Source organism: Rhizobium sp. WYCCWR 11152, assembly GCF_013087615.1.
Classification (GTDB): Bacteria; Pseudomonadota; Alphaproteobacteria; order Rhizobiales; family Rhizobiaceae; genus Rhizobium; species Rhizobium indicum.
In genome coordinates this window covers 169,454-283,702 of record NZ_JABFCP010000012.1, presented here as the reverse complement: position 1 = coordinate 283,702, position 114,249 = coordinate 169,454, and the positions used below count along the sequence as shown (strand labels likewise).

The following is a 114,249-nucleotide window of genomic DNA, read 5'->3' as shown; positions in this document are numbered from 1 at the left end:
TTCGACGGCCACCACGAGCGGCCGGTGACGCCCTGGTCCAAGCATGATCTCGGCGAGGTGCCCGATGGCCACTACACCATCCCGATCGGCAAGGCCGAAGTGCGGCGCGCAGGATCGGCGGTGACGGTCGTTGCCTACGGCACCATGGTGCATGTGGCGCTTGCTGCGGCCGAGGATGCCGGCATCGATGCCGAGGTGATTGATCTCAGAAGCCTGCTGCCGCTCGATCTCGATACGATCGTCAAATCGGTCTCGAAGACGGGACGCTGCGTCGTCGTGCATGAGGCAACCCTGACATCCGGCTTCGGCGCCGAAGTCGCGGCGCTGGTGCAGGAGCATTGCTTCTATCATCTCGAAGCGCCGGTCGTGCGTGTCGCGGGCTGGGACACGCCCTATCCGCATGCGCAGGAGTGGGACTATTTCCCCGGTCCCGGCCGTGTCGGGCGGGCGCTTGCCGAAGTCATGGAGGCCTGAGCCATGGGCGAATTCATCATCAAGATGCCCGATGTCGGGGAAGGGGTCGCCGAGGCCGAGATCGTAGAATGGCACGTGAAGACGGGAGATCCCGTCCGCGAGGACATGGTGATCGCCGCCGTCATGACCGACAAGGCCACCGTGGAAATTCCGTCTCCCGTCAGTGGCACCGTCACCTGGCTTGCCGGCGAGGTCGGAGACCGCATCGCGGTCAAGGCCCCGCTGGTACGGATCGAGACGGCGGGAGATGTCGGCGAGCCTCAGTCCGTTGGGATTTCGCAGACGCCGATTGCCGAAACGCCCAAGGCCGAAATTGCAAAACCTGCTCCGCCAGCGCCTGTGGCGCCAGTGCCGGCGGCAACGCCGGCGGAAAAGCCGCTTGCCGCTCCCTCGGTGCGGCTCTTCGCCAGGGAAAGCGGTGTCGATCTCAGGCAGGTGCAGGCGACCGGACCGGCCGGGCGCATCCTGCGCGAGGATATCGAGCAATTCCTGGGCCATGGGGCCGCGCCTGCAACGGCAAAGAACGGCTTTGCCAGGAAGACGGCGACCGAGGAGATCAAGCTGACCGGCCTGCGGCGCCGCATTGCCGAGAAGATGGTGCTTTCCGCCTCGCGTATTCCCCACATCACCTATGTGGAGGAAGTTGATATGTCCGCGCTCGAGGAGTTGCGCGCCACGATGAATGGCGATCGCAGGCCTGATCATCCGAAGCTGACGGTTCTGCCCTTCCTGATGCGGGCGCTGGTCAGGGCCATTTCCGAGCAGCCTGACGTCAACGCCACTTTCGACGACGATGCCGGCATCATCACGCGCTACAGTGCTGTGCATATCGGCATCGCCACGCAGACGCCGGCCGGTCTGACCGTGCCGGTGGTGCGGCATGCCGAAGCCCGCGGTATCTGGGATTGCGCCGCCGAGATGAACCGGCTGGCGGAAGCGGCGCGCTCGGGTACTGCGACACGCGATGAGCTGTCCGGCTCCACTATCACCATCAGCTCGCTCGGCGCGCTCGGCGGCATCGTCTCGACACCCATCATCAATCATCCCGAAGTGGCGATCATCGGCGTCAACAAGATCGCCACGCGACCGGTCTGGGACGGCGCGCAGTTCGTGCCGCGCAAGATGATGAACCTCTCCTCCAGCTTCGACCATCGCATCATCGACGGCTGGGATGCGGCAAACTTCGTGCAGCGCATCCGCGCGCTGCTCGAAACGCCGGCGCTCATTTTTATCGAAGGCTGAGATCCATGAAAGAGATAGTCTGCAAGCTCCTCGTCATCGGCGCCGGTCCGGGCGGTTATGTCTGTGCCATTCGCGCCGGACAGCTCGGCATCGATACTGTTATCGTCGAGGCCGGCAAGCCGGGCGGCACCTGCCTGACGGTCGGCTGCATTCCCTCCAAGGCGTTGATCCATGCGGCTGAGGAATTCGACGCGACGCAAAAGATGCTTGCCGGCAAGAACCCGATGGGCATCCGCGTCGAAGGCGCCTCGATCGATCTCATCAGAACAATTGCCTGGAAGGACGGGATCGTCGGCCGCTTGACCAGTGGTGTTTCGGGGCTGCTGCAGAAGGCGAGCGTCAAGATCGTCCACGGCCGAGGCCATTTCCGCGACGGCAAGACGGTGGAGGTGGAGACGGAAACCGGCCAGCAGATCATCCGCGCCGAGACCGTGGTCATCGCCACCGGTTCGGATCCGGTGGAGCTTACGAACCTGCCTTTCGGCCGCCGCGTCATGTCCTCGACAGAGGTACTGTCGCTGACGGAGCTGCCGAAAAACCTCGTCGTGGTCGGTGGCGGTTATATCGGGCTGGAGCTCGGGACCGCCTTTGCCAAGATGGGGTCTGATGTGACGATCGTCGAGGCGACGCCGCAGGTGCTGCCGCAATATGATGCCGAGCTGGTACGCCCCGTCATGCGCAAGCTGACTGAAGGCGGTATCCGGGTGTTGACGGGTGCGAAGGCGATCGGCCTTGCCGATAATGGGGAGGCATTGATCGTCGAAACGGCTGATGGCCGGCGAGAGACCCTGCCGGCGGACCGCATCCTCGTCACCGTCGGCCGCCGCCCAAGAACCGCAGGATCCGGTCTCGAAGAGCTCGATCTCGATCGTGCCGGCCCTTATCTGAGGATCGACGACCGTTGCCGCACGTCGATGCGCGGCATCTATGCGATCGGCGATGTGACCGGCGAGCCGATGCTTGCCCATCGGGCCATGGCGCAAGGGGAGATGGTGGCGGAAATCATCGCCGGAAAGAAGCGGGCCTGGGACAAACGATGCGTTCCCGCCATCTGCTTCACCGATCCGGAGATCGTTAGCGCCGGCCTGTCGCCGGCCGAGGCGAAGGCGCAAGGCTATGAAATCCGCACCGGCCAGTTTCCGTTCAGCGCCAACGGACGGGCAATGACGATGCTGTCCGAAGAAGGCTTCGTGCGCGTCGTGGCCCGCGCCGATACCAATCTCGTGCTCGGCCTGCAGGCGGTGGGAGCCGGGGTCTCCGAGCTCTCGGCGGCTTTTGCTTTGGCCATCGAGATGGGTGCGCGCCTGGAAGACATCGCCGGCACCATCCATGCGCATCCGACCCGCAGCGAAGCGGTGATGGAGGCGGCGCTGAAAGCTTTAGGAAGCGCGCTGCATATCTGAGGTAGACCCGATCCGGATGCTGACTATCCTGGAAGGTGTCGCATTGAGCGGAGCGATAGCTCTGCAATCCCAACGGCCATCTTCTACCAAGCCCCTAACGTGTGGTTCACGCTGCTGCCTCGGGGTTGCAAATTTGGGAAAATTGGGAAACAGACGTCGGCTGAGCGGTGTTCGGAGATGATTGAATTGAGGCCCTGTGAATTCATCTGTGGGATCGAAATGCGGCTCGATAGTTCCGGGTCTTCAAATCATGTCCGGACGAGGTTAGATCCTCTGTAAACGTTCACCGGTGAACCGCACCGACAGCAATTTCCCTTCCCCTATCGTCTCAACCATCAGAAAACTTTCTCATGACCAATCCTATCAGCGTCTATTCGATGCCCGGAACGTGTTTTTTCGATCTCGCTCCTGCTGCGGGTGGCGAGCCCTATCGCATATTCCTTTCCATTCCGGCGGAGAAACCGCCGGCGGGAGGATGGCCGCTTCTCATCATGACCGACGGCAACGCCACTTTCCCCTTCGCGGTCGCCAGCTTGGTCACCCAGGCACCTTACCCTACGGGAACGAATGTCGGTTGGGGGGTGATCGCGGCGATCGGCTACCCTTCCGACGAGCCCTATGATCCGCTCCGCCGGTCTTGGGACCTGGGGCCTCCGCCGGTCAAATCCTATCCGCCGTTCGTTGAGGGCGGTCCGCCGGTTGTCATCGGAGGGACCGGCAAGCTGGTGGATTTCATCGAGAACGAGCTTATACCGCGGATTGCGGAGATGGTGATCCTGGATCCGATGCGCCGATCGCTTTTCGGACATTCCTTCGGCGGCCTCTTTACTCTCTACGCCCTGTTCGAGCGCCCAAGTCTGTTCGCCAATTGGATTGCGGCCAGCCCAACCATCTATTGGGAGAACAGTGAAATCCTCAAGAATGAAGCGCAGCGTCAAGACGCACCGGGGAATGCACCTTTCCTGCATTTGTCCGCCGGAGAATACGAAGGCGATGAGCTGGCACCCTTCCAGTACCGGAACGAGGATGCCACTGCACGCCTGGAGAAGAGGAAGACGGAACGGACCGTCCTCCTGGCGCGGGAGATGGCGGAGCGATTAAACGGCACTGCCGACGGATTGCGTACCGAATTCGAGCTTTATGCCGGTGAGACCCACATGTCCGTTCTTGCGGCGGCCGTCAATCGCGCGGTGAGCATTGCGTTCGCCGTCCAGGATTTGACCGACAGGTGACGCTCTCTGCAGGTACGATCCGGCGGTTAGACGATCGTATTTGAAACGAACATCCTCGTGGCGTGCACTCGTAACGTCAATGCCCACATGGGGCGTTCAGGATTACATCGTCTCTCCGTGTTGCCCCGAAACGGTCCCGACCGGGTGCAAAGATGGTCACAAAAGCGTGATTATTAAGTTGACTCCAATTCTCCTGTTTGAGTAAACGACTTTTAGCAGTGGCCGGAGGGGGCGGCCGGCACACTGCCCGATATTGGTCTGACAGGGGATAGTATGACAGTGGGACTACAGGGAAAATTGCGCGTGTTCACAAGCCGATTGGTTGCGAGCAGCGCTTTAATAACGGTGTCGTTCGGATCGGCAGGTATCGGCTGGGCACAAGACAATTCGGCCGAAGAGGCAACGCAATTGGCTCCGATCGTCATAACCGGCAAGTCGGATCGTGTGGTTGGCCCTGATCGCACCATCGTTGCCAAGGATACCGCCACAGGCACCAAAACAGATACTCCGGTCGTCGATGTACCGGCGTCCGTGTCGGTGGTGACGCAAAAAGAGTTGGAAGAGCGTCATGTGGACAATCTTCAGCAGGCGGTCGCTTATACCGCCGGCGTCTTTTCAGATGAGTTCGGCAACGACGACCGGTACGACTATATCAGAATTCGCGGCTTTGATCAGACGGCGCTCGGCACCTATCGGGATGGACTGGCGGCGCGTATTCCCGCTTGGTTCACGGCCAGCCGCCTCGAACCCTATGGTCTTCAGCGCGTCGAGGTCCTGAAGGGATCGACGTCGACCCTCTTTGGCCTCAACGGTCCGGGAGGACTCGTCAATGCGATCACCAAGCGTCCCTTGGATGAGAAGCATGGCGAAGTTTACACGTCTTATGGGGATGGCACCAAGGAAGTGGGTGCGGATTTCGGCGGCCCAATCGATGCCGATGGCGTATGGACCTACCGGCTTACCGGACTTGCCAAGGACGGTGACCAGGGCTTGGATTATTCGAACGACGACCGCACCTACATTGCACCGGCATTGACGATCAAGCCGGAAGAGGGGACCTCGCTCACCATTCTGACCGATTATTATAAACGCGATGGAACGGGCGCACGGGGCGTTCCGACCGGCGCAAATATCGATATCGACACCTTCCTCGGCGAACCAGACTTCAATCGCTTCAATACGGAGCAGGTCGACATCGGATATCAGTTCGAGCACGAGATCAACGACAACCTGACCTTCCGCTCGAATGCCCGCTATACGCATCTCGAGCTCGACTATGCTGAAGTTTATGGCGCATCGCTGGATCCGACGGCCAATCGAACGGCGTTCTCGGTTGACGGCATGTCCAACCGCTATGCCTTCGACAATCAGCTCCAGTACGATACTGGATGGGACGGGATCGACAGCAAGACGCTGGTCGGCGTCGATTACACCAGTGACAATACGCGCGAAAACATCCTGTTCGGCACGGCCGGGCCGATCGATATTGATAATCCGGTCTATTGCGGTCTTTCCTGCATTAACCTTGGCCCTTACGTGAACTGGCGCGTCAAGCAGCAGGCGCTCGGGATCTATGCTCAGGAGCAATTGACGTTCGACGACCGATGGATCGTTACCCTGGGCGGACGATGGGACCAGGTTCACACGACTGCGGATTACCTCGATAGCGGGACAAGCGACGACGACACGGCGTCAGCTTTCACCAAGCGTGCCGGACTGACGTATAAATTTACGCCGAATCTCGCAGCTTATGCGAACTATTCGGAAAGCTTCCAGCCGCTCGTCGCGCAGACCGCAAACGGCTACGCTGTGACAGGATCGTTGAAACCACAGCAGGGTGAACAATACGAGGTTGGCCTCAAATATCAGCCGGATGGGTTTGACGGTCTCTTCACCTTGGCGCTGTTTGATCTTACCCAAACGAATGTGCCGAGCTATGTCAGCCCTCTGGTGCAGGAGCAGATTGGCAAGGTCGGTGTGCGCGGCATCGAACTTGAAGGGAAAGCCGCAATCAACGACAGGCTCAATCTGACGCTTGCTTATTCCTATTGGGATGCTGAAATCCGTGAAGACGGGACAGGCGGCAATGTCGGTAACCGGCCTTCCCGCGTGCCGCGACATCTGGCATCGGCCTGGCTCGATTACAAGATTCCGGGAGATGGATGGCGCGGTGACCTGACGATCGGGGGAGGTGTCCGCTATATCGGTCAGACCTACGGTGACGATGCAAATACGGTGTCGCTTGCCAGCTATACGCTGGTTGATGCCGCGGTCAGCTACAAGGCGACCGAGGACGTGACGCTGGCCGTCAATGCGACGAACCTCTTTGACCATAAGTATGTCGCCACCAGCTATTTCGGAACTGAGTTCTACGGCGATCGGCGTAAGGTCGTCGGCACGCTGAAGTATTCCTGGTAATGTGCCGGACGCCGCCTTTGTCCGATCAAGGCGGCGTCCGCAATCTGAGCGTCGAAATATGCTGTAATTCCGACTGTTTCAGCGCCGCGCCTCTGAAAAGACGCGCGGCGCTGTAGTCGGCGTCGTGGATGACCGCTTGTCTGCGGATCTTCGCTGACGGAGCAAAAACGCTCCTATTCATGGCGGACTTTCATCACCGCGATGACGCCCACCGCCCTGCGCGCAACCCTCAGCTGGCGCCGCGCTTCCGCATCATCAGCATTAAGAACGGCGCTCCGATGAGTGCGGAAACAAGACCGGCCGGGATCTGGTAGGGCGATACGATCGTGCGGCCGACGAAATCAGCCGCAACCATAAGCCCCCCTCCGATCAGAGCGGCGCCAACCATTTGCGGCAGCGCGCGCGCCAATCCCGCCTCGCGCGCAAGGTGAGGTCCCATGAGGCCGATGAACGACAACGGGCCAACCGTGAGCGTCGCGGCAGCCGTCAACAATCCTGCGAGGCCAAAGAGCGCAAATCGCGATTTTGCCAAGGGTATGCCGAGCGCCGCCGAAGGCGATGGCCCAAGAGGAAGGATGTCAAGCCAGCGGCGAGCGGCGAGAGAGACGGCAATCAGCACGGCGCCGAGCGCCACCTCCATTGCGGCGGTCGACCCCTCGATAAGATAGGTGGACCCGCTCATCCACCGCATCAGCAGAACTGCTCTCGGATCTCCCGTCGAGCTCAACACGCCGACGACAGCATCGACCATCGCGCTTAAGGCAATGCCCGCCAGCAGGACTCGTTCAGGCGCGAACGCCGATCGCCGGGAACTGGCGAAGATGACAAAAAGAACGCTGATCGCACCGGCCACGGCAAATGCAAATTGTCCGGAAAATCCTGGAGCGACGGCAAACAGGGCAATAGCAACACCGAAGGTCGCACCGGCACTGATTCCCAGAACTTCGGGACTTGCCATTTCGTTTCCGGTCAGTCGCTGAAGGATCGAGCCCGCGACCGCAAGCATGGCGCCCGATGTCAGGGCGGCGAGGATTTTAGGTATCCTGATCGCGAGGACATCGACCGAAAATTCGCCTGATGTAAAGGCCCAGCCGCCATTGACGTCGCGTCCGAGAAAAGCGCTGACCATCAACAGTACGAGCAGGCCGGCGGCCGCGATGATGACCGGCCGAGTTCCATCCCATCGACGTGGCCGTCTGAACGCCGGCGATTGCTGTAGTCTATGACGGAGCTTCAGCCGCGGCAGGAGCGCGAGAAGCAGCGGCGAACCGAAGATGGCTGTTACCGCCCCCGTCGGCAAAAAATCACCAAGTCCGCCGGCGACGAGTTGCAGGATGGAGTCGGCGAAGAACAGCAGTCCGGCGCCGATCAGGGGAGACCAGAGGATGAGCTGCGCGGGACGCCGTGCTCCGGACAATCGCGCAATCGTCGGCGCGACCAGTCCAATGAAACCAATCACCCCAACGGCGCTCGTGACAAATGCAGCAAGCGCGACGGCAAGGGCGACGACAACGAAACGCAGGCGGACCAATCTGACGCCGAGTGCCGTGGAACTGCTCTCGCCAAGATCGAGCAGCGAAAGCGGTCTCATCACGAAAGCGCAGCCGATGGCGATGACAGCTAACTTCCAAAGAAGCGACAGGGGAATGACCCAGCTTTGCTGTGCCAGCGAGCCGGCGCCCCAGATGAACAGGCTCGAGAGGTAGCGCTGGTTCAAATAGGTCAGGATGGCAGCGAGGCCGCCGCACCAAAGACTGAGAACCAGCCCCGACAAAACAAGCGAATAAGGCGAAAAACCACGGCGCGCGCCCAGGCTGACGACGATCGCGGCGGCGGTCGCACTGCCGATCAGAGCGACAAGATCGCGGCCGGCGCCAAGCAAGTCGGGAAGAAACAGCGATGTTACCACCAGCGCCAGGTTTGCTCCGGCCGACACGCCAAGGGTGGTAGGATCGGCGAGCGGGTTTCGCAAAACTTGCTGAAACAGCGCACCGGACAAGGCAAGCGCGGCTCCAGCAATCAGCGCTGTCGCAAGACGGGGAAGCGTCGAATAGGTGAACACCATTCGCGTGACATCGTAATCCGGTCGAGCCATTTCTGACATCGCAGGAGCGGCAAGAAACCACGATGCCACGCCTCCACCGCACATCAGGAGGAGGAGGACAATTGCTGGCCCGATATTGTCGCGGCGGGATACCATCAAGCGTCCTTTTCCAGAAGATCTGTCAAAAGGCCCGCGAAGCGCATGGCCTCGTTCACCATCCCGAACATCAGGGCTGGCGGCAGAATTGACAGATGGCCTGGACGCGCAAACGAAAGCCTGTTCCACAGCGGGCTCTGAGCGAGCTTTGGAAGAACGTCCGGAGGAATTGGCTCAAAGGCGATTAGACGCGCGTCCGGATCGGTGACCTTGGAGAGATCTTCAATCCCGATCGTTTCAAAGCCCCAGTAATTCGACTCTCTGGTCCAGGCGTTCCGGACACCGATGCGCTCGAGCACATTGTGGAACAGTCCGGGACTCGAGTAGATGCGGGCATGGCGGGCATCCATGAAATTCACCAGGGCGACCGGCGGCAGGTTCTTGCCCTCCAGGCGACTGCGGCATTGCGCAAAGAAGACGTCGGCGCGCGCGAGAAACTGCTCTGCTTCATTCTCACGGCCAAGCTCAACGGCCAATTTACGCGTCGCCGCGATGGCAGCGGTAAGAATAGGTCCAATGCCTGGCGTAAAGATTTCCAGCCGAACGACTTTCGCCACCGACTGCAGCTTGGGCAACAGCTCATCCAGGTAGGGTGTGGTCAAGATAATGTCGGGCTTCAGCGTGACGAGAATTTCAAAATTGACCTCGAACGCACTGCCGATATCGACGACGGATTTTGGCATCGGCGGCTCGACAACCCATCTGTCCCAATCGGCGAGGTCTGAAATCCCGACCGGAGGCAATCCGAGGGATAAAAGAGTGGACGCAAGGCCGTAGTCGAGACTGACGATCCTTGGGCCCATCGACTGTGCAAACAGCGGAGCTGGAATGAGTGAGGCCGCCGCGAAATGCAAAAAGGTGCGCCGCGAAACCCCCATTGATCGGCCGGCCTCAGCAAACATAGGCGAGCGGATAGGGCAGGTTGGGCGCGGAGATCACATCCATGTCGATCCCATAGATCTCTTGCAGCGTGTTCGGCGCGAGGATCGCGCTCGGCGTTCCGCTGGCAACCACGCGACCGCGTTTCAATGCATGGATCCGATCGCAGAAGCGGGCGGCCATGTTGATGTCGTGGAGAACGATGACGACACTCCTTCCACCCTCATGCGCCAAGCGTCGCACAAGTGAGAGCACCTCGACCTGATGAGCAACGTCGAGTGCCGCAGTCGGTTCGTCGAGCAACAGGCAGCGAGCATCCTGAGCGATCAGCATCGCAATCCAGGCCCGTTGCCGCTCACCGCCCGATAGTGTTCCCATGATACGGTCGGCGAACGTTTCGATATGCGTGGCTCGAAGGGCTTCCTCGACTTTCTCTTCATCGTTCTTGGTGAACCGGCCGAGCGCTCCGTGCCACGGATAACGACCGCATCCCACAAGCTCGCGGACCGTCATTTCCGATCCGGTCGTGACATCCTGGGGTAGATATGCGACCGAACGCGCAAAGGCGCGTTCGCTATACATCCTCAGATCCTGGTTCCCGTAAGAGATCGATCCAGTGCTCGGCGCAAGCTGACGAGCTAACATTTTGAGAAGACTGGATTTTCCGGAGCCGTTGTGGCCGACCAGCGCGACAACTTCTCCTGCCGGAAATTTAAGACTGACGTCGCAGAGAATTTCGTTCCGCTCTATCAGAAGACCTATATTTTCGGCGACAAAAGTTTCAGCCGTGCGAGGTGGATCTTGCATCGGGAGTATAGCCACGTGACATCCTTTAACCGGGTGATAGGTCGGTACTAAAGATGAGAGCGGCAATCAACTATTTTCGTTAGTCCTCCGCCTAGGTCCTCGTCATGCTCTTGCAAGCGGCCAACCTTTCGGCCAACAAGGCTGGCTCCTGTGCCGCCTTGCGTTAAAAGCGATTGAGGAAATGAGGAAGCAAGAATCCTCTCCGGCGTGCATGTTTCCGAGAAAATTTCGTGATTATCGTTATTTATCAGTTTGTTGACATACTCATCGCGACTCGTCCGAACGAGGTCTATCAACTCTAGATTGCGCAATATGGCATAAGCTGAATTATGGAACTTACTCGCTACTTGAATTCTCAGGATCTGCCGCGGCGCATATCCTCGCCTTGCGATAACTTCTTTCGTAAGTTCAATCAGGCGCTATGGTGCGGCAAGGCAAGGCGAGGCGAGGCGAGGCGAGGTCGAACAATCCTCATGACAGAACAAGATACCAGCCACCCCCTGGAGCGGATGACGATTGTCGGTGATCTCGAGGCTGCCTCCTTCGTTCCCTGGATCCGGCGCCACGCTGCCAAGCTTGGGCTCTCGCACACCATATCTCATGCGAGTTCCATGCGGATCGAACTTGAGGTTGCTGGGCCGGAAGAGCTGATCGACATGATGGAGATGGGATGCTCTCTCGGGCCTATCGACGTGTGGGTCGAGAGGATAGATCGAACGACGATCAGCGGCGAAAGGACCTAGTCCGGGCTGTGGCGTATTTCACCCGTGCATATTATTTACTCAATGTTGCCAATGCGAAATAATTATGCAAACCTGATAAGGTTGCGGCGGAATTGCCTCGGCGCCGACGTGGGACTTGATCGGCAAGCATTTGGTTTTGTTTGGGAATTCTAGTCATGCCTTCCGATACGACGGGCTTTTGGACGCCAGTCGCCCTCTCCCGGGATTTGCCGGCCGGAACCGTCATGCCGGTGCGGACGGCAGCCGGATCGATTGCCCTGTGGCGCAGCGCTTCGGGGCGCATATCGGCATCGGCGGATCGCTGTCCGCATCGCGGCATGCGCCTGTCTCACGGCTTCGTGCGCGGCGAGGCGCTCTCCTGCATCTATCACGGGTGGAGCTATGGCCAGGCCGGAAACTGTCTCCGCATCCCCGCCCATCCGGGGCTGACACCACCGGAAACCATCCGCGTCGCCACCCATGATGTCGAGGAAGCGGACAGCGTGATCTGGGTGGCCGTGGGCACGCCCGCATCGAAGCCGCCGGGGCTCGAGGGCCTCATTCCCCTGCGCTCGCTGACGGCGTTCGCCGGCATCGCCGCGATCGAGGCGGCGGCCGGCGGCAAGGCGAGCCCTGATGGTCTTGTCGAGTTCGATGCATCCACCGGGACCATCTGTCTGCTATTATCCGCCCAAGAAGACGGACAGACGCTGATCCATGTGCTGCTGAAGGGTGACACCGGCCTTGCTGCGGGCATCGGCGCTTCACGGGCCGCCGAAAGCCTGCGCCGCCGGGCTGAGGGTCTTCAGAAAAAGGAGATCGCGCAATGACCATGCAGGCGATGATCGATGAATGGTATCCGGTCGGGCTTTTCAGCCAGCTCGACAGCGCCAGCCGCAAGACGGCGCTGATGGGCGAGCCGATCGACGTGGCGCGCGATGCCGATGGCAATGCGAGGGTGACGGGCGGCGATGGCCGCGTTCTGCCGGTGCGTGTGCGTTACGGTCATGTCTGGTCCTCCCTCGGCCAGCCGAAGAAGGACCTTTTCCCCATTCCCGAGGCAGATCAGCCCGGTCGCCGCTTCGTCGATGTCGGCGTGGTGCGGGTGCGCTGCTCGCCGCTGCGCGCCGTCGAGAACTTCCTCGATATCGCCCATTTCCCCTTCGTCCACACCGATATTCTCGGCGCGGAGCCGCATACAGAGGTCCAGAACTACAAGGTCGAGATCCGCGAGGAGGAAGACGAGGTCTGGGCAACGCAGGTGAAATTCTACCAGCCGCAGGCCGCCAAGTCGGCAAGCGGCGGGATCACGACGGAATACATGTACCGCGTGCCGGCGCCCACCTGCTCCGTACTTTACAAGACCTGCCCGCCGCGCCCGAGCGAATGGGATGTCATCACGCTCTTCGTGCAGCCGCTGGCCGAAGACCTCTGCGACGTCTGGCCGTGGATGGCGCTCTTCGACGACGAAACCGCGATGACCGACCTCATTCATTTCCAGCAGACGATCTTTCTGCAGGACCGTTCGATCCTCGAAAACCAGATCCCGCGGCTGCTGCCGCTCGACCCCGGCATGGAAATTCCGACGCGGGCCGATCTGACATCGATCGCTTACCGGCGCTGGCTGAAGCGCCACAACTATACCTACGGCGCACAGCTGGTGGCGCAATGAAGCTCTACGACTACATTCTCTCGCCCAGTTGCTACAAGGTGCGCCTGATGGCGGCGCTGACCGGCGTGAAGCTTGACCTGCGCCCGGTGGATTTCCATCCCGGCGCCGAGCATCGCGGCCCCGAGCTGCTTGCGCTCAACCCGGCAGGCTCCATTCCGATCCTGGAAGATGGGGATCTGATCCTGACGGAATCGTCGGCGATCCTCGTCTATCTCGCCGCCAAGGCAGCACCCGAATGGCTCGGCAGTGGTAAGGCCGAGGAAGCGGCGCGGGTGCAGCAATGGCTGTCGTTCTCCGGCCGGCTGACGGCAAGCCTCGGGGCAGCGCGACTCCATGAAATGCTGTTGCGGCCGGGCGATATCGGCGCGCTGCAGGCCCAGGGCATCGCCGCGCTTCGCGAGCTTGAAGCTGGGCTTGTCGAGCAGGGCCTTCGCGGCATGCGCTTCCTCGCCGCCGACCGGGCGACAATTGCCGACATCGCCTGCTTTCCCTATGTGGCACTGGCTCCCGATGGCGGCGTTACGCTGGATGCTTATCCCGCGATCCGGCTCTGGTCGCGGGCGCTGCGCGCCCTCGACAAATTTATCGAAATGCCTGGTATCCACCGGCTGCACGAGTTGAAGCCCGAACCTCATATCGAACCGGGCGAGGCGTGACATGGCTGGCTATCTCCTGAAGAACTGCGCAGCCGTGATTGTCGACGAGGGCAAGGGACCGGCCGTCCATCGCAATGTCGATCTCCTTACCAACGGTCCGGCGATCCTGGCGATCGGCGAAAATCTGGCGGCGGACGCACTGCCTGCCGGCACGACCGTTCAGGATGCTGCGGGCTGGTTTGTCTATCCGGGTCTCGTCAACACCCACCATCACTTCTTCCAGTGCTTCGTGCGCAACCGCGCCGATCTCGACTGGACGAAGCTCTCGGTGATCGAGTGGCTGGACCGCATCTACCCGATCTTTTCGCAGCTCAACGAGGAATGCTTTTACCACTCCTCCGTCACGGCGATGGCCGAGATGGTCAAGCACGGCTGCACCACAGCCTTGGATCATCAGTACAATTTCCCCCGGCACGCCGGAAAGCGGTTGATCGACCGCCAGTTCGAAGCGGCCGAACTGCTCGGCATGCGTTTCCATGCCGGCCGCGGCGGCAATACCCTGCCGAAGTCGGAAGGCTCGACCATTCCCGACGAGATGCTGGAAACGACCGACGAATTCATCGCTGACTGCGCCCGGCTGATCGACACCTATCACGATACCAGCCCCTTCAGCATGCGCCAGGTCGTGGTCGCCCCCTGTCAGCCGGTCAATTGCTACCGCGAGACTTTCCTGGAATCGGTGGCACTGGCGCGCGATCGCGGCGTCATGATGCATACCCATGTCGGCGAAGGCGAAAGCCCGGTCATTCAGGCGCGCCACGGCATGCGCACGGTCGACTATCTGGAAGAACTTGGCTTTGCCGGGCCTGATACCTTCTATGCCCATTGCTGGGAGCTGACCCACGACGAGCTCAGGAAGATGGCGGCCAGCGGCACCGGTGTCGCGCATTGCCCGGAACCGGTCTATCTGGTCGGCGCTGAGGTCACCGACATTCCCGCCATGGCAGCCTTCGGCCTGCGCGTCGGCCTCGGCTGCGACGGTGCTGCCTCCAACGACAATTCCAACCTGATGCACTGCCTGCATTCCGCTTACATGCTGCAATGCCTCGTCGCCTCCGGCCGCGCCCATCCCGTGCCGCCGCCGGTCGATTTCCTCGGCTACGGCACGACAGGGGGTGCCAGTCTGCTCGGCCGACGCGATATCGGCCGGCTGGCGCCCGGCATGGCCGCCGACCTGTTTGTGATCGACACCCGCCGTATGGATTATGTTGGCACGCGGCACGATCCGCTGAGCCTGATTGCCCGCGTCGGTATCGGTATGGCGACTGACATGACCATGATCAATGGCCGCATCGTCTGGCAGAAGGGCGAATTTCCCGGGCTCGACGAAGCCAAGCTGTCAGCCGATGCCGAGGCCGCACTATCCGCCGTGGAATTTTAAAAAACCAAAAGAGGGAACTGAGAACATGACCAAACTGACCCGCAGAAACCTGATGACGGCCGCTGCCGCCACCGGCCTTGCCGGCGTACTCGGCAGCCGCCTTGCTTTGGCGGCCGACGAGCCGCTCGGCATCACGCTGGTAATCCCCTCGCCCGTCGGCGACGTTGGCTGGGGGCATGCGCTTGCCGCCGGTCTCGAGCCGATCAAGGCCGCTTACGGCGACAAGGTGAAGGTCACCGTGCTTGAGAATATCGCGGAAGGCCCGGACGCCGACCGCATCATGAACAAGACCGTCGCCGACGGAAACAAGTTCCTGATCGCCGGCTCTTTCGGCTATCAGAACGGCGCCCTGCAGATCGCCCGCCGCGATCCGAGCGTCACGGTCCTGCACGCCTCCGGCTTCCAGGTCGCTCCGAACTTCTCGCCCTTCGCCGCCAAATATTTCCAGGGTACCTACCTGCTCGGCATGGCTGCGGCAGCACTTTCCAAGACCGGCAAGCTCGGCTCTGTCTCCGCCTTTGCCATCCCTGAGCTCATTACCTCGATCAACGCCTTTACGCTCGGCGCCCAGGCCGTCAAACCCGATATCGAGGTCTCGGTGGTCTGGGTGAACTCATGGTTCGATCCGGCCAAGGAGCAAGAAGCCGCCAAGGCTCTGATCGCGCAGAAGTGCGACGTGATCTTCTCCAACGCCCAGGACACGCCGTCTGTCATCTCGGCCTGTGAGGAAGCCGGCGTCTACGCCTTCAATCTCAATTCCTCGATGAAGAAATATGCGCCGAAGACCTATCTCGGCTGTATCGCGACGGACTGGTCGCCGTTCTTCAAGGCTTCGGTCGATGCCCACCTCGCCGGCACGTTCAAGGGCGCCAATACGTTCCTCGGCGTTGCCGACAAGGTCGTCGAAGTGGTCGACTGGAACCCGGATATTCCGGCTGACGTGATGACCAAGATCAAGGAGATCGAGGTAAAGATCGCCGACGGCAGTTTCTCGCCCTTCACCGGGCCGATCGCCAAGGCCGACGGCAGTGAAGGTGTCGCATCGGGCGTAACCATGGCCGACCCCGAGATCATCGCCATGAACTGGCACGTCAAGGGCGTGTCCACGCCGCTGCCGAAATAAGTCATGACCACCCCGCTCCTGTCGCTGCGCGGCATTTCGAAGAGCTACGGCCAGATCCATGCCAATCAGGCCATCGATCTGGACGTGGCGTCGCAATCGATCCATGCGATCCTCGGGGAAAACGGGGCGGGAAAATCGACGCTGATGAAGCTGATCTACGGCGTCGAGCAACCGGACGACGGAGAGGTCGTCTGGGAAGGAGAACCCTTGCGCCTTGCCTCCCCTGCCGAGGCAAGGCGCCACGGTATCGGCATGGTCTTCCAGCATTTCTCGCTGTTCGAGACCCTGACCGTCCTGGAGAATATTCGGCTGGTCGTGCCGGGCCGCAAGGCTGAGCTCAAGGAACGCATTCGGACGCTTGGACGGGAATTCGGCCTCGAAGTCGACCCGCTTGCCCATGTGCATGCGCTGTCCGTCGGCGAGCGGCAACGGGTGGAGATCATCCGAAGCCTGATGACCAACCCGAAACTGCTGATCCTCGACGAGCCCACCTCCGTCCTGCCGCCGCAACTGGTGGAGAAGCTCTTCGACACGCTGCGACGACTGCGCGACGGCGGCGTTTCCATCCTGTTGATCTCCCACAAGCTCGAAGAAATCCGGGCGATCTGCGACCGGGCGACGATCCTGCGCGGCGGACGCGTAACCGGGGATGTCGACCCGCGTGAACATGATGCCCATGACCTTGCCCGCATGATGATCGGCCATGACATGCCGGCGCCGATGGCGGCGCTGCCACTGTCTGGTGGCGAAAAGCGGCTGGAGATCATCGGTTTGGACTATCAGCCCGACGATCCCTTCGCGGTGCCGCTCTCCGGCATCAGCCTCGAGGTTCGTGCCGGCGAAATCCTCGGGATCGCCGGTATTTCGGGCAACGGCCAAGGCGAGCTTGCCGCGTTAATTTCAGGCGAGACGGTGCTGGGGCGCGACCAACGCGACCGGATCTACATGATGGGGATGGATGTCGGCAGGCTCGATGCCGCCGCGCGGCGGACGCTCGGATTTGCCTTCGTTCCGGAAGACCGGCTCGGACGCGGCGCCGTGCCCGAAATGTCGCTCGTCCTCAACAGCCTGCTGACGGCCCATCCGCTCAAGCTTTTGCGGCACGGTCTCGTCGACAGGGGGCGGGCGACGTCGTTCACCGATGATTGCATCCGCCAGTATGATGTGCGCACTCCCGGCCCGGATGCGGAAGCTGGCACCCTGTCGGGCGGCAATCTGCAGAAGTTCATCGTTGGTCGCGAAATCATGCTGTCTCCCAAATTGCTTTTCCTGGCGCAACCGACCTGGGGCGTCGATATCGGCGCCGCATCCGCCATCCGCAGCCGTCTGGTCGCATTGCGCAATCGGGGCATGGCGATCCTCGTCATTTCCGAGGAGCTGGAAGAACTGTTCGAGCTCTGCGATTCCATCCAGGTGCTGCATCACGGCCGGCTCAGCCCGCCGCTCGCAACGCGGGACACGAAGCCCGAGGAGATCGGCCGATACATGATCGGGGCACAAGCCTCGCCCGAGAAAGTCCATATATGAGCGCTTGGTCCCTTGCTTTCGTTCCCACCCTGGTCCGCCGGGAGCGCGCCTCGCTTGCCGCGGCCCTGTGCGCACCTGTCATAGCGCTCGGGGGAGCGATCACACTTAATCTCGGCCTCTACGTTTTGATGGGCCGCGACCCTGTCGCGGTTGTCTATGCGATGCTTTTTGAGCCCTTCCTTTCCTGGGCGTCATTTTCGGAAGTGCTTTTGAAGGCAGGTCCGCTCCTGCTCATCGCCCAAGGACTGGCGATCGGCTTTCGCGCCAAGGTCTTCAACATCGGCGCCGAAGGCCAGTTCATTCTTGGCGCGATCTTCGCCTCTGCCATTCCGGTCTGGTTTCCCCAGGCAACAGGCCAATGGATCTGGCCGGCGATGCTGTTGCTCGGCGCCATCGGCGGCGCCCTCTGGGCTTCTCTCACCGCCTTCTGGCGCGTACGCCTCAATGCCAACGAGATCCTCGTTTCTTTGATGCTGAGCCTCGTTGCGGCGCAGCTGCTGAACTATTTGCTGCTCGGCCCCTGGAAAGATCCGAATGGCTTCAACTTCCCCCAGTCGGTGATGTTTCAGTACGATGCGATGGTGCCGACCCTGATCGCCGGTACCCGCGTCAATGTCTCATTCCTCATCACGCTCGCTTTGTCTGTTGCAGCCTGGGTCTTCATGCAGAGGAGCTTCATCGGTTACAAGCTGCAGGTCGGCGGTCTGGCGCCGCGGGCTGCCGGCTATGCCGGCTTCAAGGAAGGTTGGGCGATCTGGCTTTCGCTGCTGATCGGCGGTTTTGCGGCCGGTCTTGCCGGTGCCGCCGAAGTCGCCGGTCCGCTCGGCCAGCTGCAGCGTTCGGTCGCGAGCGGTTATGGCTATGCGGCCATCATCGTCGCCTATCTCGGCGGCCTGCATCCGATCGGCATCGTGGTCTCGGCGCTGGTCATGGCGGTCATCTATATCGGTGGCGACAATGCCATGGTCTCGGCCAACCTGCCGATCGCTGCCGTCCGTGTCTTCCAGGGCAGCCTGCTGCTCGCCTACCTAATCGCCGTCGCCTTCGTGCGCTATCGCCTTGAACGGCGCCGCGCCGCTCACCGGAGCCCATCATGAACGCCATCGAGTTCATTCTTGCCGGCATGCTCGCGGCTGCGACCCCGTTTCTTCTGGCAGCCCTCGGCGAAATGGTGGCCGAGCGCGCCGGCGTCCTCAACCTCGGGGTCGAGGGATTGATGGCCTTCGGTGCCGTGCTCGCCTTCATTATCGTCTACCAGGGCGGCGGACATCTCCTGGGATTCGTCGTCGCCGGGCTCGGCAGCGCTGTCCTTTCACTGCTCTTTGCCTTCGTCACCCTTGGATTCCGGGCAAACCAGGTGGCGGCGGGCCTTGCCATCGGCATTCTCGGCCAGGGCCTTTCCGCGCTTTTCGGCAAGACCTATGAAAGCCTCACGGTCAGGGGACTTCCGAAGCTCGCCCTTCCCGGGCTTTCGGAATTGCCGGTTATCGGTGGCCTTTTCGTCCAGGACATCGTCGTGTGGATTTCACTCGCCGCGACGCTGGCTTTGTGGGCGATATTTGCCTACAGCAAGATTGGTCTTATCGTCCGCGCCGTCGGCGAGAACCCGAAGGCCGCTCACGCCATCGGCTATTCGGTGATATCAGTCCGCGTCCTCGCCATCGCCTTCGGCGGTGCGATGGCTGGTTTCGCCGGCGCCTATGCGTCGGTGGTCTATACACCGCTCTGGGCCGACGGGATGATCGCCGGGCGCGGCTGGATCGCGATTGCCCTCGTCGTCTTCGGGACTTGGCTCACCGGCCGCATCTTTCTCGGCGCCTGCCTTTTCGGTGCGGTCTCGCTGATGGGGCTTGCTGCCCAGGCAACCGGACTGGACGTTCCCTCGCAGCTGCTCTCGAGCCTGCCATATCTCGTCACGATCATCGTGCTCGGCATCATCTCCGCCGACCGCCGCCTGCTGAAACTGAATGGCGTTGCTTCGCTCGGCGAACCATTCGAGCGATAAAAGACGCGCGGCGCTGCAACGTGCCGGCGAAGAAGGTCAGCCGAGATCAGGCTTTTTTCGGCCGTGCGCTTCAAATTGGACGAGCAGCGACTTGAGTTCGATCTCGCGAACGCGGCGTGCCGCTTCATCCGGGCTGACCCATTCGAGAATACGCTGACCCCGCTCCTTGAAATTGCCGCTGATGTCCGTGACTTCAATCTGAAACATGTCGACGATACAGGGCGCCACATCGCCATTGTCGAGTTCTTTCAGATAGGTATAGCGGCCGACCGGTTTCTTCTTCACTACCCCGCGCACGCCTGCCTCCTCCCAGGCCTCGATTGCTGCTGCTTCGAAAGGCTTTTTCCCTTTCATCGGCCACCCTTTCGGGATGACCCAGCGCCCGCTCTCGCGCGATGTGATCACCAGGATTTCGACCTCGGATCCGGCATCGCCGTGGCGGAAGCAAAGTGCGCCGTATTGTTGACGGAATGCACCGGCGAACAGCGTTTCAGGAACAGCAGCGAGCTGCCGCAGCAGTGGCTGGGATTTGTCCGGTCGAGGCTTCCTGCTTTTTTTGCTCGGTGTCATAACGAATGAATTGCCGAATTTGCTTGTTGCTTCAATTGCCTGGGCGTGTTTATGACAGATTTATGACAATCGGCCGCACGAGGAAGGTTCCCAGGCATGATGAGCATTTTTCGCAAGCTGATGCCACGGGAAGACAGATTCTTTGAGATGTTTTCCAAGCACTCGAAGACTGTCGTTGCCGCCGCGCATGCCCTCGATCAACTCCTGAAGGGCAATGACGTTGAGAAAAACTGCGAACGCATCGTCACATTGGAAAACGAGGCCGACGATGTCACGCGTGAGGTTCTTCTTGCCGTTCGACGAAGCTTCATCACGCCCTTCGACCGGGGTGACATCAAGGACCTTATTCAGTCGATGGATGATGCGATCGACATGATGCACAAGGCAGTCAAGACGATCCGTTTGTTCGAACAATCGAGCTTCGATCCGCTCATGCAGCAGATGGGCAGCGAAATCGTCAAGGCGGCAAACCTTGTCGCGGAAGCGATACCTCTCCTCGACAGATTGGGAGCCAATGCGCAGCGTCTCACGGCCATCGCGGAGGAAGTCACCCGAGTGGAGGGACGTTCCGATGAGCTCTACGACCAGGGTTTGAAGGATCTGTTCTTGCGTCATGGCGCCAGCGGCAATGCGATGGCCTACATGATCGGAAGCGAAATCTACGGAGAACTGGAGAAAGTCGTCGACCGCTTCGAGGATGTCGCCAATGAAATCAGCGGCATTCTCATCGAGAACGTCTGATGGATGCCTCCCTCGCTCTGCCGCTGCTGGTCGGCCTGGTCGCTATCGCCCTGTTCTTCGACTTTCTCAATGGTCTGCATGACGCGGCCAATTCGATCGCCACGATCGTCTCGACCCGCGTCCTGCGGCCACAATATGCCGTCGCCTGGGCGGCGTTCTTCAATTTCATCGCATTCCTGTTCTTCGGCCTGCATGTCGCCGAGACACTGGGGACCGGCATCATCGATCCTGCGATCGTTTCGCCACAAGTGATCTTCGCAGCACTCATGGGCGCGATCATCTGGAATATCATCACCTGGATTTTCGGGATTCCGTCGAGCTCGTCGCATGCGCTTGTCGGTGGGCTGGTGGGGGCTGGTCTCGCAAAGGTGGGCTTCAACTCGATCGTCTGGAACGGCCTTCTAAAAACCGTCGGTGCTATTTTCGTATCGCCAGCCATCGGCTTTCTGCTTGCCCTGGTGCTGGTGCTCGCAGTCTCCTGGCTATTCGTCCGGCAAACACCGTTTGCGGTGGATCGCACATTTCGCATCATGCAGTTCGTATCCGCTTCGCTCTACTCGCTGGGCCACGGCGGAAACGATGCGCAGAAGACGATGGGCATCATCGCGGTGCTCCTGTTCAGCCAGGGATATCTTGGCCCGACATTCTACGTGCCTTTCTGGGTGGTCATTACCTGCCAGTCGGCAATGGCTCTCGGTACGCTCTTTGGCGGATGGCGGATCGTTCATACCATGGGGTCGAAGATCACCCGGCTCAACCCCATGCAAGGTTTCTGCGCGGAGACCGGCGGAGCGTTGACACTCTTCGGAGCGACCTGGCTCGGTATTCCCGTTTCGACGACGCATACCATCACCGGAGCTATCATCGGAGTGGGCGCGGCTCGTCGTGTCTCAGCCGTGCGCTGGGGATTGGCCGGCAACATCGTGATCGCCTGGATCATCACGATGCCGGCGGCTGCAGCAATATCCGCGGCGTTCTACGGCCTCGTATCTTTGCTGCAATGAAGATGGCGAGGCAATCGCCACTTGCCCTTCCCGCCTGAGTTTTGCCGCCGGCAAATACCGACGAATAATGTGGGCAGAATCCGCTCTGCGGTCTGCGTCATCGCGACTTCCATATTGCGTGCACTGCACAAATAGAGCGCTACCAAGGCTGCGATTACGTTAGCAATCGCACAAAGCAGAAGCAGAAAATAGCAAAGCCTAAGAAATAGGCATTCGTCAATTCTTCGCATTTCTCCTTTTGCTTCATGCCGTTACCATCACCTTTCGAAATTGGCACGCTGATTGCAGGTTCAGATGCGCATCGGTCAACGGCGACCGGGGCGGATAGGCGCGGCATAAGCGCCTACATTAGACACCGACGTCGCAAGGTCTTTGCTCCGGGATACTCCCATCCCCTGGACGCAATTTCCGGCGGCGTTTTTTTGTGTCCAGATTCAGCCAGCAGAGGGAACCTGCGCATGACAAAGAATTTGCAGACTGGGATTTCGACAAGCGGCATTACCCGCCGCAGCATGCTTAAGACGACCGCAGCGGCTGCCCTCATCGGCGCCGTCAAGGCTGCCTTTCCGTCCGGCGCCTTCGCAGCCGGAGCAGGCCCTGAGGTGCAGGGTGTCAAGCTCGGCTTTATCGCTCTCACCGATTCCGCACCGTTGATCATCGCCAAGGAAAAGGGCTTTTTCGACAAGCATGGCCTTCCGGAAACGGATGTGGCCAAACAGGCATCCTGGGGTGCGACCCGCGACAATCTCGTGCTGGGCGGCGCAGCAAACGGCATCGACGGTGCGCATATCCTGTCGCCGCTCCCCTATCTCATGCATACCGGCAAGGTGACGCAGAACAATAAGCCGGTGCCGATGGCTATCCTCGCGCGGCTCAACCTCGACAGCCAGGGTATTTCCGTCGCCAAGGAATATGCCGACACCGGCGTGCAGCTGGATTCCTCCAAGCTGAAGGCGGCATTCGAGAAAAAGAAGGCGGAGGGCAAGGAGATCAAGGCCGCCATGACCTTCCCGGGCGGCACCCATGACCTTTGGATTCGCTACTGGCTCGCCGCCGGCGGCATCGATCCGAACAAGGACGTTTCGACCATCGTCGTGCCGCCGCCGCAGATGGTTGCCAACATGAAGGTCGGCAACATGGACGTCTTCTGTGTGGGCGAACCGTGGAACGAGCAGCTCGTCAACCAGGGCATCGGCTTTACCGCAGCCACCACCGGCGAACTCTGGAAGGGTCATCCTGAAAAGGCGCTCGGACTGCGCGCCGACTGGATCGAACAGAATCCCAATGCTGCCAAGGCCCTGCTGATGGCCGTCATGGAGGCGCAGCAGTGGTGCGAAAGCATGGACAACAAGGCGGAGATGGCTGACATTCTCGGCAAGCGCCAATGGTTCAACGTTCCGACGAAGGACGTGCTCGGCCGCCTCAAGGGCGACATCAATTATGGCAACGGCCGCGATGTCAAAGCCACCGACCTCTATATGAAGTTCTGGAAAGACGGCGCCTCCTATCCGTTCAAGAGCCACGATACCTGGTTCATGACGGAAAACATCCGCTGGGGAAATCTGCCGGCGAGCACCGACGTCAAGGCGCTGGTCAACCAGGTGAACCGCGAAGACATCTGGCGCGAGGCCGCCAAGGATCTCGGCGTCGCGGCGGCCGATATTCCCGCATCGTCTTCTCGCGGCAAGGAGACTTTCTTCGACGGCAAGGTCTTCGACCCTGAAAATCCCTCGGCCTATCTCGACAGCCTTTCGATCAAGGCTGTCTCCTGACCCGCTCCGGCGCGCGACGGCGCGCCGGCCTTTCATTCACGTGAGGAGCACGTTGATGTCCGCCCTGGCAAATAAAGAAAATCCCTCCACGGCCGCCTCTGCCACGCTGGCGGCAAAGGTTCTGCCATTTTCCGGCAAGCACGGATCGCGGATCGATTTTCGTCGAGCGGCACTGACCGCCCTTCGCAATGTCGTTCCGCCAGTCGTCGTGCTGGCACTCATCCTGCTCGTCTGGCAGGTGCTCTGTTCGTCGGCGGATGCGTCTTTGCCCTCGCCGCATCGGGTCTGGCAGGATAGCTATGACCTGATCGCCTATCCGTTTTTCAACTACGGCTCCCAGGATATCGGGCTCGGCTGGCGCGTGCTCATTTCGCTGCAGCGCGTTCTCTATGGCTTTGGGCTTGCCGCGGTCACAGGCGTCATCATCGGTGCGATCATCGGCCAGTCGGTCTGGGCGATGCGTGGCCTCGATCCGATCTTCCAGGTGCTGCGCACGGTTCCGCCGCTCGCCTGGCTGCCGCTTTCGCTCGCAGCCTTCCAGGATTCCAACCCCTCGGCGATCTTCGTGATCTTCATCACGTCGATCTGGCCGGTGATCATCAACACCGCCGTCGGCGTGCGTAATATCCCGCAGGACTACCGCAATGTCGCCGAGGTGCTGCGCCTCAACCAGTTCGAGTTTTTCTGGAAGATCATGCTGCCTTCGGCAGCGCCTTACATCTTCACAGGCCTCAGGATCGGCGTCGGCCTGTCCTGGCTCGCCATCGTCGCGGCCGAAATGCTGACGGGCGGCGTCGGCATCGGCTTCTTCATCTGGGACGCATGGAACTCGTCGCGCCTTCCGGACATCATCGTCGCGCTCGCCTATATCGGCATCGTCGGCTTCGCCCTCGACAAGCTGGTGGCAGCACTCGGCAAACTCATCACCCGCGGCGCCATGGCCAACTGAGGAACGCACCTATGAACGCCTATCTGAAGCTCGACCATATCGACAAACATTTCGATCGGGGCGGCGTGCGCGCCGAGGTCCTGAAGGACATCAACCTGACGATTTCCGCAGGCGAATTCGTCTCGATCATCGGCCATTCGGGCTGCGGCAAGTCCACCCTGCTCAACCTCATCGCCGGCCTGACCCCGGTTTCGGCAGGCGCCGTGCTCCTTGAAAACCGTGAGGTCAACGGACCCGGTCCGGAGCGTGCCGTCGTCTTCCAGAACCACTCGCTGCTGCCCTGGCTGACGGTCTACGAGAACGTCAATCTCGCCGTCTCCAAACTCTTCAGCCGAACGAAGACCAAGGCCGAGCGGCATGAGTGGGTGATGGCCAACCTCGACCTCGTGCAGATGGCGCATGCAAGGGATAAGCGGCCTTCGGAAATTTCAGGCGGCATGAAACAGCGCGTCGGCATCGCCCGCGCGCTTGCAATGGAGCCGAAGATCCTGCTGCTCGACGAACCCTTCGGCGCGCTCGATGCACTGACCCGCGCTCATCTGCAGGACGCGGTGATGGAGATCCACGCTCGCCTCGGCAACACGATGGTGATGATCACCCATGATGTCGATGAGGCGGTGCTGCTGTCCGATCGCATCGTGATGATGACCAACGGCCCGGCAGCCCGCATCGGCGAAGTGCTCGATGTGACCATGCCCCGTCCCCGCCATCGCATCGAACTCGCCTCCGACCGGACATATCTCAAATGCCGTGAAGCCGTGCTGAAGTTCCTCTACGAACGCCACCGCTTCATCGAAGCGGCGGAGTAGAGACCGGAAATAACCTCGGCGTTTGTCGGTCGTGGTTTTCTCGCCTTCGTAGCGGCGCCTGATTTCGGGCGTCGCGCCCCTTTTACTCCCCGGGCGTTGCAAAGACCGCGCTAGCATCGCTGACAATTTCCACATGGGAATATGCCGCCTGCCCCGCGGCGGCGGCGTCCGCGCGCATGATCGCAGTGACGATCCGGCCGTGCTCCTCATAGGATTTTGCCAGACGCCCGGGCAGGCGGAACTGCGCCCGCCGAAAAGGCGCGAGCCGCGCCCGTGTCTGGGTCACCATCTCGAAGACATGATCATTATGCGCGCCGTGATAAAGCCGGGTGTGAAATTCGGTATTGTGAGCCGAATATTCTTCTTCCGCGCCGGCATGCACGAGCCTCACCGATCCCCGATGTTCCAACTCCAGCGCGCGCCGTTCATCGACCGTCATACGCTCGGCCGAGAGCCTGGCGCAGATCGCTTCGAGTTCCGCCATCGCCTCGAACATCGAATGCAGATAGGCTTCGGTGACATTGGTCACGATGGCACTGCGGTTCGGCTCGCGCGCAATCAATCCCATGGCGCCCAGCTCACGCAGAGCCTCGCGCACCGGCGTGCGCGAAACGTCGAAACGAACCGCGAGCGACACCTCGTCCAACTTCGCGCCCGGCAGGATTTCACCCGTGACGATCATGTCGGCAATCGCCCGCACCATCTGTTCGACGGTGGTTCCGGTACGGATCACTTCTCTGCGCCTAGTCTGCTTCACGATACGAATCTGCTCACCTCAATACTCTGCATACAGATGACGTTCGAGACTCGATAAGTCAAATCGGGGGGCGAAGATATTGTTAAATTTTCGCTTTCTGATGCACGAGATACCTCGGGTAACTCGACTTTGTGCCAACCACGCAGTCATAATGAACAAGAAATATCTATTGATTACTTTTTGCGCAAGAATTCGATCAATCTGTATGCACTTTGCAATGCGCAAATCTTACTGGAACGGATAAACTATAAAAAACAACAGATTAATTTCTGGCACGTGCATTGCATGCACTTTTCTGTACCCGTTCACAACCGGCCCAGCGCCGCAAGGAGCATTTCCGATGACCAAACTCCTTTCCATGAACCGCCGCAAATTTCTCCAGGCTTCCGCTGCCGGTGCGCTTGCCGGCGCCATGCCGGGCCTGATCGCCTCCTCCGCCGCAGCCCAAACCGCGCTGACCGTCGGCTTCATCTATGTCGGCCCCAAGGACGACTACGGCTACAACCAGGCGCATGCCGAAGGTGCGGCCGTCATCAAGGCGATGCCTGGTGTGACGCTGGTCGAAGAAGAGAACGTGCCGGAGACCGTCGACGTCCAGAAGACGATGGAATCCATGATCAACCTGGATGGCGCGACCCTGCTCTTTCCGACCTCCTTCGGCTACTTCGACCCACACATGCTGGCCGTGGCCGCCAAACATCCCGACATCCAGTTCCGCCACTGTGGCGGCCTCTGGCAGGAAGGCAAGAACCCGGCCAATACGGGCTCCTACTTCGGCTATATCTTCCAGGGCCAGTATCTGAACGGCATTGCCGCCGGCCATGCGACGAAGAGCAAGAAGATCGGCTTCGTTGCCGCCAAGCCGATCCCGCAGGTTCTGCAGAATATCAACGCCTTCCTGCTTGGCGCGCGCACAGTCGATCCTGGTATCACCTGCCAGGTGATTTTCACCGGCGAATGGTCGCTCGCCGTCAAGGAGGCCGAAGCCACCAATGCGCTGGTCGACCAGGGCGCCGACGTCATCACCTGCCACGTCGACAGCCCCAAAGTGGTCGTCGAGACGGCTGCCGGCCGCGGCGCCTTCGTCTGCGGCTATCACGCCAACCAGAGCCCGCTTGCTCCTGAAAAATACCTCACCGGCGCCGAATGGGCCTGGGGCAACGTCTACAGCGACTTTGTCAAGAAGGCGCAGGCCGGCGAAAAGCTCGGCAATTTCGTGCGTGGCGGCCTGAAGGACGGCTTCGTGAAGATGAGCGCGCTTGGCCCCGGTGTTTCCGCCGAGGGCCGCAAGGCCTTCGAAGCCACGCAGGCCGACATGATGAAGGGCGGCTTCTCGGTCTTCAAGGGACCGTTGAAGGACAACAAGGGCGACACCGTCGTGGCTGCCGACAAGAGCTACGCCGAAGACGCGATCGAGCTCGAAAGCATGAATTATCTGGTCGAGGGCGTCGTCGGGTCCACGGCCTAAACCGCGAAGGGAGAAACGCCATGACCATCGAGGCCAATAATCCCGCAATAGCCATCGTGGAAAAACCGGCTTCCCTGCGCCCGGTCCTCGAATGGATCGCGCGGCGGGCCGAGCCTGTTGTCATCGGCCTCGCGGCCATCCTGATCGGTCTTGCGCTCTTCTCCCTCTTCATCCTGGCGGTCGGCAAGTCGCCGGCCACCCTCTTCCAACTGATGTACACCGGCGGCTTCGGCAGCTGGTTTTCGGTGCAGAACAGCTTAAGTCGTGCCGCACCCCTTCTCCTGACGGCACTCTGCGTCGCCCTGCCCGCCCGTCTCGGCCTCGTCATCATCGGCGGGGAAGGAGCGGTCGTGCTGGGCGGCGTTGCCGCCGCAGCCATGGCTCTGCCGCTCGCCGGCACCGCGCCCGTCTTCCTCACCCTCATTCTGATGGCGATCGCCGCCATGGTGGTCGGTGGCATCTGGATCGGCCTTGCCGGTTTCCTGCGCCACTATCGCGGCGTCAACGAAACCATCTCGTCGCTGCTGCTCTCCTATATCGCCATTGCCCTGATGAACCAGTTCGTCGAAGGGTTGCTGCGCGATCCGGCAAGCCTCAACAAGCCGTCGACCAGACCGCTGCCGGCGGAATATATGCTCGGCAATATTCCCGGCATGGACGTGCATTGGGGCCTGGTCATCGGCATCCTCGCCTGTGTGGTCTCCTGGATCGTGATCGAGGCCACGAGCTACGGTTTTGCCGCCCGCATCGCCGGCGGCAACGTGCGCGCCGCCCAGATCCAGGGACTGCCGGTCGGAAAGCTGATCGTCGGATTTACCGCGCTTGCCGGCAGTTTTGCCGGCCTGGCGGGCATGATCGAAGTGGCGGCGGTGCAGGGAAGCGCCAATGCCTCGCTTGCCGCCGGCTATGGTTATACCGGCATCCTCGTCGCCTTCCTCGCCAGACACAATCCGCTGGCGATCATTCCAGTGGCGATCCTGCTCGGCGGCATCGACGCCTCGGGCGGCCTCATCCAGCGGCGCATGGGCCTGCCGGATGCGACGGTTCTGGTGCTGCAGGGCACGCTCTTCATCGTCATTCTGTTCTGCGAGACCTTCTATGGCCGCTTCAAGATCTTCAATCCCGACCTCTGGAAAAGGAGCCTCTGATGGAAGAGACAGGCATCGGCATCTGGGGCGTGCCGCTGGCGATCTTCGCAGGCGCCATCCGCGTTTCCACCCCCTTCATCTTCGTCAGCCTTGGCGAGGCGATCACCGAACGCTCCGGCCGCATCAATCTCGGCCTGGAAGGCACGCTGGTCTTCGGCGCCATGACGGCCTATGCGGTGGCCGTCATCACTGGCTCGCCCACCCTCGGCGTGCTGGCCGCAATGGTGGCGGGCGCGATCTTCGGCCTCATCCACGGCTGGATCTGCAAGTTCCCGAAGGTCAACGACATCGCCATCGGCATTGCCATGATGCAGTTCGGTCTCGGCATGGCGTTCTTCCTCGGCAAATCCTTCATCCAGCCGGTGGCGCCGAAACTGCCCTCGATCGCGCTCGGCGGCTGGTCGAGCACTCGGCAGATCCAGGCGGCGCTCAATATCAACGTGCTGTTCTTCATCGGCGCGGCACTTGCCCTCTTCCTGTTCTGGGCCTTCAAGAATACCAGGATCGGCCTGATCCTGCGCGTTGTCGGCGATAGCACCGACGCGGCCCGGGCCATGGGCATCCACCCGGACCGGGTTCGCTTGCTGGCGACGGCAGTGGGCGGCTCGCTGGCGGCAATCGGCGGCGCCTATCTCTCGCTCTATTATCCGGGCTCCTGGAACGAAGGCATCTCGTCGGGTCAGGGCCTGATGGCCGTGGCCCTCGTCATCTTCGCCCGATGGAACCCGATCGGCTGTTTCCTGGCCGCCCTGCTTTTCGGCGGTGCCGGCGCGCTCGGCCCGGCGCTGCAATCGGTCGGCGTCACACAAGGCTACTACCTTTTTTACGCCGCGCCTTACGTGCTCACCCTCATCATCCTGATTGCCACCTCCTCGCCCACCCGTTCGCTCGCCGGTGCGCCGGGTGCGCTGTCGCTCACGAAATAACGGAGCTTTCCGATGAACGGACTTGGTGGTCTCAACAAATCCGAACACGGCGTCGGCATCGGCCTCGTTCAGCTCCAGCTGCCGGTGACCGTCACCAAAGCGGACTTGGCAAAGCAGACGCAGGTGATCGTCGATCTGGTGGCCAAGGCACGGCGCAACCAGCCGGGCATGGACCTCGTCATCTTTCCCGAATACGCGCTGCATGGCCTCTCCATGGACATCAATCCGGAGATCATGTGCACGCTCGACGGGCCGGAGGTCGCTGCGTTCAAGCAGGCCTGCAGCGACAACCGGATCTGGGGCTGCTTCTCGATCATGGAGCTCAATCCCGGCGGCATGCCCTATAATTCCGGCATCGTCATCGACGACCAGGGCGAGCTGAAGCTCTATTATCGCAAGATGCATCCCTGGATCCCCGTCGAGCCCTGGGAGCCCGGCAATCTTGGCATCCCTGTCATCGAGGGCCCGCGGGGCGCCAAGCTTGCGCTGATCATCTGCCATGACGGCATGTTCCCGGAGATGGCGCGCGAATGCGCCTATAAGGGCGCCGAAATCATGATCCGCACCGCCGGCTACACGGCGCCGATCCGCGATGCCTGGCGCTTCACCAATCAGGCCAACGCCTTCTGCAACCTGATGGTTACCGCGAATGTCTGCATGTGCGGCTCGGACGGCACCTTCGATTCCATGGGTGAAGGCATGATCTGCAATTTCGACGGCACGATCATCGCCCACGGCACCTCCGGCCGCGTCAACGAGATCATCACCGCCGAGGTGCGTCCCGATCTGGTGCGCGAGGCCCGGCTCGGCTGGGGGGTGGAGAACAATATCTACCAGTTCGGCCATCGCGGCTATGTCGCCGTCGCCGGCGGCGCGCAGGATGCGCCCTACACCTACATGCACGACCTTGTCGCCGGCAAATACCGCCTGCCATGGGAAGACGAGGTAAAGGTCAAAGACGGCACGTCCTGCGGATTTGACAAGCCGATGCGCCGTTACGGCGAACCCCTCAAACCTGCCGCGGAATAGGAGAGAGAATGATGGACGCGATGGTCGACACCAAGGGGCATTTTATCGACGCCGATCCGTATCCGTGGCCCTATAACGGCGCTCTGCGGCCTGATAACACCGCCCTCATCATCATCGACATGCAGACCGACTTCTGCGGCAAGGGCGGCTATGTCGACCACATGGGCTACGACCTGTCGCTGGTGCAGGCGCCGATCGAACCGATCAAACGTGTGCTGGCCGCCATGCGGGCCAAGGGCTACCACATCATCCACACCCGCGAGGGCCACCGCCCCGACCTCGCCGATCTGCCGGCCAACAAACGCTGGCGCTCGCAGCGCATCGGCGCCGGCATCGGCGATCCCGGCCCCTGCGGCCGTATCCTGACGCGTGGCGAACCCGGCTGGGACATCATACCCGAACTCTACCCGATCGAAGGCGAGACGATCATCGACAAGCCCGGCAAGGGTTCGTTCTGCGCCACCGACCTCGAACTCATCCTTAGCCAGAAGCGCATCGAGAACATTATCCTCACCGGAATCACCACCGATGTCTGCGTCTCGACGACGATGCGCGAGGCAAACGACCGCGGCTACGAATGCCTGCTGCTGGAAGACTGCTGTGGTGCGACCGACTACGGAAACCACCTCGCCGCCATCAAGATGGTGAAGATGCAGGGCGGCGTCTTCGGCTCGGTCTCCAATTCCGCGGCTCTAGTCGAGGCGCTACCCTGATGCCGTCATTGCGTGCCCATGTCTTTCGCGTGCCAGCCGACGGCCCCGATGACGTTGCCGGCGTCGAGGCGCTCTTTGCCAGCGGCCTTCAGGCGAACGACGTCGTCGCCGTTCTCGGCAAGACGGAAGGCAACGGCTGCGTCAATGATTTTACCCGCGGTTATGCCACCCGCAGCTTCGAGACATTGTTCAGTAGATATGGCGTCGACGGCGTCTCGATCATCATGTCCGGCGGCACCGAGGGGGCGCTCTCGCCGCATTGGACGGTTTTTGCGCGTGAAACAGTAGAAACCCCGGGCGAACGGGCGCTGGCCATTGGTGTGTCGCGTACCCCCGCGCTGCCCCCCGAACATCTCGGGCGCCGGGAACAGATCCTGCTCGTTGCCGAAGGCGTGAAGTCCGCGATGAGGGATGCTGGCATCGATGATCCCGCCGATGTCCATTTCGTGCAGATCAAGTGTCCGCTGCTCACCTCGCGCCGGATTGCCGAGGCCGAGGCAGCAGGCAGGGCGGTCGCAACCCACGACACGCTGAAATCCATGGGCCTCTCGCGCGGCGCTTCGGCTCTCGGCGTCGCCGTGGCACTCGGCGAGATAGATGCGACATCGATCAACGATGCCGACATCTGCACACGTTTCGATCTCTTTTCCCGCTGCGCCTCAACCTCGTCCGGGGTCGAACTCACCGATCACGAAATCATCGTCCTCGGCATGAGCGCAAAATGGTCCGGTCCGCTGTCGATCGACCACGCGGTCATGCGGGATGCGATCGACGCGCATTCCGTTAGGAAAGCCCGCGAACGCCTGCCGGAAAACAGCCGGCTGGCGGCGGTTCTCGCCAAGGCCGAGCCGGACCCGTCCGGCAGGATCGGCGGCAGGCGCCACACGATGCTCGATGACTCGGATATTGCAGGCACCCGCCATGCCCGTGCCTTCGTCGGCGGCGTTCTCGCCGGCATCTTCGGCATTACCGATCTCTATGTGTCCGGCGGCGCCGAACACCAGGGTCCGCCCGGCGGTGGTCCCGTCGCCATCATCGTCGAAAAGGAGCAATGAAGTGAGCACAGTCCGCGACACGCCCCTTCCGCAAGCCGGCAAGGCCGTCGGCATCGAGACGCTCGATATGACCATGCGTTTCGGCAGCTTCACCGCGCTCGACAACGTCTCGATCGCCGTTCCGGCCGGGTCTTTTCACACGCTTCTCGGCGAAAACGGCGCCGGCAAGTCGACGCTCGTCAAATGCATCATGGGCTTCTATCACGCCACGTCAGGCTCGCTGTCGGTCGATGGCCGCGAGGTGGCGGTTGCCTCACCCAAGGATGCCGCGGCCTATGGGCTCGGCATGGTCTACCAGCATTTCACACTGGTTCCCTCGCTCACCGGCGCGGAAAACCTGGTCATCAGCCGCACCGAAGTGCCCGCGGTGATCAACTGGGCCAGGGAGCGCAGGGATCTGGCGGGTTTCATGGAGCGCATGCCGTTCAAGATCCCGCTCGACAGGCCGGTGAGCGAGCTTGCTGCCGGCGAAAAACAGAAGCTCGAAATCGTCAAGCAGCTCTATCTCGGCCGCTCCTTCCTGGTGCTCGACGAGCCGACCTCGGTGCTGACGCCGGCCGAAGCCGATGAGATGCTCGGTATTGTCCGCGGGATGACCGAGCGCGGCGAGCTCACGGTGCTGATGATCTCCCACAAGTTCCACGAGGTGACGAAGTTCGCCGACGCCGTCTCGATCCTGCGGCGCGGCAAGCTGGTCGGCACCGGTAAGGTCGGCGAGCTCTCCACCGCCGAGATGGCGGGGATGATGATCGGCGACGTCAAGCTCGCCGAGCTCGACAGCCGTCTGCCGGTGGCGGAAGCGGCCAAATCCGTGCTCACTGTAACCCAGGTGAAAGCTCCGGATCGCTCCGGCCTGAAGATGATCGAGATCGACGCGCTGACGGTTCGCTCCGGCGAGATCGTCGGCATCGCCGGCATATCCGGCAACGGCCAGAAGGAGCTGACGGAAATCCTGGCCGGCCAGCGCCCGACCGATAGCGGCGAGGTCATGGTCAATGGCGAGACTTACGGCGCCACCCGTGACGAGACCCGCAAGAACAGGGTGCGTTTCATCCCCGAAGAGCCGTTGCAGAATGCCTGCGCGCCCAAGATGACCGTGAGCGAGAACCTTGCGTTCCGCACCTTCGACGTGAAGCTGGACGGCAAGGACGCGATCTGGCTGAACAAGGGCAGCATGAAGAAGCGTGCGTCGGCATTGATCTCCGACTTCAAGGTCAAGACGGCCTCTTCCTCCTCGCCGATCGCAGCACTTTCGGGCGGCAACGTACAGCGGGCGGTGCTCGCCCGCGAACTGACGGGCGAGGTAGATCTGCTGATCGTCTCCAATCCCTGTTTTGGGCTGGACTTCTCCGCGGTGGCGGAAATCCGCGCCCGGATCATGAAGGCCCGCAATTCGGGCGCTGCCGTGCTGCTGCTCTCCGAAGACCTCGACGAACTGCTCGAGATGTCCGACCGCATCATGGTCATTTCGGAAGGCAGGCTGGTTTATGAGACACCGGCGCGTTCGGCCGATATCGGCGTGATCGGCGCCCACATGGCGGGACATCACTGATGATGGAGATCAAGGCAGAGCCTTTCGCCTTTCCGGTGAAGCACGATGAGCTCGCCCTCATCGTCATCGACATGCAGCGTGATTTCGCCGAGCCCGGCGGCTTCGGCGCCAGCCTCGGCAATGACGTCAGCCGCATCACCAGGATCGTGCCCGACGTCAAACGCCTGATCCAGGGCTTCCGCAATGCCGGCCTGCCTGTCATCCATACGATGGAGTGCCACCGGCCGGATCTTTCCGACCTGCCGCCGGCCAAACGCGATCGTGGCAATCCTGCGCTCAGGATCGGCGACGAAGGCCCGATGGGCCGCATTCTGATCTCGGGCGAACCCGGCACGGCAATTCTTCCGGAACTCGCTCCTGTGAAGGGCGAAATCGTCATCGAAAAACCCGGCAAGGGCGCCTTCTACGCGACCGAGCTCGGCACCGTGCTGCAGCAGAAGGGCATCAAGCAGCTCGTCTTTGCCGGCGTCACCACCGAAGTCTGCGTGCAGACGACGATGCGCGAAGCAAACGACCGCGGCTATGAATGCCTGCTCGCCGAGGAGGCGACGGAAAGTTATTTCCCCGAATTCAAAGCCGCCGCCATCGCCATGATCCGCGCCCAGGGCGCGATCGTCGGCTGGACCGCCCATGTCGACGACATTCTGGAAAGCATCGCTCATGCCTGAAACGACCCGCGAACGCCTGACGTCAGGCGGCTGGCAGGAGCTGGAATTCGGCCCTTTCCGCGATGCGGTCACCATTCACTGGATCCGCCCTTTCGAGGGCGATCAGCCGGGCGTGGCGCTGTTGAAATATGAGCCCGGCGCCTCTGTTCCCCGCCATCGCCACGAGGGGCTCGAAACCATCCTGGTGCTCGATGGCGTTCAATCCGACGAGACGGGCGATTACATCAGCGGCAGTTATATCGTCAACGCGCCGGGAAGCGAACACTCGGTCTGGAGCGAGACTGGCTGTATCGTGCTCATCCAGTGGGACCGGCCCGTGAAAATACTCGAAGAGGAAACTGCCTGAACCCGGCACCCGCCTTGGAGATCGGCCCGACGATCCGGAAGGACATGAGCTTCACAGCAGCATCGAGGCTCCACGATCGATATAGGTATCCAGAAATTGCTCGAGCCGGGGGTTTCTCGGTCGTTTGAAGACGTCCTGCGGCGGGCCGGTGAACAGCACCTTGCCGTGATCGAGAAAGACGATCTGCTGGCCGACCGTTGCGGCAAATCCGATCTCGTGGGAGACGACGACCATCGTCATGCCCTCGGCTGCAAGATCGCGCATGACGTTGAGCACTTCGCCGGTCAGCTCGGGATCGAGTGACGAGGTCGGCTCGTCAAAGAGCATGATCTTCGGGTTGAGGGCTAGCGCCCGGGCGATGGCGACGCGCTGCTGTTGCCCTCCCGAGAGCTGCGACGGATAGTGCCCTGCCCTGCCCTCGAGGCCGACCTTGACGAGCTGGGCCATGGCCCGCTCCTCTGCATCCTTGCGGCTCATCTTGTGAACGGTCTTCAGCGCCTCGCTGACATTGCCGAGCGCCGTCATATGCGGCCAGAGATTGAACTGCTGAAAAACCATGCCGATCTGCGATCGAATTTGCCGGTTCACCACCGCCGGCACTCGCTCCCGGACGCCCTTGGCGTTTTCCGCAAAGCCAAGCACCTCGCCGTTGACGGTAATCGTCCCCTTAGTCGATTCTTCCAGAAAGGCCATGCAGCGCAGCAGCGTACTCTTGCCGGAACCCGACGGGCCGATGACGCAGGAAACCTGCCCCTGAACGATATCGAGGTCGATGCCGTGCAGCACGGTGGAGCCGCCGAAGGTCTTGACGAGATTTTTGACTGCGATCGCAGGAACGCTCATATGTTGAAAAACCTGAATCTGGTGAGTTTCGTTTCGGCGAGATGACCGAGCCAACCGGTGATTTCGACCAACGCCCAGTAGAACAGGGCGAGCACGAAGAGCGCCTCGACGAAAGCATATTGCTGCGAGCCGATGGCGCTGAGCGTCGCCGTCAATTCCGGCACGGTAATGATAGACAGCACGGCCGTCTCCTTCATCAGGATGATCGTCATGTTGACCGAAGGCGGCAACACCAGCATGGTCATTTCCGGCAGCAATATGCGTCGGATGATCTGCCCTTGTGTCAGGCCAACGCATATCCCGGCCTCGATATGTCCCTTCGGGACGGCAGCAAAGCCCGAGCGGAATATCTCACTGAAATAAGCCGCGCCGTAGATGGAAAGGCCGATGACGCCTGCCGGGATCGGATCGAGCGATAATCCGACGAATGGCCCGCCGTAGTAGACGAGGAATATCTGAATCAGGAACGGCGTGCCGCGGAGCACCGCGATGACAATGCCGAACGCCTTGTCCAGCATGACGCCGCCAAAACGTCTGGCGACGGCGATAAGGAAGCCGAGCACGGCAGCGGCCGGGGTGGTGATGATCCAGATGACGATGGTGACCCATGCACCGCTGAGGATTTCCGGCAAGTTGCTGAAGATCACATTGATGTCGAAGGTCATCGCGGCACTCCTGGCAGGGAGCGTTCGATCAGGCCGCCCGCAAGGGCAACGATCCAATTGATGACGAGATAGATCAGGCCGGCGGAAGCGAAAATCTCGAGCGGCAGGAAGGTGCTGCCGGCAAGGTCCTGGGCCATGCGCGTCAACTCGATGACCCCGACGACCGAGACCAGCGAAGACGCCTTCAGGATAAGGATCGCTTCGTTGACGAGCGCCGGAAAGGTCAGGCGCAGGGCGATCGGCGCCTTGATACGGCGGAAGACCTGAACGGGTGTCATGCCGACCATTTCGGCAGACTCGACAAGGCCTGCGGGAACGCTGGAAAAACCGCCGCGCAGATTTTCAGCCTGATAGGCTGCAGTACATAGCGAAAGACCAATGATGGCCGCAACGATGCTGGGCACGTTGAGGCCGATCGCCGGCAGCAGGTTATAGATCAGCAGCAGTTGCACCAGCAGCGGCACGCCGCGAAAGAAACTGATGAAAATCCGCGCCTGCAGCGCGAGGAGCCGTTGCCGCGACAGCAGCATGGCGGAAACAATGACGGCGATCGCAAAGCCGATCAGGATAGAAACCACGCTGATCGTCACCGTGTAGATCGCGGCTTGCAGAAGCAGTTCGAAAAGCTTGATGGACATGGGCGGTGTTAGCCTGGGCGCTGCGGCCGTGAACTCTGATGCCACGGCAGATTGCGCCCCGACCACTGGCGGGGCGCGTTCGTTTCACCGGCAGCTAATCAGAATGCCGGGTCCTTGACAGCATCGGGCGTATCAAAAGATGCACCGAACCACTTCTTCTGCAGCTCAGCCATGCGTCCATCTGCCTTGATCTTGAGCATCGCGGCATCGATCGCATCCATCAGCGGGGCGTGATCGGCATCCTTGAGACCGATGAAGCCGAAGTAGGACTTCTTGCCGAATGGCGGCAGGACGACTTCGAACGTGCCCTTTCGCTGGCTGGCGACGAAGGCGATATTCGGCAGCGAGTTGGCAACGCCGGCAATGCGCCCGGCTGCGAGATCGGCGTAGGATTCGGTAAAGGCCGGATATTCGCGCACGTCGACCTTGGTCGGCAGCGTCTCGGAGAATTCCTTCAGCTGGTCGAGCTGGGCAGTTGCCTTGCCGACGCCGATCTTCTTGCCGGCAATATCTTCCGGCTTGCTGATCGTCGCATCGCCAGCCTTCTTCAGGATCGCAATCGTCGCTTCGGCGATCGGCGGCGTGAAGCGATAGCGCTCCAAGCGCTTCTTGGTGATCGTTGCAGGACCCGCGACGACATCGAACTTGCCGGCCTCGAGCGCCGGGAAGACACCATCCCAGGGAAGAGCTACCCACTCGATCTTGACGCCGAGTTCCTTGCCGATCTCCGCAAAGAGGTCGACGTTCAGGCCGGTGTGTTCACCGGCATCGATATAGTCGAACGGTGCGAAAGCCGTTTCGGTGCCAACCTTGAGGGTGCCGGCTGCCTTGACGGCTGCCAGCGTGTCGGCTGCATGGGCGGAAACGGCTGCTCCGAGCAGGAACGCAGCGCCGACCAGACCCTTCAGCAGTGAATGTGCCTTCATGATCATCTCTCCAGTTTTTATTCCCCCGGCGGAGGAGTTTTGGTTCCCGACTTCGATTTCCTCTGCGCGGACTTCTGTGCTCCGCTTTTGACTATACAAATAGATATAGGCTGGCCTAGAGTGTCAATGTAAAAGACGAGGAACGCAAAATTTGTGCCGGATGGCGTCGATCTCGCTGGCATGACCGTTGCGGATTCATGGTCGCTGACGCCGGATGAGGTACGGGCTTGGTGTCGATTTATCAGCGCATTTTCACGGATATCGAAACGAAGATCATCAGCGGTGATTGGCGGCCGGGTGACCGTATTCCCGTCGAGCACGAACTGGTAGCGGAATATCGATGCTCGCGCATGACGGTCAGCAAGGCGCTGTCGGCGCTGGCCGAGCGTGGCATGATCGTCAGACGGCGCAAGACCGGTTCGTTCGTCGCATCGCCCCAGATCGACCGCACGGTGATGGATATCCAGGATATCAGCACCGAAGCGGAACTGGCCGGGCACGAGCACCGCTTCGAAATCCTCGCCCGCAAGATCGAGCGCCTTGGAGAGGCGGAGGCGCAGCAGCTGTCGGAGCCTGCCGACGCAGAGGTCCTCAGGCTTCAATGCCTGCATATCGTCGACGGCAGACCGAATGCCATCGAGCGACGGATCATCATGCTCGATGCTGTGCCACGGGCGAGAGAGGAGAGCTTTGCTTCAATTCCGCCCGGCAAATGGCTGCTTGAGCAGGTGCCCTGGTCCAAAGCCAAACATGTCATTCGTGCCGTCTCGGTCGATACCGTGACGGCCCGAATCCTGCAGACGGAGAGGGGCGAGGCCTGCCTTAGCCTCATCCGCCAGACCTGGCAGAACGGCCGCACGGTGACATATGTCGAGTTTACCCATCCAGGCGACCGGTTCCAGTTTGCGGGGACGTTTCATCCGGCAGCAAATTGAGTTCGACGCCAATCACGAGAGGCTCCGCAAGTGACCGATGAGCGCTTCAAGACGATCCCGCTGAAGGGCTTGCAGGCCTTCGAGGCGGTGGGGCGCTGCGGCGGCGTGACGGCCGCGGCACTGGAACTCAACGTTTCGCCGGGAGCAATCAGCCAGCAGGTTCACAAAATCGAAAGCTTCCTTGGCGTTTCGCTTCTCGAGCGTAGCGGACGAACCGTCGAGCTGACTGCCTGGGGCCGGCTCTACCACCAGGAGATATCGAAGGGATTTGAGCAATTCGCGCTCGCCGGGCAATTGCTGGAAAAGGCGCGCAATGAGACAGCATTGGTTCTCAGTGCGCTTTCCTCCGTCGTCAACAAATGGATCGGCAGGCGCATCTTCGACTGGCAGGCGCTTCATCCCGACGTGCAGGTGAGGATCATCGGACGCGACAGAGAGCCCCGCATCGGCTTCGACGATATCGATTTCCGCGTGAGCTACGGGTCGGACGTGCTGCAGCACGAACATTATACCGAACTGTTTCGCGATTGGGTGGTGCCTGCCTGTTCGCCGGCGCTGATGCAGGATCGCGCGCATGCGGTTCGCGATCTCTTCGAACAGCCCCTCCTCCATGTCGAGTGGGAACGGCACTTCACCCCCTACCCCAGCTGGGCGGAGTTTGCCGCCAAGGCCGGTGTCTCCTTCGACGCGTCAACGCCAGGCCTTTCCTTCACCCTGTCGAGCAGTGCTATTGACGCGGCCGTTAACAAGCGCGGCGTCGTGCTCGCACAAATGTCGATGATATCGGATGAGCTCGAGGCGCAAACGCTCGTCATTCCCGTCGACCTGCGCATTGCACTGCGCGAAAGCTATTTTCTCGCCTGGGATCGGGCGGCCTTGCAGAAGCCCCACGGGCGCGAATTCCGCGATTGGCTCGTCGCTATTTCCCGTCAGCAGGCCCTGGCGTCCGCGCCTAAGCCGATACTTTAGAAAAACTAAAACGGAACCTAGCTGCGCGATATTGATGAAAATTTGCGCCTGGCGATAATTTGCGCAGTCGCCCTCCACCGTTGGCGGCGTGGCTGACATAGCAGGAGAGCTCGATGGCGCGAACTGACAAGATGAAACTCGGGACTTTCGTCTATACGTTCGGCTTTCATCCTGCCTCCTGGCTGCATCCGGCAAGCGACGTCAACGGCGCCAACGACTTCGCTCATCTGCTCGATGTTGCCAAACGATCCGAGGCGGCCAAATTCGATTTCATGTTCATGGCGGATTCTCCTGCCGCTGCCGTCGGCGATCCGAAAGCGCTTGCCCGCATCCCGACCAAGATGAACCGCTTCGAACCCCTCTCGCTGCTTTCGGCTCTCGCGGTCACCACCAACGATCTCGGTCTCGTGGCGACGGTCTCGACGAGTTATTACGAGCCATACAATGTCGCGCGCCTGTTCGCCTCGATCGACCATCTGAGCAACGGCCGCGTCTGCTGGAATGTCGTCACGTCAGACCACGACGAAACCGGCTACAACTTCAATCGCGAAGGGCTCGACCCGCATGCGTTGCGTTACGAGCGCGGCAACGAGTTCGTCGACGTCGTGTTCGGCCTTTGGGACAGCTTCGAGGAAGGCGCACTGCTTCTCGACCGTGAAAACGGTGTCTACTATGACAAGGACAAGCACCACACGCTCAATCACAAAGGCAAGCACTTCCAGGTTCGCGGTCCCCTCAACATCGCGCGAACGCCCCAGGGCCGCCCGGTCATCGCCCAGGCGGGCGGTTCGGAACCCGGAATGGACATGGCGGCGCGCACGGCCGAGATCGTCTTCAGCCTCGCATCGAATATCGAACGGAACCGGGCCTTTTACGAAAACGTCAAGCGCCGGATGCCGGCCCATGGGCGCGATCCGGACGACCTGAAAATCATGCCGGGCATCGTGATCAACGTCGGTGAAACCGAAGCCGAGGCAAAGGCGAAGGTGGATTATCTGATCGATAAGATGCATCCGGATGTCGGTCGGCTGATGCTCTCCGAATTCCTCGAGGCGGACCTGCGCGATGTCGCTCTCGACAAGCCCTTCCCCATGGATCGGCTGCCGGCGGCGCCAAAGGGATCACGTGCCTTGTTCGACGAGCTGGTCGACTTCGTCAGAAGCGGCCGCACCGTCGGCGAACTCATCCGGCACTATGCCGAGAAGCATACCGGAAATGGCATGACAGGCACGCCGGCCCAGATTGCCGACTTCATGGAGGAATGGTTCGAGACGCGCGCCGCCGACGGCTTCATCCTGATGTTTCCGACCTTGCCGTCCAGCCTCGACGACTTCGTGCGGCTTGTTCTGCCCGAGCTTCGACGTCGCGGACTGTTCCGCGAGGAATACGAGGGCAAGACCTTGCGCGAAAACCTGGGTCTTTCAATGCCTGTCAACCGCTTTGCCAAAACGAAAGAGCACGCCCGATGAGTGTCGAGGCTTTGATCAGCGAAGCCGACTTCAAGCTTTCGATGCGTCATCTGGCGGGTGCCGTCAGCGTGATTACGGTCGGCGATGGGCAACACCGCACCGGCTTCACGGCAACGTCGGTCTCCTCGCTTTCGGCAGAGCTGCCGTCCGTCATCGTCAGCGTCAACCGAGCGTCTTCCTCGTGGCCGGCGCTCCAGCGGTACGGCTGCTTCTGTGTCAACGTGCTCGCCGCCGACCAGCAGCAGGTGGCGCAATCCTTTGCCGGTCTTGACGGACGAAAGGGCGCCGAACGCTACAGCGGTGCGGGGTGGTATCGCCTCAAGACCGGCGCGGCGGTCCTTGAAAACGCCCTGACGGTCCTGGACTGCAAGCTCGAAACCGCATTCCACTACAATTCCCATGCCGTTTTGGTCGGACATGTCTGCGCAATGGAAGTCCGGCAGGGCATAGGGCCGCTGGTTTACTGGCGCGGCGGCTTTCATGAACTTCCGGCGGAGGTTGACCAAAACGGTCTAGCGAAGGCGCTCGGACAATAGCCCAATCGAGGCGACATCAGCATTGGCAAAGGCAAGTCTGAGGTATCGCTCTTGGCCCTCGCCGAAATAAGCGCCGGGTAGACAAACGATGCCGGATTCCTTGGCGAGTTTTTCGGCAACCTCGGAAGACGATTTATCGGCGTGGGGATGGCGGACAAAAGCGAAATAGGCGCCGATCGCTCCGATCTCCCAATCCGGCAGCCCGGAAAAGACCAACCTCAAAGCGTCCGCCCGGCGAGCAATCTCCAGCCGATTACCGGCCCGCCAATCGGCGAGTGCCGGGATCGCCGATGCAACGGCGATCTGAGCCGACCGCGGCGCGCAGATTTGCATATTGTCCATCACCTTGGCGATTTCGGCGATGAGTTTAGGCCCTGCCGTGATTGCACCAAGTCGATGACCGGGAATGCAGAAGGATTTCGAGAAGCTGTAGAGAAGAACGAGCGTGTCCTCCCAGCCCGGCTCGGAGAAAAGAGAGTGCGGCCTTCCGTCATCCTCGCCAAGGAAATCGCGATAGGTTTCATCGAGGATCAGCCAGGCGCCATATTTCCGGCAGAGCACAAAAAGCTCATGCAGCAGGCTCGGCGGATACACGGCCCCGGTGGGATTGTTGGGTGTGACGACGGCAAGCATCTTCGCGCCGGCGGCAAGGGCAGCCTCGGCTGAACCCGGATCGGGAAGAAAGCCGCTGGCGGGGTCGCAATCGACCAACCGGCGCTCGATCCCAAGCATCGATAGCGTCGTGTCGTAGTTGAAATAGAAGGGATTGGTCAGTGCCACCGTATCGCCCGCGCCCGCAAGCGCGATCGCCGTACACATGAACGCCTGATTGCAGCCGGCGGTAATGTGGATATTACCGGCGGAAAGGTCGGCGCCGTAAAGCTCGGCAAGATGAGCCGCGTAGGCCTTGCGCAATAAAGGTTCACCTTCGATCGGCCCGTAACCCGTCATGGCCTGTTGCCCAGCCGCTTCGCCCAGAAGCCGCAGCATCTCCGGATGCGCGGGATAGCCGGGAACGGCTTGCGAGAGGTCGATGAGCGGTCCTTTTTCTCCTTTATATTCGCGGCTCCAGGCGACGACGGAAGGAATGGGCGGAGCAGAGAGGCGGGCAACGAGGGTATTGGGTTTTGCAGCGATCATGTCGATTTCTCTTTGATACCGATTGCTACAACGATACCAATTGCTTTCTCAACCTCTTTGTCTGGCGAGACGGACCTGAAGCGGAGACACGGCGCATGGTGTGGGACAAAACGCGGCTCGAACAGCTGCGCGCAGAATTTGCAGACGCCAATGGCGGCGAGATATCCGATGAGAAGTTTCGGAAGGTGGCGGAGAAGATCATCTCCAAGAGCGGCACGAGACTGGCGCCCTATGCCGGAGTGCCGACCCTCCTCAGCGCGCCTTACATGCAGGTCGCTGCCGATGATCCGGACTTCGGCAATCTCCAGGTTGCGATTACCGGGATCCCCATGGATCTTGGCGTCACCAATCGTCCAGGCTCGCGTTTCGGACCGAGAGCACTTCGCGCCATCGAAAGGATCGGCCCCTACAATCACGTTCTCGCCACGGCGCCGGTCTTCGATCTTCGGGTCGCCGATATCGGCGATATCCAGTTCCAAAGCCGTTACCGGCTGGAACTCAGCCATGACGACATCGAAAAGCGCATCGGCCAGATCGTCGATGCCGGCGTTGCCCCGCTCTCCGTCGGAGGCGATCATTCCATCAGCCACCCGATTTTGAAGGCCATCGGTCGGCAGCAGCCGGTCGGCCTCATTCATATTGATGCTCATTGCGATACAAGCGGTGCTTTCGATCAGACGAAGTTTCATCACGGCGGGCCGTTCCGCAATGCGGTGCTGGATGGCGTGCTCGATCCGACACGGACGATCCAGATTGGCATCCGTGGTTCGGCGGAATATTTGTGGGAATTCTCCTATGCCTCGGGAATGACCGTGATCCACGCAGAGGACATCAGCGGAATGGGGATTCCTGCCGTCATTACCAAGGCAAAATCCATCGTCGGCGACGGCCCGACCTATCTTTCCTTCGATGTCGACAGCCTCGATCCGAGCTTTGCGCCCGGCACGGGCACGCCCGAGGTCGGTGGATTGACCACGCGTGAAGTCCTTGAACTGATACGCGGGCTGAAAGGGATAAACCTGGTCGGTGGTGATGTCGTCGAAGTTGCCCCGCAATATGACGCAACGACCAACACGGCGCACGCCGCTGCACAGGTGCTCTTTGAGATTCTGAGCCTCATGGTGTTTAGTCCATCGATCGGCAAACGCTAAGGCCGACCTCTCGGTCATCTCCATGTCATTCGTGGCGATGAGCAGTATTGCTGCGAAGGCTGCATCGCCACACCAGGCTCTAACCAACGCCCCTCAAAAATTCCTCGGTTTCCATGAGTTCGAGCTGCACGGAAAACCGATCGTGCAGAAGTTCCAGTGACGCGTCATGCGTATCGTCGGCGCCGCTGCACACGGCGTCTCTTAGGACGATGACACGATAGGCGAGATCGATCGCGCCGAGCGTCGTGGCAAGCACGCAGACATCCGTTTCACCGCCCGTTATCACAAGCGTATCGACCCGCTCCGACTGAAGGATCGGATGAAGGCGGCCGTCGATCCAAGGGGAATAGGTGCGTTTGTCGAAATGCCTTGCCGGCGGAACCAGCGATGCCAGCGATGAAGAGAGATCGATGAGGCCGCGCGGCAGATGTTCGCCCGTCATCATCCACCATTTCCGGTAATAATCCCGCCATTTCCCCGGCATGTCATCCGCACGCTCGGGTGGCAGGAAGCGGGTAAAGATCGTTCGGGACGGATGCCGCCCGGCCAGCTCTTCGATCTGGGGAGAGATCCGTGCCATCCAGGGAACGTGCCACGGCGTGTCTTCGGCAAACATCCGCTGCATGTCGACGCAAAGGTGCCGCCACTCTCCAACCTCGCCCATCAGATCCTCCATCCGGTCTTCGGGCGTCAACCGCGACGCGGGGCGAAAGTTTCTCTAACCTACGGAAGATCCGAAGCCTCTCACGCGACGGCGCCTCGGGCGGTCGTGAGTAACCCAGTGGCACTCTCAACTTTCCGGAAACTGTCAAGGTCGCCAAGAGGAACGGGTTTGGAGAAGAAGTAGCCTTGGAGGTCGGTGCAGCCGAGGGCGGCCAGAAAGTCGCGTTGATATTCGGTTTCGACCCCTTCAGCCGTCGTCGAGATACCGAGGTTGCGGCTGAGCGCGACGATGGCACCGATGATTGCCGCCCCGTTGGCTTTGGTGCCGAGCTGTGAGACGAACGAACGATCGATCTTGATGCGGTCGATATCGAAGCGCACCAGATGGCTGAGGCATGAAAAGCCGGTTCCGAAATCATCCAGCGAAACCTGAACACCCCGGCTGCGCAGCGACTTCAGCACCGTATAAACGTCCGAGTTGTCTTCGATGAGCGAGGACTCGGTGAGCTCGAGCTCAAGCCGGGACGGCTGCAGGCCGCTCTCCTCAAGCACGGCGAAGACTTCCTCGGCGAAATTTGGTCTTCTCAACTGGGCGGGAGACACATTGACCGCAACGAATGTGTCTTCCGGCCATTTGCAGGCGGCTCTGCAGGCTTCGCGCAAGACCCAGAAACCGAGAGCGTCGATGAGGCCGCCCTCCTCGGCGACAGGGATGAAGCTGGCAGGCGTCAAGAGCCCGCGCTGGCTGTGACGCCAGCGCACCAAGGCCTCCGCGCCCGACGCCGCGTATCCTGCCTCAGCGCGATGCACCGTTTGGTAATAGACCTCGAGCGATCCGAAGTCCGGCCTGTTCACAATCGGATCGGATTGCGGACCGTCGGCGGATGAGGCCGTGTCTTTGGCCAGAACTTCCCGCAATTCGTTCTTGAGAATGTCGCGCGCATTTCTGCCGCCATCCATGGACGGTGAATAGAGACGCCACTGGCCCCTGCCCCCCATCTTTGCCTCGTACAGCGCGACGTCGGCGTAGCGCATGATGTCATCGGCATTCCGCCCGGCATCCGGCACGACTGTCACGCCGATCGAGCCGCCGACGCGCGCGACCGCCTCGCCCCTCAAAAGCGGGAAGGGTTTGCCGAGTTCGGCAACGATCGCTTCGCATATTGCCGGCAAAACATGGTCATGATCTTTGATGTCCCGGAGAAGCAGGGCGAATTCGTCCCCTCCGAGCCGGGCAAGGGTGTCGCCCGGACGAAGCTGGGAGCGGATCCGCTCCGCAGCCATCCTGATGAGTTCATCGCCGGCGGCATGGCCGAACGTGTCGTTCACCGCTTTGAAGCGGTCGAGGTCGAGAAGCGCGACTGCCGAGCGTTCTGTCGAATTCTGCGTCTCGGCAAGGCACTCGTCGAACCTCATCGCGAACAAAGCGCGGTTGGGAAGATCGGTCAGCACATCATGCAAGGCAAGCTGCCTTGCATGCAGCTCGCTTCTCTTCAGCTCGCCGAGACTGCTTCGCAGGCGCACCAGCAAGACCGAGAACAGGATCGCGATCACCAAGGCGGCAATCGAAAGCGCCGGCATCAATCGGCCGATCACCCTCGAACCTGGAAGATCGGGCCGCCATACGATGAAGCCGATCGGTTCGCCGTTTGCCGTGGCGTCGATCTGGAACGCAACCTCGTTTTCGTCTGCATCGGCCGTGCGCGCGAAGCGCGCGCCGTTGAGGCCCTGCTCCCGGCTCAATTCGTCCAGCGCCGCACCATCGATAAAGCGCACGACGATCAAGAATTGCCGCATCGGCTGCTGCTGTCCCCCGCCAGTCTCGTTAATGGCGACGACGCCCACGATGGTCGGCCGGCCCTCCAACCGCATCAGATTGGCCAGAGCACGGTTGGAACGCGCGGCGTTGGCAAGGCGGGCTTCCATTGAGGATGGCGTTCGTTCGTTCAAAGCCGTGCTTCGCCTGACGCCAAAGCGGGCATCCTTAAGGAGAGGCAAAAAGAGAGGCTTCATCCAGCGGTACCGCTTCTCCGTTTGGGCGTCCGCCAGCATGAGCAGTTGAGCCTTTTCGTCGACGACAAAGGCCTGATCGTAGCCGAACGCAGACATCGCCGTCTGGCTGATCGCACTCCCGGCTGCCGCCGTCAAAACGGCATCGAGGCTGGAGGAGCCTTCGGTCGGCAGGGCGGCAGGATAGACACGTGCGAGGTAACCATTGCCGAACTGGCCGATAACATGCGCGACTTGATCGACCTGTTCGCGCAGGCGGGCATTCACAAGCTGGCGCTGTCGATCAAGGGCTGCAGCGTCGCTCTCGGTTCCTGCCCAGAGCGCCGAAAGCACGACAAGTCCGATCGCTCCAAGCCCGCTAACGGCAATAAGAAACAGAATTCTTCCCGAAGCGATCCAGGATTGCTGAAACGTGTTGGAGCTGGAAGGAAGAACGATGTGCAAGCGTAGACCCCTGAACACCACGACGCGGGCGCATTCGTCGACGCTAACAAAGAAGCGTTCACGTAGAATTAAAAGCTGTGAGCCACTATGGCGCGAGATCGACTATGCCCTAAGGAGCTCCCGACGATGTTGCGCATATCCATTCAGACTATAGTGCGCGGAGCGCTGATGGCGGGCGGGATCGGCATCCTTTTGGCGGTCTCGCCGCTCGAGGTGGCTGCGCAAGATCGCACGCCGATGAGAATTGCCGTCGAAGGTGCGTTTCCGCCCTTCAACTATCTCGATGCAAATAACAAGCTTCAGGGCTTCGATATCGATATTGCCAATGCGCTGTGCGAGGTCGGCAAGTTCGAATGCCAATTCATCATCGAGAAGTGGGACGACATCATTCCCAATCTCGTTGCCGACAAATATGACGCGATCATCTCATCCATGTCGATGAGCCTCGAGCGGCGTCAAAAGGTTGCCTTCACTGAAAAATACTACAACAGCCCGTCGGTGTTCATCGTTCGCAAGGACTCGTCGATCAACGACATCAGCCCCGCCGCCCTCAGAGACAAAAAACTTGGGGTGACATCGTCGACAGCCCAGGAATCCTTTGCCAACCATCTCTATCCGGAGATGAAAAAGACGATTTTTCGGTCTTCGCCCGAATTGTACAAGGGTCTGGCGGATGGCAACGTCGACATTATCCTCGAGGATAAACTCGCCATCTATGACTGGATTGCCAACACCAAGGCAGGAAGTTGCTGCGAGTTCAAAGGGCCGGATCTGGTCGACGTCACATACTTCGGTGAGGGTGCCGGTATCGCGCTGCGCCTGGATGACAAGGAGCGTCTGACGCGCCTGAACGAAGCGCTGAAGAGCATCAAGGCGGACGGAACCTACGATATGATCAACGCAAAATATTTCCCGTTCAGCATCCAGTAGTTCGCCGGTCAATTTTCGAGAATACGGGATGGCCGGGTTTTCGCCCGGCCATCCCTATCAAGTCCTGTCTTACGCAATCCCGGACGCAAAACCGCTGCGCACTTTTGCTGGAATTGCTCTAGGTCGCATCGCTATGCGGCTTTCGCCACGTCTCCGTGCGGATCGAGGACATATTTCGTCGCCGCTCCCTGGTCGAAGCTTTCATATCCATTGGCGGCATCGTCGAGCGGGATGACTTTGGCGTTGACGATATCGGCAATTGGCAGTCGGTCGTGGAGGATCGCCTGCATGAGCTGACGATTATATTTGATCACCGGAGTCTGGCCGGTGTGGAAGGACTGTGCCTTGGCCCATCCGAGGCCGAAACGAAGCGAAAGATTGCCGTGTTTGGCGGCGTTGTCGACGGCGCCCGGATCCTCGGTAACGTAGAGGCCGGGAATACCGATCGAACCCGCGGCACGGGTAATTTCCATCATCTGATTGAGCACGATCGCCGGCTGCTCCCCGCCCGAGTGGCCGCGTGCCTCGAAGCCGACCGCATCGATGGCGCTGTCCACTTCGTTGGTGCCGACGACCTGCGCGATCATGTCGCCAAGACGGTCGCTCTTCGACAGGTCGATCGGTTCGAAACCGACTTTCGCCGCATGCGCCAGGCGGTCCTTGTTGAAATCACCGATCATCACGACAGCAGCGCCGAGAATGCGAGCCGAAGCCGCAGCGGCAAGGCCGACCGGGCCGGCGCCAGCGACATAGACGGTCGAGCCGACCCCAACGCCTGCACGCACCGCGCCATGGAAGCCGGTGGGCAGAATGTCGGAGAGCATGGTGAGATCCCGGATCTTCGCCATTGCCTTGTCCCGATCGGGGATTTTCAGCAGGTTGAAATCTGCATAGGGAATGGTGACGTAGCGCGCCTGTCCGCCGATCCAGCCGCCCATGTCGACATAACCGTAAGCACCGCCGGCGCGGGCCGGGTTTACCGTCAGGCAGACGCCGGTATCCTGAGACTTGCAGCAGCGGCAACGGCCGCAGGCGACATTGAAAGGCACCGAGACGATATCGCCGATTTCGAGCATCTCGACATCGATGCCTTTCTCGATGATCTCGCCGGTGATTTCATGACCGAGGACCAGGCCCGGCATCGCCGTCGTTCGGCCGCGGACCATGTGCTGATCGGAGCCGCAGATATTGGTCGAGATCACCTTCAGGATGACGCCGTGTTCGATGCGGCGGCCGTCGGGCGCTTCCAGCTTCGGATCGTCGATGTCGCGGACTTCGACCTTGCCCGGCCGGAGATAAACGACGCCTCTATTTTTGCTCATGGATTCCTCCCACTTGTTTGAATGCCTCGATCTGCAACCGATGCAGTCGATGGCAACCTTCCCTCCGGCCTGCCTCCTCTGCAGTCCGGTGTCCACAACACGAGGATACCGCCGCACCGGGCGATATTCGAATTTTCAAAACGGACAGATTGGATGGAGAAGAGGAGTGAACGCCACGGCTTTCGCCTGTCGTTCCGCTCGTGATCGTCTGCCTGCAATCCGTCGATTTGCTCTGCCAAGAGCTGGTTTCCAGCTCCAGAATCTCCTTCCGATCCATCTCGATATCTTTCCGGATGTCTATCCGGCGATTTCCTTGAGGATTTCAGTTCTTCTACCGCTGCGGGGGGAGCGTCGGCGGGTCAGGCCGGCTTCCCAATGTCCATTTCGCCAGTTTGCGAGATAGCGCCTTGAACGCCACAAACAAACCATGCCTGACGGAAAACAGCGATCAAGAAAACGACATGGGTGCAACTCAAAGACGACAGTTGGCAAAGTCGCCATAGCTCGCTGCGCAGGGGGAATAATTGATCCCGCGAATACGGCGGTTTTCCGGATCGTCTGGGAAGATTGATCGCCGCCTAAAGGCTTTAGGCGCGATGCGGTCGCCGGCTGCGGCTGACGTCGATGGCCGTGTGCCAGAGCACGGCGCCGAGGATGATCGCGCCGCCGAAAAAGGTAGCGACGGGCGGTTGCTCGGCAAACAACAGCCAGACCCAGAACGGCGTGAGTATGATTTCCATCGTGCCGATCAGCGCGGCTTCAGCCGGCGGCATCCGCTTCGCCCCGGCAAGGAAGAGCACCAGCGCCAGGGAGAAATTGGTCGCGCCGAAGGCGGCAAGAACGATCCAATTGTGCAGGTCGAGCGAGCCGACCGAACCGAACGGGGCAAAGATGGCCAGCGTCAGGAAGGCGCTGACGACGGTCGGCGGCAGGCTCGGCACGCCGGGATTGATGCGCGGAATGATGATGACCAGCGCGAAGGACGCCGTCATGCCGAGCGCCAGCAGATCGCCCACGCCGGTCCCTCCGCCGATCGACGAGGCGACGATGACGGCGACGCCGAGGAGCGAGATGCCGCCGGCAATCAGCGTCCGCCTGGAGACCCTCTCCCTGAGGATGACCCAGCCGAGCATGGCCGCGATGAAGGGCGCGGTCGCATAGATCATCGTCACATTGGCGACGGTGGTCATATAGAGCGCCCCGATGAAGCATACCTGACTGAAAGTCTGGCATGCGATCATCGCAAGACCGGACGGATGGAAGACGGATCGCCATTGCTGCCGTGAAATGCCCCCTTCGAGGAAAAGGCAGGGGATCAGCAGGAACAGGCCACCGAACAACGATCGCCAGGCGATCGCCGTCCACACATCGGTCGTCAGGAGTCGCGAATAGACGCCGCTCGCGCTCCAGGCAAGTGTCGCGGCAACGATGAGAAGCACACCCTTCTCGTGCTCGCTGCCTGCGAGGCGTCTGGCCGGATTTTCAATTGTCACGCAGATATTCTCAAAGAAGGAAGTCGAACGCGGCTCATTTGTGCGTCAAGAATTGACATCAGACAAACGAATAGTAGAGATAGCTGTCATCGATTTTTTAAATGGCTGTCTCATGCACGAACCGATTGAGAGCGACCTGCTCAGAACTTTCCTGGTCGTTGCCGAGACGTCGAATTTCTCCGCAGCCGCCCAGCGCATCGGGCGGACGCAATCGGCCGTCAGCAGCCAGATCAAGAGGCTCGAAGAGACGATCGGCGAAACCCTGTTCGATCGGGGCGCCCGCGGCGTGCTGCTCACGCGCCCGGGCCTGCAACTCGTACCCTATGCCCGCCGGATCATCGATCTGTTGAGCGAGGCCGCCGCGACGATCCGCAGCAAGCCGCTGGACGGACCGGTGCGCATCGGAATTCCCGAGGAATACAGCCAGACGGTGCTGCCGGCAGCCCTTGCGGCTTTCGCTGTACGCCACCCGGCCGTCGAGGTCACCGTGTCCTGCGACTACACAGTCCGCAACCTCGCCGCCCTCGAGCGGGATGAGCTCGATCTGGCCGTCGTTTTCGACTGGAGCGATGAGACGAAAGGCGAGGTCATCTGCATTGATCCCACAGTCTGGGTCACATCGATGGTCCATCGGCTGCACGACATCGATCCCCTGCCGATTGCGACCTATCGCAACTCCACCTGGTCACGCGATTTTGCGCTCCGGTCGCTGGAGCAAATCGGCCGCAACTATCGGATCGCCTTCATCGCCGATACCGGCTCGGGGCTGAAGAATGCCGTCACCGCAGGCCTTGCCGTCACCACGCTTTCCCGCAGCAGCATTCCGCCCGGCTGCCGGGAACTCACCGCTGAAGACGGTTTCCCGCCGGTTGATTCCTCCAAAGTCGTGCTCCGCCGGAGCACTTACCGTTCCAGCGAGGCCGTTCGGGAACTTGCCGAAATGATACGGGACGCGTTCCAGCCTATGCCCGCATCTCCGATGGCGTGACGCGGCGGCGCAGGCGACGCCGGGTTTCGGACGGGCTCTCGGAAAAACTCGCCCTGTAGCTTCTCGCAAAGGCGGAGGCCGAATTGAAGCCGGTCGCCGCTGCGATGTCGGCGAAAGAGGCTGTCGTCTCGATCACCTTGCGGCGCGCCGCGTTCAGGCGCAGCGCGAGATAGTGCACATGCGGCGGCGCGCCGATGCTCTGCTGGAAGAGATCCTGCAGATGCCGGGCGCTGATGCCTACCCTGCGGGCCAGCCGCGTGAGAATCAGAGGCTGCTCGATATGCTCCTCCATCAGCCGCACCGCCTGCGCCACGCGGGGATCGTGCATGCGCAGACCAGCCGAGGCTGCGGAAAGCTGCTCATCGGCATGGAAGGAAGGCTGCTCGTAACGGAACAGCCGGCTGACCTCGAGCGCCAGCGAATAACCCTGCCGTTGCCTGATCACCTCCAGCATCAGGTCGACGGTCGGAAGCGAACCTGAGGTCGTCAGCCGCTTGCCGTCGATGACGAAACGATCCTTGACGGCCCGCACCTCAGGATAGGCCAACGCAAAATCCTCGTAGTCCTCCCAGTGGACGGTCGCCGGCAGCCCGTCGAGCAGGCTGGCTTCGGCCAGCAGCCATGTGCCGGACTCGATGCCGGCAATCACCGTGCGATAGCGGGCGGCCTGGGAGAGCTGCATCTTGAGCGCCGGCGTAGCACTTCGGCGCCAGTTGTAGCTGGCAAGCACGAACAGCGGCGTATCCTCGGTCGTCGCCTTGAAAGCGCCTTGCGCGGGCACGGCAATATTGCTGGTGGTCGGGACCGGTGCTCCGTCCGGGGTGAGCAGCCGCCAACGATAGAGCTCACTGCCGGAAATGCGATTGGCGCCGCGCAGCGGCTCGATGACCGAGGCGATCAGGATCAGGTTCGCGTCCGGTAGGACGAGAAGGTCGATATCGAGCCGTTCCGTCGATCGCTGCAGCAAGGCCATCTCCCTCGGGTTCCGATAATGTATCGATTGCTTCCGAAATTGCAACGCATTGCCATCCATCCTGTCGCGTAATGCGGACAAGACGAGGGAGAACAAAAACATGCCTCTTGCGATGAACCGCGATGTTTTCATCACCTGTGCCGTCACCGGCGCCGGCGACACGGTTTCCAGATCCAGCCACGTGCCGATCACTCCCAAGCAGATCGCCGAATCCGCCATCGACGCGGCAAAGGCCGGTGCGGCGGTCGTTCACTGCCATGTCCGCGATCCGGAAACGGGTGCCGCCAGCCGGCGCAACGATCTCTACAGGGAAGTCACCGACCGCATCCGCTCGGCCGATGTCGATGTCGTCCTCAATCTCACTGCCGGCATGGGCGGGGACCTGATCTTCGGGGATGTCGAAAGCCCCCTTCCCCTCAATCCTAAGGGCACGGATATGGCGGGCGCCACCGAGCGCGTCAGCCATGTCGCCGAATGCCTGCCTGAGATCTGCACGCTCGACTGCGGCACGATGAATTTCAACCTCGGCGACTACGTCATGACCAACACGCCGGCCATGCTGCGGGCGATGGCGAAGAAGATGACGGATCTCGGCGTGCGGCCCGAGATCGAAGCCTTCGACACCGGCCATCTCTGGTTCGCCAAGCAGCTCGCCGAGGAAGGCCTGATTGAAAACCCGGTGCTGATCCAACTCTGCATGGGCATCCCGTGGGGCGCACCCGATGATCTCAATACCTTCATGGCGATGGTCAACAACGTGCCTGAGAGTTGGACCTTCTCGGCCTTTTCGATCGGTCGCAATGCCATGGCCTATCCGGCAGCCGCCGTTCTGGCGGGCGGCAACGTGCGCGTCGGCCTGGAGGACAACCTCTTCGTCGGCAAGGGCCAGCTCGCCACCAATGCTCAGCTCGTCGAAAAGGCCGTGCAGGTGGTGGAGGGCATGGGTGCCAGGATCATCGGCCCGGAAGACGTTCGCAAGAAACTCAAACTGACGAAGCGCTGAGGACGGCATGACAGGGATCAACAAGGCGGCTTGTATCGGCGGCGGCGTCATCGGCGGCGGATGGATCGCGCGTTTTCTGCTGGCCGGCGTCGACGTGAACGTGTTCGATCCGCATCCGGAAGCAAGCCGCATCGTCGGCGAAGTGCTCGCCAACGCCGAAAAAGCCTATGCCATGCTGACCGGCGCACCCCTGCCGCCGCGCGGCAGGCTGACCTTCTGCACGACGCTCGCGGAAGCCGCCGCCGGCGCCGACTGGATTCAGGAAAGCGTGCCGGAAAGGCTCGACCTCAAGCGCGGCGTCCTGAATGAGATCGATGCCGTGGCGCGACCGGACGCCCTGATCGGCTCTTCCACATCAGGCCTGCTGCCGACCGATTTGCAGCGCGACATGAAGCATCCCGAGCGCCTCTTCGTCGCCCATCCCTATAATCCCGTCTATCTCTTGCCGCTCGTCGAAATCGTCGGCGGCGAGAAGACCTCGGCGGCGACCATCAAGGCTGCCATGGAGCGACTGCCGCCGATCGGCATGAAGGGCGTCCACATCGCCAAGGAGATCGAGGCCTTCGTCGGCGACCGGCTGCTCGAAGCGCTCTGGCGCGAGGCCCTGTGGCTGATCCACGACGACATCTGCACCGTCGAGACCCTCGATGACGTCATCCGCTACTCTTTCGGCCTGCGCTGGGCGCAGATGGGCCTGTTCCAGACCTATCGCATCGCCGGCGGCGAGGCCGGAATGCGCCACTTCCTCGCCCAGTTCGGCCCCTGCCTGGCCTGGCCCTGGACCAAGCTTACCGATGTCGTCGATCTCGACGATCCGCTGATCGAAAAGATCGGCCAGCAATCCGACGAACAGGCGGCCGGCCGCTCGATCCGTGAACTCGAACGCATCCGCGACGAAAACCTCGTCGGCATCCTGCAGGCCCTCAAGGGCGGCGATGGCGGCAAGGGCTGGGGCGCGGGCAAACTGCTGAAAGACTTCGAGCAATCGCTGTGGGCAGGAGGCGGCGGGACGATTAAGTCTTTCGATCCGTCGAAGCCGCTGAGGCTCGTCGAGACGAAAGTCAGCCCAGCCTGGGTCGATTATAACGGCCATATGACCGAACACCGCTACCTCCAGGTTTTCGGCGATACGTCAGATGCGCTGCTGCGTCTCATCGGCGTCGATCTCGCCTATGTCGAGGCGGGGCAGAGCTACTATACGGTGGAGACCCATATCCGCCATCTCGGCGAGGCAAAGCTCGGACAGGCGATCCATTCGACCTGCCAGATCCTGTCCGTCGACGAGAAGCGGCTGCACGTCTTCCACACGCTTCACGATACGGCGACGGGCGAGGCACTTGCCACCGCCGAGCACATGTTGCTGCATGTCGACAGCAAGGCGGGCAAAGCCGCGCCGGCGCCAGCTGGCGTCCTCGACAAGGCGAAGGCGATCGCCAGAGCCCATGCGGAGTTGGCAGCGCCTGAAGGCGCCAGCCGTCACGTCGGCCAGAAACGGTAGGAGGATCGGCATGGATTTTGGTCTCAGCGAAGAACAGGAAATGATCGTCAACACGGTCCGTGCCTTCGTGGAAACCGAGATCTATCCCCATGAGAACGAGGTCGAGCGCAGCGGTATCGTCCCACCGGAGCTTGGAGGCGAGATTCGGCGCAAATGCATCGATCTCGGCTTCTATGCCTGCAATTTCCCGGAAGACGTCGGCGGCGCCGGCCTCGACCATGTCACCTTCACACTGGTCGAGCGGGAACTCGGACGCGGCTCCCTGGGGCTGACCGTTTTCTTCGGCCGGCCCTCCGGCATCCTCATGGCCTGCGAGGGCGAGCAGCGCGAGCGCTATCTCCTGCCTGCGGTGCGCGGCGAGAAGATCGATGCGCTTGCGATCACCGAGCCGGACGCCGGTTCTGATATGCGCGGCATGAAATGCGCCGCCCGCCGCGACGGTGGCGACTTCGTCCTCAACGGCACGAAACATTTCATCTCCCATGCCGATGTCGCCGATTTCGTCATCGTCTTTGCTGCGACGGGCGAGGAGGAAACGCCGAAGGGCATCAAGAAGAAGATCACCGCCTTCCTGGTGGATCGCGGCACGCCGGGCTTCGAAATCCTCAAAGGTTACGATTCCGTTTCGCATCGTGGCTACCATAACTCAACGCTCAGCTTCGACGATTGCCGCATTCCCGAAGCCCAAGTGCTGGGCGAGGTGCATCGCGGCTTCGATATCGCCAACCAATGGCTCTACGGCACGAGATTGACGGTTGCCGCCACCTGCGTCGGCCGGGCACGGCGTGTCTTCGACCTGGCCCTGCCCTACGCCGCCGAGCGCAAGCAGTTCGGCAAGCCGATCGGCGCCAATCAGGGCGTGTCGTTCAAGCTCGCCGACATGATCACCGAGATCGACGCAGCCGACTGGCTGACGCTGGCCGCCGCCTGGCAGGTCGATGCCGGCCGCCCCGCAGACCGGCAGATCGCTTCGGCCAAGCTCTATGCCTCGGAAATGCTCGCCCGCGTCACGGATGAGGCGATCCAGATCTTCGGCGGCATGGGACTGATGGACGATCTGCCGCTCGCCCGCTTCTGGCGCGATGCGCGCGTTGAGCGCATCTGGGACGGCACCTCCGAAATCCAGCGGCATATTATCAGCCGCGACTTGCTTCGACCTCTGGGAGCGTGAGCCGATGACGCCTCGCCCGCTCGACCGCCTGCTCAGACCGCAAACGATCGCCGTCTTCGGCGGTCGCGAGGCGCGCAGGGTGATCGAGCAATGCGACCGCATGGGCTTTGCCGGTGAGATCTGGCCTGTCCATCCCAAACTCGACGAGGTGCTCGGGCGGTCCTGCTATCGCTCTGTATCCGATCTGCCTTCGGCGCCGGACGCAGCCTTCGTTGGCGTCAACAGGACGCTGACCGTCGAAATCGTCCGCAGCCTTTCTGAGGCCGGTGCCGGCGGGGCAGTCTGTTATGCATCGGGTTTCAGCGAGGCGACGGGTGAACTCGGCGACGGCGCCGAGCTGCAGCAGGCCCTGCTGGACGCAGCCGGCGACATGCCGATCCTCGGGCCGAATTGCTACGGGCTGATCAACGGTCTCGACGGTGCGCTGCTGTGGCCCGATCAGCATGGCATGCAGCGCATCGAACGTGGCGTCGCAATCCTCACGCAATCCTCGAATATCGCCATCAACCTGACAATGCAGACCCGAGGCGTGCCGATCGCCTATGTGGTCACTGCCGGCAATCAGGCCCAGACATCGCTTGCCGATGTCGCCTGCGCGCTGATCGACGACCCGCGCGTCACGGCGGTCGGCCTTCATGTCGAAGGTTTCGGTGATCTCTCGGCACTCGAACGCCTGGCCGCCATGGCCCGGCGGTCGAGGAAGCCGGTGGTCGTGTTGAAGGTCGGCAGGTCCGAGCAGGCAAAACGCGCGGCGGTGTCGCATACCGCCTCGCTTGCCGGCAGCGATGCCATCGCCGACGCTGTGCTCGCCCGCCTCGGCCTTGGCCGTGTGCAAACCTTGCCGGCGCTGCTCGAAACCCTGAAACTCCTGCATGTCGCCGGCCCGCTCGCAAGCCATTCCATCTCGTCGATGAGCTGTTCCGGTGGCGAAGCCTCGCTGATGGCGGATGCCGCCGTCGGTCACAACGTGGAATTCCCGGCGCTGCAGCCGCTACAATTGCCACGGCTGCGGCGGGTCCTCGGCGAGATGGTGACGCTTTCCAATCCGCTCGATTACCACACCTTCGTGTGGGGGGATCTCGCACGCCAGACCGAAGCCTTCAGCGCCATGTTCGAGGGCGGCTATGCCCTCAATCTCGTCGTCCTCGACTTCCCCCGCGATGACCGCTGCGATGCGTCCGAATGGGCAATGACGGCAGACGCGGTCATGACGGCCGCTGCCGCAACCGGTGCGCTGGCCGGCCTTCTGGCGACACTTCCGGAAAACATGCCGGAGCCCATCGCCGATCGGCTGATGGCAAACGGCATCATTGCCTTCTGCGGCATCGACGAAACCATCACGGCTGCGGAAGTCGCCGCCGGCATCGGCCAGGCCTGGGATGGCCCACCTCCCCTGCCGCTGCTCGATGTGTCCCCTATGGACGGCGAGATCGAGACGCTGACGGAGGCCGATGCGAAGGCCGAGCTTGCCGCCTTCGGCCTTCCTGTTCCGCAAGGGCTGTTGGCCTCTTCTCCCGGTCAAGCGGCCGAGCAGGCCGAACGGCTCGGTTTTCCCGTCGTACTGAAAGCGCTCGGCATTGCCCACAAGACCGAGGCAGGGGCCGTCGCACTCAACCTAGAGGATACTAAGGCAGTATCGAATGCGGCGGCGGCAATGCCGCCGAATGCCGGTTATCTGGTCGAGAAAATGATCGATCCGCCGGTTGCCGAGCTCATTGTCGGCGCCATCCGCGACCCTGTCTTCGGATTGTCGCTCACGCTTGGAGCGGGCGGAATCTTCGTTGAATTGCTTGAAGATTCCGTCATCCTGCCGCTTCCGGCGACGAAAACCGATATTCACGCGGCAATTTCACGTCTCAAACTTGCAAAATTGATCTATGGCTATCGCGGGCGGCCAAAAGGCGATCTCGAAGCCGCTGTTGGTGCTGTCTCAGCAACGGCAGATTATGTCGTAAAGAACGCGGCATCCCTGGAGGAACTGGACATTAATCCATTGATGGTTCTTCCCGAAGGGCGTGGCGTGGCCGTAGTCGATGCTTTAATACGGCGGAGGAGGTAGCATAGGTTGAGCGACCACATTCGCACACGACATGACGGTGGAATACTCGAAGTCGTCATCGACCGGCCGAAGGCGAATGCCATCGACCTTGCGACCAGCCGTGCCCTGGGGTTGATCTTCCGAGATTTCCGCGACGATCCGGCGTTGCGTGTCGCCATCGTCTCGGGCGCCGGCGAGAAGTTTTTCTGTGCCGGTTGGGATCTCAAGGCGGCGGCATCAGGCGATGCGGTCGACGGGGATTACGGCGTGGGTGGTTTCGGCGGGCTGCAGGAACTGCGCGACCTCAACAAGCCCATCATTTGTGCGGTCAACGGCATCTGTTGCGGCGGCGGACTGGAGATTGCGCTGTCGACCGACCTGATCCTCGCGGCCGACCATGCGACCTTCGCCCTGCCGGAAATCCGCTCCGGCACGGTTGCCGATGCGGCTTCCATCAAGCTGCCTAAACGCATCCCCTATCACATCGCCATGGACATGCTTTTGACCGGTCGCTGGCTCGACGTTCACGAGGCGCATCGCTGGGGTTTCGTCAACGAGGTCCTGCCGGCCGAGCGGCTGATGGAGAGAGCATGGGAGCTTGCCCGGTTGCTCGAGAGCGGGCCGCCGCTCGTCTATGCGGCCATTAAGGAAATCGTCCGCGAAGCGGAGGGTTCGCCGTTCCAGACTGCCATGAACAAGATCACCAAACGGCAGTTTGCGACGGTCGACAAGCTCTATTCGAGCGAGGACCAATTGGAAGGCGCACGGGCCTTCGCCGAGAAGCGAAGCCCCATTTGGAAAGGAAAATAACCCGGCGGCAGCAACCGCATTATTTTCCCGCATGATGCGGGCACCGGAGGTGGAGAGGAAACCGTCTGCGGACCTGCCCGGAAGTTCTGTCAACGCACCATAAAGAAGGAACTGGGGAATGAACGACTACACGAAATATCTCGCAAGCCGTGTCACCGCCGGCGGGCTCAGCCGCCGCGAATTCATGGGACGCGCCATGGCGGCGGGCATCACACTTGCCGTCGCCGACAAGCTCTTCACCGAAAGTGCCGAAGCGGCCGAACCGAAGCGCGGCGGCCACCTGAAGCTCGGCCTCGAAGGTGGTGCAGCCACCGATTCCAAGGATCCGGCGAAATTCCTGTCGCAGGTCATGTTCTGCATCGGCCGCTGCTGGGGCGACATGCTGGTCGAGTCCGATCCGCTGACGGGTGCCGCCGTGCCGTCGCTTGCCGAATCCTGGGAGCCGTCGAAGGACGCGGCGACCTGGACCTTTAAGATCCGCAAGGGCGTCAAGTTCCACGATGGCAAGGAACTGACGATCGACGACGTCGTTGCGACGCTGAAGCGTCACACCGACGCGAAGTCGGAATCCGGCGCGCTCGGTGTTCTCGGCTCGATCAAGGAGATCAAGGCCGACGGCGGCAATCTCGTCCTCACGCTCAGCGAAGGCAATGCCGACATGCCTCTGCTGCTGTCGGACTACCATCTGGTCATCCAGCCGAATGGCGGCGTTGACGATCCGCTGGCCTCGATCGGCACAGGCCCCTACAAGATGACGAGCTTCGAGCCCGGCGTCCGCGCCACCTTCGAAAAGAACAAGGACGACTGGCGCACCGACCGGGGTTATGTCGATTCGATCGAAATCATCGGCATGAACGACGCCACCGCCCGCATCGCAGCACTGTCGTCCGGCCAGGTCCACTACATCAACCGCGTCGACCCGAAGACCGTCAGCCTGCTGAAGCGCGCCCCGAACGTCGAGATTCTCTCGACCTCCGGCCGCGGCCACTACGTCTTCATCATGCACTGCGATAAGGCGCCGTTCGACAACAACGACCTGCGCCTGGCGCTCAAATACGCCATGGACCGCGAGACCATGGTGAAAAAGATCCTCGGCGGCTACGGCAAGGTCGGCAACGACTTCCCGATCAACAACACCTATGCGCTTTTCCCCGAGGGCATAGAGCAGCGCGCCTACGATCCCGACAAGGCTGCGTTTCACTACAAGAAATCAGGCCATAGCGGCTCGGTGCTCTTGCGCACCTCCGAAGTCGCCTTCCCCGGCGGTGTCGATGCGGCAGTCCTTTACCAGGAAAGCTGCAAAAAGGCCGGCATCGAGATCGAGGTCAAGCGCGAGCCGGGCGACGGCTACTGGACCAACGTCTGGAATGTCCAGCCCTTCTCGACCTCCTACTGGGGTGGCCGTCCGACGCAGGACCAGATGTATTCCACCGCCTATCTCTCGACGGCGGATTGGAACGACACCAAGTTCAAGCGTCCTGACTTCGATAAGCTGCTGTTGCAGGCCCGCTCCGAGCTTGATGAAGCCAAGCGCAAGGACATGTATCGCACCATGGCGATCACGGTGCGCGACGAGGGCGGGGTGATCCTGCCGATGTTCAACGACTTCGTGAACGCCTCCACCAAGCAGGTGAAGGGTTATGTCCACGACATCGGCAACGACATGTCGAACGGCTACGTCGCGACCCGCGTCTGGCTGGACGCCTGATGGCAAGGGGCGTTTGCCCCTCCGATCTCTAACGAAGCCCGGACCGTGGGATGAAACCCCGCGGTCCTCCCGACGTTTTAGCGCGAGGTCCTCGCCATGACCAATCCTGCCCCAAGCATCTTGCCCGGCCTCGGGTTTCGGCAGCGTTTTCCGCTGCTTGCCCTTATCCTCGAGCGCTTCGTGCTCAGTATCGTCCTGCTCTTTGCCGTTTCCATCGTGATCTTCGGCGGTCTGGAAGCCCTGCCCGGCGATTTTGCCACAACCTATCTCGGTCAGTCGGCGACACCGCAGGCCGTTGCCAATATTCGAGAGGATCTCGGGCTGAACCGCCCGATAACCACGCGTTACGTCGAATGGCTCGGCAACGCCGTCCAGGGGGACTTCGGCACCTCCTGGGCCAGCAAGAATTCGGTGAGCGAACAGATCGGCAAGCGCCTTGGCAATTCGCTCTTCCTGGCGGGTTTCGCAGCCGTGATATCGGTGCCGCTCGCCGTTGGGCTCGGCATGCTGTCGGTGCATTTCCGCAATCGCCTGCCGGATAAGATCATCAACGTCATCTCGCTGGCGGCGATCTCGCTGCCGGAATTCTTCGTCGGCTACCTGCTGATCCTGTTCTTCGCGGTGAAATTCGGCGTGGCCACCTTTCCGGCGACGGTCTATGACAGCATGGGTTTCGTCGAGCGATTGAAAGCAATCGCGCTGCCGACGGCGACCCTCGTGCTCGTCGTACTCGCGCATATGATGCGCATGACGCGGGCGGCAATCCTCTCCGTCATGTCGTCGGCCTATATGGAGACCGCAGAGCTGAAAGGCCTTGGCGCCTTCCGCTCGATCGTCAAGCATGCCGCCCCCAATGCGCTCGCGCCGATCATCAACGTCATCGCATTGACGCTTGCCTATCTCGTGGTCGGCGTCGTCGTTGTCGAAGTGGTCTTCGTCTATCCCGGCATGGGGCAGTATATGGTCGATGCGGTCACCGTGCGCGACATGCCTGTCGTTCAGGCCTGCGGCCTGATCTTCGCGGCTGTCTATATCTTCCTCAACATGACCGCCGATATTCTCGCGATTATCGCCAATCCCAGGCTGAGGCATCCGCGATGAGATTGAGAGACATCCCCATCACCGCCTGGATCGGCATGGCCGGTATCGCCATCGCCTTTATATTCGCGATCTTTGCTCCCTGGCTCGCCCCCTATGGCGAGACTCAGGTCGTCGGCGACGTCTGGCAGTTGCCTGATGATCAATATATCTTCGGTCTCGACAATCTCGGCCGCGACATCTTCTCGCGGCTGATCTACGGCGCACGCACGACGCTGCTGGTCGCGTCCGCCGCCACCGTCATCTCGTTCTCGCTCGGCATCATCCTGAGCTTCACGGCTGCCGTCTCGCGCGGCGTGGTCGACACCGTCCTCTCTCGCTTCAACGATTTGATGATGTCGATCCCGACGCTGATCTTCGCACTCGTGGTCCTGGCGGTGCTGCCGCAAAACATGGTCGTGCTGATCCTTGTCATGGCGATCCTCGATTCCACCCGCGTCTACCGTCTCGGCCGTGCCGTGGCGCTCGATGTCGCGGTGATGGAATTCGTCGAGGCGGCAACGCTGCGCGGCGAAGGCAAGCTCTGGATCATCTTCCGCGAAATCCTGCCGAACACACTGTCGCCGCTGCTGGCCGAATTCGGGCTGCGCTTCGCCTTCTCGATCCTGTTCCTCTCGACGCTTTCCTTCCTCGGCCTCGGCATTCAGCCGCCTGCGGCCGATTGGGGCGGCATGGTCAAGGACAACAAGGACGGCATCATCTTCGGTATCTCGGCAGCGCTGGTGCCGGGCACCGCGATCGCGACACTTGCCGTCTGCGTCAACCTCGTCGTCGACTGGCTCCTGAAACGCACATCCAGCCTCAAGGGAGGGCGCGGCGATGCCTGAGCTTCTTTCCGTTCGCAATCTGAAGATCGAAGCAACCAGCTATCCGCCGGGCGAACCGCCCAAACGGGTGACGATCGTCGACGGCGTTTCCTTCGATCTGCAGAAGGGCAAGGTTCTCGGCCTGATCGGCGAATCGGGCGCCGGCAAGTCGACGATCGGCCTTTCCGCACTCGCCTATGGCCGGGGCGGCGCCGAAATCACCGGCGGCGAGGTGCGGCTCGACGGCGCCGATATCCTGGTGCTCGGCAAGAACGGCATCCGGAAAATCCGCGGAGCACGGGTCTGCTATGTCGCGCAATCGGCCGCCGCTGCCTTTAATCCGGCGCACAGGCTCGGCGATCAGGTGATCGAAGCCTCGGTCAAACATGGTTTGATGAGCAAGGACGAGGCGCGCAAACGGGCGCTTTATCTGTTCGGGGTTCTCGGCCTGCCCAATCCGGAAACCTTCGGCGAGCGCTTTCCCCATCAGGTCTCCGGTGGGCAGCTGCAGCGGGCGATGACGGCGATGGCGCTCTGCTCCAATCCTGAGCTCATCGTCTTCGACGAGCCGACCACGGCGCTCGACGTCACCACGCAGATCGACGTGCTGGCGGCGATCAAGCATGCCATCGAGGAAACGCACACGGCCGCCCTCTACATCACCCATGACCTTGCCGTCGTCGCCCAGATCTCGGACGACATCATGGTCCTGCGTTATGGCAAGCAGGTGGAATATGGCAGCGTCCAGCAGATCATCGAGGCGCCGCGGGAGGACTATACCCGCGCCCTCGTCAATGTCAGGCAGGCCTACCGCGAGGAAGCCGCCGACCAGTCTGCGGCACTTCTCAAGGTCGAAAATGTCAGTGCCGAATATTCCAACGGCTTCAAAGTGCTGCACGATGTCTCTTTGCATGTGCCGAAGGGGCAGACGCTCGCGGTCGTCGGCGAATCCGGTTCCGGCAAATCGACCCTGGCGCGCGTGATCACCGGCCTGTTGCCGCCGAGCAACGGACGTATAGTCTTTGACGGCAAGCCGCTGATGCCGGGCCTGAAGAGCCGACCGAACGACGATCTGAGGCGTATCCAGCTGATCTACCAGATGGCCGACACGGCGATGAACCCGCGCCAGACGGTTCGAGACATCATCGGCCGCCCGCTGACCTTCTATTATGGCCTGAGAGGTGCCGAGAAGACCGCCCGGGTGAAGGAACTGCTCGACCAGATCGAAATGGGCAAGGGCTTCGTCGATCGTTATCCGGCCGAACTCTCCGGCGGCCAGAAGCAGCGTGTGGCGATCGCAAGAGCGCTGGCCGCCAAGCCCGAACTCATCCTCTGCGACGAGCCGACCTCGGCGCTCGATCCGCTGGTGGCGGAGGGTATCCTCAAACTGCTTCTCCGCCTGCAGGAAGAAGAGCAGCTGTCCTACGTCTTCATCACCCACGACATCGCGATCGTTCGGGCGATTGCCGACAGCGTGGCGGTGATGCATCGTGGCAAGCTGGTGCGGTTCGGTCCGAAATCGACGGCGCTCTCCCCGCCCTTTGACGACTACACCGATCTGCTGTTGAAATCCGTGCCGGAAATGGAAATCGGCTGGCTGGAACGGGTGCTTGCCACGCGTCGCATGGAGAGCGCCGGTAACTGACTTGACGAGGGTAAACCCTCGTCTCACGGAATGTGCATCAAGGAATGAGCATGACCTCGCGCGGCTTCACCACCATCGAGAATGAATGGATTACGCTGGAGGATGGGACGCGGCTTGCCGCGCGCATCTGGATGCCGGATGGCGCTAGGGAAGATCCCGTTCCCGCCGTCTTCGAATTCCTGCCCTATCGCAAGCGGGACGGAACCAGTCTGCGGGACGAGTCGACCTATCCGGTCTTCGCGGCCGCAGGCATTGCCGGCGTGCGCGTCGATATCCGCGGATCCGGAGAATCCGACGGCGTCATCGACGGCGAATATACCGAAAGCGAGCTTGCCAATGCCTGCGAGCTGATCGCCTGGATTGCCGCGCAGCCATGGTCGAGCGGCGCGGTCGGCATGATGGGCATCTCCTGGGGCGGCTTCAACAGCCTGCAGGTCGCAGCATTGCGCCCGCCGGCGCTGAAGGCCGTCATCTCGATCGCCTCGACCGTCGACCGCTACAATGACGACATCCACTACAAGAACGGCTGCCATCTCTCCGCCCAGCTCTCATGGGCGGCGACGATGCTCGGCTACCAGTCGCGCCCGCCCGACCCTTCACTCGTCGGCGAGCGCTGGAAGGAAATGTGGCTGGAACGCCTGGCAGGCGAACCCTTCTTCATGGAGGAGTGGCTGGCCCACCAGCGGCGCGACGATTTCTGGCGTCATGGCTCGATCTCAGAGGATTTTTCGAGCGTGGAAATCCCGACGCTTGTCATCGCCGGCTGGGCTGACGGCTACCGCAATACCCCTCTGATGGCGGTCGAAGGCCTGGGCGACAAGGCGAAAGCGCTGATCGGCCCCTGGGTCCACAAATATCCGCATTTCGCCTGGCCGAAGCCGCGCACCGATTTTCATGGCGAGGCGATTGCCTGGTGGAACAGATGGCTGCTGGGCGAGGACAATGGGATCGACGGGCTGCCGCAGGCCCGCGCCTATATTCTCGACGCCATCCGCCCTGCCCCGCGCCGCGACAGCGATCCGGGTTTCTGGGTCGCCAAGGACGTCTGGTCGCCGCCGCAGATGCAGTGCTTCTATGTCGAGCAGTTCGGCAAGCTGACGGAAGGCATGCCGATCCCGCACGCGCCCGAACATGCCGCCTATCTCCGCTCTCCGCTCGACACCGGGACGGCATCGGGTGAATATTTCACGCTGAAACCCGACGCCGAAATGGCGATCGATCAACGCTTGGACGATGCTGGCTCGCTGGTCTTCGATACGATGCCGCTTGCTGGCGATTACGACTATCTCGGCCGGCCCGTGCTCACGCTTGCGCTGCGCTCTCGGGCGGCGGGCGGAAATCTCTGCGCCCGGCTCATCGATGTCCATCCGGATGGTACGGCAACACGTGTCGCCTTCGGCGTCGTCAATCTCACTCACCGGGAGGGCAATGCAGATCCCAAGCCGCTGACACCAGGCGAGAAGGTGTCGATCCGGCTCGTGCTCGATGCCTGCGGATATCGCTTCCGCAAGGGTCATCGCATCCGCCTTTCGCTTTCTACCGCATATTGGCCGATGATCCTGCCGCCGCCTGATGACGAAGGCATCGAGGTCGATATCGCCGCACTCGGCCTCGGGCTGCCGATGCTCGGCGAGCACCAGCGGATAGACATCAAGGAACCGGCCAATCCCGATCCGCTGCCGAAATACATCGAGCACGCGGCCGCCGCGACGAAGCGGCAGGTCGTCCGTGATCTCTCGGCCAGTCGGACGGAGTATCACATCCACGAGGATACCGGGCTCACCGAACACCCTGAGACAGGTCTCTCGACCCGGCAATTGCGCGAGGAAGTCTGGTCGATTTCACCCGATGATCCGCTGTCGATGACCGGGGTCTCGACCTGGACCTGCGACATGCGCCGCCCCGGCTGGTTCGCCCGCACGGTCGCGACCGCACGCATTTCATGTACCCGGAACGACTGGATCATCAGCGCTGTCGTCACCGCCTTCGAGGACGACGTGCAGATCTTCGAAAAGGTCTTTGTGGAAAAGCGGATCGCCCGCGACCTGATGTGACCATCAGGTCGCCGCAAAACGCCTTGTCGCCTCGCAGACGGCACGAAAGCCGTCGCGTGCGCCGTCGCTCATGTGGCGGGCGCGCAGCCACGCGTGCACCATCTGCGGCTCCTCCCGGAACCAGACGTCGACGCCCTCCGCGGTGAGCCGGGCGGCATAGTGCCGGCCGTCGTCTCGGAGCGGATCGAAATGCGCGACCGTGATGAAGGCCGGCGGCAGCCCGGCAAGCGAAGCTGCCTGCAGCGGTTCGGCGATCTCATTGCCCGCCGGCGCCTGCAGGATCTCGCGGTAATAAGCGACATCCGCCGTCGTCAATCCAGGCGCCGCGGCCATTTCGACATAGGAGCCCGCAGTAAGGTCGCCGCCAAGCGCCGGATAGATCAGGACTTGGCCGACGACGCCGGACAGGCCCTGCTCGCGCGCCCGCAATGCAAGGCCCGCGGCCAGATTGCCGCCGGCGCTGTCGCCGATCAGCACGACCTTGCTGTTGGCGGAAAGCAGATGCTTCAACACGGTAAAGCCGTCATCCGTCTGCGCCGGCCAGCGATATTCAGGGGCGAGGCGATAATCGACCGAAACAAGTTCCGCGCCGGCAAAATCGGCGATCTCGGCGCAGATGGCATGATGGCTCTCGAGCGAACCGACAACGAAGCCACCGCCATGAAGATAGAGCAGAATGGTGCGCGTGCTGATCTTCCGCGGACGGTAACGCCGGATCGGTATGCGCTGGAGCATGCCGTCCGCAAAGATCATCTCCGGGGGCAGCGGACGGTCAAAGCGCGCGCAAAGAGCGTCGTACCAATGTCGCTGCTGTTCGATCGATGCTTGAACGGCGTCTGGCGGATAGAAGGAATCGCAAGTCGCCAGAAACTGCAGGATGCCCCTTTCAGTGGGGACAGGCGGTTGAGCGGACATGGAGGTCCTTTCGCGATTTGGGACATGACAGGTCATGTCCCTGGCCGACTCTGTCTTCATCATGCGCCTTTGTGACGGAGCCGATCTGTCTGGCCGCGACCCATGAATGTCGCGGCTTTTAAAATTCCCAATAATTTTTTCGTCGCGGACCCAAGGAAAGCCATCCGAGAAACGTCTCAATCTCGAAATAGCATCTTGCTGGTCGGTTTGGGGTAGGTGCGGAATTGGATGCGGAGCTCATAGAACGAGCGCAGGGCGGTGACCGGGAGGCCTTCGGGCAACTGGTCTCGCGCCATTATGATTTCGTCCATGCGACGGCGTGGCGTTGGTCGGGCAGTTCCACCGATGCCGACGACATTGCCCAGGAGGTCTGCGTCAAGCTCGGCGCGGCGATCCGCAGCTTTCGCGGCGCCAGCCGCTTCAGGACATGGCTCTATACGCTGACGCTCAACGCCGCCCGCGACCATAGACGCAAGCTTGCACGAGAGCAGCAGACATTCCGCGCCTACGCCGCCGAACCGCAGCAGGATGCGCCGGCCGGAAATGACGATGAGCTATCGAGCGAATTATGGGCAGCCGTGCGCGCCTTGCCGGAAAGGCAATGCGACGCGGTGCTGCTCGTTTACGGCGAGGGTCTCAGCCATTCGGCTGCCGCCGATGTCATGGGCTGCTCGGAGGCGACCGTATCCTGGCAGGTCCATGAGGCGCGCAAGAGGCTGAAGACCGTGCTCGGCAAGGAAGAGGTATGATCGTGGACAAGGAACTCGAAAAGCTCTCCCGCCTGACACCGCCGGCAGCGACGCCGGAGGCGCGTGCGCGTGCGCTTACTGCCGCGATGCAGGCCTTCGATACCGCAGAAAATAATGCGCCGGCCGCCCAAGGAAATGCGAAAGGCTGGCGTCAAAGCTCCATCATCAACTGGATATGGAGCCCTGCCATGAACAAGAAATTCCTCGCCGGTTCAGCCCTAGCGACGCTGCTCGTCATTCCGGCCGCCGGTTACCTGGCGATCGAGCTGACCCGCAACGGATCGCCGATCGTCGATCAGACAGAGATCGCCGGCAACCTTTCGAAAAGTGAGGCGTCGAAACAACCGGCCGCAACTGCCGGTCAGCCGGTCACGGTCGCGCCGCAAACACCGGCCGGGAACAACAGCCTGGATGAGCAATCTGTCGCTGTCGCGCAAGCCCCGCAGGACAAGGAGGCGCCGGCACTCGCGAAACCCGATTCGTCGCGGACATCCGAATTCGATGCCAACGACGTCGCCGCTCTCACGAACAAGCCGGAGGGTTCTGCCGCGGCACTCGGGGCGGCCAAACGCGCTGTGCCGGCCGCTCCCGGCATCGTCCCCCAGCGGCAGTTTGCCGAACCGATGGCTGCCATCGCCCCTTCGCCTACTCCGCCTGCGGAGGGGCATGCCCAGATTCAGCTCGATTCCAATCGCGAGCGGTTTGCCAATGCTGCGGCAAATCCGATCAAGAGCGTGGCGACGGATCCGGTCTCGACCTTCTCCGCGGATGTCGACAGCGCGTCCTATGCCTTCGTCCGCCGGTCGTTGACCGGCGGGGCACTGCCCGACCCGCAATCGGTCCGCGTCGAAGAGATGATCAATTATTTCCCCTATGACTGGCCGGGCCCTGACAATGCCGATCAGCCTTTCAAGGCGACAGTGACCGTGATGCCGACCCCGTGGAACCACGACACGGAATTGATGCATGTGGCGATCAAGGGCTATGACATCGCGCCGGCGACCACGCCGCATGCCAATCTGGTCTTCCTGATCGACGTGTCCGGCTCGATGGACGAGCCGGACAAACTGCCGCTTCTCAAGAGCGCCTTCCGGCTTCTGGTCAACAAGCTGAAGGCCGACGACACCGTCTCGATCGTCACCTATGCCGGCAATGCCGGCACCGTGCTCTCGCCGACACGGGTGGCGGAGAAATCGAAGATCCTGTCGGCGATCGACAGGCTGGAGCCCGGAGGTTCGACCGGCGGCGCCGAAGGCATCGAGGCGGCTTACGATCTTGCCAAGCAGGCCTTCGTCAAGGACGGCGTCAACCGGGTGATGCTGGCGACCGATGGCGACTTCAATGTCGGCCCGTCGAGCGATGAGGACCTGAAGCGCATCATCGAGGAGAGACGCAAGGACGGCATCTTCCTCACCGTTCTCGGCTTCGGGCGGGGCAATCTCAACGATTCTCTGATGCAGACGCTGGCGCAGAACGGCAACGGCAGTGCTGCCTATATCGACACCTTGGCCGAGGCGCAAAAGACGCTGGTCGAAGAGGCCGGATCGACGCTGTTTCCGATCGCCAGCGACGTTAAGTTTCAGGTCGAGTTCAACCCGGAACGGATCGCCGAATACCGCTTGATCGGTTACGAGACGCGGGCGCTGAAGCGCGAGGATTTCAACAATGACCGTGTCGATGCCGGCGATATCGGCTCCGGCCACAGCGTCACGGCGATTTACGAGATTACGCCCAAGGGAAGCCCCGCGGTGATGAATGATGACCTGCGCTATGGCGCAGCCAATAAGGCGGCCGCCGCGGCGGCCGACAGCGCCCATCACGGCGAACTTGCCTTCGTCAAGATGCGCTACAAGCGGCGGGGCGAGGACAAGAGCGTCCTCATCACCACGCCTGTCGACGATAGCAACGCAGTCGCCACCGTCGATGCCGCGCCGCAAGATGTCCGCTTCTCGGTGGCCGTTGCAGCCTTCGGCCAGAAACTCAGCCATGTCGCGGCCGTCGATTCCTATTCCTACCAGGCGATTGCCGCTCTCGCCGCGGCATCGCGAGGAACGGATGCCTTCGGCTACAGGTCGGATTTCCTCAGCCTCGTTCGGCTGGCGGACGGCCTCAGTCAACGGTGAGGCAAGAGGCACAAAATGAGAGGCCGTCCTAAAAGGGCGGCCTCGGCTCTTCAACGATTATCCGAGTCTCGATCCGTTGGCCGTGAGATAAACAGCATAGAGAGACGTGCTCGCGGTGATGAAGAGACGGTTCAGTTTCTCGCCGCCGAAAGTGACGTTGGAGACGCCCTCAGGAATATGGATCTTGCCGATCAAGGTACCATCCGGATCGTAGGCGTGCACACCGTCGCCGGCGCTCGTCCATATCCTGCCCTTGCGATCGACGCGAAAACCATCGAACAGACCTGCAGTACATTCTGCGAAAACGCCGAGATCGGTCAGCCTTCCCTCATTCGAGACCGCGAGCTTTCTGATATGACGCGGACCGCCGGGCAGGTGCGTTGCGCCGGTGTCGGCAATGTAGAGCACCGTCTCATCCGGGGAGAAAGCCAGCCCGTTCGGCTTGACGAAATCGGAGGTCACCTGATCGGTCGTGCCTTTTGCCGGATCATGCCGATAGACGTGGCATCCGCCGACTTCCGCTTCGCCATAGTCGCCCTCGTAGTCGTGAAGGATGCCGTAGCTCGGGTCGGTAAACCAGACGGTCCCATCGGATTTGACGGTGACGTCATTTGGAGAATTGAGGCGTTTGCCTGCAATTCGATCGGCCAGAACGGTGATCCTGCCGTCGAAATCCGTGCGCGTGACACGGCGCGTCAGATGCTCGCAGGTGATCAGCCGACCCTGATTGTCGACGGTGTTGCCATTCGAATTGTTGCTGGGCGAGCGGAAGACTGATGTATGCCCGCTGGTGTCGTCGTAGCGCATCATCCGGTTGTTGGGGATATCCGAGAAAACCAGATACCGCCCGGCGGCAAACCAGGCCGGTCCCTCCAGCCAGCGGCCACCCGTCCAAAGTCGCTCAACGCGAGCGTGACCGACGAAGCAGCTTTCAAAGCGAGGGTCGAGAACCTCAAACCCTGTACCGTCAATTTGCCCGAACATGGTGCTCCTCCGTATCATCAATTGTTATCGATATCATACTGTCGTGTTTTGGGGGCTCGGTACAGATACCGATCTGCCCACCTTTGCGAAAATGCCCAGGGAATCTTGATTTTTGGACGTTGGAATGGTGCATTCCTGCAATAATATCGATTGTACGATGATAGCGATAACTTTATTGTGTCTTGGACTACCCAATTCGGAAGCTTTGTGAAAGCGGAGATCAGTGAAAAACGAGGATGAGCCGAAAGACAAGCGTCTCAAGCCGGGAGAGGCTCAAAAGCTGACGATGGCGGAGGTCGCCAAATATGTCGGCGTATCTGCCATGACCGTGTCGCGTGCCTTTCGCCAGGATGCGAGCGTTTCCGAGGAGACCCGGAAGCGCATCATGGAGGCCGTCGACGCACTCGGCTATGTGCTCGACCTGTCTGCCGGCAGTCTCTCGTCGAGGCGGAGCGGCTTCATCGCTGCGCTGGTGCCCTCGATCAACAATTCGAATTTTTCCGACACCGCACGGGGCATGACCGATGCGCTGCAGAATACCGGCCTTCAGCTCCTTCTCGGCTATACCGACTATTCGGCGGAGAAGGAAGAAGAGCTGATCGAGGCGATGCTGCGCCGCCGCCCGGAAGGCATCATCTTGACCGGTGGTTCGCACACGGCGCGCGCGCGGCGCATGCTGGCAAAAGCCGGCATTCCCGTTGTCGAGACCTGGGAGCTTCCGGAAAATCCGATCAATCAGGTCGTCGGCTTTTCCAACAGCGAGGCGATGGCCCTGCTGGTGCGGACGCTTGCCAGTCAGGGATATCGGAAGTTCGGCTATATCGGGGGAACGACGGCGCGCGATACGCGCGGCAGCCAGCGGCGTAGCGGTTTCCAGAAGACGGTTGAAGAACTCGGCCTGGGACCGGGACGGATGATTTCCTTCGGCGTCCCGCCCATCACCATGGAACAGGGTGGCCAGGCAATCGTCAGCCTGCTGGAGCGCTGGCCGGACACGGAAGTGGTTCTCTGCGTTTCCGACCTTTCCGCCTTCGGCGCCATCATGGAATGCACGCGCAGGGGAATGAAGGTTCCGCGGGACATCGCTGTTGCCGGTTTCGGCGACTATGAGATCTCGTCCATCTGTCATCCGCGCATCACCACCATCAATGTCGACTGTTATGGCATCGGTCGCCAGGCGGCCGCCCGCCTGCTGGATACCCTCCATACCGGCGAGGCGACCGGCGATGAGATCACATTGACCGGCTACAAGGTTGTCTTGCGCGAAAGCACGGACCGAAACGGCGCGCCGACCGCTTGAGACTAAAGCGCCGCGCGTCTTTTCGGATGCGCGGCGCTGTAACGTTTTGAATGTCTGGATAATTTTATCCTCAAATCGATTCCGATTTAAGGAATTATACAGTCGGTCAAAAGGCGATCTGGACTTTCATGGACTTGCTGCGATCGCCCGCCAGCTCGAAGGCGGCGACGGCCTCTTCGATCCCAAAGACACCTGTCAGCAGTGGCTTCAGATCGACGCGACGCGCGTTGATCAGTTCAACGGCGAGCGCAAATTCCTCGTGAAAACGGAATGTGCCGCGCATCTCGATTTCCTTCGCAACGATCATGTTCTGCGGAATGGAAACATCGCCGCCAAGGCCGAGCTGCACGAGAACAGCGCGGGGCTTAAGCGTCTCCAAGCCGGCGCGCACCGCCCGCTCATTTCCCGACGCTTCGAACATGACATCGAAATATCCCTTTTCGGCACTGTAGGCCGCGAGGTCGGAAGCATGCGTGGCAACATTGATCGTTCGGTCGGCGCCGCTGGTGCGGGCAATCGCCAGAACGCTGTCGGTCACGTCGGTCGCGACGATCTCACGGGCGCCGAGGACGCGCGCCGCGACGATCGCCAACATCCCAATGGGGCCACAACCGGTGACCAGCACCCGTTTGCCGAGCAGCGATCCGGCGCGGTTTGCCGCATGCAGCGTCACCGCAAAGGGTTCGGCAAAGGCGGCCTCGTGAATGGAAATGCCGTCCGCGACCTTGTGGCATTGCCAACGCTCCGCCACCAGCCGCTGGCGAAAGCCACCCTGAATGTGCGGCATCGGCATGGCGCTGCCGTAAAACCGCATGTTGAGGCAGTGGTTTTGCTGCCCCTTCAGGCAATATTGGCAATGGTTGCACGGCCGGCTCGGAGAAACCGCAACACGGTCTCCCACAGTAAGGTCGGCGACGCCGGAACCGAGCGCCTTGACCGTGCCGGCGATCTCATGGCCGAGGATCATTGGTTCGCGCAGGCGAACGGTGCCGAAACCGCCATGATTGTAATAATGCAGGTCGGAACCGCAGATGCCGCCGGCTTCGATGGCAATCTCCACCTGCCCGGCACCGGCAACCTCCGGCTCGCGCTCTTCGATCCTGAGATCCTTGGCGGCATGAATGACGATGGCTTTCATATCGGGACCCTCACACGACGGGAGTTGGAAGCAAGCTACCTGCAAAATGCGCAGCGAGATTGTCTCTGACCAGTTGGCCCATGGCCTTGCGGGTCTCGACAGTGCCAGAGCCGTGATGGGGCTGCAACACGACATTTTGGAGGGTCAGGAAACGCGCATCGATCCGGGGTTCGTTCAGGAAGACATCAAGGCCCGCAGCCTGAATCGTGCGGTTTTGAAGGGCTGCGATCAGCGCCTCTTCGTCTACGGTCGTTCCGCGCGAGACATTGATCAAGATGCCGTTTGGCCCGAGTGCTTCAAGCACTTCAGCGTTGATGATCTTCATGGTCGCCTCCCCACCGGGGACGATGACGATCAGAAAATCGGCCCAACCGGCAAGCGCGATCAGGTCTGGCTCGTAGGTGTAGGCAACATCCTGGTGATCATGGCGGGCGAAATAGGAGATGTCGCAGCCGAAAGCGGCAGCCCTCTTGGCGATCGCCTTGCCGATCCGCCCCATGCCGGCGATCCCCACCTTCTTGCCCGAGACGCGTGTCACCAGCGGCATGGCGACACTGCCCCACTGGCCGGAGCGGACGAAAACATCTGCCTGCGGGACCTGCCTTGCCGTCGCAAGCAGCAGTCCGATGGCGATATCGGCGACATCTTCGGTGAGCACATCAGGCGTGTTCGTGACGCGAATGCCGTTCGCGCGGGCATAGGACAAGTCGATGGCGTCGGTGCCGACGCCGTAACAGGAAACGATTTCCAGTTTCGGCAATTGCGCCATCAGCTCTGCGGACGCTCCGAGTTCGCCCCGGGTCGCTATGGCACGGATATCCTTGCCGACCCTGGAAATCAGCTCGTGCCGGTCTGCCGCTTCCCACAAGCGATGGACGCGGTAGTTCGCCTCCAGATCCACCATGTCCCATTCCGGATAAGCTCCGGTCATCAAGATTTCTTCTTTAGGCATTCCGTTTCCATCCCGCATTTTGACAGTTGATTATGTTATCGATAACATATAATTCGGAAGAGGGATGTCAAGTGAGTTTCACCGTCAGCGGCAGTTGAAGCCGTCACCCGCGGCGAAACCGGAGGAGTGATTTGCATGAAGAACTTGTTCGATCTTACCGGACGGCGTGCCCTGATCACCGGCTCGAGCCAGGGGATCGGCTATGCGCTGGCCGAAGGCCTGGCGCAGTATGGCGCCGAAGTCATCATCAACGGCCGCACGCCCGAAAGCGTCAACCGCGCGGTCGAGAGCCTCAAGGATCAAGGCCTGTCTGCCCATGCGGCGATCTTCGACGTGACCAGCAAGGACGCTGCCAAAGCGGGTATCGACGCAATCGAAGCCGATATCGGGCCGCTCGACATCCTGATCAACAATGCCGGCATGCAGTTTCGCACGCCGCTGGAAGATTTCCCGGCGGACAAATGGGAACTGCTGCTGACCACCAATATTTCGAGCGTATTTTATGTCGGCCAGGCCGCGGCCAAACCCATGATCGCCCGCGGACAGGGCAAGATCATCAACATCGCCTCCGTTCAAAGCGAACTGGCGCGCCCTGGCATTGCTCCCTACACCGCGACCAAGGGCGCGGTGCGCAATCTGACCCGCGGCATGTGCGCCGACTGGGCCAAGTACGGCCTGCAGATCAACGCGATTGCGCCGGGCTATTTCAAGACGCCGCTCAATCAGGCGCTTGTCGACAATCCCGAGTTCTCGTCCTGGCTCGAGAAGCGAACGCCGGCCGGACGCTGGGGCAATGTCGAGGAACTGGTCGGCGCCGCCGTTTTCCTGTCGGGCCGGGGCTCGTCCTTCATCAACGGGCACACGCTCTATGTCGACGGCGGCATCACGACCTGCCTCTGATAGAGACGAGACCATGGATTTCGAGAAAAAGGCGCCACCTCTGGCCATCGTCGTCATGGGCGTCAGCGGCTGCGGAAAATCTTCGGTTGGAGAGCATCTTGCCGCTCGAAACGGCATGCTGTTTCTGGAGGGCGACCAACTCCACCCCGCTGGCAATGTTGAGAAGATGGCGCAGGGTATACCGCTGACCGACGACGACCGCCTGCCCTGGCTCGACCGGATCGGGGAGGAAATAAGGACCGCGCAAAAAGCATCGCGAGGGCTAGTGATTTCCTGTTCGGCGCTGAAGAGAAGCTATCGGGACAGGCTGAGGCAGGCGGCGGACGGGCGTCTGGCCTTTGTTTTCCTCGAAGGATCCCGCGACCTGTTGCTGTCGCGGATGCAAGCCCGCCAGGGCCATTTCATGCCCGCGACTTTGCTCGACAGCCAGTTGCAGACGCTGGAGCCGCCGACCGGTGAAGCTAATGTCGTGACGGTGGCGATCGACAATGCGTTGGATGATATCGTGGCACTGGCTTGCAAGGGACTGAGCGGCATGGCCGTCAAGGGAGGAGATTATCATGCAGGATGACTACAGAGCAGATGTCGCCGTCATCGGTGCCGGCATCATGGGAACGGCGATCGTCACCCGATTGATCGAAACCGGGCATAAGGTATCGGTCTTCGACCTGGATACCGAAAAAGTTGCGGCTTTGCAGGCCAAGGGCGCGCGCGCGGCCGGCTCCGTGGAGGAAGCGGTCTCATGGTCGGCGTTTTGCGTGCTCAGCCTCAATCACGCAAACATCGTCCGCGCCGTCGTCTTCGGCGAAAAGGGCGTTGCGGCGGCGGCGAATGCCGACAAGGTGCTGATCGATATGTCCTCGATCGACCCGGCCGACACGGCCGACATGGCGACGCGGCTGCGTCGAGAAACCGGCATGGCATGGGTGGATTGCCCGCTTTCCGGCGGCGTGCCGGGTGCGTTGAGCGGACGCCTGACGATCATGGCCGGCGGCAGCCCAGAGGATTTCGAACGGGCACGCGTGGTGATGCGGCATCTTGCCGCCAATTACACGCTGATGGGTGTATCTGGCGCGGGGCAGACCACGAAGCTGATCAATCAATTGTTTTGCGCCGTGCTGTTTCAGGCCGTCGCGGAGGCGGTCAAGCTCGCTGAAGCCGGCGGCGTCGATCCGGCCGCCATTCCGGCCGCCCTTGCCGGCGGCAGGGCGGACAGCCGCATATTGCAGGAATTCATGGCGAAATTCGCCGCCCGGGATTTCTCGCCGACAGGCAGAATCGACAACATGTTGAAGGACCTGGATTCGCTTCAAGCCTTTGCGCTCAAGACGAAGACGCCATTGCCGATGACTGGCTCGGTGGTCGAGATTCACCGTCTGCTCTGCGCCGCCGGGCTTGGGCCAAAAGACTCGGCCGAGATGATGCGCCTTCTCGATGGATTTCAGGCCGATTGACGTCAATCTCTTCGGGAAATTCGAGATCGTCATCTTTCCGCTTGACCATCCATAAATGTTATCGATAACATACATCCATGAAAACCGCAGCTTTGGGAGGAGCCACAGTGGAAGCCAAGAGACTGCTGGAATTCCAGTCGATCACCAAGAGCTTCGGCGGCACGCAGGCGCTGCGGGACGTCTCGATCGACCTGCGCGAAGGAGAAATCCTCGCGCTGCTGGGAGAAAACGGTGCCGGCAAATCGACGCTCATCAAGACGCTTGCGGGCATCTACAAGCCCGATAGCGGCGACATCCTGTTTCGCGGCCAGAGCTACCATCATCGTCCCCCGAAGCCGAACGAGCGGCAGCCGGTTGCCTTCATCCACCAGGATCTCGGTTTGATCGAGTGGATGACGGTCGGCGAGAACATGGGCTTGTCGCAGGGTTTCTCGATGCGTCGCGGCCTCATCGATTGGAACAGGACGCAGGCGCGCGCCAACGAGGCCTTGAAACTGGTCGGTTGCGACTTTGACCCCACGACGCGGGTCTCGGCATTGTCGCGCACCGAAAAGTCGCTTGTCGCCATCGCCCGTGCACTTGCCGTCGAAGCTGACGTGCTGGTGCTCGACGAGCCGACGGCGAGCCTTCCCGCCGATGAAGTCGATCGGCTGTTCAATGCGATCCGTCCGTTGAAGGATCGGGGAGTCGGCATGATCTACGTTTCCCACAGGCTGGACGAAATCTTCCGGATTGCCGATCGGGTCGCCGTTCTGCGCGACGGATGCATGGTGGGACAGAAGCCCGTCAGCGAGACCACCCCCGAGGAGCTGGTGACGATGATCATCGGCCGCAGCGGCGACAGCCTTTTTTCCAAGACGGCGATCACGCCCGGCAAGGCGATCGTCGAGGTCCGCGATCTCGTCTGCGCCGGCACAGGCCCGATATCCTTCGATATCCGCGAGGGCGAGCTTCTGGGACTGGCTGGATTGCGCGGCGCCGGTCAGGAACGGATCGGCCGCGCCCTGTTTGGTTGCGAGCCCTTCAACGGCTCGGTTCTGCTGCATGACGAGGCCCCCGACCTTTCCAGCCCACGAGGGGCAATGGCGTCGGGCATCGGCTTGATTGCCCGTGACCGGACGGAGGAATCCGTGGCGCTCTCGCTATCCATTCGGGAAAATACCTATCTTAATCCGGGAGCCGTCGGGCGTGGGCTTTTGTCCTTCCTGTCGCCGCGCGGCGAAGCCGACCTTGCCCATAAGATCGGCCATTCCGTCGGTCTGCGGCCGAACGACCCGGATCTGCCGGTGGAGGCCCTGTCGGGCGGCAACCAGCAGAAAGTGGTCGTCGGCCGCTGGCTGGCGACCGGCCGCAAGCTGCTGGTCGCCGAAGATCCGACCGCCGGCGTCGACATCGGGGCGCGTGCGGAGATCTACCGTCTGATCACCCAGGCGCTCGAGGCCGGTCTCGCGGTTGTCGTGGTGTCGACGGACTTCGAGGAAATCGCCCATATCTGCCACCGCGCGCTGGTCTTCTCGCGCGGGAAAATCGTCAGTGAACTGACTGGAAGCGCTCTGACGACGGAGGCGGTCATCACGGCCGCATCCGCATCGGAAGCCGCTTGAGCCATCGGGAGAACAGCCATGCAATCCATTGAATCCACGGCCCTGGAGCCGACCAAGAGCGAAATGGCCGGTCTGTCCACAGGACAGAAGATCGGACGCCTGATCCCGGTTTACGGGTTGGTGATCCTGACCGTCGGCCTGATCGTGATCTTCTCGATCCTTCTGCCGGATACGTTCCCGACCGTGTTGAATGTCCGCTCGATCGTGTCCGACAAGGCGATCATCGCGCTTCTATCGCTGGCTGCGATGATCCCGATGGCATCGGGTCGCATCGATCTGACCGTCGGCTATGGCATCGTGCTCTGGCACATTCTCGCTATCAGCCTGCAGACGGCCTACGGCCTGCCCTGGCCGGTCGCGGTCGTCATCGTGCTCGCGCTCGGCGTTCTGACCGGCTGCATCAACGGGCTGCTGGTCGAGGTTGCGAAGATCGACAGCTTCATCGCGACGCTCGGCACCGGAACGGTCCTATACGCGCTTGCGCTCTGGCACACCGGCGGCCGGCAGGTGGTCGGCGTCCTGCCTGATGGTTTCTATGCGCTGAACGGCACGATGCTGTTCGGCCTACCGATCACCGGCTTCTACGTGCTGCTGATCGCCATCTGCATGTGGATCGTGCTCGAATACCTGCCGATCGGCCGCTATCTCTACGCCATTGGCGCCAATCCGAAGGCGGCGGCCCTCAATGGCATTCCGGTCCGCAAATTCGTGATCGGCGCATTCGTCACCTCGGGGCTGCTCGCGGCTCTGACCGGGGTCCTGCTCGCCTCGAAGCTGCGGATCGGCCAGGCGAGCGTCGGCCTCGAATATCTCCTGCCGGCGCTTGTCGGCGCATTTCTGGGATCGACGACGATCAAGCCGGGACGGGTGAACGTCTGGGGCACCTTGATCGGCGTCATCATCCTGGCGGTCGGAATATCAGGAATTCAGCAATTCGGCGGGTCGTTCTTCGTCGAACCGCTGTTCAACGGCGTCACCCTGCTGATTGCCATCGGCATAGCAGGCTACGCCCAGCGCAAGCGCGGAGCTGTGAGGAGGATCACACCCGCATCCAAATGAGGATGCCGGCTCGTCCCGGCATTTCACAACAAACAAAATGGAGGAGTGAACATGAAGCGTAGAACGTTATTGCAGGCAACGGTCGCAACCGTCGCCGTTATGCTGAGCATGCCGGCATTGGCCGATTCCATGGCCGACGCCAAGGCCGTGGTCGAAAAATATGCTTCCAAGGTGAGCGCCTGGGATGGCCCGACGAGCGGCCCCAAGGGCGCTGCCGGAAAGAACATCGTCATTCTGGCCGGTGATATGAAAAATGGCGGCATCCTCGGCGTGGTCAATGGCGTTCAGGAAGCGGCAGGCGCGCTCGGCTGGACGGTGAAGGCGCTTGACGGCGCCGGTTCGATCGGCGGACGGACCGCGGCTTTCGGCCAGGCCATGGCGCTGAAGCCGGATGGCATCATCATCAACGGCTTTGACGCGGTCGAGCAGAAGCCGGCGATGGAAGCAGCCAAGGCTGCCGGCATTCCGATGGTTTCCTGGCACGCTGCCTCGGCGGTCGGTCCGGTTCCCGAAGTCGGTGTCTTCGCAAACGTGACCACCGATGCGATGGAAGTGTCGAAGTCGGCGGCGGATTGGGCCTTTGCCGATGCCGGCGGCAAGCCGGGCGTCATCATCTTTACCGACTCCACCTATGCGATCGCGATTGCCAAGGCCGATCGCATGAAGAAGGAGATCGAGGATCTCGGCGGTACGGTGCTCGAATATGTCGACACGCCGATCGCCGAAACCTCCCAACGCATGCCGCAGCTGACCACATCGCTTCTGCAGAAGTATGGCGCGAAGTGGACGCATTCGTTGGCGATCAATGACCTCTACTACGACTTCATGGGACCTTCGCTCGCTTCGGCCGGCATTGCCGGTGATGGAAAACCGGTGAACGTCGCAGCCGGCGACGGTTCGGAGAGCGCCTATCAGCGTATCCGCGCCAAACAGTTCCAGGCTGTCACGGTCGCCGAGCCGCTCAACCTCCAGGGCTGGCAGCTCGTCGACGAATTGAACCGCGCCTTTGCGAAAGCGCCATGGTCCGGCTACGTGTCGCCGCTCCATGTGGTGACCAGCCAAAACGTCGAGTTTGACGGTGGACCGAAGAACAGCTTCGATCCCGACAACGGCTATCGCGATCAATACAAGAAAATCTGGGGTAAATAACCCTCTCAATCAGGGCGTATCGATCGATACGCCCTGATCCTACGACAGCCCGCCACCATCGATCCAGCTCCGGCGAGTTTTGGAAAAGAGAACCTATGATCATTCGTTATGCTTTGTTTGAAGGCGAAATCCATCCCGGTAAAGAAGGGGAATTCCGCGAATTCGTGCGGCAGCGGCTCGTCCCTCTCTGGACGAAATTTCCGGGCGCCGAGGAAATCCGGGTGCTGGATGGAATGGAGCGCGACGAAGGCGCCCCGATCTATGCCATGGCGCTCGCCATTCGTTATCCCGATATGGATACGGTGAACGCGGCACTTCTCTCCGATGTGCGGTCGCAGAGCCGCGAGGTCACCGGCGAACTCCTGCAGCTCTTTACCGGCAAGGTGCACCATCACGTATTCGCGGCCAACGAATATGCACCGCATATTGCCTGACATAAGGCGATCCCGACGTCCGCGACGGCTTGGCGTCTGAAGGGCGGTCGCTGCCCGGCCTTAAACAAAAGTAAGGGTTTGAACAAAGACCCGGAAAGCGCTCGCGGACGAACGTCCCAGGCGCTTTTTTCATGTCGGCACGCGCCGAGCATCCTTCGGACGCGCCGGATGCGATCGTTCCGGTTGCCCGACTTTTGAGGACAATTTTCCCTCAGCGCCACTTTCATTAAACTAAATAGTCTATCGATTTAGTAGATTATATTCCATCTTACCGTGCATCGCTCCTGCAATCAGCAATCCGAAACGGGAAGATCGACGATGACATTGGCAAAGACATTCAAAATTGCGTTGTTCAGTCTGCTTGGTCTCAGTGCCATTCACGGTCCGGCGGCAGCCCAGGCAGACGCTCCCCTGCTTTCCAAAGTGCCGCCGGGCACGGTGCTGACGATCGGCGATCCGGTCACGCAGAAAGCGCTCGAAGTGTCCGGCCTGGGCAAGGAGCTCAGTTTCGAGGTCAAATGGGCCAATATCAGCGGCGGGCCGCAGACGTCGGAAGCTTTCCGCGCCCATGCACTCGACGTCGGGTCGGTGGCCGAGATCCCTTCGATCTTCGCCAACTGGAACAATCTGCCCGTCCGCAACATCGCCTATCGCGAACGTCGTGACCCGATCGCCAATCCCATCTACCGCTTCGGCATCGCGCCAGGCGCGGCCATCAAGACGCTCGCGGACTTCCGCGGCAAGCGCATCGCCTTCAGCCCGGGTCAGGCACAGGGCACGCTTGTTCTACGCGCGCTGCACGCGGCAGGTCTGAAGAGCGGTGACGTCACCCTGGTGGAACTGCCGAGCACCAGTGACGTCTACCCGAAGGCATTGGCGAGCAAGCAGGTCGACATCGCGCCGCTCGGCGGCGTCTACATCAGGCGCTATATCACCCAATACGGGCCTGATGGCGCGACCCTCGTGGAACATGGCCTGCGCGACGATCCGAGCCATCTTTATGCGCCGCAATGGGTTCTGGACGATCCCGCCAAGGCGGCAGCTCTCGCCGAATATGTCGGCCTGTGGGCACGCGCCACCGAATGGGTGAACCGGAACCCGGATCTCTGGATCAAGGAATATTACGTCGGTCAGCAGGGGTTGAGCCAGGAGGACGGGGAATATCTCGTCAAGTTGACCGGCGAACAGGTCGTTCCTAGCGATTGGAGCGAAGTGAAGAAGCGCCACCAGGAAACCATCGACCTGCTGGCAGACGAGCTCGGCTACAAGAGCTTCAATGTGGAGCAGATTTTCGACAATCGCTTCGAAAAGCTCGGCGCCGCAGCCTTGGCCAAGAGCCAGTAACGCTCGACACCCTTCGGAGAGGAGATTTGAAGCATGGCAACCACTTGGGATGCAGATGAGGCGAAACTGTCGCGGTCGTCCGGCGGTAGAATTGTGCGGGCAGGTTCTCGCCTCGTAAAACCGGCTGGCTCCGCTGGCCCCCGAGCCCGGCGCAGGTTGGGCCCCGGACCGGCGATCCCTTTCGGATTGCAGATCGGGCCGGCATTACTCGTCTTGACCTGGGTCGTTGGCTCGGCGCTCGGATGGATCGACCCGCGGATCCTGTCGGCGCCGTGGACAGTGGCTGAGGCTTTCGTAAGGCTCATCGAGCAGGGTCGCCTGCAGGACAATTTCGTGACGTCAGCGACACGCGCCCTGCTCGGCCTTAGCATCGGATTGCTGATCGGCACGATCCTGGCGGTGATCGCCGGCCTTTCCCGGATCGGCGAAGCCCTGATCGACGGGCCGGTACAGATCAAGCGCGCGATACCGACGCTGGCCCTGATCCCTTTGTTGATCCTGTGGTTCGGCATCGGCGAGAGCATGAAGGTTACGACAATCGCGCTTGCCGTGATCGTGCCGATTTATATCCACACCCACAACGCGCTCCGCAGCATCGACAGCCGTTATGTCGAACTGGCCGAAACCCTGCGGATGAGCCAGAAGGACTTCATCCTTCAGGTCGTGCTGCCTGGTGCTTTGCCGGGTTTCCTTCTGGGTCTGCGGTTTGCCGTCACCCTCTGCTGGGTTTCTCTCGTCGTGGTCGAGCAGATCAACGCCACCAGCGGGCTCGGTTACATGATCGATCTTGCCCGCAATTACGGACAGACCGACGTCATTCTCGTCGGCCTGGTGGTCTATGTGCTGCTGGGTCTCGTCTCGGACGGTCTCGTCCGCCTGCTTGAACGGAGGGTCCTCTCATGGCGCCGCACCCTGGCAAACTGAAGCCCGCAACCAAGGCCGTCCACGTGCGAAACCTCGCACGGCGGTTTGCGACGACGACGATCCTCGACGGCGTCGATCTCGACATCGAGGAAGGCGAGTTCGTCGCCCTGCTCGGCCGCAGCGGCTCCGGCAAAAGCACGTTCCTCAGGGCTCTTGCCGGTCTCGATCATGGTGTCGAGGGAACCGGCACCCTGGAGACGCCGGAGAGCCTTTCGGTGGTTTTCCAGGACGCCCGCCTGCTGCCGTGGCGTACCGTCATCCAGAACGTCACGCTCGGCCTACGTGGATCTTCCGGCCAGGAAGCCGGACGGAAAGCCTTGGCGGAAGTAGGACTTGCCGGCCGGGAAACGGCGTGGCCGAACCAGCTTTCGGGCGGGGAACAGCAGAGGGTCGCGCTTGCCCGTTCGCTGGTGCGCGAACCGGCCCTGCTTCTCGCCGATGAGCCATTCGGCGCGCTCGACGCGCTGACCCGGCTGAAAATGCACGATCTGCTGCGGGAGTTGTGTGCAAGACACCGTCCTGCCGTGCTGCTCGTCACCCACGACGTCGACGAGGCGATTTCGCTGGCCGACCGGATACTGGTTCTCGACGAAGGCCGCCTCATCGAGGATCTCAAGATCGATCTGCCGACGCCGCGCGACCACGGCGATCCGAGCTTTGCTCAAACCCGCATCCATCTCCTCAGCCGGCTCGGGGTCGAGCTTCCGGGCCGCAAGGCCGCCTGACATCAGCAACAGTTCAATTTGATGAGGATAAGCCAATGAGCACATCGAAAAGGCAAATGCGGCTTGGCGCATTCATCATGGCGACCGGCCATCATATCGCCGCCTGGCGCCATCCGGAGGCGCAGGCCGATGCCGGCCTCAATATCGATCACTACCGCGAGCTCGCCCAGACCGCCGAACGCGGCAAATTCGATCTCGTCTTCGTCGCCGACAGTCCGGCTGGATGGGACCGCGCCAAGGACCCCGAAGCGCTTCGTCGCACCGCCCAGGGCGCGCATTTCGAGCCGCTGACCCTCTGGGCGGCCCTCTCCCAGGTGACCAAACATATCGGCTTCGTCGCCACGGCATCGACGACCTACGAGGACCCCTACCTTCTCGCCCGCAGGTTCGCGTCGCTGGACTATATCTCCAAGAGTCGCGCCGCCTGGAACGTCGTCACGACAGGTGCGGATGTTTCGAAGAATTTTTCAATCGCAGGCCATCCTGCCCATGCCGATCGTTATGAGCGGGCCGAGGAATTCGTCGACCTGGTGAAGGGCCTGTGGGATTCTTATGAGGACGACGCCTTCATCCGCGACAAGGAAAGCGGGGTCTATCTCGACCTCGACAAGGTGCATCTCGTCGATCACAAGGGCAAGTTCTTCTCGGTGGCCGGTCCGCTCAACGTCGGCCGCCCGGTGCAGGGCTATCCTGTGATCGTGCAGGCCGGCGCATCGGAACCGGGGCGCGAACTTGCCGCCCGCACGGCCGAGATGATCTTTACCGCCAACCAGACCTTCGAGGATGCGCAGGAATTCTATTCCGACGTCAAAGGGCGGCTCGCCCGCTACGGGCGCCGGCCGGACGAACTGCTGATCAGTCCCGGCATATTCCCGGTTCTCGGCGGGACGGAAGCGGAAGCCCAGGCGAATTACGACCATATCCAATCGCTGGTTCATCCCTCCATCGCCTGGAATATCCTTGCCCGCCACTACAAGGGCATCGACCTTTCCGGCTACTCGCTGGATGATCCCGCCCCTCCCCTGCCTGATAATACCGAACTCAACAAGAGCCGCCTCAAGCTGGTTTCGGATCTGGTATCGCGCAACAATCTGACGCTGCGCCAGTTCTATCTGGCGGTCGCCACCGCTCGTGGCCACCGGACGGTGGTCGGAACACCCGAGCAGATTGCCGATGCGATGCAGACCTGGTTCGAGAACGGTGCTGCCGACGCCTTCAACATCATGCCGCCGATCCTGCCCACCGCGCTTACCGATTTCGTCGATCAGGTCGTCCCGATCCTGCGCAAGCGCGGCCTGTTCCGGCACGAATATGAAGGGACGACGCTACGGGAAAATCTTGGCCTCCAACGCCCGCCGAATGGCTTTGTGGTTCAGGCGGGGCAGCAGCAGGTGCAGGCGGCCGTATGATCTCTTGAGGGGGCTTCCCTCCCCCTGGCTTTGTTCCAATCACACACAGAACTGCAGCATCGCATGAGCAATAATTCCGAATTTCTCTGGTATATTCCGAACGACGTCAAAGCCGGTCATCGCGGCGATTCCGCCGTCGAGAACCACAACAGCCTGGATACGCTGACCAGCCACGCCAGGGCACTGGAGGAGCATGGCTGGAAGGGCGCGCTCATCGGCACCGGTTGGGGCCGCCCCGACACGTTCACCGTCGCGGCCTCGCTCGCCGCCCGGACCACCACCTTCGAGCCGCTCATTGCGATCCGTCCAGGTTATTGGCGACCGGCGAACTTCGCTTCCGCGGCGGCGACGTTGGACCATCTGACCGGCGGCCGCGTGCGGATCAACATCGTGTCGGGCAAGGACAACCTCTCTGCTTACGGCGACAGCGAGGGAGATCAGGCAGACCGCTATGCCAGGACCAAGGAGTTCATGCGGTTGGTCCGCAGATTGTGGACCGAAGAAAACGTCACATCCACCGGCGAGAACTTCCGCGTCGCTGAATCCACCGTGGTGCCGCGCATCCAGGTTCGCGGCGACCGTCGGCACCCCAAATTCTATTTCGGCGGTGCCTCGGAGGCGGCCGAACGGGTGGCCGCGACCGAGGCCGATGTCCAACTTTTCTGGGGCGAGCCGCTCGATGGTGTTCGGGAACGGATCGCGCGGCTCAAGGCGTTGAGCCGGGAACTGGACCGCGATCTCCCGCCGCTGGAATTCGGCCTGCGGATCACGACGCTGGTCCGCGACACCACCGAACAGGCCTGGACCGACGCCGAGGCGAAGGTCGCCGAGATGGCGAGAAGCAAGGGCACCGGCTGGCACGATCACCAGCGCGCGCTCGCCGTCGGCCAGCAGCGGCTGCTTGATCTGCATGAGCGCGGCGACGTCCTCGACGACAACCTCTATACCGCGCCGGGCAAGTTCGGCGGTGGCGGCGCCGGCACCACCTGGCTGGTCGGATCGGCGGAAGACGTCGCCCGCTCGCTGCGCAAATATCAGGATCTCGGCATCACCCACTTCGTGCTGTCCGACACGCCCTATCTCTCCGAAATCAAGCGGCAGGGCGATCAGCTTCTTCCGCTGCTGCGCGGCTGAAGCGGGAGCAACGGCGCTCCGGTACCGCAGCTGCAATTCATGCCGATTGCCGAGATCGTTCAGAGCGTCGCGCAGTTCACGGGCAAGCCGCAAAACCTTGCTATGCGGGGGAGGTTGGTGATTTCGCAACCATCGGGAGAGCGCTCGTCGAATTGTCCAGCCGAAAAGCGCAAATGCTATCCAGATATGGCGATATAGCAAGCTCCGTCGGCTCCGTTTACACTCTCTAAAATATATTCCTCTAATTTTTTTTAGATATCGGGACGACGTTCTTTAGGTTCGTCACCTCCGCCATGATAGCGGGCCAGGCACCCGAATTTCGCATGAAATCGGCTTTTATTGCTTTGACGGATGTCCCGTATCTCGAGCGCGATTCCGGGCACAGGGGTACCCGTCGGATGCACTCGGAGACACCGAGGCGCTGCATTCGAACGAGATATGACAAGCAATCCTGGCTGCCGAGACATCCTTCCAACAAACCTCACCGCGAGGGGAGAGTGCATATGAAGAATATCATGAGTTTCGGGGTTGTGGCCCGCCTGGCGCTTGGCTTCAGCGTTCTCCTTTTGCTGATGGTTGGCTTGACCATCTATTCGACGGACAAAGTTGCGCAGATCAACGATAAGCTTGGAACCATCAACGACGTCAACAGCGTTAAGCAGCGGTTTGCCATCAACTATCGTGGCAGCGTGCATGATCGGGCGATCGCCATCCGCGACGTCACTCTGGTGACATCGACCGATGAACGGAAGACCGCCGAGGCATTGATCGAAAAGCTGGCGGCCTCTTACGCCGAGAATGAAAAGCGCATGGCGGATATGGTTGCTTCTCCGGCTGGCGCGACCGAACAGGAAAAGACCATTCTCGGTGAGATTGCAGACATCCAGGCGAAGACCAATCCTCTGGTCGCCCAGATCATTGCGCTGCAGGAGAAGGGCGACGGCGAGGCGGCCCGCAAGATCCTGCTCGAACAGGCTCGGCCGGCCTTTGTTGCCTGGCTTGGCGCCATCAACAAATTCATCGACTATCAGGAAGCGCTGAACAAATCTATTGGCGGCGAGGTGCGCAGCACGGCAAGCGGCTTCAAGCCATTGGCCCTGACCGCGCTTGGCATTGCGGCTGTTCTTTCACTCGTTGCCGCCGCCGTGACCGCACGCACGATCGTCGGCCCGCTAGCAAAACTTCAGCTTTCGCTGAAAGCGATGGCCGACGGCAATCTCGACGGCGATCGCCGCCTCGAAGCGCGGGGCGACGAGATCGGCAAGCTTGCACGGGCGGTGGCAGGGCTGCGCGACGCAATTTCGGCAAAGGCCGAACGGGAAGCCGACGCAGAGGCGAAGAGAGCCGTGTCGGAGCGGCATCGGCTCGAGCAGGATGCAGATGAACGCCGCACCCTTGCCGAGCAGACGGACAAGGCTGTCGGCCAGCTTGGCGATGCGCTGCAGGCGCTGGCTGACGGCGATCTTACACAGCAGATCGGCACTCCGTTCATTCCGTCTCTGGAAAAGCTCAGAGCCGACTTCAATTCTGCGGTCGAAAAGCTCCGTGCCGCCATGCAGAAGGTTGCCCAGAACGCCAGCGCCATCGCGGGCGGTGCACAGGAGATCCGCTCCGCCTCGGACGATCTCGCCAAGCGGACCGAACAGCAGGCAGCCTCCGTCGAGGAAACCGCCGCTGCTCTGGAAGAGATTACGACCACCGTTGCCGACTCGAGCAACAAGGCTCAGGAAGCCGGCCAGCTCGTTCGCAAGACGAAGGAGAGTGCGGAGCGCTCGGGCAGCGTCGTTCGGGATGCGGTCGACGCCATGGGCAAGATCGAATCCTCCGCCACCGAAATCGGCAGCATCATCGGCGTCATCGATGAAATCGCGTTCCAGACCAATCTGCTGGCGCTGAATGCCGGCGTCGAAGCCGCCCGTGCCGGTGAGGCAGGCAAGGGCTTTGCAGTCGTCGCTCAGGAAGTGCGCGAGTTGGCGCAACGTTCCGCCAAGGCGGCAAAAGAAATCAAGGAACTGATCAACGCTTCGAATGGCCACGTCAAAAGCGGTGTGGCCCTGGTTGGCGAGACCGGAAAGGCGCTGAAGGAGATTGCCGAGCAGGTGCAGCAGGTCGACGGCAATGTGGGGGCCATCGTCGGCGCTTCGCAAGAGCAGGCGACGGGACTGAAAGAAATCAATACCGCCGTCAACAGGATGGATCAGGGGACGCAGCAGAACGCCGCCATGGTGGAAGAAGCCACAGCGGCGGCCCACAACCTCGCCAAGGAAGCCGACGCGCTGTTCCAGCTGCTAGGCCAGTTCAACATTGGCGGAGTGGTGGCACCGAAGCGCACATCGCAGCCCGCTGCCGCGGCGCCACATGCTCAACCGGCGTCCTCGCCTGCGCGTCAGATGATTGCCAAAGTAGGCAAGTCGTTCCAGACGAACGGGAATGCGGCATTGGCCGGCGATTGGGAAGAGTTTTAAGTCGCCCGGATCTCTTTCCGGCTGACACTGGAAAGCAAAGCCATATGATTCTTGCGAAGGGCAGCATTTGCTGCCCTTCGCATTTTCGGATCAAAGAAGGTGAGCATGATGTTGTCCGAAAACTGCTCACACTTTTCGGCATCATGCTCTAGGCCCGGGCCGGAGCCTTGGCCGGAAGCAAGGCGTTGACCACGACCGCAACGGCGATGTTGGCCGCAAGCGCCAGCAGTCCCGTATAGACGGTGAAGGGTTCGCCGCCGAGGCTGATCAGATGCAGAGGCTTCCAACCGGCATCCCAGACGAGGAAAGTGCCGCCGCCGAAGCCGACGAACCAGCCGGCAAGCAGAGCGGGTGCACGGAACCAGTTGGTGTACAGGCCGAAGACCAGGGCCGGAAGCGTCTGCAGGATCCAGATGCCACCGAGCAGCTGCAGGTCGAGGGCGAATTGTGTCGGCAGGAAGATGATGACGAGAAGCGCGCCAACCTTCACCACCAGCGAGGTGATCTTCGCGACCTTAGCCTCGCCCGCGTCACTGACCTTGGGATCGACATAGGCTTTCCAGAAGTTGCGGGTAAAGAGATTGGCGGCGCCGATGCTCATCACCGCTGCCGGCACCAGCGCGCCGATGGCGATCGCCGCAAAGGCGAAGCCGGAGAACCAGCCCGAAAACAGCGTCTTGAACAGCGTAGGAACAACGTCATTGGCGCTGTCGAGCTTCAGGTTGGCGGCATGCCCCATATAGCCGAGCAGCGCCAGAAGGCCGAGCAGCAGCGTATAGGCGGGCAACATGATCGCATTCTTGCGGATCGTCTTGCCGCTGTTGGAGGCAAAGATGCCGGTCAGCGTATGCGGATACATGAAAGCCGCGAGCGCCGAACCCAAAGCGAGTGTGGCATAGGCGACATACTGATTGCCGCCGAGCAGCAGGTTGCCGGAACCCTTGGCCTGGAAGGCCGCATCGGCCGAGGCGAAGACATTGGCGTAACCCCCGAGTTTCGACGGGATCAGTGCGACGGCCGCAATCACGACGATATAGATCATGATGTCCTTGACGAAGGCGATCAGCGCCGGCGCGCGCAGGCCCGCGGAATAAGTGTAGAGCGCCAGCACGATGAAGGCGATCGCCAGCGGCAGTTCGCCATGCAGCCCGAGGGCCTTCAGCACCGCGGTCATGCCGACCAGCTGGAGGGCAATATAGGGCATGGTGGCAATGACTCCGGTTGCCGCCACGGCGAGTTCGAGACCGCGCGATCCATATTGACCATGGACGACATCGCCAGCCGTCACATAGCCGAAATCCTTGGCGCGTTTCCACAGCACAGGCATGACCATGAAGACAAAGGGATAGACGACGATGGTGTAGGGCAGTGCGAAGAAGCCGTAGGCTCCCACGGTATAGACCAGCGCCGGGACGGCGATCACGGTGTAGGCGGTATAGAAATCGCCGCCGACGAGGAACCAGGTGATCCAGGTGCCGAAGTTGCGTCCGCCGAGGCCCCATTCATCGATATGGGCCAGTGTCTCGGGCTTGCGCCAGCGGCTGGCGACGAAGCCCATGACCGTGACCAAAACGAAAAAGAAGATGAAGACGGCAAGCGCCGTGCCGTTGATGTCAGTCGTCATGGCGAGTGCTCCGATAGGCGATCCAGGTCAGCGCTGCGGTGATCGGCACCCAGAGAAGCTGATACCAATAGAAGAAGGGAAAGCCGAAAAGAGATGGCTCGCGGACATTGTAAAATGGTGGCCAGAGCAGACCTAGATAGGGAATGACAAGCAGCCAGAGCGCTGCCTTGCTACGTGGTTTTTCCATGTCGGGATACCTTTCAGGCGCCGCGTCGGCGGTCGCCATGTTCCAGTTGTCGGCGTGGAAGGCAGGTCTGTCAGCCGGCGGCCGCGGCAGGCCCGGCTCGGGTCGCTCGAGGTTTTCCGACCGATCGGAAGCTGATGTAACGCATGTGAATTCCTCCCAACGGCTCGCACTTGGCCAGCCGTGGATGGAGTCCTATGGCGGTGGTTTTGTTCTCACAAGATGGGCGCGGCGCTGAAATGCCGGGGCCTACCCAGAAGTGGGTAGACGCGATTTACCCGACTTTCGAGACGATGCCGTGATCGAGCGCATAGCGGATGAGGCCCGCTGTGGTGGCGATACCGAGCTTCTTCTTGAGGTTCTTGCGATGCGTTTCCGCCGTGGCGGAGGTGATCCCGAGCGTTTCGGCGATCTCCTTGTTGCTTCTGCCGGCAACGATCAGCCCGAGAATGTCGCGTTCGCGCGGGGTCAGGGGGTCGCTACCCTCCTCCGCCCGTTCGCCCATCAGCGCGTCGAAGACGCCGGACGAGAAATATGTCCCCCCGCCCGCCACGGTCTCGATGGCCGAGACGATCTCGTCGGTCGAAACGTCCTTCAGGATGTAACCGGCAGCGCCATGCATGACCGAGGAGGAAATATACTCGCGGCTGTCATGCATGGAGAGCATCACGACCCGCGCCTGGGGAAGTTCGTTCCTGAACAATTCGATCGCATCGATGCCGCTCAGCTTCGGCATGTTGATGTCCATCAGCACGACCTGCGGCAGGACCTGCCGGCCGATCTCGAGCCCCGTTTGCGCGAGGCCGGCCGTGCCGGCGACTTCGATATGGTCGAATGTTTCGAGCACGGCCTTCAACCCATCCAGCACCAGCGGATGGTTGTCGATCAAGAGCACCCTGATTTTCGGGCGTTCCGTCATGCGGCTTCTGCCTGCTTGCCGGCGGGGAGATTGGCCGATTTCGGCATCATCGCCGTCAGCGTCGTGCCGGCCTCGCCGCTGTTGATCAGCAGCAGGCCGCGGAAGTGAGCCATCCGCTCCTGCATATTGCGCAGGCCGAGACCCGATCTGCCGGATAGGCCGTCCTTGGCGCCGTCGAAGCCAGTGCCATTGTCGGTGACCGTCATGCGGGCGCGGCCGTTGTCGCTCCAGAGCTTGACCGCAAGCTTGGAGGCGCTCGAGTGGCGTTCGACATTGTTGAACGCTTCCTGTGCGACACGATAAAGCGCGGTATTGGCTTCGGCCTTCAGCGTGTCGGTGAAGCTTGAGGCGTCGATCTTCGTCTCGATCCCCGTCCGCTCGGCAAAGTGATAGCAGAGTGCCTCCAGAGCGGCCGTCAGGCCGAGATCGTCGAGCACGCGCGGGCGCAGATCGTGCGACAGCCGTCTGATTTCCTTGATGGCGCCGTTCAGCGCCTCGACACCGCGATCGATGGTCAGTGCGGCATCGTCGACATTGGTCCTGACCTTGCGGCCGGCAAGATCCATCGCATAGCGCACGCCGACGAGATTCTGGGAAATGCCGTCATGCAACTCGCGGGCCAGCCGCGCGCGCTCTTCTTCCTGGGCATCGATGACCCGCTGCGTCAGCGCCTTGAGCCGGCTGTCGGCCATGCGGCGCTCATGGAACGTCAGCAGCATGCAGGTCGTGAAAACGACAAGCACCGAAGGTACGGCGATCAGCGCGACGATGATGAAGGTCCGTCTTATGTTGGCGCGCATTCCGGCGTTGGCGGCGGCACTTTGGGCAAAGACGTCGTCCAGGTAAACGCCGGTGCCGACGACCCAGTGCCATTTGTCGAGACTGACGACGAAGGAGAGCTTGTCGGCGATCTGTCCGGTCGATGGCTTCTGCCATTTGTACTGATGCAGGCCCCCGCCCGCTCTTGCCGTGGCGATCAGTTCGGCAATGACCTTGTCGCCATCCGGATCGGTGAGGTCGAGCCAATTATGCCCATGGCGGAAACTCTGGCGCGGATGGACGATGTTGTTGCCGTCGTAATCGTAGACGAAGAAATATCCGTCCTTGCCGTAGTCGAGCGAAGTCAGGATCGCCGCCACCTTTTGCTTGGCGGCTTCGTCGTCGGCACCGGCATTGTCATAGATCGTCTGGATGGCGGACAGGGCAAGGTTGGTCAGATTGAGGATCTCGGCTTCCTTGGTCTTCAGCATGTTCTGCTCGAACGTGTCGATGCTGTTCTTGGCGAGGTTTGCCGATTGCCAGGTGATGAAGGTGGTGATCGCAAGGATCGAAATGACGAGCGGAACGATCGCCAATGCGATGATCTGGTGTCGTAACGTCAACGATCATTCCTCCCGAGAATTTGCGCCGGGAATTATGCCCTTTGTCAAATGCGAGTCCAGCGGCTTGTCGGTGCCCGATCTGTGACAGCCGGAACCAATGCCGGCGCGCATCGCGTGCGCGCTAATCCAGCGGAACGAACAGACCGAGCTTGACGTCCCGCAACACGACATTCGTGTGCATGCGGCGGATCTGCGGATTGTCAGCCATGATCAGCGCGGCGATGTCGTCATAATGCTCGACGTCGCGGGCGGTGACGATCGCGATCAGATCGACTGCGCCGGTGACATAATAGACCTGCTGTATGTGATCCTGCTTTTCCGCCCAGAGGCGGAACTTCGCCAACGCGTCGTAATTGTCCCGCTCGATCTCCATCCCGACGATGAACACCATTGCTGTTCCCGTCGCCTTGCGGTCGACGACGGCCACCTCTGCCTTGATGATGCCTTCCTCGCGCAGCCGCTTCAGCCGCCTCTGCACGGCCGAGACCGACAGTCCGATCCGTTCGGCGATCGTTTCGGCTTTCAGCTGGCAATCGCGCTGAACGATATCGAGAATGTCACGGTCAAAACGATCCAGCTGTTCCATTGTCCAATCCTAATTCTCGCCGCAGCAATTCGCGCATTCTGCCGTACTTGCCGCGCGAAGAAGAATATTTTGCATAAAATATGCATAATAGATGAAAACTGCGCGAAAAAACCGCGTTATTTTATCATTATCCTTCGCAAGCTCAATTCACCCGGAACCATGCATGCCAGATCAACCCTTTCCTGCTCTTCGTGTCGATGATCTCCATAAAAGCTTCGGCTCGCAACAGGTTCTCAAGGGTATCTCGACGCAGGCCGAAAAGTCTGACGTGATTTCGATCATCGGCTCGTCGGGCTCCGGCAAGAGCACCTTTCTCAGATGCATCAATTTCCTGGAAACGCCGGATCGCGGCCGCATTGCCGTGAACGGCGAGGAAATCGCGCTGAAGATGGGGCGGGGCGGCCGGCTGCAGCCGCGCAACTGGCGGCAGATCGAACGGATACGGACCGGACTGGGGATGGTCTTCCAGAGTTTCAATCTCTGGGCTCATCGTACAGTGCTGGAGAACGTCATCGAGGCGCCGGTGCACGTCATGGGCATTTCGCGGCGCGAAGCCATCGAAAAGGCCGAGGCCCTGCTCCACAAGGTCGGGCTGTTCGACAAGCGCGATGCCTATCCCGCTTTCCTCTCCGGCGGTCAGCAGCAACGCGCGGCGATTGCGAGAGCCCTCTGCGTCGACCCTGCCGTCATGCTGTTCGACGAGCCGACGTCGGCGCTCGATCCGGAGCTGGTCGGCGAGGTCCTGAAAGTCATCCGTGATCTCGCGGAAGAAGGCCGGACCATGCTGATAGTCACGCATGAAATGCGCTTCGCCCGCGATGTCTCCAGCCGTGTTCTCTTCCTGCATCAGGGACGGATCGAGGAGGAAGGTCCGCCGGAGCAGATATTCGGCGCGCCCGTCAGCGCCCGCTGCCGGGAATTCACCGGCCTCAGCGCCCATTGATGCACTCCGAACTCTCATCGCCAACACAAACCAGGAGAATCCTGCGAATGAAACTGCTCCCCACACTGTTTGCCGGCGCGGCACTCGTGCTTTCTGCCGTCACCGCACAGGCAGAGGTCCGCTTCGGTGTCATGAACGAATCCTATCCGCCCTTCTTCGCCAAGGATGCCTCCGGCCAATGGCAGGGATGGGAGATCGACCTGATGAACGCTGTGTGCGAGGAGATGAAAGAGAAATGCTCGATCGTCGAAATTTCCTGGGATGGTCTCATTCCGGCTCTCCAGAGCAAGAAGTTCGACGTGATCTGGTCGTCGATGTCGAACACCGCGGAACGCTCGAAGGTGATCGACTTCACCGATAAATATTACAACACGCCGAGCACCTTGATCGGCCCCAAGGACCAGAAGCCGGGCGCCACTGCCGAGGACGTGAAAGGCAAGACCATCGGCATCCAGGTGTCGACGATCCAGTCGGAATACTACAAGAAGTATTTCGCCGAGGCTGCCGAGGAAAAGACCTACCAAACGCTCGACGAAGCGTTCCAGGATCTCGCCTCCGGCCGTATCGACTATGTCTTCGGCGATTCACTGGCGCTCGACGCTTTCCTGAAAAGCGATGGCGGCAAGGATTGCTGCGCCAAGATGGGCGACGTTGCCGACGACAAGGAGATTCTCGGCGCCGGCGTTTCGGGCGGCCTGCGCAAGGAAGACACAGAGCTGAAGGCCAAGCTGAACACGGCGATCGCTGCCGTCCGTGCCAGTGGCCAGTATGACGCCATCAATAAGAAATACTTCGATTTCGACATCTACGGCGCAAAGTAAGCAGCCGGAACGATGGCGACCACGCAACAAGGTATTCTGGACCTGCTGTCTCCCTATCCTCCGGGATGGGGCGGCGTTCTTTTGGCAGGTGCGGTCTCTACGGTTGCCATCTCTGCTTGCGCTTTCGCGATCGGCTTGCTGCTCGGCACGGGCGGCGCGCTGGGAAAGCTTTCGGGCAATCGCATACTGCGCCTGCTGCTCGATCTCTATACCACGCTTATCCGCGCTGTTCCCGAGCTGATCCTGATCGTCGGGCTCTATTATGCCGGCACCGATGGCCTCAACCGGCTGCTCGCCGCGTTGGAGCTGCCGCCGGTCAATGTGAACGGCTTCGTCGCGGCCGTCGCCGTGCTCGGCTTCGTCCAGGGTGCCTACATGACGGAGGTGCTGCGAGGCGCGATCCTTGCCATTCCCGTCGGCCAGATCGAGGCCGCCAAGGCCTTCGGCATGGGGCCGGTGCTGAGGTTCCGCCGGGTCCTGCTGCCGGCGCTCCTGCCAAACGCGCTGCCGGGTCTTGCCAATCTGTGGATGTCGGTCACCAAGGACAGCGCGCTGGTGGCAGTCGTCGGCTACCAGGAACTGGCGCTCGCCACCCGTCTTGCCGGGGCAAGCACCAAGCATTACTTCGTCTTTTTCCTTGCTTCGGCCCTTCTCTATCTCGCCATCACGCTTGTTTCCAACGTCGTCTTCAAACTGATCGAGGGACGGGTACGGCGGGGGCAGCCGCGTCTTGCCTGAAGAAAGCGCCCCATGAATTTCACCTGGATCTCTTCCTACTGGCCGCTGCTTCTGACCGGCGCCTGGCAGACTGTTTGCCTGCTGGTGATCTCCGTGGTGTTCGGCTTCGTCCTCGCCATAGGCCTCGCCTTCGCGCAGGTCAGCGGCGGCAGACTGACGCGGCTGCTCGCCCGTGGCTACTGCACCTTCTTCCGCGGTACGCCGCTGCTGATACAGCTGTGGCTTCTTTACTACGGGGTGGGTTCGCTGCTGCCGATGGTCCCCGGCATCCGCCAGAGCCTGTTCTGGCCGATTCTGCGCGAGGGCTTCTTCTTCGCCGCCGTCAGTTTTACCCTGAACTACGCAGCCTATGAGGCAGAGGTGTTGCGCGGCGCGCTGCTTGCCGTTCCCAAGGGCGAGCTCGAAGCGGGCCGGGCCTTCGGCCTGTCGCCCGGGATGCTGATCCGTCGCATCTGGCTGCCGCGCGCCATTCGCATCGCCCTGCCGACGATTGCAGGAGAGATCGTCATGCAGCTCAAAGCGACGCCGCTCGCCTTTACGGTGACGGTGATGGATCTCTATGCCGTGGCCAACAAGGTTCGGCAGGACACGCTGCTCGTCTATGAACCGCTGCTGGTCGTCACCTTCTTCTATCTCGCCCTGACCGCCGTCATCGCCCGCGTCTTCCGACGTCTCGAAGCGCAGGTGCCGGTTCGCCGCTAGGCCGACGGGAAAAGAGACTGGTCATGAGTTCCTTCACGCACGAACCACGTACATCTCGCCCACCTTGTTATGCAAAAGCCCGCCGCCGCTGACGGCGCGACAGTATGAATGGAGACCTCTTCATGAGCACGATGCGAATTCTCGATGGCGGCATGAGCCGCGAACTGTTGCGGCTGGGCGCCGAGCTGAAACAACCGGAATGGTCGGCATTGGCGTTGATCAATGCGCCGGATATCGTCCGTAGGGTACACCAGGAATTCATCGTCGCCGGCTCTGAGGTCGTTACGACAAACAGCTACGCGCTCGTACCCTTTCATATCGGTGAAGACCGGTTCCAGAACGAGGGGGCAGAGCTGATGCGCCTCGCCGGTCGCCTGGCGCGCGAGGCCGCCGATGCGGCCACGGATCGCAAGGTGCTGGTTGCCGGCTCGCTGCCGCCGATCTTCGGCTCATACGAGCCGCAGAACTTTCAGCCTTCACGGGTGCAGGATTATCTCGATGTGCTTGTCGAAAACCTTTCTCCCTTCGTCGATATATGGCTCGGCGAGACATTGAGCCTGATCGCCGAGGCAGAGGCTGTCCGCAAGGCGGTGGCGACATCAGGCAAACCGTTCTGGATTTCGTTCACATTGGCCGATGACGAGGCAGCCATAAGGGGCGGCGAACCGAAGCTGCGCTCCGAAGAAAGGGTCGAGGAGGCGGCATCCTGGGTGGCTTCATCGGGCGCCGAAGCCCTCTTGTTCAATTGCAGCAAGCCTGAGGTCATGCAGGCAGCGGTGGAGACGGCAGCGCGGGTGTTCCGGAAAATGGACGCGCGCATCGAAATTGGCGTCTATGCCAATGCCTTCGAAGGGGAGCAAGGCGAGGCAGCCGCCAATGAAGGCCTGCATGAGACCCGCAACGATCTGAATGACGATGCCTATTCGCGCTATGCCTGCTCCTGGGCTGAGGCCGGCGCGACGATCATCGGCGGCTGCTGCGGTATCGGCGCCGCCCATATCCATCGGCTCAAGAAGACGCTTTTGGGTTGAGGCGGCAAGGCGGTTACGCCGCCGCAATGCTATTCAGCTTTCGCCGCCGTATTCTGGAGCTCAAGGAGAAGGTCGATCAACTTCGGGGCCATCTCCCTGATTTCCGAAAGGTGGACGGCGCTCAGTCGCGTCAGAAGCGCATCCGCCTTGTCCGTCAGGAGAACCGTCTGGCGGCGCCTGTCGGCCGGATCGGCATGACGTTCGACCAGTCCGGCATCCGACAGCCGCCCGACAAGCTCGGTCGCCGTATGCGGCGCGATGATCAGCCGCTCGGCCAGCATGCCGATGGTCATGGCTTCGCCGCGTTGTCCCTTGATCGCCAAAAGGGCCTGATGCTGCTGCGGGGGCAATCCTTCCGACTGGGCGGCAGAGGCGCTGAAGTCCATGAACTGGCGAAGGGCGAATCGGAGGTCGGCGAGAGCTTCGTAATCCTCTTGCCTCAGCGGCGGCGCGGTCTTCTTCAAAGCACTTCTCCTCTGCCGCAACGGCTGTCAGGGTCGGCAGCCCATGCCGCCATCATCGAATAGATGGGCAGTCGCCAGCCGGTCAAGTGAGGCATCTTCATGGGACATTTTCGCCTTCATGCTTTCACCCATTGATTTATATCGTATCACGATATATTGACGCGCCTCAAGCGTATCCATTCCGGCGTAGCAGAGGCTTCCATGGCGCAGCATCCACCAAACAACCGGCCGCACGATTTCACCGGCGGTCTTTCCGGGCGCGAGGCCGGCGATTTCACCACCGACAGGCGGGTCCTCCTCCTGGTCGGCATGTCCATCATTGTCGGCACCGCCGGCGCGTTTGCCGCCTGGTGTCTCGTCAGCCTCATCGCGCTGGTGACGAATGTCATCTGGTTCGGGGAGATCGGCATCCAGCCCGCCTCTCTGGCTGCCGTGCCACGCTCGCTGTGGGTGGTGCTGGTTCCGCCGCTGGGCGGGCTCGTCATCGGACTGATGGCCCGTTTCGGGTCGGAGAAGATCCGCGGCCACGGCATTCCCGAGGCGATCGAGGCCATCCTGATCGGCGGTAGCCGGATGTCGCCGAAGGTCGGGGTCCTCAAGCCGCTGTCGTCGGCCATCTCCATCGGAACCGGCGGCCCGTTCGGCGCCGAGGGGCCGATCATCATGACCGGCGGTGCGATCGGATCACTGTTCGCGCAATTCTTTCACATGAGCGCTGCCGAGCGGAAGACGCTGCTCGTCGCCGGTGCGGCCGCCGGCATGACGGCCATCTTCGGTTCGCCGATCGCCGCGGTCATGCTGGCGGTCGAACTGCTGCTGTTCGAATGGAAGCCGCGCAGCTTCATTCCCGTTGCCGTTGCCGCCTGCGTGTCGATCTGCTGGCGTCCGCTGCTGTTCGGTGTAGGCCCGCTGTTCCCGACCCACTTCCAGGTGGCCTTACCCTGGTGGGGGATTTTCGCCTGTGCGGCGATGGGCATCATCTCCGGCCTGCAATCGGGATTGCTGACGACGCTGCTCTACCGGATCGAGGACCTGTTCGAAGCCTTGCCGATCCACTGGATGTGGTGGCCGGCGCTCGGCGGTCTCGTCATCGGTCTCGGCGGCCTGATCGAACCGCGGGCCATGGGCGTCGGCTACGACATCGTCGATGGCTTGCTCAACAACCGGCTGCTCGCACCGGCTGTCATGTCGATCCTGCTGGTGAAGACGGTCATCTGGCTGTTTGCCCTGTCGTCGGGCACCTCGGGCGGCGTGCTTGCTCCCCTGCTGATTTTCGGCGGCGCTCTCGGATGGCTGGTCGGGCTTGTCATGCCGGGCAATGATCCGGGCTTCTGGGCGCTGCTTGGAATGGCGGCGATGATGGGCGGAACCATGCGCGCGCCGCTGACCGGAACCTTCTTCGCGATGGAGATCACCGGCGACGTCAGCACGCTCGTTCCGCTGCTCGCCGCCACGGTGGTCGCCTATGCCGTCACCGTCCTTCTGCTGCGCCGCTCGATCCTCACCGAGAAGATTGCCCGCCGCGGTCAGCACATCACCCGCGAATATGGCGTCGACCCGTTCGAACTGTCGCGCGCAAGGGAGATCATGATCAGCTATGTCGACACGCTTCCCGTCGCCATGACGGTGGGAGAGGCGTGCGATTTCTTCGCCTCGCAGCAGAAAACGCACCGGATCTATCCGGTGGTCGATGCAGCAGGCAGGCTAGCCGGCGTCGTATCGAGAGCCGACGCTTTGCTCTGGCAGGGGAATCCGGACCTCGCCAGTCAGACGCTTGCGGAAAACGTGACGGATGATTCCGTTCCGGTGGGGCATCCCGATGATACGGTCGCGTTCATCGCCGATCTGATGCTGTCGACCGGCGACGGACGCATTCCGATCGTCGATCCGACCTCAGGGAAATTGTGCGGCCTGATCGCCCGCAAGGATCTGCTGCGGCTGCGCAGTTCCTACAGGTCGGCGGAACTGGATCGGCGCCCGTATCTCACCGCTGGCTCGAAGAGCAAGTCGCGGTAGCGGTCCGCGGGCGTCCTCCGCATCGCTACTGCTACTGCCGCGCGCCGCATGGATCAGGTCTTATGCGGCGCGCGCTGACGCTTGAAGACTTCAGTGCAGTCCGAACAGGTTCAGCAACTCTTCGCGGTGTCGAACGAATTCCGGTGCGCTGCGGTCGCGAGGACGGGGCAGATCGATTTCGATCAGACGCGGCTCGCCGCTCTTTTCCCGTGGCAGGATCAGGATCCGGTCGGCCAGGTAGATCGCCTCCTCGAGATCATGGGTAACGAGAATGGTCGTCACATCCTCATCGCGCCAGATCCGTGCGAGTTCCTGCTGCATGCCGATCTTGGTCATCGCGTCGAGCGCGCCGAGCGGTTCGTCGAGCAGCAGGATCTCGGGCTGGACGGCCAGAGCCCGGGCGATGCCGACGCGCTGGGCCATGCCGCCCGACAGCTGCCGGGGATAGGCAGCCTCGAACTGCTGCAGGCCGACGAGCTTGACATAATGGCGCGCCCGCCCCCTCGCCTGCTCACGCGACAGGCCGCTAGTTTCCAGCCCGAAGGAGACATTGTCGAGCACGGTCAGCCAGGGCAGAAGGCGCGGTTCCTGAAAGATGACGGCGCGCTCTGTGCCGACGCCTCGCACCGCCTTGCCATCGACGAGAACCTCTCCCGTGTCGGAATCCTCAAGACCTGCCAGAACTCGCAGCAGGGTCGTCTTGCCCGAGCCGCTGGCGCCGACGATGGCGAGGCTTTCGCCGGAGCGGACGTGGAGGTTGATATCCCTGAGAACCTGTAGAGGTGTCCCGTTCAACCTGTAGGATTTGGAGAGGTGACGGATCGTCACCTCTCCGCGACGCGTGTCCTCAGCGATGCTCATCATCATTCCTCAGTTGCTTGCCGGCTTGGCGTCGACGGTCAAGAGGATGTCCTTGGCGGCCAGCTGGCCTTCCTTCAGCTTGCCTTCGCGAACCAAGACGTCGATCCAGAACTGGATGTCGCGCTCGACCGGCAGGCCGCCGGCACGTACCCCATAGCCTCGAAAGTATTGTGCGATATCAGCGTTCTCACCACGCTCGCTGAGCGCCTTGGCGAGGATCTTCTTGGTTTCCTCCGGATGCTCGCGGGCGTAATCGAGCGCGCGAGCCGACTGCTCGACGAATATCTTTGCAGCTTCAGGATGCTCGCGAGCGAAATCACGGCGCAAGACCACGAAGCCCCCGGCGATGTCTCCAAGCACGTCGGTATCGTCGAAAATCGGACGCAGGCCGCCATTCTTCAGCGCAGCTCCCTCGAAGGTCGTCTGCCAGTAGCCGAAGGCGGCAATATCGACCTGCTTGGAGCGCAGCACCTGCTCGAGCTGCGGCCCGGGAACGACAAGCTGATTGGCTGCGTCCGCCGGCAGGCCGACGGAATGCAAGGCTTCGCGGATGGTGTAGTCGAGATGCGCGCCGAGTGTATTGACCGCGATGCTCTTGCCGGCAATGTCCTTGATACTCTTGATCGGGCTGTCCTCCAGCACGTAGAAGGTCGACTGCACCTCGCTATTGATGCCGTTCGAGGGATAGGCGGCGACGAAATCATTGCCGCCGATGATCGAATTCAGGACGGCGGAAGTTGCGGCGCTGCCGATCTCGACATCACCCGATGCCAGAGCGATCAAGGAGGCTGGGCCGCCCTGGGCGTAGCCGACATTTTCGAGCGTGATGCCCGTTCCGTCGAAATAGCCGAGTTCGGCAGCGAGTTCATGGGCGGCAAGACCACCCTGGCTGGCGAGATAGCGCAGCTTCACCGTATCGGCCGCCGCGGCGGGTGAGGTTAGGCCGAGAGCGATCACTGCCGGCAGGAGAAGGTGGCGGGGATGGAATGTCATCTGGTGGGACCTTTCGGAAGAGGAAATCGGGAAAGCAGGTCAGCGGCTCGGCTGAGACCAGCGGCAGAGACGGCGCTGCAAGAGAACGAGCAAGGCATTGGCGGCAAGCCCGAGGAAGGCGAGCAGAAGGATCGCCGCAAACATCAGCGGGATCTGGAAATTGTACTGGGCATTCATCACCTGGAAGCCGATGCCCTTGTTGGCGCCGATCATCTCGGCTGCAATCAACAGCAGAAGCGCAGTCGTCGCCGAAAGACGCAGGCCGACGAAGATCGCCGGTACCGACGCCGGCAGGATGACGCGGCGGAAGATGGTCAGCGGTCCGGCGCCATAGGTCCGCGCCATCTCGATGAGCTTCTTGTCCACTTCCTTGACGCCGCCGATCGTGGCGAGCAGCACCGGAAACAGTGTCGCCCAGAAGATCACGAAGATCTTCGATGTTTCGCCGAGGCCAAGCAGCAGGATGAAGACCGGGTAGAGCGCCAGCGCCGAGGTCTGGCGGAAGAGCTGCAGGATCGGATCGAGCGCCTGTTCGACTGCACGAACCTGGCCCATGAACAGGCCAAGCGGAATGCCGATCACCACGGCAAAGGCGAAAGCGGTTCCGGATCGCTGCAGGCTGATGGCGATATCATCGAGCAGCGCGCCGTTGGCAAGATTGGTCCAAAGAGCGGACAGGATCACGTCCAGGGGCGGGAAGATAGCGGGATTGACCCAGCCCCTGGTGCTCGACACCTGCCAGAACACGAGGAAGCCGATGAGAAGGCCGTAGCGCGGCAAAAGCGATGCGAGCACCCCGCGCAGATGCGAGGCGAGAGTGGATATATTGCTTTCGCTGCTTTTCAGGCGGCCGAAGCTTCTCGGAAGAACCTGGTTGATTTCATAGGACATCGACCGCTCCTCACTCTGCTGCCTGGAGAGCTGCTTGTCCTGCAGCCCACCGATTGGTCGGGAAAGGCAGGCCGAGGTTTTCCCGAAGCGTCTTGCCCTCATAGGCCGTCCGGAACAGGCCGCGGCGCTGCAGTTCCGGAATGACCAGATCGACGAAATCGTCGAGCGCCGTCGGCAGCCAGGGCGGCAGAATGTTGAAGCCGTCGGCAGCTTCGTTCTCGAACCATTTCTGCAGCGTATCGGCGATCTGTTCGGGCGTTCCGACGATGGTGTAGTGACCGCGGGCGGAGGCGATCCACTGATAGAGCTGGCGGATGGTGAAACTGTTTTCGTCGGCGATCTGGCGGATGAGGGCCTGGCGGCTCTTCATGCCCTCCGTCGGCGGCGCCGGTGGCAGAGGCCCGTCGAGGTCATAGCCGTGCAGGTCGAGCGTGCCGCCGGTCAGGCCATTGAGGAGGCCGATCCCGTCCTCTTCGACGATGAGCGACGTCAGACGGTCGTATTTCTCGCGCGCCTCCGCCTCGGTCCTGCCGACGAAAGCGGATACGCCGGGCATGACGAGGATATGATCGGGGTTTCGGCCGAGAGCGCGGGCGCGTGCCTTGATATCTCGATAGAACTCCTGGGCGGTTTCGATATGCTGATGGGCGGTGAAGATGACTTCGGCCGTTGCTGCGGCGAGCCCGCGTCCATCTTCGGATTGCCCGGCCTGGACGATGACGGGATGCCCCTGCGGCGATCGGGAGACGTTGAGCGGACCGCGCACGCTGAAGTGTTCGCCGCGATGATCGGTGTCGTGCAGTTTCGCCGGATCGAAGAACACGCCGGATTGCTTGTCCCGAATGAACGCGTCGTCCTCGAAGCTTTCCCAGAGTTTGCGGACAACATCGACGTGCTCGGCGGCGCGGCGATATCGGTCTGCATGCGGAAGCTGCGTATCGCGGTTGAAGTTCTGCGCCGTCAGGTCGCCCGTCGTGGTGACGACATTCCAGCCGGCACGGCCCTCCGAGATCAGATCCAGCGAGGCGAACTTGCGGGCGGTCGTGTAAGGCTCTTCGTAGGTGGTCGAGGATGTGGCGATAAAGCCGAGATGGGTGGTGAAGGGCGCAAGGGCCGAGAACAACGTCACGGGTTCGAAGCCGGCCACGCGGGCGTTGCCGCCTTCGCGCGCACCGCCGAAACCGACAGCCAGCCCGTCGGCGAGGAAATAAGCATCGAAGAGGCCACGCTCAGCTGTGAGGGCAAGACGTTTGTGAAACTCGAAACTGGTCGCGCCGTCGGCCGGCTGGTCGGGATGCCGCCATGACGCAACATGCTGTCCGCCACCGGGAAGAAATGCCCCAAGCCTGATTTTCCGTGTCATTTCGCGTCCTCTCCGGTTTCCGTCAACAGCCCGGTCTTCCCCAGGGCCAAGTATTAAATTGGCTGTTGGGTTGCTAAAATACGTTCTCCATAGAATTTATAGAGAAACTGAATTTCATAGTTTCGGAGGAAGGGTGAATAGATTTCTCGGTTTGGCGTGAAATCGGAAATCAACGGTCGGGGCGACCACCCCGGGGGTATGCGGGCGCGGACCGGCAGGTGGGATCTGCGGGCGTGGCGAAGAGCCCGGCTGAGACGACAAATAGGAATAGGTCTTCTTAGCGTCCTATGCCCGCCTGCAGCACCGCCGGAGCGAGCAGGATCCGGCTTGACGAGCATGCAACGGAATGGCGGTTTGCGCACGAACGTCCGTGCCACCTGAGATCAATGCCTCCATGTGCTCAGGCATCAGCCTCGTTTTGGCCGGGTCGGAGCGTGGTCGAGGCCGGCGGCGGCCTTTTTCAGGCAGTCGAGGTAGCGGTCGCGGTTGGCGATGCCATCGTCGCGTGGCGTGACGAGGCAGAGCGTTGCGGCTGCATGGCCTTCCTCGCCCCGCACCGGTACGGCAAAACAGTGGGTGAAGCTGTCGACGATGCTGTTGAAGGTGAAGAGACCTTCACGCTCGGCCTGACGTACCTCGGCGATGAAGGTTTGCGGCTCGAGCCATTCGCCGTTCGGTAGGCGAAAATCCTGCGGCGGAATGAAGCTCAGGATGTCCTGATCTGACAGGTGTGCGACGAGCAGGCGGCCCGACGCCGTCCACGGGATCGGCACCGACTGCCCAACATCCGTCGAAATGCGGAAGGGGCGCGCGCCTTCGCGCATGCGGACGACGGTGTATCTGTTTCCATCCAGCATGCAGAACTGCGCCGTTTCCCGCGTCTCGTCGGCAAGCTGTTCCAGCGCCGCCTCGCATTCGCGGGTGAAGTCGAAATGGTTCTCATAGGCTGCGCCGAGGAAATACAGTTTGCGGCCGAGATAGACACGCCCCTCGCCGCCGGTGAATTCCAGGATGCCATTCTGCAGCAGCAGGTTGACGAGCTCGTAAACCGATGAGCGCGGCGCACCGATCTGCGCGGCGATTTCATTCGGCTTCAGGGCCTGCCGTTTCTGGCGCAGGAAATCGAGGATCTCGAAAGCGCGGTCGAGCCCTCGGGCGCGTTTGCCGGCTGCTTCGTCCTGAACTGCATCCATTGCTATCGATCCCTTTTTGTCCGGCCAAGCTTTTCAAGCCGTCTGCCGCATCTGTCAATCGATCCCGTCATTCGTCGCGAATGAAATTTTTGCACCCCTCTTGCGAGGCAAAAAAATCGGCATAAGATCACCTCGTCCGGTATATAGATCACATGTACGATATATTGGACATTGATGGCAAGCCGTCAACGCTGCCGCACACAAAAAAGGGGATCGACATGAAGAATCTTGAAAACGGCATTTCCGCTTCGCTGCGCCGCCGCCTTCTTGCGGGCGCTGCCGCAGCTGCGGCACTCCTCGTCTTTTCGGCCGGTACGGCCTCGGCCGCCGCCAATTGCATCAAGGGTGACAGGAAGGCGCCCTATACGATTGGCTGGGCGAACATCTATTCGGTGCCGACCTGGATGAAGCAGACCGAAGGCACCATCACGGCTGAAGTGGAGGAGCTGAAGAAGGCGGGCCTGGTGAAGGACCTGATGATCGCGGACGCGCAGGGCAACGCCCAGACGCAGATCCAGCATATCCAGTCGATGATCGACGCCAATGTCGACGCCATCGTCGTGATCGCCGGTTCCTCCAACGCGCTCGACCGCGTCATTTCAGATGCCTGCGACAAGGGCATCGCCGTCGTGAACTTCGACAGCCTTGTTAACACCGACAAGGTGACGGCGAAGATCAACACCGATTCCAACGAATGGGGCGCGACCGCTGCCAAGTGGATGGTCAGCCAGCTCGGCGGCAAGGGCAAGATCATCATCATGAACGGCCCGGCCGGCATTTCGGTGAGCGATGACCGCCGCAAGGGCGCCCAGCCGGTCCTCGACGCCAATCCCGGTCTCCAGGTGATCACCGAGACGAACACGGAATATAACGTCGCCCCGGCACAGGAAGCGATGACCAGCCTGCTCTTCGCCAACCCCGAAATCGACGGCGTGCTGTCGCTCGGCGGGGCACTATCGGCCGGCTCGGTGCTGGCCTTCGAGCGCCAGGACCGCGACCAGGTGCCGACGACAGGCGAAAACGCCAGGCAGTTCCTGGAACTCTGGAAGGAGAAGGGACTGAAGGGCTGGGCGACCATGCAGCCCAACTGGCTCGGCGCGCTTTCCGTTTACACCGCCGTGCAGGCGCTGGAAGGCAAGGACGTTCCGGCCTTCGTCAAAGTGCCGCTGCCTGTCATCGACGACAGCACGATCGGCAGCTATCTCGCCCGCGCCGACAAGTTCCCGGCTGACGGCTATATCTACTCGGACTACGACAAGGCGCTCTTCGACAAGCTGCTTGCCACCAAGTAATCCCCGCGTTGAGGAAAGCCGTCATGACGGAAGAAAGACCCCTGCTGGAAGCCCGGCAGGTGTTCAGGGGATTTTTCGGCAATCCCGTTTTGAAGGGCGTTGATATCGCCCTTCTGCCGGGCAGGGTTCACGCCCTGCTCGGCGAAAACGGCGCCGGCAAGTCCACGTTGATCAACCTCCTGTCCGGCGCTCTCCAGCCGGACGGCGGTTCCATCCTCGTCGACGGCAAGCCGGTCGAGCGCTTCAGCCCGGCGGCTGCGCGCGGTGCGGGTATCGCCGTCGTTCAGCAGGAGCTGAGCCTCACGGCCAGTCTGTCGATTGCCGAAAACATCGGGCTCGGCGCCTTTCCGCGCCGGTTCGGTCTCATCGATTACAAAGCGCTTCATCGCGGCGTGTCAGACGTCTGCGATATGGTGGGGCTCACCGAGCCGCTCGACATGCCGGTCGCCGACCTCGCGCTTGGCCGCTGTCAGATGGTGGAGATCGCCAAGGCGTTGTTCCGCAACCCGCGTGTGCTCATTCTAGACGAGCCGACCTCATCGCTCTCCGCGCACGAAGCCGGCATTCTTGCCCGCCTGATCGAGACGCTCAAGGACCGCGGCACGGCACTTCTCTATATTTCCCACCGCCTCAATGAGGTGCAGGCGCTCTGCTCGCACGTCACCGTGCTGAAGGACGGCCTGGTCACCGCCGACCAGTCGCTGTCCGGCATCGACGGCGAAGGGCTGGTGCGCCTGATGGTCGGCCGTGAGACCGGCGACCTGTTCCCGCCGCGCCTGGCCGCAGCACCCGGCGCGATGCGCATCAGCGTCGAAGGTTTTTCCGCCGGCATGGTGCGTGACGTCGGCTTCTCCGCCCGCGCCGGCGAGATCGTCGGCATTGGCGGGCTCGTGGGACAAGGGCAGGAAGACCTGCTGCTTGGCCTCTACGGCGCGATTCCAGCCTCGGCCGCTCGGGCGGAGGTATCCGGTAAACCCGCCCTGCCCGCTGATGTCGGCGAGGCGAATGTGGCGGGCATCGTCTATGTCCCGGCCGACCGCAAGCACGAGGGGCTGGTGCTGCCGCATTCCATTGCCTCCAATCTCATCCTGCCCTCGCTCGGACGGCTCGCCCGCAAGGGGCTGCGCGACCGGCCGGCGGAAAACGGCCTGGTCGCCGATCTCGCGCGCCGGCTGACGATCAAGGGCGACACGGCCCGCGCGGTGCAGGCGCTTTCCGGCGGCAACCAGCAGAAGGTGGCGCTCGCCAAATGGCTGCCGCTCGATCCCTCCGTTCTGCTCCTCAACGATCCGACCCGCGGTGTCGACATCGAGACCAAGCGGGAAATCTACCTCATGCTCCGCGCTTTCGCCGCCGAGGGGCGGCTCGTCATTCTGGCCAGTTCCGATACGCCGGAGCTGGTGCATCTCTGCGACCGCGTCGTGGTTCTGCGCGAGGGCCGCGTCGCCGCGGCGCTGTCACAGGATGAAGTCAGCGAAGGAGCGATCGTCGGCGCAGCAATGGGCATCACCACCACGACGCGGGGAGAGGCGGCATGAGCACAAGTTCGTCATCCCGGCTCTACGGCTCGATCCAGCTCCGCCGCAACCGCGGCCTTGCCGGGCTCTATCTGGTCGTCGCTGCCTTTCTCATCCTCTATGCGCTGCTCTTTCCCGGCATCCTTTCGATCGGCGGCTTCTCCAAGTTCACGCAGAACTGGTTCCCGCTGGCGCTCGTCACCATGGCACAGGCTTTGCTCATGCTGAACGGCGGCATCACGCTGGCGATCGGCCCGCTCGTCAGCCTTGGAGCCGTGATTGCCGCGACGACGATGGAAGGGGCGCTCGGCGTGCCGGGCGGCATTCTTGCGGTCTCTCTCGCCGGTCTTTCGATCGGCGCCGCCATCGGCGTCATCGTCACCTATCTGAGGCTGCCTGCAATCATTGTCACGCTTGCCGGCTCCTTTATCATCGGCGGGGTCGCGCTCATCCTGCTGCCGCGGCCGGGCGGGTTCATTCCCGATTGGCTGTCGACGACGCTGGCCGGCCACACGCCCGTCGCCTTCCTGCTGCTCGTCGTGATCCTCGTACTCTGGAAGGCCTTTCTTGCAACGCCGCTCGGCCTTGGCATCTACGCGGCCGGCGACAATCCGGTCGGTGCGTTCCGCTCGGGCGTCCCGGTCGAACGGGTGAAGGTTGTCGCCTTCGCGCTGTCGGGTCTTCTCGCCGCCCTGACCGGTCTCTTCGTCGCCGCGCAGACCGGCTCGGGTGATCCTGTTATCGGCACGCCCTTCACGCTGAACTCGATCGCCGCCGCCGTGCTCGGCGGCGTGGGTTTCCTCGGCGGTAAGGGCACCATGCGCGGCGCGATCTGCGGCAGCCTGCTGCTCTCGGTGATGATCAACGTCATGTTCTTCCTGGGCTTCCCGCCGGTCGCGCAATATGTCGCTCAAGGGTTGATCATCGTCGGCGCAGTCGCCGTGCCGGAACTTCTTGGGCAATGGAGGGCAAGACGATGAACATCATCAGATCCGCGGTCCGCAATCCGCCGCTGCTGACCTTCCTTCTGGTCGCGCTCGTTTGGATCGTCGCCAGCGGCTCGCTGCGCGGTTTCGGCGCCTATGGCCACCTGCGCTATCTCCTCGAACTCGCTGCTGTGATTGGTATTGCCGCTGCCGGGCAGACGCTCGTCATCCTGATGGGCGGCATCGATCTTTCCGTCGGCGCGGTCATCACCGTCACGGCGATCCTGCTGCCGCTGATCTCGCCCGCCTGGGATCCGACTGGTCTCGCCGGCATCGCGGCGGCCCTTGCCATCGCCACCGGCATCGGCCTGATGAACGGCGCCGGTGCTGCCTATCTTCGCGTGCCGCCGATCATCATGACGCTTGCCATGGCGACCTTCCTGCAGGGCCTGCTCGTCATCGTCGCCGGCGGCAGCGCGGTTACCGTCAGCAACCCGGCGGTCATTCTGCTCGGGCAGGCGCGGCCGCTCGGCATTCCCTCGGGCATCATTCTGTGGCTCGTCGTCTCGATCGTCGTCCTGCTGCTCGTCCACCGCATGCCGATCGGCGCGCGTTTCCTGGCGCTTGGGGCAAACCCGCTGGCGGCCCGGCTTTCCGGCGTCAGCGTCACGCGCAACACGCTGATCGTCCACACTCTGTCGGGCTTTTTCGCAGGGCTTGCGGGCATTCTCGTGCTCGGCATGAACCGGCAAGGTTATGTCGGCATCGGCGACCCCTATCTGCTGACCTCGATCGCCGCCGTCGTGCTCGGCGGCACCTCCATCCTCGGCGGCCGCGGCACCTATGCCGGGACCATTCCGGGGGCAATCCTGCTCGTCACGACGACGGCGCTGATTACTGTCGTCAATGCCTCGCCCGGCTGGCGGTCGATCATGTTCGGCACGCTGATCCTTGCTCTTTTGCTGGTTTCCGGCCGCGAGGCGCGCAGATGACGGAGCGCTACGACGGGCCGGTGATCGACCCGCATCACCACCTCTGGGACCTCAGCCTGCAACGCCATCCCTGGCTGCAGAAGGCCCGAGCTTCCGGCGAAGAGATGGTTTTCGGAAGCCTCGCACCGATCCTGCGCGACTATGGCATCGACGATTATCGTGCCGATGCTGCCCGCCAGAACGTGATTGCAACCGTGCATGTGGAAGCTGGCTGGTCCGTTGCCTACCCGCTGGAAGAGAGCCGCTGGCTGGATGGCCTCGACCGCAGCTCCGGTGTGGCGCATCGTTATATCGCGCGCGTGCCCCTCGACGGGCCGGACGCCATGCGCCTGCTCGAGGCGGAGGCGGCGAACCCGAATGTCGTCGGCATCCGTGATATTTTGAGCTGGCATCCGGACGCGGCGAAGAGTTTTGCGCCGCGCCCGAACCGTATGGGCGATCCCGCCTGGCGGGCGGGGCTTGCCCATGCCACGCGGCTCGGACTGGTCTTCGACCTGATGCTCTATCCCTGGCAGATGAGTGAGGCGCTCGAACTGGTGCGCGCTTTTCCGCAAACGCTTTTTGTGCTCAACCATGGCGGCAGCCCGGCCGACCGGACGGCGGACGGCATGGCGCTCTGGCGCCGCGGCCTGCGGGCGCTCGGCAGCGAGCCGAATTTGCGCCTGAAGATTTCCGACCTCGTCGCCTACGACAATGCGTGGACGCTCGAAAGCTTGCAGCCGGTGATCGAGCATTGCCTCGATTGTTTTGGTCCGGCGCGCGCCATGTTCGCGAGCGACTTTCCGGTTGCGGGCCTGCGTGCCTCTTTTGACGAGGTCTACCAGGTTTTCCGCACGGTCGCCTCAAAGCTCTCTTACGACGAGCAGCGTGCTTTGTTCTTTGCCACCGCCAATGACACCTATCGCCTCGGCATCGCCGATCCGGCCGAGATCAGGAGTGGCTGCCATGTCTGACCTTCATACCACGACGGAAAACATGCTGATCGACGAGCGGGTGCGCGGCTTTCCGCCGGGCAATCCGCCGCTGCCGCTTGATGCCATCGGCAAGCAGGGATGGAAACCCTATGACGGCAGGATGGCCCTGCCGCTGATCTCTCTCGACCGGCAGGCTTTCACCGGCAATATCGAACTGATGATGGCCTATGTGAAGAGCCACGGCGCCGATATCGCGCCGCACGCCAAGACACCGATGTCGACGGCGCTGGCGGAGGCACTTCTGGCGGCAGGCGCCTGGGGCACGACGGTCGCCGACATCCGCCAGGCCGCTGTCCTGCTCAAGGCGGGACAACGCCGGCTGATCCTCGCCAACGAGATCGGCGGGGTGGCCGCTGCCCGCCGGCTTGCGGCCCTGCTTGCCCATTATCCCGGTGCGGAACTCGATATCTTCGTGGATTCGACGGCGCTGGTCGAGGCTCTTCGTTCCGCATGGCATGAGCGTGCCGATCTACCGCCCCTCGGCCTGCTGGTGGAGTTCGGCGCCGGCCGCGCCGGTGCCCGCGGCGTCGACGCCGCCGAGGCAATTCTGGAGGCGATCCTTGCCGTGGAGACGCCGGCCTTCCGGCTGACCGGCATCGCCGCCTATGAGGGTGCGGCCGCAACCGCCGATGCGGAAGAGACGATGCGTCGCATCGACGCGCTGATGGCGGTGACATCCGATTTCCTGCCGAAGGTGCGCGCCCGCATCGGCGACGAGCGGCCGCTCCTGGTCACGGCCGGCGGCTCGGTGTTTTTCGACCTTGTGATTGCCAGGCTTTCAGCCGCCGTTGCGGCCGATCCCGCCTGCCGGCTGGTGCTGCGCAGCGGCGCGATCTTCTTCCACGATCACGGCATCTACGAGCGCGGCCTTGCCGGCCTCGATGCGCGCGGCGGCTTCCGCATCGGCGGCGAGATGGTTTCGGCGGCCGCAGGTTTCCGTCCGGCGCTGCGGGTCTGGGCTGAGGTCCTCTCCCGGCCGGAGCCGCGGCTGGCGATCTGCGGCATGGGCATGCGCGACGTGGCGATGGACCAAGGCCTGCCGCGGCCGCTGGCGCTCTATCGCAATGGGGTGTATCTCGCCGATCTCATGGGCGCCGACGTCTTTCGCCTCAACGATCAGCACGCGTTCGTGGCCCTTGCCGATGGCAGCGACGTCATGGTGGGCGACGTTATCGAGTACGGCATCTCGCATCCCTGCACCTGCCTCGACCGGCATGCCATCCTTTACGGCCTCGATCCGGACCATTCGGTGACAACAGCCTATCTGACCAGCTTCGGCTGACCTCTCCCTCCAAAAGCAAGAAAAGGAAAACCCGCTTATGATCCAGCGTTATCAGAAAGGTTCGCGTATGAGCCAAGCCGTCAGCTACGGCGGCCTCGTCTATATTGCCGGCCAGGTCGCGGAAAATCGCAAGGCGGGCATCGAGGATCAGACCCGCGACGTGCTCGGCAAGATCGACGCCCTTTTAAAAGAAGCCGGTATCGATCGCTCGCGCCTCATCGCCGTCAATGTCTTCCTGCCGGCGATCGTTGATTTCGAGGCGATGAACAGCGTCTATGACAGCTGGATCGACATCGAAAACCCGCCGGCCCGCGCCTGCACCGAAGCTCGTCTTGCCGATCCCGATCTGCGTGTCGAAATGACCGCGATCGCCGCCCTTTGACGGCATTGCAACTGCCCGCACTGGAGACATCATGCATAGCGGTCTCGTCAATCCGATCGACTTTTCGCGCGAGGGCCGGCAGGCCGGCCACCTCGCCATTCCCTATTCGATAGACCGGTCGCCCTATTATCAGATCCGCATTCCGATCCTTCGCCTGAAAAATGGCGAGGGGCCGTCTTTGCTGCTGATGGCCGGCAACCATGGCGACGAGTATGAGGGCGAACTCCAGCTCGGCCG

At 61.6% G+C, this 114,249-nt stretch carries 105 protein-coding genes and 1 riboswitch (2 of these 106 only partly in view); of the genes, 75 read left to right on the top strand and 30 right to left on the bottom strand.

Going from position 1 to position 114,249, the window contains the following annotated elements; translation table 11 throughout:
- From G9X67_RS26775 to G9X67_RS26755, 5 genes are all read left to right on the top strand, one after another.
- Positions 1-474 carry the 3' end of an alpha-ketoacid dehydrogenase subunit beta gene (locus G9X67_RS26775; RefSeq protein ID WP_017958371.1) on the top strand. The gene continues 540 nt to the left of window position 1, outside the view, so the window shows 474 of its 1,014 coding nt (coding positions 541-1,014); its start codon lies off the left edge, out of view; the stop codon is at positions 472-474.
- Positions 475-477: 3 nt separating this feature from the next.
- Positions 478-1,716 carry a dihydrolipoamide acetyltransferase family protein gene (locus G9X67_RS26770; RefSeq protein ID WP_138334634.1) on the top strand — a complete coding sequence of 413 codons (1,239 nt, stop codon included), beginning with the start codon at positions 478-480 and terminating at the stop codon, positions 1,714-1,716.
- Positions 1,717-1,721: 5 nt separating this feature from the next.
- Positions 1,722-3,119, top strand: coding sequence for a dihydrolipoyl dehydrogenase (lpdA, locus tag G9X67_RS26765; RefSeq protein ID WP_171600092.1), 1,398 nt, complete (start codon positions 1,722-1,724; stop codon positions 3,117-3,119).
- A gap of 350 nt (positions 3,120-3,469) precedes the next feature.
- Positions 3,470-4,351, top strand: coding sequence for an alpha/beta hydrolase-fold protein (locus tag G9X67_RS26760; protein ID WP_138334636.1), 882 nt, complete (start codon positions 3,470-3,472; stop codon positions 4,349-4,351).
- Positions 4,352-4,624: 273 nt separating this feature from the next.
- Entirely contained in the window at positions 4,625-6,769 is a 2,145-nt protein-coding gene (locus tag G9X67_RS26755; protein ID WP_138334637.1) for a TonB-dependent siderophore receptor, read from the top strand.
- 229 nt (positions 6,770-6,998) lie between these two features.
- On the opposite strand, the gene fhuB is transcribed toward G9X67_RS26755, so the two are convergent.
- From fhuB to G9X67_RS26740, 3 genes are read right to left on the bottom strand one after another with little or no spacing between them, the layout of a single operon-like run.
- Positions 6,999-8,969, bottom strand: coding sequence for a Fe(3+)-hydroxamate ABC transporter permease FhuB (fhuB, locus tag G9X67_RS26750; protein WP_138334735.1), 1,971 nt, complete (start codon positions 8,967-8,969; stop codon positions 6,999-7,001).
- Positions 8,969-9,847, bottom strand: a complete 879-nt coding sequence (locus G9X67_RS26745) for an iron-siderophore ABC transporter substrate-binding protein (RefSeq protein ID WP_138334638.1) — start codon at positions 9,845-9,847, stop codon at positions 8,969-8,971. Before G9X67_RS26745 ends, fhuB begins: the two co-directional genes overlap by 1 nt.
- Positions 9,848-9,860: 13 nt before the next feature.
- On the bottom strand, positions 9,861-10,655 hold the full coding sequence (locus G9X67_RS26740; protein WP_138334736.1) for an ATP-binding cassette domain-containing protein: 795 nt from the start codon (positions 10,653-10,655) through the stop codon (positions 9,861-9,863).
- 473 nt (positions 10,656-11,128) lie between these two features.
- Here G9X67_RS26740 and G9X67_RS26735 point away from each other — a divergent pair, with 473 nt between their 5' ends.
- From G9X67_RS26735 to G9X67_RS26695, 9 genes are all read left to right on the top strand, one after another.
- On the top strand, positions 11,129-11,398 hold the full coding sequence (locus tag G9X67_RS26735) for an acylphosphatase (protein ID WP_171600091.1): 270 nt from the start codon (positions 11,129-11,131) through the stop codon (positions 11,396-11,398).
- Positions 11,399-11,553: 155 nt separating this feature from the next.
- Positions 11,554-12,207, top strand: coding sequence for a Rieske (2Fe-2S) protein (locus G9X67_RS26730; protein WP_171600090.1), 654 nt, complete (start codon positions 11,554-11,556; stop codon positions 12,205-12,207).
- A complete protein-coding gene (locus tag G9X67_RS26725; protein ID WP_171600089.1) occupies positions 12,204-13,049 on the top strand; it encodes an aromatic ring-hydroxylating dioxygenase subunit alpha in 846 nt (281 codons plus the stop codon). The genes G9X67_RS26730 and G9X67_RS26725 overlap by 4 nt, the downstream gene beginning before the upstream one ends.
- Positions 13,046-13,705 carry a glutathione S-transferase family protein gene (locus G9X67_RS26720; RefSeq protein ID WP_171600088.1) on the top strand — a complete coding sequence of 220 codons (660 nt, stop codon included), beginning with the start codon at positions 13,046-13,048 and terminating at the stop codon, positions 13,703-13,705. The genes G9X67_RS26725 and G9X67_RS26720 overlap by 4 nt, the downstream gene beginning before the upstream one ends.
- A gap of 1 nt (position 13,706) precedes the next feature.
- Complete coding sequence (locus tag G9X67_RS26715; RefSeq protein WP_138390089.1) at positions 13,707-15,086, top strand: amidohydrolase; 1,380 nt, start codon at positions 13,707-13,709, stop codon at positions 15,084-15,086.
- A gap of 25 nt (positions 15,087-15,111) precedes the next feature.
- Positions 15,112-16,209 (top strand): BMP family ABC transporter substrate-binding protein, encoded by a 1,098-nt coding sequence (locus tag G9X67_RS26710; protein WP_138390090.1) that lies wholly within the window; start codon positions 15,112-15,114, stop codon positions 16,207-16,209.
- A 3-nt stretch (positions 16,210-16,212) separates the two neighbouring features.
- A complete protein-coding gene (locus G9X67_RS26705) occupies positions 16,213-17,736 on the top strand; it encodes an ABC transporter ATP-binding protein (protein WP_138390091.1) in 1,524 nt (507 codons plus the stop codon).
- Positions 17,733-18,833, top strand: a complete 1,101-nt coding sequence (locus G9X67_RS26700; protein ID WP_138390092.1) for an ABC transporter permease — start codon at positions 17,733-17,735, stop codon at positions 18,831-18,833. Before G9X67_RS26705 ends, G9X67_RS26700 begins: the two co-directional genes overlap by 4 nt.
- Positions 18,830-19,741: an ABC transporter permease gene (locus G9X67_RS26695; RefSeq protein ID WP_138390093.1), complete on the top strand. Its 912-nt coding sequence runs from the start codon at positions 18,830-18,832 to the stop codon at positions 19,739-19,741. The genes G9X67_RS26700 and G9X67_RS26695 overlap by 4 nt, the downstream gene beginning before the upstream one ends.
- 36 nt (positions 19,742-19,777) lie before the next feature.
- On the opposite strand, the gene G9X67_RS26690 is transcribed toward G9X67_RS26695, so the two are convergent.
- Positions 19,778-20,311 (bottom strand): NUDIX hydrolase, encoded by a 534-nt coding sequence (locus G9X67_RS26690; protein ID WP_171600087.1) that lies wholly within the window; start codon positions 20,309-20,311, stop codon positions 19,778-19,780.
- 96 nt (positions 20,312-20,407) lie between these two features.
- On the opposite strand from G9X67_RS26690, the gene G9X67_RS26685 reads away from it, so the two are divergent.
- From G9X67_RS26685 to G9X67_RS26665, 5 genes are all read left to right on the top strand, one after another.
- Positions 20,408-21,052, top strand: coding sequence for a DUF47 domain-containing protein (locus G9X67_RS26685; RefSeq protein WP_017958149.1), 645 nt, complete (start codon positions 20,408-20,410; stop codon positions 21,050-21,052).
- Complete coding sequence (locus G9X67_RS26680) at positions 21,052-22,056, top strand: inorganic phosphate transporter (RefSeq protein WP_138390096.1); 1,005 nt, start codon at positions 21,052-21,054, stop codon at positions 22,054-22,056. The genes G9X67_RS26685 and G9X67_RS26680 overlap by 1 nt, the downstream gene beginning before the upstream one ends.
- A 458-nt stretch (positions 22,057-22,514) precedes the next feature.
- Positions 22,515-23,828 carry a CmpA/NrtA family ABC transporter substrate-binding protein gene (locus tag G9X67_RS26675; RefSeq protein WP_171600086.1) on the top strand — a complete coding sequence of 438 codons (1,314 nt, stop codon included), beginning with the start codon at positions 22,515-22,517 and terminating at the stop codon, positions 23,826-23,828.
- 55 nt (positions 23,829-23,883) lie between these two features.
- Positions 23,884-24,777, top strand: coding sequence for a nitrate ABC transporter permease (ntrB, locus tag G9X67_RS26670; RefSeq protein WP_062944033.1), 894 nt, complete (start codon positions 23,884-23,886; stop codon positions 24,775-24,777).
- Between the two features lie 11 nt (positions 24,778-24,788).
- Positions 24,789-25,586, top strand: coding sequence for an ABC transporter ATP-binding protein (locus G9X67_RS26665; protein ID WP_011654373.1), 798 nt, complete (start codon positions 24,789-24,791; stop codon positions 25,584-25,586).
- Between the two features lie 82 nt (positions 25,587-25,668).
- Here the strand turns inward: G9X67_RS26665 and G9X67_RS26660 are convergent, their stop codons facing one another.
- Positions 25,669-26,343 (bottom strand): GntR family transcriptional regulator, encoded by a 675-nt coding sequence (locus tag G9X67_RS26660; protein ID WP_138390098.1) that lies wholly within the window; start codon positions 26,341-26,343, stop codon positions 25,669-25,671.
- Between the two features lie 340 nt (positions 26,344-26,683).
- Here G9X67_RS26660 and G9X67_RS26655 point away from each other — a divergent pair, with 340 nt between their 5' ends.
- From G9X67_RS26655 to G9X67_RS26615, 9 genes are read left to right on the top strand one after another with little or no spacing between them, the layout of a single operon-like run.
- On the top strand, positions 26,684-27,811 hold the full coding sequence (locus G9X67_RS26655) for a BMP family ABC transporter substrate-binding protein (RefSeq protein ID WP_138390099.1): 1,128 nt from the start codon (positions 26,684-26,686) through the stop codon (positions 27,809-27,811).
- A gap of 20 nt (positions 27,812-27,831) precedes the next feature.
- Positions 27,832-28,959, top strand: coding sequence for an ABC transporter permease (locus G9X67_RS26650; RefSeq protein WP_171600085.1), 1,128 nt, complete (start codon positions 27,832-27,834; stop codon positions 28,957-28,959).
- The gene (locus G9X67_RS26645; protein ID WP_171600084.1) at positions 28,959-29,885 is read left to right on the top strand and encodes an ABC transporter permease; all 927 of its coding nucleotides are present in this window, start codon (positions 28,959-28,961) and stop codon (positions 29,883-29,885) included. Before G9X67_RS26650 ends, G9X67_RS26645 begins: the two co-directional genes overlap by 1 nt.
- A 12-nt stretch (positions 29,886-29,897) precedes the next feature.
- Positions 29,898-30,914 carry a formamidase gene (locus tag G9X67_RS26640; RefSeq protein ID WP_171600083.1) on the top strand — a complete coding sequence of 339 codons (1,017 nt, stop codon included), beginning with the start codon at positions 29,898-29,900 and terminating at the stop codon, positions 30,912-30,914.
- A gap of 11 nt (positions 30,915-30,925) precedes the next feature.
- On the top strand, positions 30,926-31,627 hold the full coding sequence (locus G9X67_RS26635; RefSeq protein WP_171600097.1) for an isochorismatase family cysteine hydrolase: 702 nt from the start codon (positions 30,926-30,928) through the stop codon (positions 31,625-31,627).
- The gene (atzD, locus tag G9X67_RS26630; RefSeq protein WP_171600082.1) at positions 31,627-32,682 is read left to right on the top strand and encodes a cyanuric acid amidohydrolase; all 1,056 of its coding nucleotides are present in this window, start codon (positions 31,627-31,629) and stop codon (positions 32,680-32,682) included. The genes G9X67_RS26635 and atzD overlap by 1 nt, the downstream gene beginning before the upstream one ends.
- A 1-nt stretch (position 32,683) precedes the next feature.
- On the top strand, positions 32,684-34,234 hold the full coding sequence (locus G9X67_RS26625; protein ID WP_171600081.1) for an ATP-binding cassette domain-containing protein: 1,551 nt from the start codon (positions 32,684-32,686) through the stop codon (positions 34,232-34,234).
- Positions 34,234-34,902 carry a cysteine hydrolase gene (locus tag G9X67_RS26620; protein ID WP_171600080.1) on the top strand — a complete coding sequence of 223 codons (669 nt, stop codon included), beginning with the start codon at positions 34,234-34,236 and terminating at the stop codon, positions 34,900-34,902. The genes G9X67_RS26625 and G9X67_RS26620 overlap by 1 nt, the downstream gene beginning before the upstream one ends.
- Complete coding sequence (locus G9X67_RS26615) at positions 34,895-35,248, top strand: cupin domain-containing protein (protein WP_171600079.1); 354 nt, start codon at positions 34,895-34,897, stop codon at positions 35,246-35,248. The genes G9X67_RS26620 and G9X67_RS26615 overlap by 8 nt, the downstream gene beginning before the upstream one ends.
- A gap of 51 nt (positions 35,249-35,299) precedes the next feature.
- Here the strand turns inward: G9X67_RS26615 and G9X67_RS26610 are convergent, their stop codons facing one another.
- The 4 genes from G9X67_RS26610 to G9X67_RS26595 form a co-directional block, all read right to left on the bottom strand.
- A complete protein-coding gene (locus tag G9X67_RS26610) occupies positions 35,300-36,091 on the bottom strand; it encodes an amino acid ABC transporter ATP-binding protein (RefSeq protein ID WP_171600078.1) in 792 nt (263 codons plus the stop codon).
- On the bottom strand, positions 36,088-36,756 hold the full coding sequence (locus G9X67_RS26605) for an amino acid ABC transporter permease (protein WP_138390106.1): 669 nt from the start codon (positions 36,754-36,756) through the stop codon (positions 36,088-36,090). The genes G9X67_RS26610 and G9X67_RS26605 overlap by 4 nt, the downstream gene beginning before the upstream one ends.
- Positions 36,753-37,394 carry an amino acid ABC transporter permease gene (locus G9X67_RS26600; protein ID WP_171600077.1) on the bottom strand — a complete coding sequence of 214 codons (642 nt, stop codon included), beginning with the start codon at positions 37,392-37,394 and terminating at the stop codon, positions 36,753-36,755. Before G9X67_RS26600 ends, G9X67_RS26605 begins: the two co-directional genes overlap by 4 nt.
- Positions 37,395-37,492: 98 nt before the next feature.
- Positions 37,493-38,320 (bottom strand): transporter substrate-binding domain-containing protein, encoded by an 828-nt coding sequence (locus tag G9X67_RS26595; RefSeq protein WP_171600076.1) that lies wholly within the window; start codon positions 38,318-38,320, stop codon positions 37,493-37,495.
- A 227-nt stretch (positions 38,321-38,547) separates the two neighbouring features.
- Here G9X67_RS26595 and G9X67_RS26590 point away from each other — a divergent pair, with 227 nt between their 5' ends.
- The 4 genes from G9X67_RS26590 to G9X67_RS26575 all read left to right on the top strand — a co-directional run bounded on the left by G9X67_RS26590 (position 38,548) and on the right by G9X67_RS26575 (position 42,229).
- Positions 38,548-39,255 carry a UTRA domain-containing protein gene (locus tag G9X67_RS26590; RefSeq protein ID WP_171600075.1) on the top strand — a complete coding sequence of 236 codons (708 nt, stop codon included), beginning with the start codon at positions 38,548-38,550 and terminating at the stop codon, positions 39,253-39,255.
- Between the two features lie 30 nt (positions 39,256-39,285).
- Positions 39,286-40,224 (top strand): LysR family transcriptional regulator, encoded by a 939-nt coding sequence (locus tag G9X67_RS26585; protein WP_171600074.1) that lies wholly within the window; start codon positions 39,286-39,288, stop codon positions 40,222-40,224.
- A gap of 113 nt (positions 40,225-40,337) precedes the next feature.
- Positions 40,338-41,693, top strand: coding sequence for an LLM class flavin-dependent oxidoreductase (locus G9X67_RS26580; RefSeq protein ID WP_171600073.1), 1,356 nt, complete (start codon positions 40,338-40,340; stop codon positions 41,691-41,693).
- The gene (locus G9X67_RS26575) at positions 41,690-42,229 is read left to right on the top strand and encodes a flavin reductase family protein (protein ID WP_171600072.1); all 540 of its coding nucleotides are present in this window, start codon (positions 41,690-41,692) and stop codon (positions 42,227-42,229) included. Before G9X67_RS26580 ends, G9X67_RS26575 begins: the two co-directional genes overlap by 4 nt.
- On the opposite strand, the gene G9X67_RS26570 is transcribed toward G9X67_RS26575, so the two are convergent.
- Positions 42,206-43,369 (bottom strand): aminotransferase, encoded by a 1,164-nt coding sequence (locus G9X67_RS26570; RefSeq protein ID WP_171600071.1) that lies wholly within the window; start codon positions 43,367-43,369, stop codon positions 42,206-42,208. The two genes, G9X67_RS26575 and G9X67_RS26570, sit on opposite strands and share 24 nt — an antisense overlap.
- Before the next feature lie 95 nt (positions 43,370-43,464).
- On the opposite strand from G9X67_RS26570, the gene speB reads away from it, so the two are divergent.
- Complete coding sequence (gene speB / locus G9X67_RS26565) at positions 43,465-44,520, top strand: agmatinase (RefSeq protein WP_171600070.1); 1,056 nt, start codon at positions 43,465-43,467, stop codon at positions 44,518-44,520.
- A gap of 79 nt (positions 44,521-44,599) precedes the next feature.
- Here the strand turns inward: speB and G9X67_RS26560 are convergent, their stop codons facing one another.
- Together G9X67_RS26560 and G9X67_RS26555 are read right to left on the bottom strand one after the other, a co-directional pair.
- Complete coding sequence (locus G9X67_RS26560) at positions 44,600-45,184, bottom strand: cysteine hydrolase (RefSeq protein WP_171600069.1); 585 nt, start codon at positions 45,182-45,184, stop codon at positions 44,600-44,602.
- Positions 45,185-45,264: 80 nt separating this feature from the next.
- Positions 45,265-47,658 (bottom strand): EAL domain-containing protein, encoded by a 2,394-nt coding sequence (locus G9X67_RS26555; RefSeq protein ID WP_171600068.1) that lies wholly within the window; start codon positions 47,656-47,658, stop codon positions 45,265-45,267.
- A gap of 105 nt (positions 47,659-47,763) precedes the next feature.
- On the opposite strand from G9X67_RS26555, the gene G9X67_RS26550 reads away from it, so the two are divergent.
- Complete coding sequence (locus G9X67_RS26550; RefSeq protein WP_171600067.1) at positions 47,764-48,567, top strand: transporter substrate-binding domain-containing protein; 804 nt, start codon at positions 47,764-47,766, stop codon at positions 48,565-48,567.
- Positions 48,568-48,698: 131 nt separating this feature from the next.
- Here G9X67_RS26550 and fdhA read toward each other — a convergent pair whose 3' ends face one another.
- Both fdhA and G9X67_RS35445 read right to left on the bottom strand, forming a co-directional pair.
- The gene (fdhA, locus tag G9X67_RS26545; RefSeq protein ID WP_171600066.1) at positions 48,699-49,889 is read right to left on the bottom strand and encodes a formaldehyde dehydrogenase, glutathione-independent; all 1,191 of its coding nucleotides are present in this window, start codon (positions 49,887-49,889) and stop codon (positions 48,699-48,701) included.
- Between the two features lie 221 nt (positions 49,890-50,110).
- A riboswitch (cobalamin riboswitch) is annotated at positions 50,111-50,314 on the bottom strand.
- Between the two features lie 162 nt (positions 50,315-50,476).
- Positions 50,477-51,382, bottom strand: coding sequence for an EamA family transporter (locus G9X67_RS35445; RefSeq protein ID WP_171600065.1), 906 nt, complete (start codon positions 51,380-51,382; stop codon positions 50,477-50,479).
- 112 nt (positions 51,383-51,494) lie between these two features.
- Here G9X67_RS35445 and G9X67_RS26535 point away from each other — a divergent pair, with 112 nt between their 5' ends.
- Complete coding sequence (locus tag G9X67_RS26535; protein WP_138334671.1) at positions 51,495-52,370, top strand: LysR substrate-binding domain-containing protein; 876 nt, start codon at positions 51,495-51,497, stop codon at positions 52,368-52,370.
- On the opposite strand, the gene G9X67_RS26530 is transcribed toward G9X67_RS26535, so the two are convergent.
- On the bottom strand, positions 52,345-53,343 hold the full coding sequence (locus G9X67_RS26530; RefSeq protein WP_138334672.1) for a GlxA family transcriptional regulator: 999 nt from the start codon (positions 53,341-53,343) through the stop codon (positions 52,345-52,347). The two genes, G9X67_RS26535 and G9X67_RS26530, sit on opposite strands and share 26 nt — an antisense overlap.
- A gap of 100 nt (positions 53,344-53,443) precedes the next feature.
- Here G9X67_RS26530 and G9X67_RS26525 point away from each other — a divergent pair, with 100 nt between their 5' ends.
- The 10 genes from G9X67_RS26525 to G9X67_RS26480 all read left to right on the top strand — a co-directional run bounded on the left by G9X67_RS26525 (position 53,444) and on the right by G9X67_RS26480 (position 67,174).
- Positions 53,444-54,346, top strand: coding sequence for a 3-keto-5-aminohexanoate cleavage protein (locus tag G9X67_RS26525; protein WP_171600064.1), 903 nt, complete (start codon positions 53,444-53,446; stop codon positions 54,344-54,346).
- A 7-nt stretch (positions 54,347-54,353) separates the two neighbouring features.
- Complete coding sequence (locus G9X67_RS26520; protein WP_138334674.1) at positions 54,354-55,844, top strand: carnitine 3-dehydrogenase; 1,491 nt, start codon at positions 54,354-54,356, stop codon at positions 55,842-55,844.
- A gap of 10 nt (positions 55,845-55,854) precedes the next feature.
- Positions 55,855-57,015: an acyl-CoA dehydrogenase family protein gene (locus G9X67_RS26515; protein WP_171600063.1), complete on the top strand. Its 1,161-nt coding sequence runs from the start codon at positions 55,855-55,857 to the stop codon at positions 57,013-57,015.
- A 4-nt stretch (positions 57,016-57,019) separates the two neighbouring features.
- Positions 57,020-59,074 (top strand): acetate--CoA ligase family protein, encoded by a 2,055-nt coding sequence (locus G9X67_RS26510; RefSeq protein ID WP_171600062.1) that lies wholly within the window; start codon positions 57,020-57,022, stop codon positions 59,072-59,074.
- A 6-nt stretch (positions 59,075-59,080) separates the two neighbouring features.
- Positions 59,081-59,863: a carnitinyl-CoA dehydratase gene (locus tag G9X67_RS26505; protein WP_138334677.1), complete on the top strand. Its 783-nt coding sequence runs from the start codon at positions 59,081-59,083 to the stop codon at positions 59,861-59,863.
- A gap of 118 nt (positions 59,864-59,981) precedes the next feature.
- Complete coding sequence (locus G9X67_RS26500; protein ID WP_171600061.1) at positions 59,982-61,571, top strand: ABC transporter substrate-binding protein; 1,590 nt, start codon at positions 59,982-59,984, stop codon at positions 61,569-61,571.
- 96 nt (positions 61,572-61,667) lie between these two features.
- Positions 61,668-62,672, top strand: coding sequence for an ABC transporter permease (locus G9X67_RS26495; protein WP_138334679.1), 1,005 nt, complete (start codon positions 61,668-61,670; stop codon positions 62,670-62,672).
- Complete coding sequence (locus G9X67_RS26490) at positions 62,669-63,496, top strand: ABC transporter permease (RefSeq protein ID WP_138334680.1); 828 nt, start codon at positions 62,669-62,671, stop codon at positions 63,494-63,496. The genes G9X67_RS26495 and G9X67_RS26490 overlap by 4 nt, the downstream gene beginning before the upstream one ends.
- Complete coding sequence (locus G9X67_RS26485) at positions 63,489-65,120, top strand: ABC transporter ATP-binding protein (RefSeq protein WP_171600060.1); 1,632 nt, start codon at positions 63,489-63,491, stop codon at positions 65,118-65,120. Before G9X67_RS26490 ends, G9X67_RS26485 begins: the two co-directional genes overlap by 8 nt.
- A gap of 50 nt (positions 65,121-65,170) precedes the next feature.
- Positions 65,171-67,174 (top strand): CocE/NonD family hydrolase, encoded by a 2,004-nt coding sequence (locus G9X67_RS26480; protein WP_171600059.1) that lies wholly within the window; start codon positions 65,171-65,173, stop codon positions 67,172-67,174.
- A gap of 3 nt (positions 67,175-67,177) precedes the next feature.
- Here G9X67_RS26480 and G9X67_RS26475 read toward each other — a convergent pair whose 3' ends face one another.
- Positions 67,178-68,089, bottom strand: a complete 912-nt coding sequence (locus G9X67_RS26475; RefSeq protein ID WP_171600058.1) for an alpha/beta hydrolase — start codon at positions 68,087-68,089, stop codon at positions 67,178-67,180.
- A gap of 224 nt (positions 68,090-68,313) precedes the next feature.
- Between G9X67_RS26475 and G9X67_RS26470 the strand changes: the two genes are divergently transcribed.
- Together G9X67_RS26470 and G9X67_RS26465 are read left to right on the top strand one after the other, a co-directional pair.
- Complete coding sequence (locus tag G9X67_RS26470; protein ID WP_171600057.1) at positions 68,314-68,838, top strand: RNA polymerase sigma factor; 525 nt, start codon at positions 68,314-68,316, stop codon at positions 68,836-68,838.
- On the top strand, positions 68,835-70,961 hold the full coding sequence (locus G9X67_RS26465) for a VWA domain-containing protein (RefSeq protein ID WP_171600056.1): 2,127 nt from the start codon (positions 68,835-68,837) through the stop codon (positions 70,959-70,961). Before G9X67_RS26470 ends, G9X67_RS26465 begins: the two co-directional genes overlap by 4 nt.
- A 57-nt stretch (positions 70,962-71,018) precedes the next feature.
- On the opposite strand, the gene G9X67_RS26460 is transcribed toward G9X67_RS26465, so the two are convergent.
- Positions 71,019-71,945 carry an SMP-30/gluconolactonase/LRE family protein gene (locus tag G9X67_RS26460; RefSeq protein ID WP_138334686.1) on the bottom strand — a complete coding sequence of 309 codons (927 nt, stop codon included), beginning with the start codon at positions 71,943-71,945 and terminating at the stop codon, positions 71,019-71,021.
- A gap of 223 nt (positions 71,946-72,168) precedes the next feature.
- On the opposite strand from G9X67_RS26460, the gene G9X67_RS26455 reads away from it, so the two are divergent.
- Positions 72,169-73,245, top strand: coding sequence for a LacI family DNA-binding transcriptional regulator (locus G9X67_RS26455; protein ID WP_138334687.1), 1,077 nt, complete (start codon positions 72,169-72,171; stop codon positions 73,243-73,245).
- A 106-nt stretch (positions 73,246-73,351) separates the two neighbouring features.
- Here the strand turns inward: G9X67_RS26455 and G9X67_RS26450 are convergent, their stop codons facing one another.
- Both G9X67_RS26450 and G9X67_RS26445 read right to left on the bottom strand, forming a co-directional pair.
- On the bottom strand, positions 73,352-74,383 hold the full coding sequence (locus G9X67_RS26450) for an L-idonate 5-dehydrogenase (protein ID WP_138334688.1): 1,032 nt from the start codon (positions 74,381-74,383) through the stop codon (positions 73,352-73,354).
- A 10-nt stretch (positions 74,384-74,393) separates the two neighbouring features.
- Positions 74,394-75,335: a 2-hydroxyacid dehydrogenase gene (locus G9X67_RS26445; RefSeq protein ID WP_138334689.1), complete on the bottom strand. Its 942-nt coding sequence runs from the start codon at positions 75,333-75,335 to the stop codon at positions 74,394-74,396.
- A 135-nt stretch (positions 75,336-75,470) separates the two neighbouring features.
- On the opposite strand from G9X67_RS26445, the gene G9X67_RS26440 reads away from it, so the two are divergent.
- From G9X67_RS26440 to G9X67_RS26380, 13 genes are all read left to right on the top strand, one after another.
- On the top strand, positions 75,471-76,235 hold the full coding sequence (locus G9X67_RS26440; RefSeq protein ID WP_033184155.1) for an SDR family oxidoreductase: 765 nt from the start codon (positions 75,471-75,473) through the stop codon (positions 76,233-76,235).
- A gap of 13 nt (positions 76,236-76,248) precedes the next feature.
- Positions 76,249-76,806 (top strand): gluconokinase, encoded by a 558-nt coding sequence (locus G9X67_RS26435; RefSeq protein ID WP_171600055.1) that lies wholly within the window; start codon positions 76,249-76,251, stop codon positions 76,804-76,806.
- A complete protein-coding gene (locus G9X67_RS26430) occupies positions 76,796-77,689 on the top strand; it encodes an NAD(P)-dependent oxidoreductase (protein ID WP_138334691.1) in 894 nt (297 codons plus the stop codon). Before G9X67_RS26435 ends, G9X67_RS26430 begins: the two co-directional genes overlap by 11 nt.
- Positions 77,690-77,796: 107 nt before the next feature.
- On the top strand, positions 77,797-79,293 hold the full coding sequence (locus G9X67_RS26425; protein WP_138390124.1) for a sugar ABC transporter ATP-binding protein: 1,497 nt from the start codon (positions 77,797-77,799) through the stop codon (positions 79,291-79,293).
- A gap of 18 nt (positions 79,294-79,311) precedes the next feature.
- Positions 79,312-80,352, top strand: coding sequence for an ABC transporter permease (locus G9X67_RS26420; RefSeq protein WP_003555504.1), 1,041 nt, complete (start codon positions 79,312-79,314; stop codon positions 80,350-80,352).
- 51 nt (positions 80,353-80,403) lie between these two features.
- Positions 80,404-81,501, top strand: a complete 1,098-nt coding sequence (locus tag G9X67_RS26415; protein WP_029873594.1) for a substrate-binding domain-containing protein — start codon at positions 80,404-80,406, stop codon at positions 81,499-81,501.
- A 95-nt stretch (positions 81,502-81,596) separates the two neighbouring features.
- Positions 81,597-81,935: a hypothetical protein gene (locus G9X67_RS26410; protein WP_062940405.1), complete on the top strand. Its 339-nt coding sequence runs from the start codon at positions 81,597-81,599 to the stop codon at positions 81,933-81,935.
- A 318-nt stretch (positions 81,936-82,253) separates the two neighbouring features.
- The gene (locus G9X67_RS26405) at positions 82,254-83,279 is read left to right on the top strand and encodes an ABC transporter substrate-binding protein (RefSeq protein WP_171600054.1); all 1,026 of its coding nucleotides are present in this window, start codon (positions 82,254-82,256) and stop codon (positions 83,277-83,279) included.
- Positions 83,280-83,312: 33 nt separating this feature from the next.
- Entirely contained in the window at positions 83,313-84,203 is an 891-nt protein-coding gene (locus G9X67_RS26400; protein ID WP_171600053.1) for an ABC transporter permease, read from the top strand.
- A complete protein-coding gene (locus tag G9X67_RS26395; protein ID WP_171600052.1) occupies positions 84,179-84,928 on the top strand; it encodes an ABC transporter ATP-binding protein in 750 nt (249 codons plus the stop codon). The genes G9X67_RS26400 and G9X67_RS26395 overlap by 25 nt, the downstream gene beginning before the upstream one ends.
- Before the next feature lie 35 nt (positions 84,929-84,963).
- A complete protein-coding gene (locus G9X67_RS26390) occupies positions 84,964-86,337 on the top strand; it encodes an LLM class flavin-dependent oxidoreductase (RefSeq protein WP_171600051.1) in 1,374 nt (457 codons plus the stop codon).
- A 63-nt stretch (positions 86,338-86,400) separates the two neighbouring features.
- Complete coding sequence (locus G9X67_RS26385; RefSeq protein WP_171600050.1) at positions 86,401-87,471, top strand: LLM class flavin-dependent oxidoreductase; 1,071 nt, start codon at positions 86,401-86,403, stop codon at positions 87,469-87,471.
- Positions 87,472-87,974: 503 nt separating this feature from the next.
- On the top strand, positions 87,975-89,936 hold the full coding sequence (locus G9X67_RS26380; protein ID WP_138390130.1) for a methyl-accepting chemotaxis protein: 1,962 nt from the start codon (positions 87,975-87,977) through the stop codon (positions 89,934-89,936).
- A gap of 148 nt (positions 89,937-90,084) precedes the next feature.
- Here the strand turns inward: G9X67_RS26380 and mctP are convergent, their stop codons facing one another.
- From mctP to G9X67_RS26355, 5 genes are all read right to left on the bottom strand, one after another.
- Positions 90,085-91,560 carry a sodium:solute symporter family monocarboxylate transporter gene (gene mctP, locus G9X67_RS26375; protein ID WP_138390131.1) on the bottom strand — a complete coding sequence of 492 codons (1,476 nt, stop codon included), beginning with the start codon at positions 91,558-91,560 and terminating at the stop codon, positions 90,085-90,087.
- A complete protein-coding gene (locus G9X67_RS26370; RefSeq protein WP_003555492.1) occupies positions 91,550-91,747 on the bottom strand; it encodes a DUF3311 domain-containing protein in 198 nt (65 codons plus the stop codon). Before G9X67_RS26370 ends, mctP begins: the two co-directional genes overlap by 11 nt.
- Positions 91,748-92,018: 271 nt before the next feature.
- Complete coding sequence (gene mctR / locus G9X67_RS26365) at positions 92,019-92,663, bottom strand: two-component system response regulator MctR (RefSeq protein WP_113544858.1); 645 nt, start codon at positions 92,661-92,663, stop codon at positions 92,019-92,021.
- Positions 92,660-94,045, bottom strand: a complete 1,386-nt coding sequence (gene mctS / locus G9X67_RS26360; protein WP_171600049.1) for a sensor histidine kinase MctS — start codon at positions 94,043-94,045, stop codon at positions 92,660-92,662. Before mctS ends, mctR begins: the two co-directional genes overlap by 4 nt.
- Before the next feature lie 121 nt (positions 94,046-94,166).
- Positions 94,167-94,631, bottom strand: coding sequence for an Lrp/AsnC family transcriptional regulator (locus G9X67_RS26355; RefSeq protein WP_003555489.1), 465 nt, complete (start codon positions 94,629-94,631; stop codon positions 94,167-94,169).
- Between the two features lie 163 nt (positions 94,632-94,794).
- Between G9X67_RS26355 and G9X67_RS26350 the strand changes: the two genes are divergently transcribed.
- The 5 genes from G9X67_RS26350 (at position 94,795) to G9X67_RS26330 (ending at position 98,866) form a co-directional block, all read left to right on the top strand.
- Positions 94,795-95,574, top strand: a complete 780-nt coding sequence (locus tag G9X67_RS26350) for an ATP-binding cassette domain-containing protein (protein WP_138334701.1) — start codon at positions 94,795-94,797, stop codon at positions 95,572-95,574.
- Between the two features lie 47 nt (positions 95,575-95,621).
- On the top strand, positions 95,622-96,395 hold the full coding sequence (locus tag G9X67_RS26345; protein ID WP_017997599.1) for a transporter substrate-binding domain-containing protein: 774 nt from the start codon (positions 95,622-95,624) through the stop codon (positions 96,393-96,395).
- Between the two features lie 12 nt (positions 96,396-96,407).
- On the top strand, positions 96,408-97,133 hold the full coding sequence (locus tag G9X67_RS26340; protein ID WP_033184140.1) for an ABC transporter permease subunit: 726 nt from the start codon (positions 96,408-96,410) through the stop codon (positions 97,131-97,133).
- A gap of 12 nt (positions 97,134-97,145) precedes the next feature.
- Complete coding sequence (locus tag G9X67_RS26335; protein ID WP_171600048.1) at positions 97,146-97,835, top strand: ABC transporter permease; 690 nt, start codon at positions 97,146-97,148, stop codon at positions 97,833-97,835.
- Between the two features lie 122 nt (positions 97,836-97,957).
- The gene (locus G9X67_RS26330; protein WP_171600047.1) at positions 97,958-98,866 is read left to right on the top strand and encodes a homocysteine S-methyltransferase family protein; all 909 of its coding nucleotides are present in this window, start codon (positions 97,958-97,960) and stop codon (positions 98,864-98,866) included.
- Positions 98,867-98,895: 29 nt separating this feature from the next.
- Here the strand turns inward: G9X67_RS26330 and G9X67_RS26325 are convergent, their stop codons facing one another.
- Positions 98,896-99,330 (bottom strand): helix-turn-helix domain-containing protein, encoded by a 435-nt coding sequence (locus tag G9X67_RS26325; RefSeq protein WP_171600046.1) that lies wholly within the window; start codon positions 99,328-99,330, stop codon positions 98,896-98,898.
- A 201-nt stretch (positions 99,331-99,531) separates the two neighbouring features.
- Between G9X67_RS26325 and G9X67_RS26320 the strand changes: the two genes are divergently transcribed.
- A complete protein-coding gene (locus tag G9X67_RS26320) occupies positions 99,532-101,346 on the top strand; it encodes a chloride channel protein (RefSeq protein WP_171600045.1) in 1,815 nt (604 codons plus the stop codon).
- 90 nt (positions 101,347-101,436) lie between these two features.
- On the opposite strand, the gene G9X67_RS26315 is transcribed toward G9X67_RS26320, so the two are convergent.
- The 5 genes from G9X67_RS26315 to G9X67_RS26295 all read right to left on the bottom strand — a co-directional run bounded on the left by G9X67_RS26315 (position 101,437) and on the right by G9X67_RS26295 (position 106,647).
- Positions 101,437-102,207 (bottom strand): ABC transporter ATP-binding protein, encoded by a 771-nt coding sequence (locus tag G9X67_RS26315; protein WP_171600044.1) that lies wholly within the window; start codon positions 102,205-102,207, stop codon positions 101,437-101,439.
- 9 nt (positions 102,208-102,216) lie between these two features.
- A complete protein-coding gene (locus G9X67_RS26310; protein ID WP_168264038.1) occupies positions 102,217-103,200 on the bottom strand; it encodes an ABC transporter substrate-binding protein in 984 nt (327 codons plus the stop codon).
- A 39-nt stretch (positions 103,201-103,239) separates the two neighbouring features.
- Entirely contained in the window at positions 103,240-104,091 is an 852-nt protein-coding gene (locus G9X67_RS26305) for an ABC transporter permease (protein ID WP_130721200.1), read from the bottom strand.
- A gap of 10 nt (positions 104,092-104,101) precedes the next feature.
- Positions 104,102-105,454, bottom strand: coding sequence for an LLM class flavin-dependent oxidoreductase (locus tag G9X67_RS26300; RefSeq protein WP_171600043.1), 1,353 nt, complete (start codon positions 105,452-105,454; stop codon positions 104,102-104,104).
- A gap of 407 nt (positions 105,455-105,861) precedes the next feature.
- Positions 105,862-106,647 carry an IclR family transcriptional regulator gene (locus G9X67_RS26295; protein WP_171600042.1) on the bottom strand — a complete coding sequence of 262 codons (786 nt, stop codon included), beginning with the start codon at positions 106,645-106,647 and terminating at the stop codon, positions 105,862-105,864.
- Between the two features lie 218 nt (positions 106,648-106,865).
- Between G9X67_RS26295 and G9X67_RS26290 the strand changes: the two genes are divergently transcribed.
- The 8 genes in view from G9X67_RS26290 to G9X67_RS26255 are tightly spaced (at most 37 nt apart) and all read left to right on the top strand, a layout consistent with a single transcriptional unit that may run on beyond the window.
- Positions 106,866-107,939, top strand: a complete 1,074-nt coding sequence (locus G9X67_RS26290; protein WP_171600041.1) for an ABC transporter substrate-binding protein — start codon at positions 106,866-106,868, stop codon at positions 107,937-107,939.
- 23 nt (positions 107,940-107,962) lie between these two features.
- On the top strand, positions 107,963-109,477 hold the full coding sequence (locus tag G9X67_RS26285) for a sugar ABC transporter ATP-binding protein (protein ID WP_171600040.1): 1,515 nt from the start codon (positions 107,963-107,965) through the stop codon (positions 109,475-109,477).
- Positions 109,474-110,436 carry an ABC transporter permease gene (locus G9X67_RS26280; protein WP_171600039.1) on the top strand — a complete coding sequence of 321 codons (963 nt, stop codon included), beginning with the start codon at positions 109,474-109,476 and terminating at the stop codon, positions 110,434-110,436. Before G9X67_RS26285 ends, G9X67_RS26280 begins: the two co-directional genes overlap by 4 nt.
- Complete coding sequence (locus tag G9X67_RS26275; protein WP_171600038.1) at positions 110,433-111,374, top strand: ABC transporter permease; 942 nt, start codon at positions 110,433-110,435, stop codon at positions 111,372-111,374. The genes G9X67_RS26280 and G9X67_RS26275 overlap by 4 nt, the downstream gene beginning before the upstream one ends.
- Complete coding sequence (locus G9X67_RS26270) at positions 111,371-112,327, top strand: amidohydrolase family protein (protein WP_138390143.1); 957 nt, start codon at positions 111,371-111,373, stop codon at positions 112,325-112,327. Before G9X67_RS26275 ends, G9X67_RS26270 begins: the two co-directional genes overlap by 4 nt.
- The gene (locus tag G9X67_RS26265) at positions 112,320-113,630 is read left to right on the top strand and encodes an alanine racemase (RefSeq protein ID WP_171600037.1); all 1,311 of its coding nucleotides are present in this window, start codon (positions 112,320-112,322) and stop codon (positions 113,628-113,630) included. Before G9X67_RS26270 ends, G9X67_RS26265 begins: the two co-directional genes overlap by 8 nt.
- A 37-nt stretch (positions 113,631-113,667) precedes the next feature.
- The gene (locus tag G9X67_RS26260) at positions 113,668-114,012 is read left to right on the top strand and encodes a RidA family protein (RefSeq protein WP_028755790.1); all 345 of its coding nucleotides are present in this window, start codon (positions 113,668-113,670) and stop codon (positions 114,010-114,012) included.
- Positions 114,013-114,043: 31 nt separating this feature from the next.
- Positions 114,044-114,249, top strand: the 5' portion of a protein-coding gene (locus tag G9X67_RS26255; RefSeq protein ID WP_171600036.1) for a succinylglutamate desuccinylase/aspartoacylase family protein. The gene runs 808 nt beyond the window's last position; the window shows 206 of its 1,014 coding nt (coding positions 1-206); its start codon is at positions 114,044-114,046; its stop codon lies beyond the right edge, outside the window.

What these genes read in the sequence shown, in the direction of transcription:
- G9X67_RS26770 (WP_138334634.1), top strand. Translation starts at nt 478, where the DNA reads ATGGGCGAATTCATCATCAAGATGCCCGATGTCGGGGAAGGGGTCGCC.
- lpdA (WP_171600092.1), top strand. Translation starts at nt 1,722, where the DNA reads ATGAAAGAGATAGTCTGCAAGCTCCTCGTCATCGGCGCCGGTCCGGGC.
- G9X67_RS26760 (WP_138334636.1), top strand. Translation starts at nt 3,470, where the DNA reads ATGACCAATCCTATCAGCGTCTATTCGATGCCCGGAACGTGTTTTTTC.
- G9X67_RS26755 (WP_138334637.1), top strand. Translation starts at nt 4,625, where the DNA reads ATGACAGTGGGACTACAGGGAAAATTGCGCGTGTTCACAAGCCGATTG.
- fhuB (WP_138334735.1), bottom strand. Translation starts at nt 8,969, where the DNA reads ATGGTATCCCGCCGCGACAATATCGGGCCAGCAATTGTCCTCCTCCTC.
- G9X67_RS26745 (WP_138334638.1), bottom strand. Translation starts at nt 9,847, where the DNA reads ATGGGGGTTTCGCGGCGCACCTTTTTGCATTTCGCGGCGGCCTCACTC.
- G9X67_RS26740 (WP_138334736.1), bottom strand. Translation starts at nt 10,655, where the DNA reads ATGCAAGATCCACCTCGCACGGCTGAAACTTTTGTCGCCGAAAATATA.
- G9X67_RS26735 (WP_171600091.1), top strand. Translation starts at nt 11,129, where the DNA reads ATGACAGAACAAGATACCAGCCACCCCCTGGAGCGGATGACGATTGTC.
- G9X67_RS26730 (WP_171600090.1), top strand. Translation starts at nt 11,554, where the DNA reads ATGCCTTCCGATACGACGGGCTTTTGGACGCCAGTCGCCCTCTCCCGG.
- G9X67_RS26725 (WP_171600089.1), top strand. Translation starts at nt 12,204, where the DNA reads ATGACCATGCAGGCGATGATCGATGAATGGTATCCGGTCGGGCTTTTC.
- G9X67_RS26720 (WP_171600088.1), top strand. Translation starts at nt 13,046, where the DNA reads ATGAAGCTCTACGACTACATTCTCTCGCCCAGTTGCTACAAGGTGCGC.
- G9X67_RS26715 (WP_138390089.1), top strand. Translation starts at nt 13,707, where the DNA reads ATGGCTGGCTATCTCCTGAAGAACTGCGCAGCCGTGATTGTCGACGAG.
- G9X67_RS26710 (WP_138390090.1), top strand. Translation starts at nt 15,112, where the DNA reads ATGACCAAACTGACCCGCAGAAACCTGATGACGGCCGCTGCCGCCACC.
- G9X67_RS26705 (WP_138390091.1), top strand. Translation starts at nt 16,213, where the DNA reads ATGACCACCCCGCTCCTGTCGCTGCGCGGCATTTCGAAGAGCTACGGC.
- G9X67_RS26700 (WP_138390092.1), top strand. Translation starts at nt 17,733, where the DNA reads ATGAGCGCTTGGTCCCTTGCTTTCGTTCCCACCCTGGTCCGCCGGGAG.
- G9X67_RS26695 (WP_138390093.1), top strand. Translation starts at nt 18,830, where the DNA reads ATGAACGCCATCGAGTTCATTCTTGCCGGCATGCTCGCGGCTGCGACC.
- G9X67_RS26690 (WP_171600087.1), bottom strand. Translation starts at nt 20,311, where the DNA reads ATGACACCGAGCAAAAAAAGCAGGAAGCCTCGACCGGACAAATCCCAG.
- G9X67_RS26685 (WP_017958149.1), top strand. Translation starts at nt 20,408, where the DNA reads ATGATGAGCATTTTTCGCAAGCTGATGCCACGGGAAGACAGATTCTTT.
- G9X67_RS26680 (WP_138390096.1), top strand. Translation starts at nt 21,052, where the DNA reads ATGGATGCCTCCCTCGCTCTGCCGCTGCTGGTCGGCCTGGTCGCTATC.
- G9X67_RS26675 (WP_171600086.1), top strand. Translation starts at nt 22,515, where the DNA reads ATGACAAAGAATTTGCAGACTGGGATTTCGACAAGCGGCATTACCCGC.
- ntrB (WP_062944033.1), top strand. Translation starts at nt 23,884, where the DNA reads ATGTCCGCCCTGGCAAATAAAGAAAATCCCTCCACGGCCGCCTCTGCC.
- G9X67_RS26665 (WP_011654373.1), top strand. Translation starts at nt 24,789, where the DNA reads ATGAACGCCTATCTGAAGCTCGACCATATCGACAAACATTTCGATCGG.
- G9X67_RS26655 (WP_138390099.1), top strand. Translation starts at nt 26,684, where the DNA reads ATGACCAAACTCCTTTCCATGAACCGCCGCAAATTTCTCCAGGCTTCC.
- G9X67_RS26650 (WP_171600085.1), top strand. Translation starts at nt 27,832, where the DNA reads ATGACCATCGAGGCCAATAATCCCGCAATAGCCATCGTGGAAAAACCG.
- G9X67_RS26645 (WP_171600084.1), top strand. Translation starts at nt 28,959, where the DNA reads ATGGAAGAGACAGGCATCGGCATCTGGGGCGTGCCGCTGGCGATCTTC.
- G9X67_RS26640 (WP_171600083.1), top strand. Translation starts at nt 29,898, where the DNA reads ATGAACGGACTTGGTGGTCTCAACAAATCCGAACACGGCGTCGGCATC.
- G9X67_RS26635 (WP_171600097.1), top strand. Translation starts at nt 30,926, where the DNA reads ATGGACGCGATGGTCGACACCAAGGGGCATTTTATCGACGCCGATCCG.
- atzD (WP_171600082.1), top strand. Translation starts at nt 31,627, where the DNA reads ATGCCGTCATTGCGTGCCCATGTCTTTCGCGTGCCAGCCGACGGCCCC.
- G9X67_RS26620 (WP_171600080.1), top strand. Translation starts at nt 34,234, where the DNA reads ATGATGGAGATCAAGGCAGAGCCTTTCGCCTTTCCGGTGAAGCACGAT.
- G9X67_RS26615 (WP_171600079.1), top strand. Translation starts at nt 34,895, where the DNA reads ATGCCTGAAACGACCCGCGAACGCCTGACGTCAGGCGGCTGGCAGGAG.
- G9X67_RS26610 (WP_171600078.1), bottom strand. Translation starts at nt 36,091, where the DNA reads ATGAGCGTTCCTGCGATCGCAGTCAAAAATCTCGTCAAGACCTTCGGC.
- G9X67_RS26605 (WP_138390106.1), bottom strand. Translation starts at nt 36,756, where the DNA reads ATGACCTTCGACATCAATGTGATCTTCAGCAACTTGCCGGAAATCCTC.
- G9X67_RS26600 (WP_171600077.1), bottom strand. Translation starts at nt 37,394, where the DNA reads ATGTCCATCAAGCTTTTCGAACTGCTTCTGCAAGCCGCGATCTACACG.
- G9X67_RS26595 (WP_171600076.1), bottom strand. Translation starts at nt 38,320, where the DNA reads ATGAAGGCACATTCACTGCTGAAGGGTCTGGTCGGCGCTGCGTTCCTG.
- G9X67_RS26580 (WP_171600073.1), top strand. Translation starts at nt 40,338, where the DNA reads ATGGCGCGAACTGACAAGATGAAACTCGGGACTTTCGTCTATACGTTC.
- G9X67_RS26575 (WP_171600072.1), top strand. Translation starts at nt 41,690, where the DNA reads ATGAGTGTCGAGGCTTTGATCAGCGAAGCCGACTTCAAGCTTTCGATG.
- G9X67_RS26570 (WP_171600071.1), bottom strand. Translation starts at nt 43,369, where the DNA reads ATGATCGCTGCAAAACCCAATACCCTCGTTGCCCGCCTCTCTGCTCCG.
- speB (WP_171600070.1), top strand. Translation starts at nt 43,465, where the DNA reads ATGGTGTGGGACAAAACGCGGCTCGAACAGCTGCGCGCAGAATTTGCA.
- G9X67_RS26560 (WP_171600069.1), bottom strand. Translation starts at nt 45,184, where the DNA reads ATGGGCGAGGTTGGAGAGTGGCGGCACCTTTGCGTCGACATGCAGCGG.
- G9X67_RS26550 (WP_171600067.1), top strand. Translation starts at nt 47,764, where the DNA reads ATGTTGCGCATATCCATTCAGACTATAGTGCGCGGAGCGCTGATGGCG.
- fdhA (WP_171600066.1), bottom strand. Translation starts at nt 49,889, where the DNA reads ATGAGCAAAAATAGAGGCGTCGTTTATCTCCGGCCGGGCAAGGTCGAA.
- G9X67_RS26535 (WP_138334671.1), top strand. Translation starts at nt 51,495, where the DNA reads ATGCACGAACCGATTGAGAGCGACCTGCTCAGAACTTTCCTGGTCGTT.
- G9X67_RS26530 (WP_138334672.1), bottom strand. Translation starts at nt 53,343, where the DNA reads ATGGCCTTGCTGCAGCGATCGACGGAACGGCTCGATATCGACCTTCTC.
- G9X67_RS26525 (WP_171600064.1), top strand. Translation starts at nt 53,444, where the DNA reads ATGCCTCTTGCGATGAACCGCGATGTTTTCATCACCTGTGCCGTCACC.
- G9X67_RS26520 (WP_138334674.1), top strand. Translation starts at nt 54,354, where the DNA reads ATGACAGGGATCAACAAGGCGGCTTGTATCGGCGGCGGCGTCATCGGC.
- G9X67_RS26515 (WP_171600063.1), top strand. Translation starts at nt 55,855, where the DNA reads ATGGATTTTGGTCTCAGCGAAGAACAGGAAATGATCGTCAACACGGTC.
- G9X67_RS26510 (WP_171600062.1), top strand. Translation starts at nt 57,020, where the DNA reads ATGACGCCTCGCCCGCTCGACCGCCTGCTCAGACCGCAAACGATCGCC.
- G9X67_RS26500 (WP_171600061.1), top strand. Translation starts at nt 59,982, where the DNA reads ATGAACGACTACACGAAATATCTCGCAAGCCGTGTCACCGCCGGCGGG.
- G9X67_RS26495 (WP_138334679.1), top strand. Translation starts at nt 61,668, where the DNA reads ATGACCAATCCTGCCCCAAGCATCTTGCCCGGCCTCGGGTTTCGGCAG.
- G9X67_RS26490 (WP_138334680.1), top strand. Translation starts at nt 62,669, where the DNA reads ATGAGATTGAGAGACATCCCCATCACCGCCTGGATCGGCATGGCCGGT.
- G9X67_RS26485 (WP_171600060.1), top strand. Translation starts at nt 63,489, where the DNA reads ATGCCTGAGCTTCTTTCCGTTCGCAATCTGAAGATCGAAGCAACCAGC.
- G9X67_RS26480 (WP_171600059.1), top strand. Translation starts at nt 65,171, where the DNA reads ATGACCTCGCGCGGCTTCACCACCATCGAGAATGAATGGATTACGCTG.
- G9X67_RS26475 (WP_171600058.1), bottom strand. Translation starts at nt 68,089, where the DNA reads ATGTCCGCTCAACCGCCTGTCCCCACTGAAAGGGGCATCCTGCAGTTT.
- G9X67_RS26465 (WP_171600056.1), top strand. Translation starts at nt 68,835, where the DNA reads ATGATCGTGGACAAGGAACTCGAAAAGCTCTCCCGCCTGACACCGCCG.
- G9X67_RS26460 (WP_138334686.1), bottom strand. Translation starts at nt 71,945, where the DNA reads ATGTTCGGGCAAATTGACGGTACAGGGTTTGAGGTTCTCGACCCTCGC.
- G9X67_RS26450 (WP_138334688.1), bottom strand. Translation starts at nt 74,383, where the DNA reads ATGAAAGCCATCGTCATTCATGCCGCCAAGGATCTCAGGATCGAAGAG.
- G9X67_RS26445 (WP_138334689.1), bottom strand. Translation starts at nt 75,335, where the DNA reads ATGCCTAAAGAAGAAATCTTGATGACCGGAGCTTATCCGGAATGGGAC.
- G9X67_RS26440 (WP_033184155.1), top strand. Translation starts at nt 75,471, where the DNA reads ATGAAGAACTTGTTCGATCTTACCGGACGGCGTGCCCTGATCACCGGC.
- G9X67_RS26435 (WP_171600055.1), top strand. Translation starts at nt 76,249, where the DNA reads ATGGATTTCGAGAAAAAGGCGCCACCTCTGGCCATCGTCGTCATGGGC.
- G9X67_RS26430 (WP_138334691.1), top strand. Translation starts at nt 76,796, where the DNA reads ATGCAGGATGACTACAGAGCAGATGTCGCCGTCATCGGTGCCGGCATC.
- G9X67_RS26420 (WP_003555504.1), top strand. Translation starts at nt 79,312, where the DNA reads ATGCAATCCATTGAATCCACGGCCCTGGAGCCGACCAAGAGCGAAATG.
- G9X67_RS26415 (WP_029873594.1), top strand. Translation starts at nt 80,404, where the DNA reads ATGAAGCGTAGAACGTTATTGCAGGCAACGGTCGCAACCGTCGCCGTT.
- G9X67_RS26410 (WP_062940405.1), top strand. Translation starts at nt 81,597, where the DNA reads ATGATCATTCGTTATGCTTTGTTTGAAGGCGAAATCCATCCCGGTAAA.
- G9X67_RS26405 (WP_171600054.1), top strand. Translation starts at nt 82,254, where the DNA reads ATGACATTGGCAAAGACATTCAAAATTGCGTTGTTCAGTCTGCTTGGT.
- G9X67_RS26400 (WP_171600053.1), top strand. Translation starts at nt 83,313, where the DNA reads ATGGCAACCACTTGGGATGCAGATGAGGCGAAACTGTCGCGGTCGTCC.
- G9X67_RS26395 (WP_171600052.1), top strand. Translation starts at nt 84,179, where the DNA reads ATGGCGCCGCACCCTGGCAAACTGAAGCCCGCAACCAAGGCCGTCCAC.
- G9X67_RS26390 (WP_171600051.1), top strand. Translation starts at nt 84,964, where the DNA reads ATGAGCACATCGAAAAGGCAAATGCGGCTTGGCGCATTCATCATGGCG.
- G9X67_RS26385 (WP_171600050.1), top strand. Translation starts at nt 86,401, where the DNA reads ATGAGCAATAATTCCGAATTTCTCTGGTATATTCCGAACGACGTCAAA.
- G9X67_RS26380 (WP_138390130.1), top strand. Translation starts at nt 87,975, where the DNA reads ATGAAGAATATCATGAGTTTCGGGGTTGTGGCCCGCCTGGCGCTTGGC.
- mctP (WP_138390131.1), bottom strand. Translation starts at nt 91,560, where the DNA reads ATGACGACTGACATCAACGGCACGGCGCTTGCCGTCTTCATCTTCTTT.
- G9X67_RS26370 (WP_003555492.1), bottom strand. Translation starts at nt 91,747, where the DNA reads ATGGAAAAACCACGTAGCAAGGCAGCGCTCTGGCTGCTTGTCATTCCC.
- mctR (WP_113544858.1), bottom strand. Translation starts at nt 92,663, where the DNA reads ATGACGGAACGCCCGAAAATCAGGGTGCTCTTGATCGACAACCATCCG.
- G9X67_RS26355 (WP_003555489.1), bottom strand. Translation starts at nt 94,631, where the DNA reads ATGGAACAGCTGGATCGTTTTGACCGTGACATTCTCGATATCGTTCAG.
- G9X67_RS26350 (WP_138334701.1), top strand. Translation starts at nt 94,795, where the DNA reads ATGCCAGATCAACCCTTTCCTGCTCTTCGTGTCGATGATCTCCATAAA.
- G9X67_RS26345 (WP_017997599.1), top strand. Translation starts at nt 95,622, where the DNA reads ATGAAACTGCTCCCCACACTGTTTGCCGGCGCGGCACTCGTGCTTTCT.
- G9X67_RS26340 (WP_033184140.1), top strand. Translation starts at nt 96,408, where the DNA reads ATGGCGACCACGCAACAAGGTATTCTGGACCTGCTGTCTCCCTATCCT.
- G9X67_RS26335 (WP_171600048.1), top strand. Translation starts at nt 97,146, where the DNA reads ATGAATTTCACCTGGATCTCTTCCTACTGGCCGCTGCTTCTGACCGGC.
- G9X67_RS26330 (WP_171600047.1), top strand. Translation starts at nt 97,958, where the DNA reads ATGAGCACGATGCGAATTCTCGATGGCGGCATGAGCCGCGAACTGTTG.
- G9X67_RS26320 (WP_171600045.1), top strand. Translation starts at nt 99,532, where the DNA reads ATGGCGCAGCATCCACCAAACAACCGGCCGCACGATTTCACCGGCGGT.
- G9X67_RS26315 (WP_171600044.1), bottom strand. Translation starts at nt 102,207, where the DNA reads ATGAGCATCGCTGAGGACACGCGTCGCGGAGAGGTGACGATCCGTCAC.
- G9X67_RS26310 (WP_168264038.1), bottom strand. Translation starts at nt 103,200, where the DNA reads ATGACATTCCATCCCCGCCACCTTCTCCTGCCGGCAGTGATCGCTCTC.
- G9X67_RS26305 (WP_130721200.1), bottom strand. Translation starts at nt 104,091, where the DNA reads ATGTCCTATGAAATCAACCAGGTTCTTCCGAGAAGCTTCGGCCGCCTG.
- G9X67_RS26300 (WP_171600043.1), bottom strand. Translation starts at nt 105,454, where the DNA reads ATGACACGGAAAATCAGGCTTGGGGCATTTCTTCCCGGTGGCGGACAG.
- G9X67_RS26295 (WP_171600042.1), bottom strand. Translation starts at nt 106,647, where the DNA reads ATGGATGCAGTTCAGGACGAAGCAGCCGGCAAACGCGCCCGAGGGCTC.
- G9X67_RS26290 (WP_171600041.1), top strand. Translation starts at nt 106,866, where the DNA reads ATGAAGAATCTTGAAAACGGCATTTCCGCTTCGCTGCGCCGCCGCCTT.
- G9X67_RS26285 (WP_171600040.1), top strand. Translation starts at nt 107,963, where the DNA reads ATGACGGAAGAAAGACCCCTGCTGGAAGCCCGGCAGGTGTTCAGGGGA.
- G9X67_RS26280 (WP_171600039.1), top strand. Translation starts at nt 109,474, where the DNA reads ATGAGCACAAGTTCGTCATCCCGGCTCTACGGCTCGATCCAGCTCCGC.
- G9X67_RS26275 (WP_171600038.1), top strand. Translation starts at nt 110,433, where the DNA reads ATGAACATCATCAGATCCGCGGTCCGCAATCCGCCGCTGCTGACCTTC.
- G9X67_RS26270 (WP_138390143.1), top strand. Translation starts at nt 111,371, where the DNA reads ATGACGGAGCGCTACGACGGGCCGGTGATCGACCCGCATCACCACCTC.
- G9X67_RS26265 (WP_171600037.1), top strand. Translation starts at nt 112,320, where the DNA reads ATGTCTGACCTTCATACCACGACGGAAAACATGCTGATCGACGAGCGG.
- G9X67_RS26260 (WP_028755790.1), top strand. Translation starts at nt 113,668, where the DNA reads ATGATCCAGCGTTATCAGAAAGGTTCGCGTATGAGCCAAGCCGTCAGC.